This window comes from Streptomyces sp. Z26 (assembly GCF_003665095.1).
GTDB classification, from domain to species: Bacteria; Actinomycetota; Actinomycetes; order Streptomycetales; family Streptomycetaceae; genus Streptomyces; species Streptomyces phytohabitans.
In genome coordinates, this window is the sequence record NZ_RCHV01000002.1 from 283160 (window position 1) to 397416 (window position 114257).

Below are 114257 nucleotides of genomic sequence, written 5' to 3' on the forward strand. Positions count from 1 at the left end.
CCTGCGCACGTACGGCCGGCTGGTGCGCCGCGCCAACCAACGCGTGCCGGACCCCACGGAGGGCGACGGTGACGGCGACGGCGGCGGGCACCGGCACATCGCCTGGTGGCTCTACCACCGTTGGCTGGCCGCCGACCCCGAACTCGCCCGCGACGACTGGCCGGTGACCCTGCTCGCCGCCGCGGGCGTACCCGGTACGGACCTCGCGGACGTCCTGGACGCGCGGACGCTGCGCCGCCTGCTGAGCGCGCCGTACGTGTCGCCGCACGAACTGTGCGGCATCGACGGGCGGCCGTTCCTGCCCGCCGAACGCTGGACACCGATCGGGCAGGCGTCGAAGGAGCAGCGCGTACGGGAGCGGTTCGTGGGCGTCGTACTCGCCGTCGCGCACGGACTGGCCATCAGGGCCACGGAGCTGCCTCCCGTGATCGTGCGGCACCTCGGCACCCCGGGCGAGGTCCGCCTCGACGAGCTGCACCGGACGCTGGCCGACGCCCGGTGGGAGCAGCGCGCCAACGGCAAGGAGCGGCAGTTGCACGCGCGTTGCGCGCACAACGCCGTGGCGACGGCGCTGCGCGAGCACGCCCGCACCCTGGACGGGCTGCTGCGCGCCGTGCACCGGGGCGGCGAGCACGGCTCGTGGCCCGCCGAGCTGCACGCCCTGCCGGTGTTCGTCGGGGACGGCGGGGTGGTGGAGGTCGACGCGGAGGGGAACGAACTCCCGCCGCGCGCCGCCGTCGCGTTCCGCTTCGACGAGGCCGCCGTGCAGGAACTCCTCGTCGGTGAACGGCTCTACCGCAACCCGGCGTTGGCCATCCGCGAGCTGTACCAGAACGCCCTGGACGCCTGCCGCTACCGCCGCGCCCGCGAACGCGCCCACGCCCAACGCCTGGGCCGCCGCGCCGACTCCGCCGGTTACGAGGGCGAGATCGCCTTCATGCACGGCACCACGCCGGACGGCAGACCGTACCTGCGCTGCCGGGACAACGGCGTGGGCATGGGCGAGGAGGAGCTGACCGGGGTCTTCTCCGAGGCGGGCGCCCGCTTCGTGGAGTCGGCGGCCTACCTCGCGGAGCAGGCGGAGTGGGCCGAGCTGCCCGAGCCGGTGTCGGTGCAGCCGAACAGCCGCTTCGGCATCGGCGTCCTCAGCTACTTCATGCTGGCCGACGAGATCGAGGTCAGCACCCGGCGGCTGCACCGGGACGGCGCCCCCGGACGGCGGCTGACGGTCCGGATCACCGGTCCCGGCCAGTTCTTCCAGGTGGTCGAGGAGCCGGAGGACGGGCCCCGTACGACGGAACACACCGGGCCGGGCACCACCGTCACCCTGTACCTGCGCGAGGACGCCACCGACCAGTCCGCGACGGACACGCTCCAGTCCCTGCTGGGCTACGCGGAGTTCCGTACGACGGCGACGCGCGCGGACGGCACCGGCGAGGTCTGGGAACCGGGGGTCATGACGCCCCGGGTCGACCCCTCCTGGGGCGAGCGCGGCATCGACGCGCACGGTGAGGTCGCGCACTGGCAGGGGCGGATCGAGCACGAGGGGAGGTCGCTCACCGGCCAGGTGATGTGGTGCCAGTACGGCGGCGGGCTGCTCGTGGACGGACTGCACGCCCTGCCCGGCGAGAAGCACCGCGGCACCCTCATGGCGAACTCCCTCTGGCTGCGGGGCGCGCTGGTCAATCTGGACGGCGGCTGGGGAGTCGCGCTCTCCGTGGACCGGACGGAGATCCTCCAGGACGTCGGTCCGGCGGTCGTCAAGCTGCTCGAAGCGGCGACGGAGCCGCTGGTGCGGCCCGGGTCGGAGCTGCTGACGTTCCGTTGGCTGTGCGCGGTCGCCTACAGCACTCCCCCGCTGGGGGACCTCGTGACGGCCGCCGCGGACGCCGCACGGCTGCCGCTCTCCCTGGAACGGGAGGAGACCACCGGCCGGAACGCCCACGAGGGGTGCTACCCGGTGGACCCCCAACTGGCCGGACGGCAGGTCGAGATCGCGTTCCACAACGCCGACGACGCGCACACGCTCAGACGGCCGCATCGGTACACGCTCGACCACATCCTGCTGTGGCGTGTGCTCGCCCGCCGCTGGACCGCCGACCTCGACCGCCTCGCGGCGCTCGTACCCGAACTGGACGCCGGGGAAGAGGTGTTGGTGGCCCGGCCGACGGACGCGCTCATCCTCCAGGGGCCGGACGCGTACGAGGCGGACGGGGCCGGTGACTGGCCGAGGCTCCCCGGGGCGCTCGTCCGGGAGGCGAGGGAGGCGGGGATGACGCCGCGCCGCTTCGCGGCACGCGCCGCGGAACTCGGTGTCGACATCCCCGTGGACCACTTCCCGGACGTCTTCCCTCCGGACCCGCTGGACCTCGCCCTGCTCAGCTCCGGCCTGGACGGCTCGTCGCCCTGGCTCGACACCACGCGGCCCGTACCGGTCGCCCATCTCCTCGAAGCCCGGTCGCAGCGGGGCATCGGCCTGGCCGACGCACGGCGGCGGCTCGCGGCGTACGGCTTCTCCGTACCGGAGACCGACCACCTGCCCGCGCGGCTGGACCGCTCCGACGCGGTCCTGCTCAGTACGGAACTCTCCGGTACGGGGCCCTGGTTGGCCGAGACTCCGGTCCGCCCCGGACACGTGGCGGCCGCCGCGGTGGCGCTGAGGACCACTCCGGCGGAGGTCCGGGCGCGGCTGGAGTCGTTCGGGCTGACCACGCATCCCTGGCGGACGGAGCGGGCGGTCCGCGCCGCGGACCTGGAGATGCTGAGGTCGGATTCGGGCGAACGGCACCGGTGGCTCGACGCCGCGGAGCCGGTGCCCCCGGGCAGAATCCTGGAGGTCGCGGTCGAGAACGGACGCGAACCGACTGAACTGGCCGCCCTCCTCGGTGACCTGGGGTTCACCCTGCCGCCGGTGATCCCCCTCCTGTCGCCGGAGCGGCGTGAGAGGGACCTGCTGCTCCTCAGCAGGGACGGGGACGGTGTCGGGCCCTGGCTGACCACGCGACAGCCGCTCTCCGCACTGCACCTGCAGATGCTGGCGCGGGCGACCGGCGTGCCCGTCTCCGAGACCGTCGAGCACCTCACCGGGGCGGGGTTCACCCTGGCCGGTGGGGTGACGCCCGGATCGGGTGACCCGCAGCTGCTGACGCTTCTGCGGCAGGCCGGTTTCCGCCTCGAGTCGACGGACTGGGCGAAGCCCGTCCCGCTCCTGTTGCTGCTGAACGCGGCCCGGCAGACCGGGCGCGGCATCGCGGAGATCGCGGACCGGCTGCGGGAGTGGGGGCTGTGCGTACGCGATCCGGCCGAGCAGGTACGGGAGGCGCTCGCGCGGGTGCCGCGTCGGCGTCCGTCCTGAGCGGGGGCGCCGGCGCGGGTGGTGAGGCCGCTCGTACGGTCCGGCGAGAAAGCGCTTTCCGATCCCTTGACAACGTTGTCGCACGCGTCGGAAGCTGCGTCTGTCCGGAACGCCCCGCCGCCCGCCCGCCGGAAGGAACCTCCCGTGCCCGACGACGTACCGCCCGCGCTCCCCCCAGGCGACGACCACCGCCCCTCCCCCGGTCGGCGCGGCCTGCTCCGGGCCTCGGCCACCGCCGCCGGTGCCGCGCTCGCCGCGCCGCTGGTCCTCGGCGGCGCGACCCCCGCCGGTGCCGCCCCGCGCGGCGGTACGCGTACCGGGCGGGCGCGCTTCCCCCTCGGCCCGTTCACCCGGAGCGAGGCCAACCCGATCCTGCGGCCCGAGCCCGACCACCCGTGGGAGTCCGCGTACCTGTACAACCCGTGCGCCCTCGTCGTGGACGGCCGCGTCGCGCTGCTCTACCGCGCGCAGGACGCCGCGAAGACCTCCAGCATCGGGCTGGCCTGGAGCGACGACGGCATCCACTTCCGCCGCCGCCCGGAGCCGGTGCTGCGCCCGACCGAGCCGTACGAGCGGCCCGGCGGCTGCGAGGACCCCCGGGTCGTACGGATCGACGGCACGTACTACCTCACCTACACCGCGTACGACGGCACCAGCGCGCTCCTCTGTCTGGCGACCTCGCCGGACCTGGTGCACTGGACGAAGCACGGGCCGCTCTTCCCCGAGCTGCGCGACCCGATCCACGGCGACAAGCCGTGGAACAAGGCGGGCGCGATCCTGACCACTCCCGTCGACGGGAAGTACTGGATGTACTTCGGGGAGTCGAACATCTACTGGGCCACCTCGACCGACCTGCTCCACTGGGAGACGGTCGGGAACGAGGACCCGGTGGCCGAGCCGGTGTTCCCCTGGGAGGGCTCGCTGATCGAGCCCGGCCCGCCGCCGCTGGTCACCGAGGACGGACTCATCCTGCTGGTCTACAACGGCCGTTCGGACGGGAAGGGCGGCTGGACCAAGGGCCAGTACTCGGGCGGGCAGCTGCTCGTCGACCCCGCCGACCCCACGAAGGCGGTGGCCCGCCTGGAACGCCCGTTCCTCGTACCGACCTCGGACGACGAGCAGGACGGCCAGGTCAACCACGTGGTCTTCAGCGAGGGCCTGGTCCACTTCCGGGGCGCCTGGTTCCTCTACTACGGCATGGCGGACTCCGTGCTGGGCGCCGCCGTCTGGCGGCCGGACGACCGGAGCTGACCGCACGCCGGGGGACGTACGCGCCACGCGTCCCGGCGACGCACCACTGCCATCGCACATCCAGGAGGAGAACACCGTGGGGTCCGTTCCGCTCTCCGTCGGCCGCCGCCGACTGCTCCAGTACGCCGGGGTGACCGGCGCCGCCGCGGCCCTGCCGCTCGGCACGGGCGCCGGTCGGGCCACGGCCGCCGCGCACGCCGGCACACCGTCCGCCGCGCCGACGAACCCCGCGACGGGCGCCGACGACGTGGCCGCCACCTACCACCGCGTCCTCCTCCGGCACACCCGCTGGTCCGAGACGCAGTGGGACGAGGAACGCGGCGTCTACACGGCGAAGGACTTCGGCTTCGCCGTCGTCCTCGGCCACGCCGTACTGCTGACGCACGGCACGTACGACGCCGACGCGGCCAGTGTCGACCGCGCGACGCTCAAGCGCCGCACCCTCGCGACACTGCGCCACTACGCCGCCTCCAACCGGCTGACGGGCGGCGGGGAATGGGGCCGCAAGCTGTTCTTCGACACCACCTTCCAGTCGTACTTCGTGCTGGCCGCCCGGCTGCTCTGGGACGAACTGGACGCGGGTACGCGGGAGTCGGTCGACCGGATCACGCGCGAGCAGGCCGCGTACACGCACTCCCTCGGTACAGGCGACGACCCGGACTCCGGGGACTGGACGCCGAACGGCCTCAAGGGCGGCCACGTCGGTGACACCAAGCTGGAGGAGATGGGCCTCTACGCCCAGACCCTCGCCCCCGCCCTCGCCTGGGCGCCGGACGACCCGCGGCACGCCGGGTGGGCCGAGGCGTACGGCGCCTGGTCGCGCAACGAGGCCGGGCTGCCGCAGGCGGACCTGGCGAACCCGGCGCGTGTGGACGGCGTACCGGTGTCGCGGAACACCGCGCGGAACACGTACGACACGTTCGTGGTGGAGAACCACGGCTCGTTCGGGCCGCACTACCAGGCGGAGCTGTGGCGGACCTCGGGCCGCAACGCCGCGCACTTCCTGGCCGCGGGCCGCCCGCTGCCCGAGGTGCTGACGCGGCAGCCGAACGCCGGGCCGCTGTGGCGCACGCTGCTGGGGGTGATGTCCGACGCGGGCGAGCCGCTGATGCCGATGGTGAACGACCGGGAGCACCTGTACGGGCGGGACGTCATCCCGTTGGCGTTCCTCGCCCGGGTGCTGGGCGACCGGGCGGCGGCGCGGGCCGAGGCGGAGTTGGCGGCGCGGCTGGAGGCGTACCAGGCGTACCCGCCGGAGCACCGGCTGGCGAAGTTCTCCGGCGAACCCAAGTACGAGCCGGAGGCCCGCGCCGAACTGGCCCTCAGCTACCTGCTGCACGTGTGGCCGGACGCGGGCCGCCCGGTGGAACCGCTGTCGCGCGAGGGGCTGTTCGCGTACGCGTCGGGGGTGACGGACTTCGGTACGGGCCCGGGACTGGTCTCGCACCAGTCGCGTACGGCGTGGGCGGGCGCGGTGACGAAGCCGGGGTTCGTGAAGTTCGCGTGGCAACCGGACCACGACGACTGGCTGTTCCGGCTGAGCGGCGGCACGCCGATGTTCCTGCCGTCGACCGCCGTGGAGGTCACCGGCCGCTCGGTGCGGGTCCACACGGCACCGCGCGACGGCTTCGACGGCAGCGCGACGATGCTGCGGCTGCCGGACGGCTTCGCCGGGTGGACGACGCTCCCCTCGGGCGCCGTCGTGTACGCCGCCGACGGCCCGGACGCGCGCGGCGCCCGCCTGGAGGTGCACAACCTCACCATGCCGGGCGTGGCCGGGCTGGACGGCAACCGCGTGTACCGCTTCGCGGAGGGCACGGCGACGGTCGAGGCGCGCGACGCGTCCGGGGCGGCGGGCCGCGTCGACGAGCTGACGTTCGACCGCGCCGAGGTGCGGCACGTGCGGGTGCTGGGCGTACGGCCCGACCCCACGTACGGCTACTCGCTGTTCGCCGTCGAGGCCCGCGACGGGGCGGACGGCGACGACGTGGCGCGCGGCGGGAAGGCCACGGCCTCCTCCCACGCGCCGGGCCGGGAACCGGGGTTCGCCGTGGACGGCGACGGCGCGACCCGCTGGGCGGTGGCCACCGCCGACCGGAAGCGCGCCGACAGCTGGCTAGCCGTCGACCTCGGCGCGGAGCACGGCGTCGACCGGGTCACCCTGCGGTGGGAGCAGGCGGCGGGCCGCGCGTACCGCGTGCAGGGCTCGGCCGACGGCGAGCGCTGGACGGACCTGGCGGACGGGCCCGCCCCGGCGCTCCGCAGCCGCGGCGGCTGGCTCGACGTGGACGGCCGCGCGGGTCTGGTGGTGCGGGGTCCGGAGCGGGGCGACCGGCCGAGCCTCGCCGTGCACGGGGACGTGATCACGCTGGGCGAGGACGCCCGGGGCCCGCTCCTGGTCGAGGGCCACTGCGGGGAGTCCGCCGCCGGGCTGGCCGCCCTCGCCCGCCGCCCGCAGCCGGTCCCCGGCGACGGCGCGGTGCGCGCGGCGGTCACCGACGGGCACCTCAGCCTGTTCAACCTCTCGGCGGGGCAGGTCCGTTGCGACGTGACCGTCCCGCAGGAGGGCCGCGTCCGGCGGGTGTACGAGGGCGAGCAGACGGTGACGCGCGACGGCACGCGGATCGCCGTACGCCTCGACGCCGCGACCGCGCGACTGCTGCCGCCGCGCTTCACCCTGCGGGCGCTGTCCGGGCGGGCGCTGCCGAACGGGCTGCGGGTGCGGGTCGACGACGCCGCCACCCTGCGCCTTTCCGGGCCCCGCTGCCGGGTGCGGGTCGAGGGCCAGGGGCACCGCGCGGACGTGACGGTACGGCCCGGCCGCGGCACGGACGTCACGGTGCCCGGCGCGCACCCGTACCCCGGCGACGACCACGCGCTGGGCCGGAACGCCTTCCCCAACGCGCCGCTGCCGCAGGGCATGTCGGCGCCGGACGCGGCCGTCGACGGCGATCCGGACACCCGCTGGCGGCCCGGCCGCAACGGGCGGATGGTCGTGGACCTCGGCGCGCGGCGGGAGGTGCGCCGCGTGGAGGTCGAGTGGTCCGACGGGCGGGCCCCGGCGGCGCACGTCGAGTTCAGCGACGACGGGGTGCGCTACCGGCGGGCGGGCACCCTGGACGGCCACGGGCGGGTACGGAGCCTGCGCCGCTCCGGGGCGGCGCGCTACGTGGCGCTCGCGGTGGCGGGGGCACCGGACGCGCGGACCGGTGTCGTACGGCTGTCGGTGCGCTGAGCCGCCGTACGGTCCGGGCACGCGTCGCGGTGCCCGGACCGTACGGCCTGCGGACCGCCCGGCCCCCGAACCGGCGGAATCCGGGACGGTTCGGACCCGGGCGGGCGGGAACCCGGCCCGGCATGATCCAGAGCATTGTGCGCGGTGGCGCCGCGGGCGCCGCCGGAACGACCGTACTCAACGCCGTCACCTACGCCGACATGGCCTGGCGCGGGCGCGGCGGCAGCGACGTGCCCGCGCAGGTCGTGGACCGGCTCACCGACCACGCCGGACACCCCGTACCGGGCGCGGGCGACACCCGCGACAACCGGCTGACGGGGCTCGGCGCCCTCTCCGGCATCGCCGTCGGCTGCGGCGTGGGCGCCGCGGTGTCGCTGCTGCGGCGCGCGGGCGTACGGATGCCGGTATGGCTGGGCGGCGCCGTCACGGGCGTGCTGGCCATGGCGGCCACCGACCTGCCGATCGCCCGGCTGGAGGTGAGCGACCCGGCGGAGTGGTCGGGGGCGGACTGGGCGTCGGACGCCGTACCGCACCTGGCGTACGGGCTAATCACGTACGCCCTCGTCGCGGCGGCCGACCCGCGCGGGTGACCGGGCGACGGTGAGCGGGCGACGGCGAGAGGCGCCGACGGACCCGGCACGCGCGCGGGTCCGTCGGCGCCGCTCCCGCCCCGGGGGCGCTCAGCGGCCGAGCACCCGCGCGAGCTGCTGCTTGTTCATCTTCGAGCGGCCCTCCACCCCACGCTGTTTGGCCTCGTTGTAGAGCTGGTCGCGGGTGGGGCTCACCGGTCCGCGGTGCGAGCGTTCGCCGCCGCGCTGCGACGCGGACTTGTCCCGGGTCGACGTACGGGACGCCTCCCGCGCCTCGCCCGCCTGGGCGCGCTCCTTGTTCACGGTGCGCGCGGCGATCTCCTTCGCGCGGCCCTCGGAGGCGCCGCGCTCCTCCGCGCTGTCCTTGATGTGCTCGTACTGGCGCTCGCGCTTGGCGTTCGAACCTGCGGGCATCGCTCCTCCTCGGTGCGGTGGGCCGGGTCCGCGGACCCTCGCCGGTACGGGTAACACGAGGGCGCCGCTTCACACACGCCACCGGGCCCGCGCGGCGCGGGGGCGGACTGTACAGGGCGCGGCCGCAGAAATAGCGGAAAGGGCGGGACGAATAGGGGGCGCGCGGGGGCACGCGAGTTATTTCGTGAAAGCGCCTCATGCGCCCTGTGCGTTCCCCCTCCGAGCTGCGAACCTGTCGCCTGTTCATACTTGCGGTCATCATTCGACCACGATCCGTGGCCGGGTGAACCGGGGGGAGGGAGGGACCGGAGTGATCCGCGTTCTCGTTCTGCACGAGTCCAATCTGTGGCGGTCCGCGCTGGAGTCCCTGCTCGCCGTCGAGCACGATCTCGACGTCGTGTCGGCGCCGTGGGCACGCGCCTCGGGCACGCTGCGCTCGTTACGGCCCCAGGTCTGCCTCGCGGACCTGGAGTGCCACGGCAGCGCCGGTACGCTCGCGCCGCACGGCGAGCTGGTCCGTCAGCTCAGCGGGAGCGGCTGCGCGCTGCTGGTCCTGGCGCACCCGTCCCGTCCGGGCACGCTGCGCCGCGCGTTCGCCAGCCGCGCCAACGGCTACGTGGGGAAGGACGCCGTACCCCAGAGACTCGTGGAGGCCATCCGGCGGGTGTCCGCGGGCGAGCGGTTCGTCGACGAATCGCTCGCCTTCGGGTTTCTGGAGGCGTCCCGCATCCCGCTGACACCACGCGAGTTGAACGTCCTGGAGCTGGCGGCGCAGGGCGCCTCCAACTCCGACATCGCCGGGCTGCTGCATCTGACGTCCGGCACGGTGCGCAACTACATGGCGGCCATCACCCGCAAGACGGGGGCGCGCAACAGGGTCGACGCGATACGGATATCGCAGGGCGCCGGCTGGTTGTGACGCCGGGCCCGCGCGGACGGGTCAGACGCGGGGCGCCTCCCAGTGCCCGAACAGCTCGCGGTAGAGGGGCGAACTGTCGAGCAGTTCGCGGTGCCCGCCGCTGAGCGCCCGCAGCCCGTCCAGTACGAGGACGCGGTCCGCGCGGCGGGCCGAGGACAGCCGGTGGGCGATGACGACGACGGTGCCCGGACGGCGGGCGAAGGCCCGTTCGGCGCGGGCCTCCGCCGCCGGGTCGAGATGGCAGGTCGCCTCGTCGAGCAGCACCAGGGGTGCGGGCGAGAGGTGCGCGCGGGCCAGCGCGACCAACTGCCGTTCGCCCTGCGACAGGGCCTCCGGCACGACGGTCGCGTCCAGGCCGCCCAGCCGCCGCAACAGCGGGTCGAGGCCGACGGCGCGGGCGGAGGCCGCCACGTCGGCGGGCGGGGCGCCGTCCGGGCAGAGGTAGAGCAGGTTCTCGCGGAGGGTGCCGCTGAAGACGTACGCCTGCTGCGGGATGAGCACCCGCCGCAGCGCCGGTTCGCCCCGCTCCGGCGGGAGCGGGGGTCGGCCGTCGACGAGGACCTGCCCGGCGGCGGGGGTGAGGAGCCCGGCGGTCAGCGCGGCCAGCGTGGACTTGCCGATGCCGCTGGGGCCGACCACGGCGAGGCACTCCCCGGGTTCGACGACGGCGTCGAGCCCGTCGAGCACGGGCCGGGCGCCGGGGCCGTACGCGAAGCGCACGCCGCGCAGTTCGACGCGCGGGCCCACGCGGGCGCCGGTGCCGGTGCCGCCGCCGTACGCGTACGGGGCGGGCTCCGGCGGGGTCGCGGCGGCGGCCTCCGGGACTGCGGCCTCCGGGACGTGCGCCGGGTCCGGCCGGGCCGGGTCCGGTGCCGCGTACGGGTCGTGGGTGAGCCGGTCGAGGACGACCAGCAGCCGCGTCGCGGCCGTGCCCAGCGCCTGCGCGAGGGTGTTGAGCGCGGGCAGCAGCCACTGCGTCAGATACGTGAGGGCGCCCAGCAGTTCGCCCGCGCTGACGCCGCCGCGCAGCAGCCAGGGGGCGCACACCAGCAGCAGTACGACGGGGAGTTGGCCCGCGACCCCCAGCGTGAGGGGCCGCAGGGCGGCCCAGCGGGCCAGCGAGCGGGCCGCCGCCTCCGCCGCGTCCGTCAGCGCCTCCCCCTCGTCCGCCCGCTGCCGCTCGCCGCCGCAGGCCACCACGTCCCGCAGGCCGCGCGCGGTGGCGCCGAACCCGGCGGCCAGCGCCTCGTCCGCCTCCAGCGACCGGTGCTGGCGCAGCGCGGTCGGCCCGAGCGAGAGGCAGAACAGCAGCGAGCCCAGCGCCAGCGGCGGCAGCACGACGAGCAGCAGCAGCGGATCGAGGACGACCAGCCCGGCGACCGTACCGAGCAGGGTGACGCCGAACGTACGGGCCGTCAGCACCAGCCCCGCGAACCCGTCGCGCGCGGCCTCCGTCTGGCTGGTCAGCCGCGACACGGCCCCGGCGTCCGTACGGCCGTCGCCGGTGGTCGCCTCCCGGAGTGCGCGGGTGACCACGAGGCGCAGCAGGCCGTCCCGCAGCGGTTCGACGAGGTCGGCGAGGTGCCGGAAGACGCCCCGTACGACCGGGCCGCCCGCGATCACGGCCACGGCGCCCGCGGCCAGCCAGAGGAGGCCGGTGGCGGTGTCCCCGGCGAGGAAGCCGTCGTCGAGCGCGCGGGCGACGCCGTAGCCACCGAGGAAGGTCTGCGCGGACTCCAGTACGGAGAAGGCGGCGAGTCGCGCCAGCGGGCGGCGGCGGCGGCGCAGGAAGCGGCGCGCCCGTGGCAGGACGCGGCGCAGCGGGCGCGCCGTGGCGCCCTCGCCGGTCACCGGCGCTCCGGCCGGGCGGCGGCGTCCGGGCCCCCGGGGCCGTCCGCTCCGCCGGGGTCCCCGGAGGCGTCGGCGCCGCCGTCGGCCGCCGCGAAGACGGCCCGGTACGCCGGTTCCGCCCACAGCACGGCGTGCGGCGCCACGGCCCGTACGCGCCCGTCCTCCAGCCAGGCCACCAGGTCGGCGCGGGCGGCGCCGGAGACCCGGTGGGCGACGAGCAGCCGCGTACCGGCGCGCGTGCGCCGCGCCAGGGCGCGTTCCACCTCGTACTCGGTGACGCTGTCCAGGCTGGACGTGGCGTCGTCCAGGATCAGCAACCGGCCGGAGTGCGCGAACGCCCGTGCCAGGCCGAGCCGTTGCAGTTCGCCGCCGGAGAGCGGCGCGTCCGCGAGGGGCGTGTGGTAGCCCAGCGGAAGGCGGCGTACGAAGCCGTCGGCGCCCGCCGTCCGTGCCGCCGCGACCACCTCGGTGTGCGGCGCGGCGTGCGCGCCGAAGGCGAGCGCGGTGCGGACGGTGGCGCCGAAGAGGGCGGGTCGTTCGAAGGCGTAGCCGATCTCCGTACGCAGCTCCCGCCGGTCGAGCGCGGGCAACGGGACGCCGTCCAGGGTCACTTCGCCGCCGTCGGGGTCGAGGAGCCGTCCGGCGACGGCGGCGAGCGTGGACTTGCCCGCGCCCGAACGCCCCACCAGCGCCACGGTGTTGCCGCCCGGCACGGTGAGGTCGACGCCGCGCAGGACCGGCGTCCCGTCGCGTACGACGTCCACGCCGCGCAGTTCCAGCCGCCCCGGTCCGCCGGGCGGGAGCCGCCGGGAGCCGTGCGCGACGGCGGGTACGGCGAGGAGTTCGGCCAGCCGCCCGGCCGCGGCGTACGCGCGCGCGAGCGCGTCGAACCGGCCCGCGACGGCGCCGACGCCCGCGGCCATCGCCGCGTAGCGGGCGGCGGCCAGCAGGCCGCCGACGGTCAGCTGCCCGGCAGCGAGCCGCAGGCCGCCCGCCGCGAGGACGGCCGTCGTGAGGAGCGGCGCGAGCACCGAACTGTGCGCCATGGCACGGCCGTAGAGCTGCCACATGCGGTACCCGTGGGTGCGCAGCCCGGGCAACGGCGCGAGGACGCGGTCGCGTTCGCGGGCGGCGGTCCCGGCGGCGGCGACCGTACGGGCGCCCTCCAGCGCCTCCATCAAGTACGCGGCGATCCGGCCCTGTTCGCGCTGGTACGCGGCGACGCTCGCGGCCGAGCCGCGCGTGAAGGCCCGCAACAGACCGACGAGGAGCGGGAGTCCGGCGGCGAACACCAGCGCCAGCCAGGGGTCGACCACGGCGAGGGCGACGAGGCCGCCGACCGGGTACAGCAGCGCGGCGAGCGTGCTGGCGGCGGCGGCCGGTCCGGTCCCGGCCTCCGTGGCGTGGGCGCCGAGCCGGGTGACCAGTTCGCCGGGGGTGAGGCGGGCGGCGGCGCGCGTGCCGGTGTCCAGCAGGTGCGTGGAGCAGCGGCGGCGGAGCCGGGCGGTGGCGCGGGCGTTGGCGGTGCCGGTCAGCAGGGCCGTACCGCCGCCGAGCAGCACCTCCGCGGCGGCCAGCGCGGCGCAGACCGCCAGCCAGGCGTGCGGGCGTCCGCCGGAGAGCAGCAGGTCGAGGGTGTGGCCGAGCACGGCGGGCAGCGCGAGGGTGACCGCGGCGTCGGCGAGACCGGCGAGGAGGAGCGCGGCGAGCCCGGCGCGACCGCCCCCGGCCGCGTACCGCAGCACCCCGACGGCGTCCGGGCCCTCGGCCGTACGGCGGCGGAAGGCGCCACGCGGGCGGGTACGGGTACGGGCGCCGGAGCGGGTACGGGTGCCGGAGCGGTGGTCCGTCTCCGGGGACGTGGCGGCCAACTGCGGTCCTCGCGTCCGGGAAGCCCGGCCGCCACGCGGCGGCCGGGCTCCGAGCGGGGTGCCCCCGGCAGGCGCTGACCACCTGCCGGGGAACACCGTGCACGGCGTGCGCCCGAGGGCGCGGGCCGTCAGTTACAGGTGGTCACGCTCAGGCTGCTGTCACCGCAGAGCAGCAGGCTGGCCCGGCTCCCCGTGGCGACCTCGCCGTTGAGCTCGTCCTTGGGGGTCTCCAGCGTCTGCAGGTCGAGAAGGTTCATGTCACTGCCTTTCCAGGTAACGGTGGTGCTCAGGGATGGGTGTTTCCGGTTCGGTCCCCGGTGGGGACCGGCTCAGGGGCCCGCCTCGGTGCGGGCAGGAACGGCAGCGCGGGACGCGCGCCGTCGTGGAGGGCACTGCCGAGCGCCAGCAGACAGCCGGCGGTGCCCGTGTTCAGGTCCATGGAGAGCCGCATCATCTGCTCGCCGGGGAAGGCCAGTCGGCCCTGGTACGGGAGGGCGGACCAGGACAGCGCGTCGATCTGCCGCGCCAGGTCGGCACCCGTGGTCCCGGGTCCGCCCGCCGTGGTGCGCGCGAGGTGCAGCACCATGCCCGCGGCGCCGCGGAACAGGCCGGGCTGCGCGTAGAACTTGGCCTGCGCGGCCCGTACGATCTGCCGCCGCGCCGCGTCGAACGCCTCGTCGGCGCGGTGCTCCAGGTAGTCGTCGAGCACCATGCCGATGCCGACGCTGCCCGCGCCCAGGTACGGCATGGTGCGCCAGCCCTCGTCGACCTGGAGCGTGCCGCCCGCGCCGGTCACGCACCGTTCCAGGTCGCGGCGGAGGGCGGCGGCGGCCCAGTCCAGCAGGGCGGGGTCGCCGGTGCGTTCGTGGAGGCGTACGAAGAACAGCGCCGGGCCCGTCTCGCCGTACAGCAGCCCGGCCTTGCGGTCGGTGCCCGGCGCGGGGTCGCCCACGTAGCGCGCGGACAGCAGCCGCGCGCAGCGCAGCGCCGCCTCGGTGGGGCCGGGCTCGCCGGTGGCCGCGCCGAGCGCGTCCAGGGCGAGGCCGAGTCCGGCGAGGCCGCTGTGCAGGTCGTGGCCCATGGCGCCCCAGTCCTGCGCGGTGCAGCGGTCGGCCAGCTCCAGGGCGTGTGCGGGGTGGCCCGCGCGGTGCAGCAGCCAGGCGATTCCGGCGAGGCCGTCGTAGAAGCCGAGGGGGCTCACCGGCGGCGGCTCCTTCGTACGCCGCAGCAGCCAGTCCTCGGCCTCGGGGCAGTCGCCCGCGCCGGTCTCGGCGAGGGCGTGGAGCACTCCGGCGGCGCCGTAGCCGAAGCTCGCGCCGCCCAGCGGGGACGCGAACTGGGCGATGTCGCCGGGGAAGTAGCGGTCCTCGCGTCCGGGGGTGGCCGAGGCGCGGATGGCGGCGGCCATCGAGTCGCGGCTCAGCGGCCAGTCGCCGGGGCGGACGGGCAGGTAGTCGCGGGCGGCGGACAGGTCGTACGGGTCGGCCGCCGGGCGGGGGCGCGTACGCATGCCGGGTGCGGTGCCGGGGTGCGTACCGCTGGCGTCGTCGGCGCCGCCGTGCAGGATCTCCTCGACCGCCGTCTCCAGGAAGCCCGGCGGCACCGGGAAGTGCTCGGCCGCGATCCGCGCCAGGTCGGCCGCCTTCGCGCGGTCGACGGCGAGGAGGCTGGTCAGCGGGAGGAACAGCGCGATGCGCAGACAGGCGAGCGCGTAGCGGTCGACGGCGGTGCCGCGGCGGTCCGCGGGCGCCACGAAGCCGGGGTTCGCGATCGACTGGCGGCGCATCTCCCCCGCGTCGGCGGCCGCCTCGAAGTCGAGCAGCACGACGGACGACTCGTCCTCGGACACCATGATGTTGAACAGGTGCAGGTCGTTGAAGGCGATGCCCCGCGCGTGCACGGCCGTCACGGCCTCCTCGACCAGCGCGTGCACGCGCAACGCCCAGTCGGTGTACGCGGCCAGCGCCTCCGGCGCCGGGTCCGGGTCGATCAGCGGGTGGCGGCGGGCGAAGAAGGTGTTGAGGGGCTTGCCGCCGATGTGCTCCAGCACCAGGAAGTGGTGCTCGCCGAGGGTGAACGCGTCGCGCACCTCCGGGGTCTGCGCGACGCCCGACAGCCGTTCCAGCGCGCTGCGTTCGCGGGCGAGCCGGGTCACCGCGTCGGCGCCGTCGGCGGCCAGCCCGGCGTGCGGCCGCGCCTCCTTGAGGACGACCCGCTCGCCCGTACGCTCGTCCACGCCCTCGTACACGCCGCCGCCGTTGGAGAAGTGCAGGGCCCGCTCGATGCGGTACGGGAGGTCCGTCACGGTGGTCGCGGTGCGCGCCGCCTCGTGCGGGCGCAGGAACTCGGGGAGTTCGAGCCACTCGGGGACGCGGAAGGCGGGCCCGCGGTGGTCCGGCACGAGTTTCCCGTCGGGACCGGTGATCGCGGGAACGGACGTGCCGTGCTCGTCGTGGCAGTTGCGCTCCGTGAATCCGCCGTAGCGCACGTGGACGGGTCCGTCGGCCCAGCGCAGGTCGCTCAGGATGTACGGGCCGGTCTCGCCCCGCAGCAGGGAATCCAGGTCGGCGGCGACGCGGTGGCACTCGGCGTCGTCCGCGGGATAGACGGTGACGAACTTTCCGCTGGCGGCGCGGTCGGCGTATTTCGCGTTCCTGTTGTGCAGGAGATAGCGGCTCGGCACGAACTTGAAAGCGATCGACCGCGGTACGCAGTAGTCCCACACCGTGTCGAGTACGCGTTCGGCGTTCTCCAGCCGGGCGGACACGTGGATCTTCCAGCCCTGGTCCGGGAGTTGGGCCCGTACGGGCCGGAACGCCAACCAGTCGCCCGACTCGTGCCGCTGCCAGCCCTCGGGCACCTCGCGGCGCGCCGCCGGATAGCGCTCCCCCGGCGCGTCCGCGGTCGACGCCACGCGGTGCGGTGCGTCGTAGAAATGCCGGTCCGCGTCGCAGAATACGGCGTAACCCTTGCTCATCCCGCCTCCCAAGCGATGACGGGGACGAGTCTCGCAGCGGGAATGACGACGGAACAGTTACGGGCGTCATGAATCGGATATGCGCTTCAACCGGTGGCGCACGCCGGGGAATTCGCCGTTCCGCTCGTGGAGCGGCAGGTGAAGTGCCGTAATTCCACGGGAATTCGAACGGGAATGCGTTCAAGTCGCCCGGATCGAACACGACTTCGTCGTCACGCCTCCGTACGGCGTGCCGGGCCGGACGTCAGGGGTGACGGCCCGCCAGGACGCAGAACTCGTTCCCCTCGGGGTCGGCGAGGACCACCCAACTCCCCTCGCCCTGGCCGACGTCGGCGTGCGTGGCACCGAGTTCCAGCAGGCGCCGCACCTCGTCGTCCTGCTCCCGGTCGGTGGGGTTCACGTCGATGTGCAGCCGGTTCTTCACGGTCCTGCCCTCGGGCACCCGCGCGAACGTCAGCGTCGGCGGTACGGGGCCGGGCCGTGCCTTGCCCTCGGGTGCGGTGGGAGAGCCGATCTCCACCAGCCCGTCCTCCTCCTCGCGCACCTCGTAGTCGAGGACCGCGCACCAGAACCGGGCGAGCGCCGCGGGGTCGGCGCAGTCGATCGCCAACTCGGTGAACTTGCTGGCCATGGCGGTACCTCCCGGACGTACGGCGCGACTTCGCGGCCACAGCGTAGCCTCCGGCGTCCCGCGCCCGCGCGGTGCGGCGGGCGGCGCGACGGCGCGCGAACCACCCGCACGACCCGGCTCCCGGACGGAACGGGCCGCCCGGGAGCCGGGGTCCGCCGCGCGGGTCGGACCCTCCGCGCGGGTCAGACCATCGGGTTGCCGCTGGCCGTCTCCGCCGCGGGTACGTGGTCCTGGACGACGTCCCAGTGCTCGACGATGCGGCCGCCCTCCAGCCGGAAGACGTCCACGATGACGACGGGTCCGGGCCCCCAGCCGTGGACCAGGCTGTGGGTGAACACCAGGTCCCCCTGGGCGGCGGTGCGCCGGGGCTCCCACGAGAAGCCCACCAGCGTGGGCACCGCGGCGCGGAGCGTCGCCAGGCCGCTGGCCATCCGGGGGCTGTGCTGCGTGTAGGGCTCGGCCCAGTACCGGTCGAGCGCGGTGAGGTCCTTCTCGTGGAACAGCTCCCGCATGGCGGTGAGCACGATCTCGGTGTTCCGCCGCTCCCGACCGTCCCCGGCGCCGCCGGTGCCCCCGACGTCGCCGGTCACGGCTTCCCCTCCGCACCCGTCCCGGGGGCCGCGTCGGGCCCGCCGTCCGACGCGGCGCGGTTCACGAGCGCGTACCGCAACGCGCCCGACGGGCAGCGCCGCACCACCTCGACCACGCGTTCCGCCTCGGCGGCGTCGGGCCGGACCCACGGTCTGGCGCCCGGGTCGAAGACCTCCGGCAGTCCGTCGACGCACGCGGCGGCGTGCCGACACCGCCCGGCCTCGAACGTCACGGTGACCGACCGTCCCTCGTACGCCTTCCTCCCGGCGCCGCCTCCCTCGCGGATCTCACTCACCACGGGCCTCCCTCACTGCCGTCTCCGGCCGTCGCGTGCGGTCGCCGCCGTCGGCGTTCAGTCGCTGACATGGCTGCGGGACTGGTAGAGCAGGTCCTGGTACTCGGGGTGCCGGGCGATCCAGCCCGCGAAGTACGGGCAGGTGGCCAGCACCCGCAGGCCCGCGGCGCGCGCGTCGTCCAGGGCCGTGCGGGCCAGCGCCGAGCCGACGCCCCTGCCCTCGTACGCGGCCGGGACCTCCGTGTGCACGAAGGCGACGAGTTCCGCCGTGCGGATGTACTCCGCGACGCCCGCGATCTCCGTCTCCCCGTCGACCCGCGCCTCGTACCGCCTGGCCTCGGGGGCGTCGTCCACTCGTACCGTCATGGTGTCCTCCGTTCGTTCGGCTTCGTTCCGCTTCGTTTCGCTTCCGCTTCCGCGCCGTTCCGGCGGGACGGGCCGACCGGCCGCCGTCCGCCGGTCGGCCCGTCACCGTGTCAGCGCGTCAGCGCGTCGGACGACGCGTCAGGCGGCGTCGCCGGACCGGGCGCCGAGGAGCTGCGTCTCCCAGGCGAAGGCCACACCGCTGGCGCCACCGTGCTGCGCCAGGATCTCGGCGGCGCCCGGCACGGTCTCCTCGCGGGCCCAGTCGCGCTGCCACTCGCTCATCACCGCGAGCCAGGTGATCGGCGTGACGCCCGCCTGGGCCATGCGCCGCACGGCCATGTCGTGCGCCTCCTTGGAGCCGCCGCCCGAGGCGTCGGTGACGGCGTACACCTCGAAGCCCTCGCCCGCCGCCTGTATCGCGGGCATGGCCAGGCAGACCTCCGTCCAGAGACCGGCGAGCACCAGCTTCCTGCGGCCGGTCGCCTTGACGGCGTCCACGACCTTGGGGTCCTGCCAGGTGTTGATGAGGGTTCTGTCGATCGGCTTCTGCTCCGGGAAGACGTCCTGCACGCCCTTGATGAGGAAGCCGCCGCGGTCCTCCAGGACGGTCGTCAGGATGGTCGGGACGCCGTACAGCTTGGCCGCCTTGGCCAGCCCGACGACGTTGTTGACGACCATCGTCGGCTCGTGGCTGTTCAGGTTCGCGAACTGGAAAGGCTGGTGGTCGATCAGTACGAGCACGCTCTCCTCGGGCGTCAGCAGCGCGTCGAGTCCGGCCTTGTTCTGGGTGCTCACGGGCGTCCCTTCCTGGGGCTTCGCGTCGGCGGGGTGTCCCGATCGGCCCGGCGTGCCGGGCGGGTGGCGACCCGGGTACGGGTCGGCCGGGGACCCCGAACCTTTTGGTTGACGCATCAACCAAGCTACGAGTCAGTTGTTGGCATGTCAACTAACTCCGACGGCGGCGCCCCGGACGCGCATCCGGCGACCCCGCGCACGGGATGGATCAGCCGCCGACGGCCTCGCTACGCTCCCCCCATGGACGCAACGCCCCGCTGGCTGACCCCGGAGCAGAAGGCCGCCTGGGACAGCTTCATCCGCATGCAGGAGAAGCTGATCGGACGGCTCTCCCGCCGGGTCCAGGCCGACTCCCGGATGTCCCCCGCCGACTACCTCGTGCTGGCCAAACTCACCGAGAGCGGCGACGGGCGGATGCGGTTCATGGACCTCGCCAAACTGGTGGAGTGGGAGAAGAGCCGCATGTCCCACCAGGTCGGGAGGATGGTGAAACGCGGGCTGGTGGCGAAGGAGGACTGCCCCGACGACGGGCGCGGGGCGTTCGTCGTCGCCACCCCGGCGGGTCACGAGGCGATCGCGGAGGCCGCGCCCGTACACGTCGACCACGTGCGGCGGCTGTTCGTCGACGCCCTCACCCAGGACGAACTCGACACGCTCGCCCGCCTCTCGGACCGCGTCGTCGCCCACATGGAGAAGCAGCCCGACTGACGGGCCGCACGGCGACGCACCCCAGACCGTCGGGCCGAGGGCCGTCCGGCCGCGCTTTCCGTCGAACGCTCCCCCACCGCGGCGGGATTCGGCGGTACGACCCCCACACACCCGCGCACAGCCCGTACCGGAGCCGGGGCGGGGCCCGTACGGACCCCGGCGGCAGGGCCGTGACCTGCGACGCCCGTACGCGAATCCGCCCGCCGGTGACGAACCGGACGCGGCGTTATGCTGAGCCGGTGACACCGACGAACGAGCAGAGGCCCGCGCTGCGCGCGGACGCCGCACGCAATCGGGCCCGGGTGTTGCAGGTCGCCCGCGAGCAACTGGCCGCGGGGGACGACTCGCTCCAACTGAACGCCATCGCCCGCCTCGCGGGCGTGGGCGTCGCGACCGTCTACCGCCACTTCCCCAACAGCCACGCGCTGTGGGAGGCGCTGTCCGCCGAGCGCTTCCGCCAACTGGTGGAGGAGGCGCGGGAGTCGGCCGCCGAGGAGGACGTACGCGTCGGCCTGCGGCGGCTGGTGCGGTTCACCTTCCAGCAGGCCCTGGACGACAACGGGTTCGCGTCGGTCCTCGAGTCCCCCCGGGACAACGAGGCGCGGACACGCGAGTTGAAGGCCGAACTCGACCTGGCCATCGCCCAGTTGCTGGAACGGGCCCGCGAGGCGGGCGCCATCCGCCGCGACGTCGAGCCGGACGACGTACGCCGTCTGCTCTGCGGCACGGTGCACGCGGTGCGGTGCGGCGAGAGCAGCCCGGCGCTTACGGAGATCTACCTCACCGTCCTGCTCGACGGCCTGCGCCCCACACCGTAGGGCCCGGCGCGGGCGGCGACGCCCGGCGAGGCCGAACCGCGACTCCCCCACGGCGTTCATCCGCACCCGCCCCCATAAACGGATACGTATCCGTTAGTGCTAACCTGCCTCCACGCAAACAGATACTTATCCGTTTCCGTGTGCCGGGACGGTGGAGGGCGGAGCCATGGAGCGGCGAGCAGTGGTCACGGCGGGCACCGGGGGCATCGGGCTGGAGACCGCAGTCGGGCTGGCGGCACGCGGACTCGCCGTCACCGTCGTCGGGCGCGACGCCGCGCGCGGCGCCCGCGCGGTCGAACGGATCGCCGCCACGGCGACCGGCGGGGCGCCCCGGTTCGTCGCCGCGGACCTGTCGTCGCTCGCCCGAGTACGTTCCCTCGCCGCCGAGTTGGCGGCCGACGGCCCGCCGCACGTCCTGGTGAACAACGTCGGCGCGATGTTCCCGGAGCGGCGGCGGACGGCCGAGGGCATCGAGGCGACGTTCGCCGTCAACCACCTCTCGCCGTACCTGCTGACCGAACTCCTCCTCGATCCGCTGCGGTCGGGGGCACCGAGCCGCGTCGTCCACGTCAGCTCGCGGGCGGTGGTGGCGGCCCGGCGGACGTTCCGCGACGTCGAACCACCCGGCGGCTACTACGCCTTCCACTGGTACGGGCGCGCCAAGCTCGCGCACCTCGCGTACACCCTCGACCTGGCCGAACGGCTGCGGGACAGCGGCGTCACCGTCCTCGCCGCCGACCCCGGCGGCGCGGCCACGGACATGACGAACGGCACGATGCGTTCGCCCCGGATCGTCTCGCCACCGCTGCGCCTGCTGTGGCCGCTGGTCCGGCGGACCTTCGCGCGCTCCACCGCGGGCCCCGCCGCCGAGGCCGCCCGACCGTCCGTCGCCGCCGCGACCGACCCCGCGTACGCCGGGCGCGGGGGCCTGCTGATCGGCCCCGGCCTCACGCCCGTACGGCCGCACCGCGGCGCCACCGACCCCCGTACGGTGGCCGACGTGCTCCGGCTCAGCCGGGAGCTGGCGCCACTCGAAGCCCCGCCGCTCGAAGCCCCGCCGCTCGCGCCGGGCCCCCTCGCGCCGGGGCCGCGCGACGCGGCGGACTGACCCCTCCGGCGTCAGCCGATGTCCGGCGGGTCGACGCGGAGGTGCACCGCCGGGCCGTCCCGGCGGGCCAGCCGCCGCGACTGCGCCTCCCGGAGCGCCGCCGCGAGCGCCGCGCCCCGGCCGGTCGGCACCCGTACGAGCGCGCGGTCGCGTCGCTCCTCCGGCACGTCGCGCGCCTCCCGTATCCGCGCCGTCCCCGGCGCCCCCGCCAACCGCCCGGAGAACGGCGCCCGCACCGGCACCGGCCCCAACACCTCGGCCTCCGGCGGCAGTTCGGCCTGGGAGAGAAAGCCCGCGACGGCCTCCGGCGGGCCGCTCACCGCCGCCATCCGGGAGACCGGCGGGAAGCCCAGCTCGGCCCGGTCGGCCAACTCCCGCACGGCGTGCCCCGTCGGGTCCCAGCGCAGCAGCGCCTGCACGGGCCGCAACGACGGCTCGGCCATGACCACGACACTGCCGCCCTCGCGCTGCCCCCGTACCAGCGCGGCCGCCGCCAGCCAGCGGCGCAGCGCCTCCTCGTCCGCGCGCAGGTCCGGGCGCCCCAGCAGCGCCCAGCCGTCGAGGAGCAGCGCGGCCGCGTAACCCGGCCCGGCCGCGAGTGGTTCGGCGCCCGGCGTGGACACCACGAGCGCCGGGCCGTCCGGCACCGTGTCCAGGATGTGGTCACGCCCGGAGGTCCGTACGGGCACCGCCGGGAACGCCCGCCCCAGCTCCTCCGCCGTACGCCTCGTGCCGAACGCTCGCGCCCGCAGCCGCGCCCCGCCGCAGTCCAGGCACCTCCAGCCCGGCTCCGGTACCGCGCACCAGGTGCACCGCAGCGGCTCGTCCGCGGCCACCGCCTCCAACGGGCCGTGGCAGTGCACGCAGCGGGCCGGGGCGCGGCAGTGCTCGCACGCGAGCCGCGGCACGTACCCCCGGCGCGGCACCTGGACCAGCACCGGGCCCAGCTCCAGCGCGTCCCGGACCGTACGCCACGCCACCGAGGGCAGCCGCGCCGACCGCGCCCCCGCGTCGCGCGACTCGTCGCCGTCCCCGACCGTCCGCACCAGCGGCGCGGCCGCCCGTACCGTCTCCCGGTCCGCGGCCAACGGGCGGGCCCAGCCCGAGTCGACGAGCTGCGCCGCCTCGACCGTGCACGCGTGGGCGCCCAGCAGGAACGCCGTACCGCCGTGCGCCGCGCGCAGCAGCAGCACCTCGCGGGCGTGCGGCTGCGGCGCGCGGTCGTCGCTGTGCGCGGACTCCCCGTCGTCCCAGATCGCGACGAGCCCCAGATCCCGTACGGGCGCGAACATCGCGGCGCGGGTGCCGACCACGGCCCGCACGGAACCGCGGTTGACCGCCAGCCAGCGGCGGTAGCGGGCCTCCGGGCCCGCGTCGGCGGTGAGCAGCACATGGTGCCCGGGGCCCAGCAGCGCGGAGAGCGCGGCGTCGACCCGGGCGGCGGCGCGGCCGTCCGGCAGGACGGCGAGCGCGCCGCGGCCGGAGGCGAGCGCGGCGGCCATGGCGCGCGCCAGCTCGTCCGGCCAGCCGGGGCCGGGCAACGCCGTCCACACGGCGCGGGGGGCGGCGCCGTCCGCGAGGGCCCGCAGGAAGCCCGCGCCCTTCGGGTAGCGCGCCCAGCCGCCGGGGGCGGGCGCCTCCGGCGGGGCGGGTGGCGGCGCCGGCGCCGCCTTCTCGGCGCGGGCCATCCGGGGCGGTACGGCGAGCTGCACGACGTCGGCCAGCGAGCCCGCGTACCGGTCGGCGACCGCCCGACACAGCTCCAACAGGTCCGGCGTCAGCACCCGTTCGGGAGAGAGGACCTGCGCGATCGGGGCCAGCGCGCCGGGGAAGTCGCTCTCCGCCGCGCGCTCCACGACGAAGCCGTTGATGAGCCCGCCGCCCTCGCGCCGCCCCTCCCGCTCCCCCGCCCCGAACCGCACCCGGACCCGTACGCCCGGCTGCGCGTCGGCGTCCATCGCTGCGGGGACCGCGTAGTCGAAGTACCGGTCGAGGTGGACGAGCCCCTTGTCCACGAGCACCCGCGCGACCGGCAGCTCCGCCGCCGTCTCCGCGTTCCGCCACGTACGGGGCCGCGCCTTCGGCGGCTTCCGCTTCCGCACGGTCTCGCGGAGCAGCGCGAGCTGCTCCGGCGGCTCGGCCGCTGGGCGCTCGTTCCGCTCGTCGTCGCTGCTCACGGCTCCAGTCTTAGCAGACACCACCGACACCCGTCGGCGACCGCCTGCGACCCCTCCCGCGCCGGGCCGCCGTGAACGGTGAGGCGCTCTCGACGGCTGCCGAACGGTCGGTTTGCCTGGCAGGAGGAAACGGGAAACGGTCCCGTTCGCCTTGTCCGCCCGAACCGCCTGCCGCAGGCTGACACACGGCAACAGGCGCTGCTCCGGGCGGAGTTGACGGAGGTCGAAGTGCCTGATCAGCCGCCCCTGTTCGGACCGGAACTCCGCGGGCTGCGCCTCTCGGCGGGACTTTCCCTCACCCGCCTCAGTCAGCTCGTGCACTACAGCAAGAGCCAACTCAGCAAGGTGGAACGCGGTCTCAAGGCACCCAGCCCACAGCTGGCACGCCTCTGCGACGCGGCGCTGAACGCGCACGGCCGACTGGCCGCGCTGGTGCCCGAGGAGCCCGCTGCGACGGAACCGACCGAGACGAACGACGACGGCGAGGTGTGGATCATGCAGCTCTCCCCCGACGGTGCCAGCTGGTTCCGTCCGGTCAACAGGAGGCAGGTGGTCGCGGCGGGTGCGGCGGCGGGCGTCTCCACCGCGTTCGGCCTGGGAATCGGGCCCGCGGCGGCGTCCGCACCCGCGGTGGGGGCGACGCTGCTGGACGGCGCCCGTACTCTCTTCGACCAGTACCGTCGCATGGGCCAGACCAGCAGCCCGCAACTCGTCCTCCCGGCGCTCATCGCACAGACCCACACCCTCCGGGAGCTGGCCGAACGGTCGAGATCACGTACCCGTGACGGCCTGCTGACCCTGGCCTCGCGGTACGCGGAGTACGTCGGCTGGCTCACCCAGGAGGCGGGCGACGAGAAGGCGGCGCTGTGGTGGACGGACCGCGCCGTGGAACTGGCCGCAGCGGGCGGCGACCACGACCTCGCCGCGTACGCGCTGGTCCGGCGCGCGCTGGTCACCTTCTACCGCGGCGACGCGCCCCGTACCGTCGCCCTGGCCCAGCAGGCCCAGGGTGATCAGCTTCCCCCACGGATCACAGGACTCGCCGCCCAGCAGGAAGCGCAGGGGCACGCCCTCGCAGGCGACTACGACGCGTGCATGCGCAGCCTCGATCGCGCACGGCGGTTTCTCGGCGCCAACACGTCTCACCATGACGCCCCCGTCATCGGCAGTACGCACCTGCCCGACTCCGTTTCGATGATCACGGGCTGGTGCCTGCACGATCTGGGTCGGCCACGAGAAGCCGCCGCGGTACTGGACCGGGAGACCGCTCGCATCTCCGAGGAGGCGGTACGGACCCGCGTGCGCTACGGCATGCGCCAGGCACTCGCACACGCCACGGCTGGTGAGATCGAGCGCGCATGTGAGTTGGCGCGTCCGCTGCTGATCGCGTCCTCGGGTGTCGCCTCCGCGACCATCACCGTCGACGTTCACCGGCTCGCCCGTACGTTGCACCGCTTCCACGAGCAACGAGTCGTACGAGAGCTGAGTCCTCACCTGGCTGCGGCCCTGCACGGCTACGGAGCCTGAACGCCGCACAGAAAGTCCGGTGCGCCGGACTCAGCGGGCCGACCGAGCAGAACGAAAGCGGAAGGAAGTACCCGATGTCATCCTGCGATGTCTTCATCAACTACCGCACCGTGGATGAGGCGAGCAGCGCCGCGCTGATCGCGGACAAGCTCGCCCAACGGTTCGGTACGGACAGTGTCTTCCGGGACCACAAGTCCATCAAAGCCGGAGAGAGGTTTCCCGAGAAGCTGCTCATCGGGGTACGCCGGAGCAGCGCTCTCATAGCCGTCATCGGCCCGGACTGGACCTCGGCCCGCAACGCCCGTGGGGAGCGCTTCCTCGACAACGAGGACGACTGGACACGGCGCGAGATCGTGGAGGCGCTGCGCTGCGGTGTGCACGTCATACCCGTCTTGGTGGCTCCTCGCACCACACCCCTCACCGAGGTGGAACTCCCCGAAGCACTCCACGACCTGGTTCAGCGTCAGTACCGCAAGTTCAACGCCCGTACCTTCGACACCGACATCAACACGCTGGGCAACGACCTGGCCGAGTTGGTACCGCGGCTGGCCAGGCAGGACCGTGCGCCGGTTCATCGGACGAGGGACTCCTCACCCGGTGATGTGCAGAACTCCGTGGCCGATGTCCGCGGTTCGGTCACCCAGACCAGGGACTACAACAATCACCAGAGCGGAGGGATCGGCAGTCTGGTCGGCGACGTGGGCAACTTCTTCGACCGTGCCCAGGGGCCGATCCACGCCGGTTCCGGCGCGCAGTACAACGACTCCGTGCACCAGACCGGCGACGGCGCGAACCAGGTCTCGGGTGGCAACGAGGGCGGTATCCGCCAGGAGTTCGGCGTCGCCCGGCGACGTCGTGACCGGAACGCCGAGGGGGAAGACGGCGAGTGAACGAGTGGTTCAGCCCCCTTTTCCTGGGCAGCCAGGGACCGTTCCACACAGGGCCGGGGACCCAGAACAACATTTACCTACCGCCCTTGGCTTCGGAGGGGCCACGGGGGCGCAGTCGTCGGGCGGTGGCCCGGGAGCACGTCGCACGTCTTCAGCAGTTGTTCGTGTGGCCGCCCGGTCTCCGCCGAGCACACGTGATGTTGCGTGACAGCGGCACCGTGCTCCTGGCCGGCCAACCGGGCAGTGGCCGACGCACCGCGGCGATGATGCTGCTCAGCAGCATCTTCCACGATTCGAACGACTTCCACGAACTCCCACCGGACGAGGACGACCCCGCCACGTTGTCCGAACTGGTCGGCAAGGGCGACCGGTTGCTGCTGGACCTCTCACTCGGCGCAGGGGAACAGCGCACCGGATTCGAGGCCAAGCTCCGCACGCTGCTCCCGCTCGTGGGGAAACGCGGAGCCTGCTTGGTGGTCGTGCTGCCACAGCTCCGCGGCCGAAGGTCCCACGACGAGTTCTCCCCGTACACCGTGGATGTCGGACGCCCCTCGGAAACCGCCGTACTCTGGCGATATCTGCGCTTGGCGGAGATACATCCGTCGCGCACGGACATGTCGGAGGGACGTCTACAGAGATTCCTCGACTCGGCACCCGGCATGGGAGAGCTCTCCTACTTCGCCCACTTGGCAGTGAGCGCACGGGACAGGAGCAGGGGGGCGAACGAGTTCCCGGCGTGGCGCGACGAGGCGCTCGCCGCGTTCTTCGACCGCAGCGACCAAGTGGCCAAGGACATCGGCTCCCGCGACGGCGGTCAGCGCGCACTGTCCCTCTCCGTCTCGATGCTGCCGAGATCGCCGCCGGACGAGATCTTCACCGTGAACACGGAGCTGCTGAAGGTGCTGCGGCAACCCCTGGACGAACGGCCACGGCTGGACCACGCGGATCTACGGCAACAGCTGTCGGACGTCCGTGCCGGGACGGATCAGCACGGTCTGGTCCAGTTCGATCTGCTCGCCTACGACGCGGCGGTACGGACCCACTTCTGGACGTACTACCCCGATCTGCGGCCGAAGTTCCGGGACTGGGTGCGCGACTGCGTGCAGCGGAAGGAACTGAGCCGAGCCGCCCGGAGTGGACTCATCGGCCTCTACGCCGAACAGTCTCTCCGTACCGCATGCCACAGCGACCTCCTCGCCCTCGTCCGGGAGTGGACGGCTGTGGGCGGCCCGGACCACCTTGCCGACGAGGCGACTCTCGCTCTGTCTCTCGGTGTGGAGCACGAGCAGTACGGTGCCTGGTTCCGTCGCGAGATCCGGGAACTGGCGCGGGAACCCGACCTGCCGGGCGGTCTCGGACGCGTCTTCGTCCGCGTCTGCTCCGAGGTCGTGTCCCTCCGCCACCCCGACCAGGCACTCGTACGCCTGCATCATCTGGCCCGACAACGACGCGACACCGTCGCGGAGAACGCGCGGGCGGCCCTTCTGCAACTCGTCAACACCGACGACCGGTTGTGGCGTCGGCTGCTCCGGCGGTGTTCCCTCGACCTGCCGCGCACCCGTCAGAGCCGCGACGTGGCCCTGTTTCTCGATCTCGCGACACCCTCCCGACTCGCCTCCCGGCAAGGCGCCGGACGACCCCTGATCGCGGACCCGGAGGTGAGGGCACAGCTCGGGGCATGCTGGTTCGTCGTTCTGCGCCGCCACACCCACACGGCATGGGAGAGCCATGTGCGGTCCTGGTTGTCCGGCGCCCGCGAACACCCCCACCACCGCGAGGACTTGCTCGACGTCCTCCTCAACGCCTGCTCCGGCGAGGGACGTGTGCTCTCCCGGCTGCACCTGATCTCTCGTGACTGGGCGGCCGGGCAGGCCCGTGCCGGTCACCACGCGTCGTGCACACCGGTGTCCGAGAGCCTCGACCGAAGGATTCGCACCGCACTCGGAATCCGGCTTCCCCCCGTTCGCTCCGTGTGACCCCAGGAGATGGCGCCATGAGCTCTGGCCACAAGACGCTGACGGTCTTCCTCACGACGATCGTCGGGCTGCTCCTCATCCTTCTCGGCCTCTGCCTGCACTGGCCCTTATGGGTGTGGCCCGTGCTGGCCACGCTTTTGCCGGTGTCCGCGATGGTCACGGCGAAGCTGATCACTCCACGGGAGGAACTCGTGCCGCGGGAGTGCCGTCTGGTGCCCGACGTGCCGGTGGAGGAACCCGAAAGACGCGAGCAGCGGGTAACGGGAGTGACTTTGCCGAGCAGCGAGACCGACTACGACTTTCTTCTGTCGGCCACTGTCCGATGGAGCCCCCTTACCGTGTCGTCGGACGCGCCCCCGGTCAGCCCCGGGGGGATCGCGATTGACGCGGTCCTCGAACGCGCCGCGCGAGTGACCATGAGCCAACCCCCCACTCGGAGCGGCCTCGCGCAACACAGACTGAACGGCGTGCTCGGCGTGATGGAAGCCGACCCGACGGGGCGTGTGCTCGCGATGGCGGAGGAGGTGACGCTCACTCTTTCCGACGCCGACGCGTCACGACTCAAGAAGCTCTCCACCGTGCGCAAGGACACGGTCCTGTGGGAGCACGAGCGAAAGTACGAGTGCGACCGACGCACGTATCTGGGCGCGGACGTCCTCAAGAACACGGGCAGCGCCGTCGTCTGGTGGCTAACCAAGAACGACGACGAAGTCAAGAAGACGGTCGACGACATCGGCATGCTCGCCCAGCTGACCGCCGCCGCCAACAACGAGGAGGTCCCCGAGCTCTTCGAGCACATGGCGCCCTACCCCCGGTTCGCGCAGAACCCCGGATACCCGCCCTCTTCCCCGTTCGATCCCCCTCCGGAGTACGACCCCACGGCGGAACCCACCACCAACGGCTACCGACCGCCGGAAGAGCCCGGAGAGGAATCCGCCGATCGTTTCGGTGACTTGCTGGCCACACTGGGCATGCCACCGGAAGAGCAGGAAGCGCAGTCAGCGCTGCTGGCCCAGCAGACGGCGCAACTCCTGACCGTGCTGCAGTACGACACGGCTGCGGAGGCGATCCGTAAGAGGTTCGACAGCCCGACTCCATCCGAGGAGGAAGGCGAAGCTCCCGAAGACGTCACCGTCTCTCCGGAGGAGGCAGGAGACTCGGAACCCGCGGCGTCGGAGCGCGGCTTCGGCAGCTGAGCCCCCGCGCGCCGCCGAGGCCCGGCCGCCCCCGCGTGCGGGGGTGGTCGGGCCTCGGGGTGTGCGGGCTGTCGCGCCTCCCGTGGGGAGGGGCGGGGTCAGAGACCCGCCGCCGCGCGGAGCGCGTCGACGCGGTCCGTGCGCTCCCAGGTGAAGTCCGGGAGGCTGCGGCCGAAGTGGCCGTACGCCGCGGTCTGCGCGTAGATCGGGCGCAGCAGGTCGAGGTCGCGGATGATCGCGGCCGGGCGGAGGTCGAAGACCTCCGTGATGGCGTGCTCGATCTTCTCGACGTCGACCGCGGCGGTGCCGAAGGTCTCCACGAAGAGACCGACCGGCTCGGCCTTGCCGATCGCGTACGCGACCTGCACCTCGCAGCGGCTGGCGAGGCGCGCGGCGACGACGTTCTTGGCGACCCAGCGCATGGCGTAAGCCGCCGAACGGTCCACCTTGGACGGGTCCTTGCCCGAGAAGGCGCCGCCGCCGTGACGCGCCATGCCGCCGTACGTGTCGATGATGATCTTGCGGCCGGTGAGGCCCGCGTCGCCCATCGGGCCGCCGATCTCGAACCGGCCCGTCGGGTTGACCAGCAGCCGGTAGCCCTCGGTCTCCAGCTTGATACCCGCGTCCACCAGCGCCTTCAGCTCCGGCTCCACGACGAACTCGCGGATGTCCGGGGTGAGGAGCGAGTCCAGGTCGATGTCCGACGCGTGCTGCGAGGAGACGACGACGGTGTCGAGGCGGACGGCCTTGTCGCCGTCGTACTCGATGGTGACCTGCGTCTTGCCGTCCGGGCGCAGGTAGGGGATCGTCCCGTTCTTCCGTACGGTCGAGAGCCGCTCGGCCAGCCGGTGCGCCAGGGTGATGGGCAGCGGCATGAACTCGGCGGTCTCGTCGCAGGCGTAGCCGAACATCAGGCCCTGGTCGCCCGCGCCCTGCTTGTCCAGCTCGTCCTCGTCGCCCTCGACCCGCTTCTCGTAGGCGGTGTCGACGCCCTGCGCGATGTCGGGCGACTGCGCGCCGATCGACTCGGAGACGCCGCAGGAGGCGCCGTCGAAGCCCTTCTTGGACGAGTCGTAGCCGATGTCCAGGATCTTGTTGCGCACGAGGGAGGAGATCGGCGCGTACGCCTTGGTGGTGACCTCTCCGGCGACGTGCACGAGACCGGTGGTGATCAGCGTCTCGACGGCGACCCGCGAGTGCGGGTCCTCCTTGAGGAGCGCGTCGAGGATGGTGTCGCTGATCTGGTCAGCGATCTTGTCAGGGTGGCCCTCGGTCACGGACTCCGAGGTGAACAGGCGGCGGGACACATCGCTCCCTGGGGTTGCAGCGGCTGCTGGCTGAACATGGCGGACCGGTCGGCGACTGCGCCCGGCTCACGGGCCCGACGTACGGTCCGCCGCCATTTTATCCATCTCCACCCGCATCCAATCATGGGTGTCTCGAACTGCGACACGACTGTGAGCTGGGCAACCGGTTCCGGGGCCGCTTTCCGCGCCCCGCGATACGGGTGGATTTCCCCCCAAGTCCCCCGTCCGTACGACGCCTTGCGGGCGCGCGCCACCGTCCCGCGCGCCCCGTACCCCCCGCCCTCAGCCCGCGTCGAGGCGGCGCGCGACGAGGTCCCACAGCGTGTCGGCGAGGGCCTCCTTCGGGCCGTACGGGACGGGGGTCTCCGTACCGTCGGCGGCCAGTACGACCGCCTCGTTCTCCGCCGAGCCGAACGTCTTCCGCTCGCCCACCTCGTTGACGACCAGCAGGTCGCAGCCCTTGCGGGCGAGCTTGGCGCGGCCGTTGGCGAGGACGTCGTCGGTCTCGGCGGCGAACCCGGCGACGAGCTGTCCGGGACGGGCGCGGGTGGCGGAGATCTCGGCCAGGATGTCGGGGTTGCGGGTGAGGCGGACCGGGTCCGGTTCGCGGTCGCCCTGCTTCTTGATCTTCCCCGTGGCGTAGTCGACGGGGCGGAAATCGGCCACCGCCGCCGCCATCACCACCGCGTCGGCGTCGGCCGCCGCCTTCAGCACGGCCTCCCGCAACTGCACGGCGGTGCCGACCCGTACGAGGTCCACGCCCGCCGGGTCGGGCAGGTCGGTGTTGGCGGCGAGCAGGGTGACGCGGGCGCCGCGGGCGGCGGCCGTACGGGCGAGGGCGTAGCCCTGCTTGCCGGAGGAGCGGTTGCCCAGGAAGCGGACGGGGTCCAGCGGCTCGCGGGTGCCCCCGGCGCTGACGACGACATGGCGTCCGGCGAGGTCGGACACGGTGGCGGCGGGGCCGCGGGCGAGGACGCGGCGGCACAGCTCGTAGATCTCCGACGGGTCGGGCAGCCGCCCCTTGCCGGTGTCGACGCCGGTGAGGCGGCCGACGGCCGGTTCGACGACGACGGCGCCGCGGCGCCGCAGGGTGGCGACGTTCTCCCTGGTGGCGGGGTGTTCCCACATCTCGGTGTGCATGGCGGGCGCGAACACGACCGGGCAGCGCGCGGTGAGCAGCGTGTTGGTCAGCAGGTCGTCCGCGAGCCCGTGGGCCGCCTTCGCGAGGAGGTCGGCGGTCGCCGGGGCGACGACGACCAGGTCGGCGGTCTGGCCGATGCGTACGTGCGGCACGTCCTCGACGTGCTCCCAGACCTCCGTGGCCGCCGGGCGGCCGGAGAGCGCGGACCAGGTGGCCTCGCCGACGAAGTGGAGCGCGGACGCGGTCGGCACGGCCCGTACCTCGTGCCCCGACTCGGCGAAGCGGCGCAGCAGTTCGCACGCCTTGTACGCGGCGATGCCGCCGCCCACCCCCAGGACGACCCTCGCTCCGGAACGTTCCGCCATCGGCTGCCTCTCCCCACGCACGGTGATCCCACTCCTGCTCCGCGTACTCCCCCATGACACACCACCGGCCCCCGGCGCACACCACGGGCCCGGCGCTCGCGCTGCCGGGCCCGTGGGGGTGCGCACGTACGGACGTGCGGCGATGCTTCTGTCGCGGTGCGTTACTGCGGCGGGGCCTCGATGGCCTCGGAGGTCAGCATGCCCGCGTTGATCTCGCGGAGCGAGATGGAGAGCGGCTTCTCGTGGACGTGGGTGTCGACCAGCGGGCCGACGTACTCCAGCAGGCCCTCACCCAGCTGCGAGTAGTACGCGTTGATCTGGCGCGCGCGCTTGGCGGCGTAGATCACCAGGCTGTACTTCGAGTCGGTCGCCTCGAGCAGCTCATCAATCGGAGGGTTGATGATGCCCTCGGGCGTGGTGATGGAAGAGGACACGCTCTGCCTTCCGGAAGGTGGACGGGGATCATTCGACGTTCATCAAGGCTAGCAGTTCCGCGCTGACGTCCTCGACGGAGGTGTTGACCAGCTTCGCGTCGAACTCGGGCTCGGCCGCCAGCTCCTCCCGGGCCGCCGCCAGCCGTCGTTCGATCACCTCGGGCGACTCGGTGCCGCGGCCGGTGAGGCGCCGGACCAGCTCGTCCCAGCTGGGCGGGGCGAGGAACACGAGGCGCGCCTCGGGCATCGACTCCCGTACGAGCCGGGCCCCCTGGAGGTCGATCTCCAGGAGGACGGGTGATCCGGCGGCGAGCCGGTCGAGCACGGCCTGACGCGGGGTGCCGTAGCGGTTGCCCGCGAACTCGGCCCACTCGAGCAGCTCGCCGTTGGCGATGAGCTTGTCGAACTCCTCGCCCTCGGTGAAGAAGTACTCGACGCCGTGCCGTTCGCCGGGGCGCGGCCTGCGTGTGGTGGCCGAGACGGACAGCCACACGTCCGGGTGTTCCTTGCGCAGATGCGCGACAACCGTGCTCTTACCGACCCCGGAAGGGCCGGAGAGCACGGTCAGCCGCGTGCGTGCTTCCGGGGGTACGGGGGTCGCCCCCCGGGAGACAGCGGTAGTCATGGAGCGATTATCCAGGTTTCCGGAGGGCGCCGGAAACGCCGGGCCCTTGTCAGGCCGAGGCGCCGCCGAACTCCCGCTCCAGGGCGGCGATCTGGTTGGAGCCGAGCCCGCGTACGCGACGGCTCTCGGAGATGCCGAGGCGCTCCATGATCTGCTTGGCGCGGACCTTGCCCACGCCGGGGAGCGACTCGAGGAGGGCGGAGACCTTCATCTTGCCGATGACGTCGTTCTCCTGGCCCTGCTTGATCACGTCGTGCAGTGTCGCGCCGGAGTGCTTGAGCCGATTCTTGACCTCGGCGCGCTCCCGGCGAGCCGCGGCGGCCTTCTCTAGCGCGGCTGCGCGCTGTTCAGGGGTAAGGGGCGGAAGAGCCACGCCTACGTCACCTCGGATGTCGAACTGTCGGATATGGATGATCGGTGAGGAACCTAGTGGCCCCGCACCTGCGGAGCAACGAGCAACACTTTCCCCGGCTCCTCGGCCTTCGGCTCGGGGACACCCCCGTGCCTGGGCCTTCGGCCTGGCGAGACCCCAGGGTCCGTGGCGCTCTCGTCGGAGACTAGCGGTCGAAGGGCGCTGAGTCAGCGAGAACAGCGGAAAAGTCCTGGTCAGCCTCAGCCGACCAGGACATTTCGGGACAAGGTACCGCGAGTACGAGCGCGGTGTGCGCTCAGCCGACGGCCTCCGCGAGCTGTTCCGCCTCCGCGCGGGCCGCGTTCCGCAGCCCCTCCGGGGACGGGCCGTGCCGCAGGACGCCCCGGCTGACGCTCGGCAGCACGTTCCCGAGCGCGCTCCCGAAGATGCGGCGCAGCCCTTCGGCCGTACCGCCCTGGGCGCCCATGCCGGGGGCCAACAGCGGTCCGTTGACGGCGAGTTCGGCGTCCGCCCGGGTCAGCGTCGCGCCGACGACGGCGCCGAACGAGCCGAGCGGTTCCGCGCCCGCGTTCTCCTCCGCCAGCCGGTCGAGCACGGTCTGCGCGACCGTACGGCCGTCGTCCGCGCGTGCCCGCTGCACCTCCGCGCCCTCGGGGTTGGAGGTGAGGGCCAGGACGAAGACGCCGGAGCCGGAGGCGCGGGCCGCGTCGAAGGCGGGGCGCAGCGACCCGTAGCCGAGGAACGGGCTGAGGGTGACGGCGTCCACGTGCAGCGGGGCGCCCGTACGGAGGTAGGCGTCGGCGTACGCGGCCATGGTCGAGCCGATGTCGCCGCGCTTGGCGTCCAGCAGCACCAGCGCGCCCGCCTCCCGGGCCCGCGCCACCGCCGTCTCCAGGACGGCGAGCCCGGCGGAGCCGAAGCGCTCGAAGAACGCGGCCTGCGGCTTGAAGACCGCCACCTGCTCCGCGAGCGCGTCCACCACGGTGTCGGTGAAGGCGCGCAGCCCTGCGACGTCGTCCTCCAGCCCCCACTCCGCGAGCAGCGACGGGTGCGGGTCGATGCCGACGCACAGCGGCCCGCGGGTGTCCATGGCCCGTCGCAGCCGGGCGCCGAAGGGGGCGGTGGGCGCGGTGGGTTCCGTCGTACGGGTCATGCGTCCGCCTTCCCGGTACGCGCCCCGGCCGCCGGGGTGCGGGTCTCCGCGCCGACGGCCTCGGCGAGGGTCTCGTACGGGCTGGCGCGCAGCCGCGCCGCCAGCCCCTTGTGCAGGGAACGGCACCAGAGGGGGCCCTCGTAGACGAAGGCGCTGTAGCCCTGGACGAGGGTGGCGCCCGCGAGGACGCGCTGCCAGGCGTCCTCGGCGTCGGTGACGCCGCCCGCGCCGACGAGCGTGAGCCGGTCACCGACCCGCGCGTACAGGCGGCGCAGCACCTGGAGGGAGCGCTCACGCAGGGGCGCGCCCGACAGGCCGCCGGTCTCGGCGGTCAGCTCCGGGCCTGAGACCAGGCCGAGGCCGTCGCGGGCGACGGTGGTGTTGGTGGCGATGATCCCGTCGAGGCCGAGGTCGACGGCGAGGTCCGCGACGGCGTCGACGTCCTCGTCCGCGAGGTCCGGCGCGATCTTCACCAGCAGCGGTACGCGGCGCCCGGGGACGGCGCGGTCGGCGGCCTCCCGTACGGCGGCCAGCAGGGGCCGCAACCGGTCCGCGGCCTGGAGGTCGCGGAGGCCGGGGGTGTTGGGCGAGGAGACGTTGACGACGAGGTAGTCGGCGTGCGGGGCGAGCCGTTCGGCGGAGGTGACGTAGTCGGCGACGGCACCCGATTCGGGGACGGCCTTGGTCTTGCCGATGTTGACGCCGAGGACCGTACGGAACGCGGGCCTGCGGTCCGCGAGGCGGGCGGCGACGGCGGCGGAGCCGTCGTTGTTGAAGCCCATGCGGTTGATCAGGGCGCGGTCCGCGGGCAGCCGGAAGAGGCGCCGCGGCGGGTTGCCGGGCTGCGGCTCGGCGGTGACGGTGCCGACCTCGACGTGGTCGAAGCCGAGCATGGTGAGCCCGTCGACGCCGGTGGCGTTCTTGTCGAATCCGGCGGCCAGCCCGAACGGCCCGTGCATCCGCAGCCCCAGCGCCTCCGTCCGCAGCTCGCGGTGGCGGGGCGCCAGGTAGGCCGCGACGAAGGTGCGCAGGACCGGCACCCGCGCGACCCCCCGGATCAGCGCGCACGCCAGACGGTGCGCCTCCTCCGGGTCGAGCCGCCGCAGGACGAGCCGGAACAGCAGTGCGTACGCGCTCATGCCCTCACGCCTCCCGCGCCGCGGTCAGGTGCTCGGCGTGCTCCTGGAGGGAGCGCACCCCGATGTCGCCGCGCCCGAGGGCCTCGATGCCCTGGACGGCGGCGGCCAGCGCCTGGACGGTGGTGAGGCAGGGCACGGAACGGGCGACGGCGGCCGTGCGGATGTCGTAGCCGTCGAGGCGTCCGCCGGTGCCGTACGGGGTGTTGACGATGAGGTCGACGTGCCCGTCCTGGATGAGCTGGACGATGGTCTTCTCGCCGTTCGGGCCCTCTCCCTCGCTCTGCTTGCGTACGACGGTGGCCTCGATGCCGTTGCGCCGCAGCACCTCGGCGGTGCCGGAGGTGGCGAGCAGTTCGAAGCCGAGGCCGACGAGTTCCCGGGCGGGGAAGATCATGGAGCGCTTGTCGCGGTTGGCGACGGAGACGAAGGCGCGGCCCTTGGTGGGGAGCGCGCCGTACGCGGCGGCCTGCGACTTGGCGTACGCCGTGCCGAAGACCGAGTCGATGCCCATGACCTCGCCGGTGGAGCGCATCTCCGGGCCGAGGATGGTGTCCACGCCGCGCCCGTACACGTCGCGGAAGCGCGTCCACGGCATGACGGCCTCCTTGACGGAGATGGGCGCGTCCATCGGGAGGGTGCCGCCGTCGCCGGTGGCGGGGAGCATGCCCTCGGCGCGGAGTTCGGCGACGGTGGCGCCCAGGGAGATCCGGGCGGCGGCCTTGGCCAGTGGTACGGCGGTGGCCTTGGAGGTGAAGGGGACGGTGCGGGAGGCGCGCGGGTTGGCCTCCAGGACGTAGAGGATGTCCCCGGCGAGCGCGAACTGGATGTTGATCAGCCCGCGTACGCCGACGCCCTTGGCGATGGCCTCGGTCGACTGCCGCAGCCGCTTGACGTCGTAGCCGCCGAGGGTGATGGGGGGCAGGGCGCACGCGGAGTCGCCGGAGTGGATGCCGGCCTCCTCGATGTGCTCCATGACGCCGCCGAGGTACAGCTCGTGGCCGTCGTAGAGCGCGTCGACGTCGATCTCGATGGCGTCGTCGAGGAACCGGTCGATCAGCACGGGGTGTTCGGAGATCAGTCCGGCGTGCCGGGTGAGGTACTCCCCGAGCGACGGCTCGTCGTAGACGATCTCCATGCCGCGCCCGCCGAGCACGTACGAGGGCCGCACCATGACCGGGAAGCCGATCCCGGCGGCGATGCGCCGGGCCTCGTCGAAGGAGTACGCGGTGCCGTACTTGGGCGCGGGCAGCCCCGCCTCGGTGAGGACGCGGCCGAAGGCGCCGCGCTCCTCGGCCAGGTTGATCGCCTCGGGCGAGGTGCCGACGACGGGTACGCCGTTGTCCTTGAGGTCCTGCGCGAGGCCCAGCGGGGTCTGCCCGCCGAGCTGCACGACGACGCCCGCGACGGGTCCGGCCTGCCGCTCGGCGTGCACGATCTCCAGGACGTCCTCCAGGGTGAGCGGCTCGAAGTAGAGCCGGTCGGAGGTGTCGTAGTCGGTGGAGACGGTCTCGGGGTTGCAGTTGACCATCACGGTCTCGTAGCCCGCGTCGCTCAGGGCGAACGAGGCGTGGACGCAGGAGTAGTCGAACTCGATGCCCTGCCCGATGCGGTTCGGGCCCGAGCCGAGGATGATCACGGCGGGCTTCTCGCGGGGCGCGACCTCGGTCTCCTCGTCGTAGGAGGAGTAGAAGTACGGGGTGCGGGCGGCGAACTCGGCGGCGCAGGTGTCGACGGTCTTGTACACCGGGCGTACGCCCAGCGCGTGCCGCACCTCCCGTACGACGTCCTCGCGCAGCCCGCGTACGGCGGCGATCTGCGCGTCGGAGAAGCCGTGCCGCTTGGCCTCGGCGAGGAGGTCGGCGTCGAGGCGTTCGGCGGCGGCGAGTTCGTCCGCGGTCTCCTTGATGAGGAACAGCTGGTCGACGAACCACGGGTCGATCTTGGTGGCGTCGAAGACCTCCCGCTGGGTCGCGCCGGCGCGGATCGCGGCCATCACCGTGTTGATCCGGCCGTCGGTGGGGCGCGCGGCGTCGGCCAGCAGGGCGTCCTTGGCGGGGAGTTCGGCGACGGGCGTCGCGAAGTCGAACTGCGAGCCCTTCTTCTCCAGGGAGCGGAGCGCCTTGTTGAGGGCCTCGGGGAAGTTGCGCCCGATGGCCATGGCCTCGCCGACGGACTTCATGGTGGTGGTCAGCGTGGAGTCCGCGGCCGGGAACTTCTCGAACGCGAACCGCGGCGCCTTCACCACCACGTAGTCCAGGGTGGGTTCGAACGAGGCGGGCGTCTGCTCGGTGATGTCGTTCGGGATCTCGTCCAGCGTGTAGCCGACGGCCAGCCGGGCGGCGATCTTCGCGATGGGGAAGCCGGTGGCCTTGGAGGCGAGCGCGGAGGAACGGGAGACGCGCGGGTTCATCTCGATGACGACGACCCGGCCGTCCGACGGGTCGACCGCGAACTGGATGTTGCAGCCGCCGGTGTCGACGCCGACCTCGCGGATGACGGCGATGCCGACGTCCCGCAGGATCTGGTACTCGCGGTCGGTGAGCGTCATCGCCGGGGCGACGGTGATGGAGTCGCCGGTGTGGACGCCCATCGGGTCGAAGTTCTCGATGGAGCAGACGACGACCACGTTGTCGTTCCGGTCGCGCATCAGCTCCAGCTCGTACTCCTTCCAGCCGAGGATCGACTCCTCCAGCAGCACCTCGCTGGTCGGTGAGAGCGTCAGCCCCTGGCCGGCGATACGGCGCAGCTCGTCCTCGTCGTGCGCGAAGCCGGAGCCCGCGCCGCCCATGGTGAAGGAGGGGCGTACGACGACGGGGTAGCCGCCGAGGCCGTCGACCCCGGCCAGCACCTCGTCCATGGTGTGGCAGATGACGGAGCGCGCGGACTCGCCGTGGCCGGTCCGCGCGCGGACGGCGTCGACGACCTCCTTGAACTGCTCGCGGTCCTCGCCCTTGTTGATGGCCTCGACGCTCGCGCCGATCAGCTCGACGCCGTAGCGGCGCAGGACGCCGGACTCGTGCAGGGAGATCGCGGCGTTCAGCGCGGTCTGCCCGCCGAGGGTGGGCAGGAGCGCGTCGGGGCGCTCGCGCGCGATGATGCGCTCCACGAACTCCGGGGTGATCGGCTCGACGTACGTGGCGTCGGCGATCTCCGGGTCCGTCATGATCGTGGCGGGGTTGGAGTTGACGAGGACGACGCGCAGGCCCTCGGCCTTGAGGACGCGGCACGCCTGGGTGCCGGAGTAGTCGAACTCGGCGGCCTGACCGATGACGATCGGGCCGGAGCCGATGACGAGGACGGACTGGATGTCGGTGCGCTTAGGCACGCTGGCCCTCCAACGGGGATGTGCTGCGGGGCTCTCCGCCCTCCATCAGCGCGACGAACCGGTCGAACAGGTAGGCGGCGTCGTGCGGTCCGGCCGCCGCCTCGGGGTGGTACTGGACGCTGAACGCGGGCCGGTCCAGCAGCCGCAGGCCCTCCACCACGCCGTCGTTCAGGCAGACGTGGGAGACCTCGGCGCGGCCGTACGGGGTGTCGCTGACCGCGTCGACGGGCGCGTCCACGGCGAAGCCGTGGTTGTGCGCGGTGACCTCGACCCGGCCCGTGGTCCGGTCCTGCACGGGCTGGTTGATGCCGCGGTGCCCGTACTTCAGCTTGAACGTGCCAAAGCCGAGGGCGCGGCCGAGGATCTGGTTGCCGAAGCAGATGCCGAACAGCGGGGTGCCGCGCTCCAGCACGCCCTTCATCAGGGCGACGGGGTGCTCGGCGGTGGCGGGGTCGCCGGGGCCGTTGGAGAAGAACACGCCGTCGGGCGCGACCGCGTACACCTCGTCGAGCGTCGCGGTCGCCGGGAGGACGTGCACCTCGATGCCGCGCTCGGCCATGCGGCGCGGCGTCATGCCCTTGATGCCGAGGTCCACGGCGGCCACGGTGAAACGCTTCGCCCCGACGGCCGGGACGACGTACGGCTCGGTCGTGGTGACCTCGCCGCACAGGTCGGCACCGGCCATGGCGGGCGCGGAACGCACCCGTTCCAGCAGGTCCGCCGTGTCGGCGGGGGCGCGCTCCGGGCCGCGCGGCTGCAGGGCGTCGCCGGAGAACACCCCGGCGCGCATCGCCCCGCGCTCGCGCAGGTGGCGGGTGAGGGCGCGGGTGTCGACGCCGCTGATCCCGACGACCCCCTGGGCCGCCAGCTCCTCGTCGAGGCCCCGTACGGAGCGCCAGTTGGAGGCGACGCGGGCGGGGTCGCGCACGACGTACCCGGCGACCCAGACGCGGCGGGACTCGGGGTCCTCGTCGTTGACGCCGGTGTTGCCGATGTGCGGGGCGGTCATCACGACCACCTGCCGGTGGTACGAGGGGTCGGTGAGGGTCTCCTGGTAGCCGCTCATGCCGGTGCTGAAGACCGCCTCGCCGACGGTCTCGCCGAGGGCGCCGTAAGCCCGGCCGCGGAAGGTGCGCCCGTCCTCCAGGACGAGGACGGCCGGTGACTTCGCGGCGCGTGTGGACGTCGTCATGGTGTGTCTCCCTGGGTGCGCCGGGCGGTGTGCGCCCCGGCGGCCTGGTCGTGGGGGTCGGGCGCGGAGGCGGCGGCCGCCGCGGTGGCGGGCCGGTCGGCGGGGCCGCCGTGCTCCGCCGCGAGGGCGGTCACGGCCTCGGCCCACGCCGGGTGCTCCGCCGCGCGGTCGGAGCGGAAGCCGGAGTCGAGCCGTCGGTCGCCGTGCTCCCAGGTGACGACCAGCAGGCCGCCCTCGGTGAGCACCTTGCCCGCGATGCCCGTGTCGAGGCGGGCCCCGGTCAGCCGGGCGGCGGGTACGAAGAAGTCGCGCGCCCCGGGGCGTACGACTTCCAGGCCCGCGTCCGTGAGCGTCAGCTCCACCCGGCTGCGGGTGCCCAGCCCGTGCGCGACGACGCGGTCCAGCCACTCCCCCGCCGTCGTCGAGCCGTGGTAGCGGCCGGTCAGCCGGAGGCGTACGGCTCCGGGGTCGGCGGGCGCGGCGGGCAGCTCGGGCAGGTCGCCCTGGAGGGTGCCGCGCCACTTCCAGCCCTGCCGCATCAGCCAGTAGACCAGCGCCACGAAGGCCAGCAGTCCGACGGTCCAGCCGATGCGCGCGGCCCAGTCGGTGACCTCCTGGGAGCGCTGCTCGGCGGCCAGTGGGATGAGGTGGTTCACGCGAGCTTCCCGTCCGAGACCGTGGCCTGCCCCCGCAGGAACGTGTGCGTGACGCGCCCCGGCAGCTCGCGCCCCTCGTACGGGGTGTTGCGGCTGCGGGAGGCGAAGCCCGCGGGGTTCACCGGGCCACGGTATGCGGGATCGACGAGCGTCAGGTTGGCCGGTTCACCAGGCGAGACGGGGCGGCCGTGGCCGTCGAGTCGGCCGATGGCGGCGGGCCGTACGGACATCCGGTCGGCGACCCCGGCCCAGTCGAGGAGCCCGGTGTCGACCATCGTCTCCTGCACGACGGACAGCGCGGTCTCCAGGCCGACCATGCCCATGGCGGCGGCGCCCCACTCGCAGTCCTTGTCCTCGTGGGGGTGCGGCGCGTGGTCGGTGGCGACGCAGTCGACGGTGCCGTCGGCCAGCGCCTCGCGCAGCGCCAGCACGTCCTCGCGGGTCCGCAGCGGCGGGTTGACCTTGAACACCGGGTCGTAGCTGCGGACCAGTTCGTCGGTGAGCAGCAGGTGGTGCGGGGTGACCTCGGCGGTGACGTTCCACCCCTTGGACTTGGCCCAGCGGATGATCTCCACCGAACCGGCCGTGGAGACGTGGCAGATGTGCACCCGCGAGCCGACGTGCGCGGCGAGCAGCACGTCGCGGGCGATGATCGACTCCTCCGCCACGGCGGGCCAGCCGCCGAGGCCGAGTTCGGCGGAGACGGTGCCCTCGTTCATCTGCGCGCCCTCGGTGAGCCGCGGCTCCTGCGCGTGCTGCGCGACGACGCCGTCGAACGCCTTCACGTACTCCAGCGCGCGGCGCATGATCACCGCGTCGTCCACGCACTTGCCGTCGTCGGAGAAGACGCGTACGCCCGCCGCCGACTCGTGCATCGCGCCCAACTCCGCGAGCTGCCTGCCCTCCAGGCCGACGGTGACGGCGCCGACGGGCTGCACGTCGCAGTAGCCGGACTCGCGGCCGAGCCGCCAGACCTGCTCGACGACGCCCGCGGTGTCCGCCACGGGGAAGGTGTTGGCCATGGCGTGCACGGCGGTGAACCCGCCCTGCGCGGCGGCCCGGGTGCCGGTGAGCACCGTCTCGGAGTCCTCGCGGCCGGGCTCGCGCAGGTGCGTGTGCAGGTCCACGAGGCCGGGCAGCAGGACGCTCCCGGCGGCCTCGACGACGTCCGCGCCCGCCGCGTCCAGGGAGGCGCCGACCTCGGCGACGGTGCGGCCGTCGATCAGCACGTCCCGTGGCTCGCCGCCGAGGACGCGGGCGCCGCGGATCAGGGTCTTGCGCTGGCTCATGAAGGGTTGCTCTCCTCGGTACGGGCGGCGGGGACGGTCGTCACGGCGGGCTCGCTGCCGCCGAGCAGCAGGTACAGCACGGCCATGCGGATGCTGACGCCGTTGGTGACCTGCTCGACGGCGGTGCAGCGGGGCGAGTCGGCCACCTCGGCGGTGATCTCCATGCCGCGGTTCATCGGGCCGGGGTGCATGACGACGGCGTGCTCCGGCATGCGGGCCATCCGCTCACCGTCGAGGCCGTAGCGGCGGGCGTACTCGCGCTCGGTCGGGAAGTAGGCGGCCTTCATGCGCTCGCGCTGCACGCGGAGCATCATCACGGCGTCGGACGTGGCGAGCACCGGGTCCAGCGCGTAGCTCACCTCGCACGGCCACGCCTCGACGCCGACGGGCACCAGGGTGGGCGGCGCGACGAGGGTGACGTGGGCGCCGAGGGTGCTCAGCAGCCGTACGTTGGACCGGGCCACGCGGCTGTGCAGGATGTCCCCGACGAGGGTGACGCGGCGCCCGGACAGGTCGTGCCCCTCGCCGCCGGTGAGCCTGCGGCGCATGGTGAACGCGTCGAGGAGCGCCTGCGTGGGGTGCTCGTGCGTGCCGTCGCCCGCGTTGACGACGGAGCCGCCGATCCAGCCGGAGGTCGCGAGCCGGTGCGGGGCGCCGGAGTCGTGGTGGCGGATGACGACGGCGTCGGCGCCCATCGCCTCCAGGGTGAGCGCGGTGTCCTTGAGGGACTCGCCCTTGGAGACCGACGAGCCCTTCGCGGAGAAGTTGATGACGTCGGCGGACAGCCGCTTCGCGGCCGCCTCGAACGAGATGCGGGTGCGCGTGGAGTCCTCGAAGAAGAGGTTGACGACGGTACGTCCGCGCAGGGTCGGCAGTTTCTTGACCGGCCGGTCCGCGACGCGTGCCATCTCCTCGGCGGTGTCGAGGATGAGCACGGCGTCGTCGCGGGTGAGGTCCCCGGCCGAGATGAGGTGACGCTTCATCTGATGCCTTACGTGGGTGAGGGGATGTGCTGGCGTACGGGTGCCGGGGCAGCGCGTCCCGCGGGACTCCGTACGTCCGCCGCGGGGGCGCCGTACTCCCGTCCCGGGTCCGGGGCGCCGCCCGGCGGCGCCGGGGCTAGCGCTCGCCGCCGGGGTCGGCGGGGCGGGCGCCCAGGAGCACGCCGTCGCGGCCGTCCTCCTCGGTGAGCTGCACCTTGACCGTCTCGCGCAGGGAGGTGGGCAGGTTCTTCCCGACGTAGTCGGCGCGGATCGGCAGCTCGCGGTGGCCGCGGTCGACGAGGACGGCGAGCTGTACGGCGCGGGGCCGCCCGATGTCGCCGAGCGCGTCGAGGGCGGCGCGGATGGTGCGGCCGGAGAAGAGGACGTCGTCGACGAGGACGACGAGCCGGCCGTCGACGCCCTCGGGCGGGATCTCCGTGTGCGCCAGCGCGCGGGCGGGCTTCAGGCGCAGGTCGTCGCGGTACATGGTGATGTCGAGGGAGCCGACCGGCACCGGCCGGTCGGTGATCTCCTCCAGCTTGGCCGCCAGCCGCCGGGCGAGGAAGACGCCGCGGGTGGGGATGCCGAGGAGCAGGACGTCGTCGGCGCCCTTGGCGCGTTCGACGATCTCGTGGGCGATGCGGGTGAGCACCCGGGCGATGTCGGGAGCCTCCAGCACCGGGCGGGGCGTGCCCGCGGATGCGTTGCCGTTGTCCATGGGAAACGGACCTCCTTCTCCGCCTCACGGGACGGTCTTAAAGGACGCCGGATAAGTGCGCCGTCCACGGTAGCAGGGCGGCCCGCGCGCTCCGCTTTCGCCCCGTATTCGACCTGATCGGGCGCAGGGGGACCCGCTCGGCTTGACGGCGCACATTACGCTGCGTAATCTCACAGTGAGTTACATCGACGTCCTCCGGGGAGCCTTATGTCCAGCGAATACGCCAAGCAGCTCGGAGCGAAGCTCCGCGCGATCCGCACCCAGCAGGGCCTCTCCCTGCACGGTGTCGAGGAGAAGTCACAGGGCCGGTGGAAGGCCGTGGTGGTCGGTTCGTACGAGCGCGGCGACCGCGCGGTGACCGTGCAGCGCCTCGCCGAGCTGGCCGACTTCTACGGCGTCCCGGTGCAGGAGCTGCTGCCCGGCACCACTCCCGGCGGCGCCGCGGAGCCGCCGCCGAAGCTCGTCCTCGACCTGGAGCGGCTGGCGCACGTGCCGCCGGAGAAGGCCGGTCCCCTCCAGCGGTACGCGGCGACGATCCAGAGCCAGCGCGGGGACTACAACGGCAAGGTGCTGTCGATCCGCCAGGACGACCTGCGCACCCTCGCCGTGATCTACGACCAGTCGCCGTCGGTGCTGACCGAGCAGCTGATCACCTGGGGCGTGCTGGACGCGGACGCGCGCCGCGCCGTGGCGCACGAGGACGCCTGACCCGCCGGACCGCGGCCGCCGCCGGCACGTGCGGCCCCGGAGGAACCGAGCATCCCGGCGGCGGATGACGAGAGGGCCCGGGACGGTGTCACACCGTCCCGGGCCCCTCGCGTCTCCGCTCGTCGGCGCCGCGCACGCGGGCCTCAGCGCCGCAGGCTCGGCTTCAGGTCCTTCAGCCGACCGAGCAGCCCGTTGACGAACGCGGGCGACTCGTCGGTGGAGAACTTCCTCGCGAGCACCACCGCCTCGTCGATCACCACGGCGTCGGGTGTCCCGTCGACCCAGACCAGCTCGTACGCCCCGAGGCGCAGCACGCTGCGGTCGACCACCGGCATCCGGTCGAGGGTCCAGCCCACCGCGTACGTGGAGAGCAGTTCGTCGATGCGGTCCGCGTGCTCGGCGTACCCCTCGATCAGCTCCATGGTGTACTCGGCGACGGGCGGCTGGCGGTCGTCGGTCCGCGCCAGGCGTATCCAGTCCGCGAGGACCTCGGTGACGGCGCTGCCGCGCTGGTCCGCCTCGAAGAGGATCTGGAAGGCGCGCATGCGCGCCTTGTTGCGGGCCGCCACGGTTAGCTGTTCACCCGGCCGAGGTACTCGCCGGAGCGGGTGTCGACCTTGATCTTCTCACCGGTGGTGATGAAGAGGGGGACGCCGATCTCGTAACCCGTCTCCAGCCGGGCGGGCTTGGAGCCGCCGGTGGAACGGTCGCCCTGCACGCCGGGCTCGGTGTGCTCGATGGTCAGCTCGACGGCGGCGGGCAGCTCCACGGAGAGCGGGTTGCCCAGGTACATCGCCACGGTGGCCTCGAAGCCCTCGACGAGGTAGTTGGCGCTGTCGCCGCACACCTCACGCGAGACGTGGATCTGGTCGTACGTGTCCATGTCCATGAAGACGAAGTACTCGCCGTCCATGTACGAGAACTGCATCCCGCGTCGGTCCACTGTGGCCGTCTCGACCTTGGTGCCGGCGTTGAACGTCTTGTCCACGGTCTTGCCGGACAGCACGTTCTTCAGCTTGGTGCGGACGAATGCGGGGCCCTTGCCGGGCTTGACGTGCTGGAACTCGACGACGGACCAGAGCTGGTCGCCGTCGAGCTTGAGCACCATGCCGTTCTTGAGGTCGTTCGTGGAAGCCACGGTTGCGGAATCTCCTGAGACTGCTGCCGCGGGGACCAGGAGCCGCAGCTTCGTGGTCAGAGCGCGAGCAGCTCCTTGGTCGTGATGGTGAGTAGCTCGGGTCCGCCGTCCGCCTGCGGGCGGACGACGAGCGTGTCGTCGATGCGGACACCGCCCCGGCCCGGGAGGTGGACCCCCGGCTCGACGGTGACCGGCACACAAGCGTCCAGTTTACCCATGGCGGCGGGGCACAGCCGAGGGTCCTCCCGGATTTCCAGCCCGACACCGTGCCCGACGCCGGTCCTGAGCCCGTCCGCGTACCCCGCCGCCTCCAGCACCTGGCGGCTCGCGCGGTCCACCGCGCCGTACTCGGCGCCCGGCAGCAGCGCCTCCCGCCCGGCCCGCTGAGCGGCGAAGACCAGGTCGTACAGCTCGACCTGCCAGGCCGCGGGAGCGGTGCCGACGACGAACGTACGGCCGACCTGGCAGCCGTATCCGAGGTGCCGGGCGCCGAGGCACACCGACAGGAAGTCGCCCTCCTCCACGCGGCGGTCCGTCGGCCGGTGCCCGGGGATCCCGGCGTGGCTCCCGGTGGCGACGGACGTCGGGAACGCCGGGCCCTCCGCGCCGTGGTCGACGAGGCGGCGGTCCAGCTCCAGCGCGAGGTGCCGCTCGGTGCGGCCGACGAGGATCGACTCGAGGAGTTCGCCGAGCGCCTGGTCGGTCATCTCGGCGGCGTCGCGCAGCGCGGCGATCTCCTCCTCGTCCTTGACCAGCCGCTGCTGTTCCACGGCGCAGGCGAGGCCGGTCAGCCGGAGCCGGGGCGCGGCGGCGGCCAGCGCGCGGTGCCGGGCGACGGTCAGGTGGTGCTCCTCGACGGCGAGGGACCGGGCGCCCGCGCGCGCGGCCAACTCGGCGGCGCCCACGGCCGGTTCGCCTCCGGTGGCGGGCAGGACGCAGCCGCGGAGGCTCTCGTCGGGTACGGACACGGCCGTGCCGGGCGGCACCAGCAGCACGTCGCGGGGTTCGGGGCTGAGCAGCAGGGCGGCGGGCCCGGCGGGGGCGCAGCCTGTCAGGTAGCGGATGTTGGCGGGGCGGGTGACGAGCGCCGCGCCTGCGGGCCCGTCCTGTGCCGCGCAGCGCTCGCGCAGACGTGCGCGACGGGAGACGTGCACCTCGGACATACCGGGAGCGTACGGTCCGCCGCCGGGTCCGGCCGCCCGGGAGGGGCCGTGCGGGGGACGGGGCGTACGCGGCGGGTGCGGGCGTACGGGAAGCGGGCGGGGTGTACGGGGCGCGGGTGGGCGGGCCGGGTGGCCCAGGGCTCACCAGTTCGGCGGGCTCGTCAGGCTGCGCGCCACGACCTCGTCGAGCATGCGGGCCGTGGTGGCCACGTCGTGCCGAGAGTTGTCGATGATCGGCAGCCCCGAGCCGTACCAGCCCGCCATCCGGCCGTGGATGCGCGCGACCTCCTCGTCGGTCAGGCGCCGGTTGCCCTTGCGGGCGGCGTTCCGCTCCAGCACGACCTCCAGGCCGGGCAGCAGCACCACCGGGATGAGGCCGGGGCCGACGTGCCGCTTCCAGCCGCCGAGGCCGATGACCGGGCGGTCCGGGAAGACGGCGTCGTCGAGGATGCAGGAGATGCCGTTCGCCAGGAAGTTGCGGGCGGCGAAGCCGCAGGTGCGGCGGGCCAGGCGGTACTGCGCCTCGGAGTTGTCGTTCCAGCCGGTCTGCGGATCGGCGAAACCGGAACGGACCCACTCCCGTACGTCGTCCAGGCTGATGTGCGCGGTGGGCACGGCCCGCCGCGCGGCCCAGTGCTGCGCCACGGTCGTCTTGCCCGCGCCCGCGGCGCCGATCAGCAGGACGGCCACCGAGGCGCGCGTGGCGTCGAGTTGGGCCGGGTCCGCGACGGGCGCGGGCACCTCGACGCGGGCGCCGGGCGGCAGCTGGATGAAGCCGGTCGTGTCGACGGACACCCGGTGGGGCGGCGGCGCCATCGGCGGCGGGGGCGAGCCCGGCGGCACGTGCGGGCCGCCGGGGTGCCCGGCGGCGACGTGCCCGCCCGGCTGCGGGCCGTGTCCGGGCTGCGGCGCGAGGCCCACCGGGCCCGGCGCGCCGTGCGCCCAGGCGGCCTGGGCTGGCGGCGCGGGCGGTGGCCCGTCGGGAAGCGGAATCTGCTGGGCCCCGGTCGAGTGCCCCGGGACGGGGTCCGGCCGGGGGACGGGCGGCTGCGCCCCGAACTGCTGCATCCGCTCCCACTCCGTATGTTGTCGTGTCGTCAGTACCGAACCGTACCTCTCCCGGGTGTCCTCATGTGAACGACCGGAGAAGAGACCGGGTGCCCCGTCCGGCGGCTCAGCCGGAGACCTCCTCGGCGAGGGCCCGCAGCGCCAGCGCGTACGAGCCGACGCCGAAGCCCGCGAGGGTGCCCGTGGCCACCGCCGCGACCACCGAGGTGTGACGGAACTCCTCCCGCGCGTACGGGTTCGAGAGGTGCACCTCGATCAGCGGAGCGGTCCGTTGCGCGGCGGCGTCCCGCATCGCGTACGAATAGTGCGTGAACGCACCGGGGTTGAGCACGACCGGCACGCGCCCGTCGGCGGCCTCGTGCAGCCAACGGACCAGCTCGCCCTCGTCGTTGGTCTCCCGGACCTCGACGTCGAAGCCCAGCTCGGCGCCGAGCGCGGTGCACCGTTCGACCAGCCCGGCGTAGGACGTGGAGCCGTAGACGTCGGGCTCGCGGGAGCCGAGGCGGCCGAGGTTGGGGCCGTTCAGCACGAGGACGCGGCGGGCGGTCACGCGGCGATCTCCGCGTGCGCTGCCAGCAGCATGGCCGGGTCGGGGCCCTCCAGCACGGCGGGCCGGGCGAGGCCGTCGAGGACGATGAAGCGCAGCAGGTCGCCGCGGGACTTCTTGTCGACCTTCATGGTCTCCAGCAGCTTCGCCCACTGGTCGCCGCGGTAGGTGACGGGGAGCCCGACGGACTCCAGCACCGCGCGGTGCCGGTCGGCGGTGGCGTCGTCCAACCGCCCGGAGATCCGGCCGAGTTCGGCGGCGAAGACCATGCCGACGGAGACGGCGGCGCCGTGCCGCCAGTTGTAGCGCTCGTTCTTCTCGATGGCGTGCGCGAGGGTGTGCCCGTAGTTGAGGATCTCCCGCAGGCCCGCCTCCTTCAGGTCCGAGCCGACGACGTGCGCCTTGACGCGGATGGAGCGCTCGATCAGTTCGGCGGTGTGCGGGCCCTCGGGCGTACGGGCCGCGGCCGGGTCGCGTTCGACGAGTTCGAGGATGGCCGGGTCCGCGATGAAACCGGCCTTGATGATCTCGGCGAGGCCGCTGACGTAGTCGTGCACCGGCAGCGAGTCGAGGGCCGCCAGGTCGCAGAGGACCCCGGCGGGCGGGTGGAAGGCGCCGACGAGGTTCTTGCCCTCGGCGGTGTTGATGCCGGTCTTGCCGCCGACCGCGGCGTCCACCATGCCCAGCACGGTGGTCGGCACGGCGATCCAGCGCACGCCGCGCAGCCAGGTCGCGGCGACGAAGCCCGCGAGGTCGGTGGTGGCGCCGCCGCCCACGCCGACGATCACGTCGGTGCGGGTGAAGCCGCTCTGGCCGAGGGCCTTCCAGCAGTACGCGGCGACCTCGGCGGTCTTGGACTCCTCGGCGTTGGGCAGCTGCACCGCGATCGCCTCGTAGCCGCTGTCGGCGAGGTCCGCGCGCAGCACCTCGCCGGTCTCGGCCAGCGCCTCGGGGTGGAGTACGGCGACGCGGCGGGCCGACGTGCCGATCAGGCCGGGGAGTTCGCCGAGGAGCCGCCGTCCGATGAGGACGTCGTACGGGTCGCTGCCCGCGCTGCCGTCCACGGTGATGCGCGTCTGTGCGTCACTGGTCATACCTGCTTGAGCTCCAATGCGTCGAGGACCGCCCGTGCGACCTCCTCGGGTCCGCGTTCGTCGGTGCTGACGACGGCGCGGGCGACCTCGGTGTAGAGCGGGCGGCGCTGGTCCATGAGGTCACGCCACTGCTTGCGCGGGTTGACGGTGAGCAGCGGGCGCGGGGCGTCCAGGCCGACCCGCTTGACGGCCGCGGCGACGCCCAACTCCAGGTAGGCGACGGGCAGTCCGGCCAGCAGCTGCCGGGTGGCGGCGGACAGGACGGCGCCGCCGCCGAGCGCCAGTACGCCGTCGTGCCCGGTGAGGGCGGCGCGTACGGCGGCCTCCTCCAGTTCGCGGAAGTACGCCTCGCCGTCGTCGAGGAAGAGGTCCGCGATCGGCTTGCCCGCGGTGGCCACGACGTCGTCGTCGGTGTCGCGGTAGGCGGCGCCCAGCCGTTCCGCGAGCAGCCTGCCCACGGTGGACTTGCCGGCTCCGGGCGGGCCGACGAGGACGACCACGGGGGTGCTCATGTGATCTCCAGGTGTTCCAGGTAGGTCGTGACGTTCCGCCGGGTCTCCCCGACGCTGTCGCCGCCGAACTTCTCCGCGACCGCGTCCGCGAGGACCAGCGCGACCATCGCCTCCGCGACGATCCCGGCGGCGGGCACGGCGCACACGTCCGACCGCTGGTGGTGCGCCTGCGCGGGCTCGCCGGTGGCCACGTCGACGGTGGCGAGGGCGCGCGGGACGGTGGCGATGGGCTTCATCGCGGCCCGTACGCGCAGGAGTTCACCGGTCGACAGGCCGCCCTCGGTGCCGCCGGAGCGGCCGGAGGCACGGCGTACGCCCTGGTCGGTGACGAGGATCTCGTCGTGCGCGCGGGACCCGGGGACGCGCGCCAGCTCGAAGCCGTCGCCCAGCTCCACGCCCTTGATGGCCTGGATGCTCATCAGCGCCCCGGCGAGCCGCGCGTCCAGCTTGCGGTCCCAGTGCACGTGGGAGCCGAGGCCGACGGGCACGCCGTACGCCAGCACCTCCACCACGCCGCCGAGGGTGTCGCCGTCCTTGTGCGCCTGGTCGACCTCGGCCACCATCGCGCCGCTCGCCTCGGCGTCCAGGCAGCGCACGGGGTCCGCGTCGAGCGCGGCGACGTCGGCGGGCACGGGGTGCAGGCCGTACGGCGCGCGGGCCGCGCCCAGCTCCACGACGTGCGAGACGATCTCGACCCCGGCGGTCTCCCTCAGGTACGAGCGGGCGACCGTGCCGAGCGCCACGCGGGCCGCCGTCTCGCGGGCGCTGGCGCGCTCCAGCACGGGACGGGCCTCACCGAACGCGTACTTCTGCATGCCCGCCAGGTCGGCGTGGCCGGGGCGCGGCCGGGTCAGCGGCGCGTTGCGCGCGAGCTTGGCCAGCTCCTCCGGGTCGACCGGGTCGGCCGACATGACCTGCTCCCACTTCGGCCACTCGGTGTTGCCGACCATGACCGCGACCGGCGAGCCGAGCGTCAGCCCGTGCCGTACGCCGCCGAGGAACGTGACCTCGTCGCGCTCGAACTTCATGCGCGCGCCGCGGCCGTAGCCCAGCCGCCGACGGGCCAGCCCGTCCGCCACCATGTCGGTGGTCACGGGCACGCCGGAGGGGAGGCCCTCCAGCGTCGCCACCAGTGCGGGGCCGTGCGACTCCCCCGCCGTCAGCCAGCGCAACCTGCTCAACGGTGCTCCTCGATCTCGCGCCTCAGCGCAACGTCTGCCTGCTCCGATCCTCCCACGCGCGGCACCCGCCGCCCGCCGCCCCCGGTGCCGCTCAGCCGGGAGGCGGGGGCGCGCCCGAGCGCGCGGCGAGCGCGTCCTCGCCCGCGTGCCGCATCGCGGCCAACGGGGCCGGGGCGCGGCCCGTCATCTGCTCGACCTGGAGGACCGCCTGGTGGACGAGGAGGTCGAGACCGCCGACGACGGTGCCGCCCGCCCGCGCCCAGGCCGCGGCCAGCGGCGTGGGCCACGGCTCGTACACCACGTCGAACAGCGTGCCGGGCTCGGCGGGCAGCGCGCCCGCCACGGCCAGGCCGTCGGTCGCCCCGGCCGGGGTGGTGGCGACGACCAGCGGGGCGCGCAGCGCCTCGGCGGCGTCGGCCCAGGGCGCCGTACGGACGTCCACGCCGAGCCGTTCGCCCCAGCCGCGCATCTCCTCGGCGCGCGCCTCACCCCGTACGTACGCCGTGACCTCGCCCGCGCACACGCGGGACAGCGCGGCGAGGGCGGAGGCGGCGGTGGCGCCGGCGCCGAGGACGGCGGCGCGCGGTACGCGGTCGACGCCGCGCTCGTGCAGGGCGGCGACCATGCCGTGGATGTCGGTGTTGTCCCCGACGCGGCGGCCGTCCGGCGTACGGATCACCGTGTTGACGGCCTCGACGGCGGCGGCGGTGGGGGTGACCTCGTCCAGGTGCGGGATGACGACGCGCTTGAGCGGCATGGTGAGGGACAGCCCGGCCCACTCGGCGCCGAAGTCGCGCAGGAAGTCGCCGATGCCGGACTCGTCGACCTCGTACCGCTCGTACGTCCACTCCGCCAGGCCGAGTGCGGCGTACGCGGTGCGGTGCAGCACCGGGGAGAGCGAGTGGGCGATGGGTGAGCCGAGTACGGCGGCCCGCCGGTGGCCGGGCGCGGACATCAGCCGCCGTTCCCGTGTTCGCGCTGGTAGTCGTTGAAGTCCTGGACGTTCTTCTCGTGTTCGGTGTGGCTGGCGGTGAAGCGGGTCTCGCCGGGCTTGACGCTGACGAAGAACAGCCAGTCGCCCGCGGTCGGGTCGAGCGCGGCGTCGAGTGCCTGGTTGCCCGGGTTGTCGATGGGGCCGGGCGGCAGTCCGTCGTGCAGGTACGTGTTGTACGGCGAGTCGAACTTGGTGTCCTCGACGGTGGTGTTGAGCTTCGACTCGCCCTTGGCGTAGTTGATGGTCGAGTCGAACTGGAGGGCCATGCCGTCGTCCAGCCGGTTGTAGATGACCCGGGAGACCTTGCCGAAGTCGGCGTCCTCCTGGGCCTCGGCCTGGATCAGCGAGGCGATCGCGACGATCTCCTCCGGGGTCCTGTCGAGCTTCTTCGCCTCGGCCTCCAGCCCCACCTTCTGGAACTCGGCCTCGGCGCGCTTGACCATGCCCTTGAGCACGCTCTCCGGCGAACTCTTCGGCCCCACCGTGTACTTGGCGGGGAACAGCAGTCCCTCCGGGTTCCCGTCGGCCCACTCCGGCAGGCCCAGGTCGCCGTCGGCGGCGGCCTTCTTGGTGGTGCCCGGCTTCTTCTCCAGCTTCTTGTCGATCAGTTCGTAGATCTGCGTGGCCCGCAGTCCCTCGGGGATGATGAGGGCGCTCTGGCTGGCCGGGTCGAGCATCATGTCGATGGCCGACGACGCGGACATCTCCTTCTTCAACGTGTAGACGCCCGCGTGGATGCCCGCGGACTTCCCGTTCTCCTCGGCCGCGGACACGAACGCGTCGTGGCTCTTGACCACTCCGGCCTTCTTGAGGATGTTCCCCATGTCGGACAGCGAGGAGCCCTCGGGTACGTCCACCTGGACGCTGCCGCTGCCGTCGCCGGAGTAGTCCGGGGCGTCGCCGAAGCGGGACTCGTAGAACTGGTAGCCGAAGTAGCCGATGCCGCCGACCACGCTGGTCAGGCCGAGGGCGACGACCATGCAGGCGCAGCCGCCCCGCCGCTTGGTGCCGCCGCCGCGGCGACCGCGACGGCCGTCGTCCTCGTCGTCGTACCCGTCGTCGCCGTCCCGGCCGCCGTCCGCGCCGTCGCGGCCCCGGCCGCGGTCGGCGTCGTCGTCGCGGTCGGCGAAGAACGCGTGCTCCCCGCGGTCCGGTCCGGGGTCCCAGTCCGGGCCCTGGCCGTCGTCCCAGCCGGTGTCCCCGCCGGGGTGGTCCTGGCGCTGCGGCGCGCCGGGCCCGGCCTGGCCGTGCGAGCCCTGCTGCCCGCCGCCCGCGTACGGGTCGTACTGCGGATGGCCGCCGGTGCCGTACGGGTCCTGCTGCTGCCCGTACGGATCACCGCCCGGCCCGTACGGCTGCCCCTGCGGGTAGACCTCGCCCTGACCCTGCTGGTCCCAGCCACCGCCGTACGCCGCCTGCTGCGGGTCCTGGTACGTCTGGCCCTGCTGCCCGCCGCCCGCGTACGGGTCGTACTGCGGGTGACCGCCGGTGCCGTACGGGTCCTGCTGCTGCCCGTACGGATCACCGCCCGGCCCGTACGGCTGCCCCTGCGGGTAGACCTCGCCCTGACCCTGCTGGTACTGCCCCGCGTACGGATCGGCGTACGGGTCCGCCTGCCGGGCGGCGGGGTGGTTGCCGTCCCAGCCCTGGTCCCCGAACAACGGGTCGTCGGGGTACCACGGTTGGGAGCCGGTGCCCCGGCCATGCTCAGTCATCGATCCCCTTGCGCCGCGGACGGCAGCGTGATGTGCGCGCTGATGACGCGACGGTCCTGACTACCCGCGGCGTTGGTGGTGTTCGAACAGTTGCCGTGTCGCGCCGGACGTTACCGTACCGCGATCAGACAACCACTTCGACGCACTGCCCCGGCGGCCGGCCGGACGCCCGTTCGGTCTCCAGCGCGCTCTGGAGGATCACGACGGCCGCCGCCTGGTCGATCCGCGCCCGCCCCTTCTTGGCGTTGACGCCGGAGGCGCGCATGCCCTGAGCAGCCGTCACGGTGCTCAGTCGCTCGTCGACGAGGCGTACGGGCACAGGGGTGACGGCCCGCGCGAGCCGGTCCGCGAACGCGCGCGCCTTGGCCGCCGCCGGGCCCTCCCGGCCGTTCATGGACCGGGGCAGGCCGACGACGACCTCCAGCGGCTCGTACTCCGCGACCAGCTCCCCCAGCCTGCGGTGCGCTGACACCGCGTCACGGCCGGGGACGGTCTCGACGGGCGTGGCGAGGAGCCCGTCGGGGTCGCTCGCCGCGACCCCGATCCGGGCCTCCCCCACGTCGACGGCGAGCCGTCGGCCACGTCTCATCAGGCGCTCTCCGCCACCAGGCGCTCCACGGCGGCCATCGCGGCGTCCACCGCGTCCGGGTCCTGCCCGCCGCCCTGCGCCAGGTCCGGCTTGCCGCCGCCCCCGCCGCCGAGCGTCTTGGCCGCGGCACGCACCAGGTCACCGGCCTTCAGGCCGCGGTCGCGCGCGCCGTCGCTCGTCGCGATGACGGTGAGCGGGCGGCCGCCCGTCACGGTGAACAGCGCGACCACCGCGGGCCGTCCCTGGAGGCGGCTGCGGACGTCGAGCACGAGGGTGCGCAGGTCGTCGGCGGTCGTGCCGTCCGGCACGCGGCCGAGGGCGAGGGCGACGCCCCGTACGTCCCTGGCGGAGTCCGCGAGACCACCGGCGGCCTGGAGGACCTTCTCGGCGCGGAACCGCTCGATCTCCTTCTCCGCGTCCTTGAGCTTGCCGAGCATCCCGGAGATCTTCTCCGGCAGCTCCTCGGGCCGCCCCTTGACCAGCTCGGTGAGCTGCGAGACGACGGTGTGCTCGCGGGCCAGGAAGCGGTACGCGTCCACGCCCACCAGGGCCTCGACGCGGCGCACGCCGGAGCCGATGGAGGACTCGCCGAGCAGCTTCACCAGGCCCAGCTGCGCGGTGTTGTGCACGTGGGTGCCGCCGCACAGCTCCTTGGAGAAGTCGCCGATGGACACGACGCGGACCTGCTCGCCGTACTTCTCGCCGAACTCCGCGAGCGCGCCCTGCTTCTTGGCCTCGTCGATGGACATCACCTCGGCGGAGACGTCGAGTTCACGGGCGAGCACCTCGTTGATCTTCTGCTCGACGTCGGTCAGCACACCGCCGGGCACGGCGGCCGGGGAACCGAAGTCGAAGCGGAAGCGGCCCGGCGAGTTCTCCGAACCGGCCTGCGCGGCGGTCGGCCCGAGGGCGTCGCGCAGCGCCTGGTGCGTGAGGTGCGTGGCGCTGTGGGCACGGGCGATGGAACGGCGCCGGGCCAGGTCGATCTGGCTGTACGCGGTCGCGCCGACGGTCACCTCGCCGACCTGCACGGTGCCCTTGTGCACGCTGACGCCGGGCACGGGCTGCTGCACGTCCCGTACGTCCACGACGGCGCCGCTGTCCAGCCGGATGCGGCCGGTGTCCGCGAGCTGGCCGCCGCCCTCGGCGTAGAACGGCGTACGGTCCAGGACCAGTTCGACGTCGTCGCCCTCGTGGGCGGCGGGCGCGGGCACCCCGTCGACGAGCAGCCCGACGACGGCGGACTCGCCCTCGGTGGCGGTGTACCCGGTGAAGACGGTGGTGCCGGAGGAGTCGGCGACCTGGCGGTACGCGGACAGGTCGGCGTGGCCCTGCTTCTTGGAGCGGGCGTCGGCCTTGGCCCGTTCGCGCTGCTCCTTCATCAGCCGCCGGAAGCCCTGCTCGTCGACCGAGAGGCCCTGTTCGGCGGCCATCTCCAGGGTGAGGTCGATGGGGAAGCCCCAGGTGTCGTGCAGCAGGAACGCCTTGTCACCGGCGAGTACGGTGCCCCCGCCGGAACGGGTCTCCGTCACGGCGGTGTCGAGGATGTTGGTGCCCGCCTTCAGCGTCTTGAGGAAGGCGGCCTCCTCCGCGAGGGCGACGGTCTCGATGCGCTTGCGGTCCGTCTCCAGCTCCGGGTACTGCGGGCCCATGGCCTTGATGACGGTGTCCGTCAGCTCCGCGACCGTGGGCCCGGAGGCGCCGAGGATGCGCATGTTGCGGATGGCGCGGCGCATGATGCGGCGCAGGACGTAGCCGCGCCCCTCGTTGCCCGGGGTCACGCCGTCGCCGATCAGCATGACGGCGGTACGGATGTGGTCCGCGACGACGCGCAGCGACACGTCGCTGTGGTCCGCGGCGCCGTACGCGACACCCGTCAGCCCGGTGGCGCGGTCGATGATCATGCGCGTGGTGTCGATCTCGAACATGTTGTGGACGCCCTGGAGGATCATCGCGAGGCGTTCGAGGCCGAGGCCGGTGTCGATGTTCTGGCTGGGCAGGTCACCGAGGATCGGGTAGTCCTTGCCGGTGCCCGCGCCGCGCTCGTACTGCATGAAGACCAGGTTCCAGATCTCCACGTAGCGCTCGTCGTTGGCGATCGGGCCGCCCTCGACGCCGAACTCCGGGCCGCGGTCGTAGTGCACCTCGGAGCAGGGGCCGCAGGGGCCGGGGACGCCCATGTCCCAGTAGTTCTCCGACTTGCCGAGGCGCTGGATGCGCTCGGCGGGGACGCCGACGGTGTCGTGCCAGATGTGCCAGGCGTCGTCGTCGTCCTCGTAGACCGTGATCCAGAGCAGCTCGGGGTCGAGCCCGTAACCGCCGTCGTCCTGGGAGAGGGTGAGCAGCTCCCAGGCGAACTTCGCGGCGCCTTCCTTGAAGTAGTCGCCGAAGGAGAAGTTGCCGCACATCTGGAAGAACGTGCCGTGCCGGGTCGTCTTGCCGACCTCTTCGATGTCGGGCGTGCGCACGCACTTCTGCACGCTGGTGGCGCGCGCGTACGGCGGCTTGACCTCGCCGAGGAAGAGGGGCTTGAAGGGGACCATACCCGCGTTCACGAGGAGCAGCGTCGGGTCGTCCGCGATGAGCGACGCCGACGGCACGACGGTGTGCCCGCGCTCCTCGAAGAAGCGCAGCCAGCGGCGGCGGATTTCAGCCGACTCCATCAGTGGTCCTCATTCCGGTCGTACGGGTGTGTCGGGTGCGGGTGGCCCGTGTCGGTGCGCGCCTGCCCGTGCGTACGGGGGCGTGCCTGGTGGCCGAGCTGCGGCGCGCGCGGGGGCGGGCCGAGGGGCCGCGCCGCGCGGGACGCCGGGGCGACGCGCGCGGGGAGTTCGGGGTGGTCCGCGTCGACGGGGGCGTCGAGGCCGAGGGCGTCGTGGAGTTCGTCCTCGCGCTGCACCATGCCGGTGCGTACGTCGACGGCGAAGTCGCGGAGCCGGTGACCGGTCTCGATCGCCTTGTCGGCCGCGCGCGCGGCGAGCGACTCGGGGGTGAGGCTGCGCAGCTTGCGGTGGGCCTTGTTCGTGGCCCAGACGCCCGCGGCGGCGCCGGTGGTGAACCAGAAGGCTCGGCGGAACATGGTGCGGATCAGCCCTTTCCACGGTTGCGGCCGCCGCGCCTGTCGGTGGACAGCGTGCGTCCGGGGACGACCCGGGTCCGGCGCGTGGGAGCGCTCCGTTCGGACTCCCCGTCGCGCTGGCGGCCGAGCGCGCGGCGCACGCCGTACCCGAAGGACGCCACCTTGACCAGCGGTCCGCCGAAGACGGACGAGACGGTGGTGGAGAGCGCGGAGGCGTTGGCGGTGACTTCCTGGACGTCGGTGGCGATCGAGTCGACCCGGTCCAGCTGCGTCTGCGCGGAGCGTACGGTCGCGGACGCCTCCCCGAGCAGCGGAACGGCCCGTTCCGTCACGCTCGTCACCAGTTCGGTGGCCGCCTTGAGCGTCTGCGCGAGTCTCACCAGCACGACGGCGAGGAACGACACCAGGATCGCCCAGAAGACGGCCACGAGGAGGCCGGCCACCTCTCCACCGGACACGCTGCACCGCTTCCTTCGTCTGTACGGGGTCGGCCGCCGCCCGTGGGACGCGGACCGCTCCGGGCGCGGCGGCGGACTACCGACCCTATCGCGCCGCGGCGGCTCGACCCCACCGCATAAAGCGCCTGTCGTCGCCCACCGCGACGCGCCCGCCCCGGGCGATTGTACGGTCCGCGCGCCGGCAAGTACGCTCCGTGTTTCATGCGACGCTTCCCGCGCTCCGGCCCCAACTCCCGGGACTACGGCGACGGTCCAGGTGACGGCCCCGACCCGGCCGCCGGTCCCGGCGGGTCCGCGCCCTCCGGCGACCAGCCCGACCCCCTCCCGGGCAATCTCCCCGTTCCGCTCGACCGGTTCGTGGGGCGCCGTTCCGAAGCGGCCCGGCTCTGCCTGCGGATGGCGGCGTCCCGGCTCGTCACGGTCACCGGCATGGGCGGGATGGGGAAGACGCGGCTGGCGGGGTACTGCGCGGCGCGCGTGCAAAATCGCTTCTGCGGCGGTGTGTGGCTGGTCGAGCTGTCCACCCTGCGGGACGGCGCGCTCCTGGACCACGCCGTGGTCGAGGCGTTGGGGCTGTCGGACCGCGGCGGCCACTCGCCGCGCTCCACCCTGCACCGGCACTTCGCGACCGGCTCCGCCCTGCTCGTGCTGGACGGCGTCGAGCACCTGGTGCCCGAGTGCGCGGAGCTGACCGAGGACCTGCTGCGCCGCTCCCCCGGCCTGCGGGTGCTGGCCACGGGCCGCCGCACGCTCGGCGTCGCCGGTGAACAGGACTTCCCGCTGGGCCCGCTGAGCGAGGAGGACGCCGCCGAGCTGTTCCGCGAGCGCGCCTCGGCCGTGCTGCCCGGCTTCGGCTCGTCGGGCGGTACGGGCGGACGGCCCGCCGCCGTACGGGAGTTGTGCGCGCGGCTCGACCGCATCCCGCTCGCCGTGGAGCTGGCGGCGGGACGGCTGCGCGCGCTGTCGCTCCAGCAGATCACGCAGCGCCTCGACGACCGGTTCACGCTGCTGACGGGCTCCGCGCACGGGCACGCGCCACGGCACCGGGCGCTGCGTACGGCGATCGGCTGGAGCCACGAACTGTGCACGCCGGAGGAACGCCTGCTGTGGGCGCGGCTGTCGGTCTTCGGCGGCGACTTCGGGCTGGAGGCGGCCGAGTACCTGTGCGCGGGCGGCGACCTCCCCGCCGACCGGGTGCTGCCCGCGCTGGACGGGCTCGTCGCGCAGTCCGTCGTCGTACGGGAGGAGCGGGACGGCGCGGACGGGCAGGCGCGTTACCGGCTGCTGGACACCGTACGGGAGTACGGCGCCGACTGGCTGGCCGAGTTGGGCGACCGGGACCGGCTGCGGCAACGGCACCGCGACTGGTACCTGGGGCTGGCGACCTGGTGCGAGCTGGACTGGTTCAGCCCGCGGCAGGCGGAGGTCACCGCGCGGCTGGAGCAGGAGCTGCCGAACCTCCGGGTGGCGCTGGAGTACAGCCTGGAGAGCGCGGAGGACCCGCACCTCGGCCAGTACCTGGCCGGGACGCTGTGGTTCCACTGGGTCGTGTGCGGCCGACTGGCCGAGGGCAGCCACTGGTTGGAGCGGACGCTGGCCGTCGAGGGCCACCAGCCGGAGGTACGGGCGAAGGCGCTGTGGGCGGCGGGCCTGCTGCACGCGCTGCGCGCGGACACCGTCCGCGCGCTCGGCGCGCTGCACGAGTGCCTGGACCTGGCGGAGGCGCACGACGACGCGGCGGCCACGGCGTACGCGACGCAGATACTGGGCTGCCTGGCGCTCACCGACGGCGATCCGGCGCGCGCGAAGACGCTGCTGACGGAGGCCGTGGAGCGCTTCCGCGGCCTCGGCGAGCTGAACACGCTCGTGGTCCTGGCGCAGGTGATGCTGGCACTGGCGTACGCCCGCGACGGGGAGACCGCGGCGGCCGTCGCCCTCGGCGAGGAGGCCCGGGAGGTGCTGGTGGACAGCGGCGAGCAGTGGGCGCTGTCGTACGCGCTGTACGCCCTGGCGCACGCCCGTCTCGCGGGCGGGGAGCGGGACCGGGCGACCGCCCTGGTCGTCGCGTCCCTCACGCTGAAGCGGGAGTTGGACGACGTCCTGGGGATGGCGCTGGCGCTGGAGACGCTGGCGCTGCTGACCGTGGCCGAGGCGCCGGAGCACGCGGCGGAACTGCTGGGGGCAGCGTCCTGCGGCTGGCGTACGGCGGGGCCGCGGCACCCGTCGTACGGCGCGCGGGGCGAGGACCACGGCGCGCGGGCGCGCGAGGCGGCGCGGGCGGCGCTGGGCGGGGCGGCGTACGAGGCGGCCCGGCTGCGCGGGCGGCGGCGCGGGCTCCGCGCGGTGGTCCGCGCCGAGGTACGGGCGCGGCGCGGGCGGACGGCGGCCGCGCAGCGGGCGGCGCACGGGGAGGAGCCGGGTCCCTCGGCCGTGGAGGCCGGGACCCGGTCCGGCTCCGAGAACGCCGACGCGCGGCCGACCGAGGGTCGACCGCGCGAGTTCGGCGCACCGGGGGCGTGGCGGCCCTAGCCGCCACGGCGGGGGCGTCAGCCGGTCGGCACCGCGTACGGTGACCGGCTCATCGCGTCCCGCCCGCCCCCGGCGGGCGCCGGGAGTACGGTACGGCGCTCAGCGCGCGTAGTACTCGACGACCATCTGCTCGTCGCAGATCACCGGGATCTCTTTCCGGTTCGGGTCGCGGTCCAGACGGAAGGCGAGCGCCTCCAGGTTGACCTGGAGGTAGCGCGGGGTCTCACCGTCGGGAGCGTAGCCACCCTCGCGGGCGACCAGGAACGGGTGCTTGCTGCGGCTGCGCTCGCGCACCTGCACGACGTCGTCGGGGCGCACCCGGAACGACGGCTTGTCGACCTTGCGGTCGTTGACCGCGATGTGGCCGTGCACGACCATCTGCCGGGCCTGGTAGATGGTGCGGGCCAGACCGGACCGCAGGACGAGCGCGTCCAGACGGCGCTCAAGCTCGATGATCAGGGCCTCGCCCGTCTTGCCGTCGACCTTCCGAGCGCGGTCGTAGGCACGCACCATCTGGCGCTCGCTGATGTCGTACTGCGCGCGCAGACGCTGCTTCTCCAGCAGACGCACCTTGTAGTCGCTGTTCTGCTTGCGACCACGACCGTGCTCGCCCGGGGGGTAGGGGCGCTGCTCGAAGTACTTCACGGCCTTCGGAGTCAGGGCGATACCGAGTGCCCGCGACTTCTTGACCTTGGGACGCGACTGGTTCACGTTGAACGGACCTCCGTGTAAGTTAGGTGAGCCTTACCTTAGTTGGAGGAGTACGCATGTTTCGACCTGGGATCCCCCTGTCCAGCACCGATGCCGATGCCGGAACGGGTCAGCCGCGTCCCGTGGAAGACGCCCGGCAGCCCACTGCGGCCGAGCGCATACGAACCCTCGTGGAGTCCAGCCTAACCGCCTCGCTGACCCTCCCCGGCACCGAGGGTGCCGTAGCGCCCGATCCGCTCGGGTCGTGGTGCCCGGACGCCCGCGCCGTCACCCCCGACGGGGACCTGATCCTGCTGCTCCCCGCAGACGCCCCGGCGGCACGCGCCGCCGCGTACGCGCAGGACGACGACATCACCACCGTGATGGAGATCACCGACGTCGCCCCCGTCTCCGTGCCGCACCGCATCCGCGGGCGCGCCTGGGTCGCCGGGTGGCTGACGGCCGTACGGAACGGCCAACGCGCCGCGTACGCCCGGCTGCTCACCGAGGCGCAGCCGTCGGCGCCCGCCGCGGGCGCGGGGCGGATGCTGCTGCGGCTGGAGGTCGGCGAGGCGTACGTGGACGACCTGTGGGGCGCCGAGCAGATCGAGCCGGAGGACTTCGCCGCCGCGCGGCCCGACCCGCTGGCGGGGCACGAGGCGGAGCTGCTCCAGCACCTCGCGGCCGCGCACGACGGGCGGATGCGCGAGCTGTGCGCGCTGCTGGGCGACGACTTCCTGCGGGACTGCGGCAGTTGGGACCAGGTGACGCCGCTGGCGCTGGACCGGCACGGACTGCGGGTGCGCTTCTCCGCCACCGGGCGGTGCTTCGACGCGCGCTTCGAGTTCCCCGAGCCCGTGCGGGACGTGGCCGAACTGCGGCTCGCCATGCACCAGTTGTTCCAGGCCGCCGCCACGGAGCGGTGACCGGGACCGGCGGACGCACGGGAGCGGACGGGGGCGCACCGCCCGCCGCGCACGCCCCGTACGCGGCACAGGCCCCGGACCCGCCGCACGCCCCGGACGCGGCCGCTCACTCCTCCCCGTGGCGCTCACCCCGCAGTCGCGCCCGTACCCGCTCGGCCACGTCCGCGTACCGCGCCTCCGCGCCGTGCCGCGTCGGCTCGTAGTAACGCTTGCCGTGCACCGCGTCCGGCGCGTACTGCTGCGCGGCGATGCCGCCGGGCACGTCGTGCGGGTACTGGTATCCCTTGCCGTGGCCGAGCGACGCCGACCCCTTGTAGTGGCTGTCGCGCAGATGCGGCGGCACCGGACCGGCCAGCCCCGCCCGTACGTCCGCGAGGGCCGCGTCGATCGCGACGTACGCCGCGTTGGACTTGGGCGCGAGGGCCAGCGCCACCGTCGCGTGCCCGAGCGTGATGCGGGCCTCGGGGAAACCGATCATCGCCACGGCCTGCGCCGCCGCGACGGCCGTCTGGAGCGCGCTCGGATCGGCCAGGCCGATGTCCTCGCTCGCCGAGATCATCAGCCGTCGCGCGATGAACCGCGGGTCCTCGCCCGCCTCGATCATGCGCGCCAGGTAGTGCAGGGCCGCGTCCACGTCGGAGCCGCGGATGGACTTGATCAGGGCGCTCGCCACGTCGTAGTGCTGGTCGCCGTCCCGGTCGTACGTCACCGCCGCCCGGTTGACCGCCTCCTCCAGCGTCGCGACGGCGACCTCCGTCTCCCCCTTCGCCAGCGCCGCGCCCGCGCCCGCCTCCAGCGCGGTGAGCGCCCGGCGGGCGTCGCCGCCCGCGATCCGCAGCAGATACGCGACGGCGTCGTCGGGCAGCGTGACCGCGCCGCCGAGCCCGCGCTCCTCGGCCGCCGCCCGTATCAGCAGGCCGCGCAGGTCGTCGTCGCTCAGCGGCTCCAGTGTGAGGAGCAGGGAGCGGGAGAGCAGCGGGGAGATCACCGAGAAGTACGGGTTCTCCGTGGTGGCCGCGATCAGCGTCACCCAGCGGTTCTCGACGGCGGGCAGCAGGGAGTCCTGCTGTGCCTTGCTGAAGCGGTGGATCTCGTCGAGGAAGAGGACGGTGTCCTTCCCGTACGCCCCCGAGGAGCGCTTGGCGCCCTCGATGACGGCCCGGACCTCCTTCACCCCGGCGGTGATCGCGGACAGCTCGACGAAACGCTTGTCGGTGGCCTGGCTGACGACGTACGCCAGGGTGGTCTTGCCGGTGCCGGGCGGACCCCAGAGCAGCACGGACGACGGGCCCGCGGGGCCGCCGCCGGACTCGCCGACGAGTCGGCGCAGGGGTGATCCGGGGCGCAGCAGGTGCCCCTGGCCGACCACCTCGTCCAGGACGCGCGGACGCATCCGCACGGCCAGCGGGCTGGCGGACGGGTCGGTGGCCTGGCGCTCCTCGGCGGCGGCGGTGAACAGGTCGGGTTCCACGTCGGAAACCCTAAGTCACGGCACCGACAACGCGGCGGGCGGCGGCAGGCTCCCCTTCACGGGGGACCGGCCGCCGCCCGCGCGGGCGTGGCGTTCGTCAGCTCGTCCAGAAGTCCCACCAGCGCGTCAGCACCATCATGCCGATGACGCCGACGTGCAGGACCGGCACGACCCAGTGGAACTCGGCCGCGAGGTCCCGGAGCCCGGCGGGCGCGGGCAGGAAGCGCTGCCGCATGTTGAACCCGGTCACGTACCAGAACATGAAGATCGTCGCGACCCACGCCAGGCAGCACCACAGGCAGAGGGAGTTGATCTCGTACAGCGACTGGTACTGGAGCCAGGTCACGAACCCGACGCCGAACAGCGTGCCCGCGTTGAACGCCAGCCAGTACCAGCGTGGGAAGGTGGCGCCCGTCAGCAGGCCGACCCCGACGCAGATCACGATCCCGTACGCGACGAGCCCGAGCATCGGGTTGGAGAAGCCGAAGGCGGACGCCTGGTCGCTCTCCATGATGTTGCCGCAGGAGACGATGGGGTTGAGGCTGCACCCCGGCGTGAAGGTCTTGCCCTCCGCCTTCGCCTCCAGGATCTTCGTCTTGTCGATCGTGATCACCCAGGAGGCCAGCAGGCCCGCCGCCCCGGTGATGATCAGCAGCCAGCCGAAGGCGCGGCCGGCGCCGACGGCACCCGTACTGGTCCCGTCCTGCCGGGCCGGGGCGTTACCGGGGGGTGCCGTCGTCGTCATAGCGCTGTCGTCCCGTCATTCGTCGAAGTCGAGCGTCCGCTCATTATGGACCAACGCCCGTGCCCTCAGCCGACCTTCGCCTGAACCGCGGTGACCACTCGATCGAGTGGTACGGCCTCCTGTTCACCGGACTCCAGGTCCTTCAGCTGGACGGTGCCCTCCGCGAGGTCCCGCTCCCCCAGCACCAGCGCCCAGCGGGCGCCGGAACGGTTGGCCGACTTCATCGCGTTCTTCAGGCCCTTGCCGCCGAACGCGAAGTCCGCCGCGACGCCCTCCCGGCGCAGCCGCGTCACCACGCCGAACAGCGTGCGCCGCGCCTCCTCGCCCAGGGGGACCGCGTACACCCGCGGGCCCGCCGCCACCTGCGGACGTACGCCCTCGGCGCGGAGCGCGAGCACCGTACGGTCGACGCCCAGCGCCCAGCCCACGGAGGGCAGTTCGGGGCCGCCGATCATCTCCGACAGGCCGTCGTACCGCCCGCCGCCGCCGACGGCCGACTGGGAGCCGAGGCCGTCGTGGACGAACTCGAAGGTCGTACGGGTGTAGTAGTCCAGGCCGCGCACCAGCCGGGGGTCGTCCTCGAAGGCGACGCCCGCGGCGGTGAGCAGCTCGCGCACCTGCTCGTGGTACGCCTTGCACGCCTCGCACAGGTGGTCCCGCATCATGGGCGCGTCGGTCAACTGCCGCTGCACGGCCTCGCGTTTGTCGTCCAGCACCCGCAGCGGGTTGATCTCGATGCGGCGCCGGGTCTCCTCGTCCAGGTCGAGACGGCGCAGGAACTCCTGGAGCGCGGCGCGGTAGACGGGGCGGCACTCGCGGTCGCCCAGGGAGTTGAGCAGCAGCCGGAAGCCGCGCAGGCCCAGCGACCGGTACGCGTCGTCGGCAAGGATGATCAACTCGGCGTCCAGCGCCGGGTCCTCGGCACCCAGCGCCTCGGCGCCGATCTGCGAGAAGTGCCGGTAGCGACCGGCCTGCGGGCGTTCGTAGCGGTAGTACGAGCCCGAGTACCACAGCTTCACGGGCAGGGCGCCGCGGTGCAGGTTCGCCTGGAGCGCGGCGCGCAGCACGGAGGCCGTGCCCTCGGGGCGCAGTGCCAGCTCGTCGCCGCCGCGCGTCGTCAGCGTGTACATCTCCTTGGTCACGATGTCGGTGGACTCCCCGACACCGCGCGAGAACAGCTCGACCTGCTCGAAACCGGGGGTCTCCACATAGCCGTAGCCGGCCCGCCGCAGGGGTGCGGCGAGCGCCTCGCGCACCGCGAGGAACTCCGCGGAGTCCGGCGGGATCAGGTCGTAGGTGCCCTTGGGGGCGGAAAACGTGCTCACGGAAGTCGTCGTCACATTCCTCGTCGCGGAGCGGCGCGTACGCCGTCACCGGGACCGCTCGCCGCCACCTCCCGCAGGAAGGGGTTGGTGGCGCGTTCGCGGCCGATGGTCGTCTGGGGGCCGTGGCCGGACAGCACCACCGTCGAGTCCTCCAGCGGCAGGCACACCCGTGCCAGCGAGGAGAGCAGCTCGGCGTGGTCGCCGCCCGGCAGGTCGGTACGTCCTACGGAGCCGGCGAACAGCAGGTCGCCCGAGAACAGGACGGGTGGCACGTCGTCCCGCTCGGGCATGCCGAAGGTCACCGACCCCTTCGTATGGCCGGGGGCGTGCGCCACGGTCAGTTCCATGCCCGCCAGGCCCAGCGTCGCGCCGTCGGTCAGCTCCCGCAGGTCGTCGGGCTCGCCGATGGTCAGCTCGCCCATCAGCTGCTGCCCGATGCTGCGACCGAGCGCCTTCTCCGGGTCGCTGAGCATGTACCGGTCGTCGGGGTGGACCCACGCGGGCACGTCGTGCGCGCCGCACACCGGCATCACGGACGCGACGTGGTCGATGTGTCCGTGCGTGAGGACGACGGCGACCGGCTTCAGCCGATGCTTGGCGACGGCCTCCCGCACGCCCTCGGCGGCCTGGTGGCCCGGGTCGATGATCACGCACTCCTCACCGGCGGCGGGGGCGACCAGATAACAATTGGTCCCCCAGGCCCCGGCGGGGAACCCCGCAACGAGCACGTTCGTCCTTCAGTCGTCCGACAGGTGGCTGTGGCTGGCGACGAGCCTACCGGCGGCGGTGCGGACGCGGCGAACCCGTATACGGTACGGGCCAAGTCCATGGTCGTACGTACGGTCGGGCGGTCACTCCCGTACGTACCCGGTGCCGAAGGAGACGAGCGGTGGTCAGCAGTGAGCAGCGGCGGAAGCAGCTCGCACGGGAGAAGTTCCAGCGACAGCTGGAGCGCCGTGCCGCGGCCCGGCGCAGGGCGCGGATCAGGAACGCGGCGATAGCGGCCGGTGTGGTGCTGGTGCTCGGCGCCGTGTCGGCGTACGCGGCGAACGGCGGGCTGAACCCGGACGAGAAGAAGGACAAGGCGGCCGACGAGCCCAGCAAGGCGCCGGACCCCTGCGGGAAGCCCGCGGAGGGCGAGCCGAACGGCAAGCAGTGGAAGAAGGAGCCGAAGCTCGACGTCGACGAGTCGGCGGCGTACACCATGACGCTCCGCACGACGTGCGGCGACATCGGGATGGAGCTGGACGCGAAGAACGCGCCGCACACGGTGAACTCGTTCCGGTTCCTCGCGGGCGAGGGGTTCTTCGACCACACCCCGTGCCACCGGCTGACGACCGGCGGGGTCGCCGTCCTCCAGTGCGGCGACCCGACGGGGAAGGGCAACGGCGGCCCCGGCTACACACTGCCGGACGAGAACCTCAAGTCGCCGCGGATCAAGGGCGGCGTCTACCCGGCGGGCACCCTCGCGATGGCGAACACCGGGCAGAAGGACAGCGGCGGCAGCCAGTTCTTCGTCGTGCACAAGGACAGCGAGCTGCCCCCGTCGTACACGCCGTTCGGGAAGGTCTCCGCGTCGGGGATGAAGGTGCTCGGGAAGATCGTCGAGGCGGGCGTCGCCGATGGCGCACCCGACGGGCCGCCCAACGCGACCGTCGTGATCGACAAGGCCACGGTCAAGGCCGGTTGACCGGACTCCACCTGATCTGATCAGGAGCGGAGTCCGCCCCGGGGGCGAGAATTCGGTGCGCGCTGGATGCGGACAGCGCGGGCGCCGTTCGCCTATCTTGGCCATGACGAAACCTGTGGACGATGCCAGGAGGCCGCAACTCCTCGCTGGACATCATGTGGAGGAGGCGCTGTGAGCAGCGACCGGTGGGGCCGCGTCGACGAGGCGGGGACCGTGTACGTACGCACGGCGGACGGCGAGAAGGTCGTCGGCTCCTGGCAGGCGGGCTCTCCCGAGGAGGCGCTCGCCTACTTCGAGCGCAAGTACGAGGGCCTGGTCGTCGAGATCAGCCTCCTCGAGAAGAGGCTGCGGACCACCGACCTGTCCGCCAAGGACGCCAACACCGCGATCGGGCACCTGCGGGAGCAGGTCGACGCGCACCACGCGGTGGGCGACCTGGACGCGCTGCGGCAGCGGCTGGACAAGCTCGCCGGGACGATCGAGGAGCGCCGCGAGGAGCGGAAGGCGCACAAGGCGAAGCAGACGGAGGAGGCCCACAAGGCCAAGGAGGACCTGGTCGCGGAGGCCGAGCAGCTGGCGGAGAGCGACCAGTGGCGGGTGGCCGGGGAACGGCTGCGGGCGCTCGTGGACGTCTGGAAGGGCCTGCCACGGCTGGACCGCAAGACGGACGACGAGCTGTGGCACCGCTTCTCGCACGCCCGTTCCGCGTTCTCCAAGCGCCGCAAGGGGCACTTCGCGCAGCTCGACGCGCAGCGCGAGGACGCCCGGCGGCGCAAGGAGCAGCTGGTCTCCGAGGCGGAGGCGCTGTCCAAGTCCCGCGACTGGGGGCCGACGGCCGCGAAGTACCGCGACCTGATGCAGGACTGGAAGGCCGCGGGCCGGGCGCAGCGGGAGCACGAGGAGGACCTGTGGAGCCGCTTCCGCGGCGCGCAGGACGTCTTCTTCCAGGCCCGCAGCGAGGTGTTCGCGGAACGGGACAGCGAGCAGCGGGAGAACCTGACGCGCAAGGAGGAGCTGGCCGCCGAGGCGGAGAAGCTGCTCCCGATCACCGACCTGAAGGCGGCCCGCGCGGCCTTCCGCGGCATCAACGAGCGCTGGGACGCGATCGGGCACGTGCCCCGGGACTCGAAGGCGCAGATCGAGGGCCGCGTGCACACCGTGGAGCGGGCGCTCCAGGAGGCCGAGGAGGCCGAGTGGCGCCGTAGCAACCCGGAGGCGCGGGCCCGTGCGGCCGGGCTGACCGGGCAGTTGCAGGACGCGGTGGACAAGCTCGAAGCGCAGGCCGAGAAGGCGCGGGCGGCGGGCAACACCGCGAAGGCCGCCAAGCTGGAGCAGGAGCTGGCGGGCCGCCGCGCCCTGCTGGACCAGGCGCTCAAGGGCCTGGAGGAGTTCGGCGGCTGAGCACGCCGGACGCGCTGGACGACAGCCGTACGCGGAACGGGCCGGTCCCCCGGGGGTCGGCCCGTTCCGCGTACGGCTGTCGTGGCGCTCGCGTACGGGCGCGGTCGTTCGGACGCGGTCGTCAGGACGGCGGTCAGGGGCGCCGGGCGGAGGTGACGCGGTACACGTCGTACACGCCCTCCACCCCGCGTACCGCCTTCAGCACGTGCCCCAGATGCTTGGGGTCACCCATCTCGAACGTGAAGCGGGACGTGGCCACCCGGTCCCGGGACGTCTGCACGGCCGCCGAGAGGATGTTGACGTGCTGGTCCGAGAGGACGCGCGTGACGTCCGACAGCAGTCGCGACCGGTCGAGGGCCTCGACCTGGATCGCCACCAGGAAGACGGACGACTGGGTGGGCGCCCACTCGACGTCGAGGATGCGCTCCGGTTCGCGGGACAGCGAGTCGACGTTGACGCAGTCGGCCCGGTGCACCGAGACGCCGCTGCCGCGCGTGACGAAGCCGATGATGGGGTCGCCGGGCACGGGCGTGCAGCAGCGCGCGAGCTTCACCCACACGTCGTCGACGCCCTTGACGACGACGCCCGGGTCGGAGCTGGAGCGGCGCTTGCCCTTGTTCAGCGGCGGGGTGGTCTCCGCGATGTCCTCGTTGGCCTCGTCCTCGCCGCCGAGGGCGTGGACCAGCTTCTGCACGATGTTCTGCGCGGTGACATGACCCTCGCCGATGGCGGCGTAGAGGGCGGAGATGTCCGGGTAGCGCATCTCGTGGGCGAGGGTGACGAGGGAGTCGCCGGTGAGGATGCGCTGGATGGGCAGGTTCTGCTTGCGCATGGCCCGCGCGATGGCGTCCTTGCCCTGCTCGATCGCCTCGTCCCGGCGTTCCCGCGTGAACCAGGCGCGGATCTTGTTGCGGGCGCGCGGTGACTTGACGAAGCCCAGCCAGTCCCGCGAGGGGCCCGCGCCGGACGCCTTGGAGGTGAAGACCTCGACCAGGTCGCCGTTGTCCAGCGTCGATTCGAGCGGCACGAGCCGCCCGTTGACGCGTGCCCCTATGGTGCGGTGGCCGACCTCGGTGTGCACCGCGTACGAGAAGTCGACGGGGGTGGCGCCGGCGGGCAGCGCTATGACGTCGCCCTTGGGAGTGAAGACGAAGACCTCGTTGCGCGACAGGTCGAAGCGGAGCGACTCCAGGAACTCCCCCGGGTCCTCCGTCTCCTTCTGCCAGTCCAGCAGCTGCCGCAGCCACGCCATGTCGTTGAACGTGTCCTGGTCCTTGCCCGCCTTCTTGGGCACGTCCGTACGGACCTTGGAGGCGCCGGCGACGGCCTCCTGCTTGTACTTCCAGTGCGCGGCGATGCCGTACTCGGCGCGGCGGTGCATGTCGAACGTACGGATCTGCAACTCGACGGGCTTGCCGCTGGGGCCGATGACCGTCGTGTGCAGCGACTGGTACATGTTGAACTTCGGCATCGCGATGTAGTCCTTGAACCGCCCCGGCACCGGGTTCCAGCGGGCGTGGACGGTGCCGAGCGCCGCGTAGCAGTCGCGGACGGTGTCGACGAGGACGCGGATGCCCACCAGGTCGTAGATCTCGGCGAAGTCGCGGCCTCGCACGATCATCTTCTGGTAGACGCTGTAGTAGTGCTTGGGCCGGCCGGTGACGGTCGCCTTGATCCGGGCGCCCCGCAGGTCCGCCTGGACCTCGTCGGTGACGACGGCGAGGTACTCGTCGCGCTTCGGCGCGCGCTCCGCGACGAGCCGCACGATCTCGTCGTACATCTTCGGGTAGAGAATCGCGAACGCGAGGTCCTCCAGCTCCCACTTGATGGTGTTCATGCCCAGGCGGTGGGCGAGCGGGGCGTAGATCTCCAGCGTCTCGCGGGCCTTCTGCTCCTGTTTCTCCCGCTTGAGGTAGCGCATCGTGCGCATGTTGTGCAGCCGGTCGGCCAGCTTGATGACCAGGACGCGCGGGTCCTTGGCCATCGCCACGACCATCTTGCGTACGGTCTCGGCCTGCGCGGCCTCCCCGAACTTCACCTTGTCGAGCTTGGTGACGCCGTCCACGAGCAGGGCCACGGCGTCACCGAAGTCACGGCGGAGGGTGTCGAGCCCGTACTCCGTGTCCTCGACCGTGTCGTGGAGCAGGCCCGCCATCAGGGTCGCCGGGTCCATGCCCAGCTCCGCGAGGATGGTGGTGACGGCGAGCGGGTGCGTGATGTACGGGTCGCCGCTCTTGCGCTTCTGGCCGCGGTGCCAGCGCTCCGCGACCTGGTACGCGCGCTCGATCCGGCGCAGCGTCGACGACTCGATCTTCGGGTCGTTGCCGCGGACGATCCGCAGCAGCGGCTCCAGCACCGGGTTGAACGGGCTGGAACGCTGCACGCCGAGCCGGGCGAGCCGGGCTCGTACCCGGTTGGACGACCCGGACCGGCCGGAGACCCCGGACACGGGGCGGGCCGAGGCGGGGTCGGTGTCCGGGCCGGTGGCCGCTGCGGGGGCGGGTGGGGTGGCGGGGGGCTGTGGGGCGTTCGGGGCGGACCGGTGCGTGACGGGGCCTGCCGGGCCACCGCGCGTGGGCGGCTGCGGCTTTCGGGCGCTGCCGCTCTCGTCGGGCACCGCGCCCGTCCCGGTGGCGCCGGGCTCGGGCTGCTGGTGCTGCGCGGCGGCGAACGGCTGGGCCTCGTCTGGCAAGTGCACTCCTCGTTGGACCCCAGGGTGGACTGCCATGGTAGCGACCTCGGCGCGACAGGCCCCGGCCGCACCCGGCAGGGGGCCCACGGGAAGGGGCACGCACAGCGGCCGACCACCCGTTCTCCGGTGGTCGGCCGCGCGTGCGTGCCCCTCGATGGGATCGCTCTCAGACCGTGATCAGTGCCTCCAGCGGGGCGTCCTTCAGCGTGGGCTCCAGCCGGGCCCGGCCGCCGAGGAAGCCCAGCTCCAGCAGTACGGCGACGCCCGCGACCCCCGCGCCCGCCCGCCGGACCAGCTGGAGCGACGCCTCGGCGGTGCCGCCGGTGGCGAGCACGTCGTCGACGACCAGGACGCGGTCGTCGGCTTGGACGTCCTCGGCGTGCAGCTCCAGCTCGGCGGCGCCGTACTCCAGCTCGTACGCCTGGGACAGCGTGGCGCCCGGCAGCTTGCCCGCCTTGCGCACCGGGACGAAGCCGACGCCCGCGCGGACGGCCGCCGGGGCGGCCAGGATGAAGCCGCGCGCCTCCAGGCCGACGACCTTGGTCGCGCCGTGCCGTACGCACAGCGCCGCCAGGGTGTCCGTGAGCGCGGCGAACGCCTCGGGGTCGGCCAGCAGCGGGGTGATGTCCTTGAACATCACGCCCGGCTTCGGGTAGTCCGCGACGTCGCGGATGCGGCTGAGCAGCAGCTCCCGCACCGCGTCGGACACGGTGGACGCGTCGTCGGTCACGGCGTCACCTCCGTTTGCCGGACGGGCGGCCCCGGCCGCGGCTGCGGTTGGCGGGCTGCCGACGCTGCGCGCGCGGGGACTCCGCCCCGTCGCGCTGGCCGCCGACGGCGGCGGTGGCCGGGGCGTCGTCGTCCGACTCGTCGTCCTCGTCCTCGTCGGGCCTGTCCTCGTAGCCCTCGGCCGGTGCGTCCGACGGGTCCTGCTCGGCACGCTCCTCTGCCTTGAGGCGCTTCGCGCGTACGCGCTTGGCGAGGGCCTTCATCTCCGGGTCGCGCTCCTTGAAGTCCGCGACCAGCGGGGTGGCGATGAAGATCGAGGAGTACGCGCCCGCGGCGAGGCCGACGAAGAGCGACAGCGCGATGTCGTTGAGCATGCCGCCGCCCAGCATGCCGCCGCCGATGAAGAGCAGACCGGCGACCGGGAGCAGCGCCACCACCGTGGTGTTGATGGAGCGGACCAGGGTGCCGTTGAGACTGCGGTTGGCGATCTCGCTGTACGTGTAGCGGGTCTGTTTGGTGATCCCGCGCGCGGATTCCTTGAGGCCGTCGAAGACGACGACCGTGTCGTACAGCGAGTAACCGAGAATCGTCAGCAGGCCGATGACCGTGCCGGGTGTCACTTCGAACCCGACGAGGGCGTACACGCCGACGGTGATCGTGATGTCGTGGATCAGCGCGATGAGGGCGGCGGCCGCCATCCGCCACTCGAAGGCGATGGCGAGGTAGATCACCACCAGGACCATGAAGATGGCGAGGCCGGTCCAGGCCTTGTTCGCGATCTCCTCACCCCAACTGGGCCCGACGAGCTGCGCGTTGATGTCGGCGTCCTTGACGCCGAGCTCCTCCGCGAGAGCCGCCTTCACCTGCGTGGACTTGGCCGTGTCCACCTGGGAGATCTGGACGCGCATACCGCCGTCGCCCAACTGCTGGACGATGGCGGCGTGTCCGGACTTCTCCTCCGCGATCTCCTGGGTCTCCTGGACCGAGGCGGAGGTCTTGGGCGTCGTGAAGACGGCGCCGCCCTCGAACTCGATGCCCATGTTGAGCCCGCGGACGCCGAGTCCGACGATCGCGGTGATGGTGATCAGGATGGAGACGCCGTACCAGAGCATCCGCTTGGCGACGAAGTCGTAGCCGACCTCACCGCGGTAGAGCCTGGCGCCGAGATTGCCGAGTCGCGACATCTCTCACGCCTCCTTCGGGTGGTCGGTGCTACGGGTGGACGTGCGGCGGTCGCGGCGCAGCGGCGGCTTGGCACCGAGGCGTACGGGGTCGAGCCCGGACCAGGGGTGCCCGCTCGCGAAGAACTTCTTCCGCGCCAGGATCGTCATCAGCGGCTTCGTGAAGAGGAAGACGACGACGACGTCGAGCAGGGTCGTCAGGCCCAGGGTGAACGCGAAGCCCTTGACCTTGCCGACGCTGACGATGAACAGCACCGCGGCGGCGAGGAACGACACGAAGTCGGAGACCAGGATGGTCCGTCGGGCGCGGGGCCAGCCGCGCTCCACGGCGGGGCGCAGCGTACGGCCCTCGCGGATCTCGTCGCGGATGCGTTCGAAGTAGACGATGAACGAGTCCGCGGTGATCCCGATGGCCACGATGGCGCCGCAGACCGCCGGGAGGTTCAGCGCGAAGCCGATCGTCGGGCCGAGCAGCGACATGATCGTGTACGTGAGGACCGCGGAGAAGAGGAGGCTGACGATCGCGATGAGCGACAGTCCTCGGTAGTACGCGATCAGGTAGAGGATGACCACGGCGAGGCCGATGGCGCCGGCGATGAGGCCCGCGTTCAGCTGCTCGCCACCGAGGGCGGCGGTCACCGTGGTGACGTCCGACTCCTGGAACGTGAGCGGCAGGGCGCCGTACGACAGGATGTTCGCCAGGTCCTCGGCGGTCTGCTGGGTGAACTTGCCGGAGATCTCGGCGTCACCGACGAGGCGTTCGTTGACGCTGGGCGCCGAGACGACCTCGCCGTCGAGCACGATCGCGAACTGGTTCTGCGGGGGCTGCTTCTTGGACAGCTCCCCGGTGACCTTGCCGAACGCGTCGCTGCCCTTGCCGTCGAACGACATCTGGACGATCCAGCCCTGACCGCGCGTCTGGTCGAGGGCGGCGTTGGCGTCGCTGACGTTCTTGCCCTCGACGGCGACCGGGCCGAGCACGTACTTGACGGGCTGTTCGCTGTCGCAGCCGACGGTCGGGTCGCCGTCGTCCGCCTGCGCCGCGATGCGTCCGGCGTCGGCCTTGCCCTCCTTGGTGGTGCAGTCGAGCTTCTCGAACTGCTTCTGGAGGGAGGCCGGTACGCCCTCGGGCGCGGGGGCGCTCGGGGTGGGCTCGGGGGCCTTGGGCGACTCCGACTGCTTGCCCGAGCCGGACGGCTTCGGTGACTCGTCGTCGGTCGCGGCGGCGGGCCGGAGGCCCTCCGTGACGGCGCGGCCCTGGGTGGTGGCCCCGTCGGACGAACCGGCCGTGGCCTTCTCGTCGCCGGAGGCGTCACCGGACTCGGCGCCCGTCTTGTCGTCCGGCGTGCCGGACGGCTCGTCGCCCGTCTTGTCGCCGGGCTTGCCGCTGCCCCCGGACGAGGACGGCGAGGGCTTGGGCTCGGGGTTCTCCGCCTGCGCGTAGGTCAGCACGGGGCGGAAGTTCAGCTCGGCGGTGGTGCCGACCTGCTCGCGCGCCTGCTTCTCGTTCGACCCCTTGGGGATGTTGACGATGATGTGCTTGTCGCCCTGGGTCTGGACCTCGGCCTCCTGGACGCCCAGACCGTTGACACGCCGCTCGATGATGCCCACGGCGGTGTTCATGTTGGTCTGGTTGATCGCGTCCTTCTTGCCGGGCTGGCTCTTCGCCTCGAGCGTGATGCTCGTGCCGCCCGCCAGGTCGATGCCCAGCCGGGGCTTCGTGTGACCGGAGAGGAACATTCCTCCCACCAGCGCCACCATCGCCAGCAGAATCAGCAGGAGGGCACGCCCCGGCTTCCCCTGGGCACCAGTGGACCTGCGGCCCTTCTTCGGTGCTGCCACCTTCTCGTATCTCCTGTCCAACCGCCCGCGTCGGACCCGTCGTACCGGGTCATCGCCGCGCGGCACGCGAAGTGGTGTACGGGTGCCTGTCGCCGCCGGGCCCTCTGGTCACGGTCCGGCGGCGCTCACGCTACTCGGCGTCGGAGCCGCCTCGACGCCCGGCGTCCTTGCCCCCGTCGGTCTCGTCGTCGGCCACCGCGTCGGCCTTGCGGTCCGCGGCCGCCGGGACGTCGGTCTCCTCGTCGTCGTCGTGGTCGGCGTCCGCGCGGTCGGTGTGCGCGCGATCCGCGTCCGCCGCCGGGGACTTGCCGAGGTCGATCCTCCCACCCGTGACCGCCTCGTCGTCCCCCTCCGTCAACGCCGAGGCGTCGTCGGGCACGATCGGGTCATCGTCGGACTCCAGGTCGACGGGGTCGCCGTTGACGATGCGCTCGTACTCCTCCGGCTCGAGCACCGCGCCCACGGCGTTCTTCGCGTAGAGCGCGTGGACGCCCGGGGCGACTTCGAGAAGGACCGCGTCGTCGCGGATCTCCTTGACGGTGGCGTACATGCCCCCGATCGTCCTGACGCCGGTGCCGGGCTGCATCTGGTCGCGCATCTGCGCGGCCTCCTGCTGCTTCTTCTTGGCGGACCGGGTCATCAGGAACATCGCCCCGATGAGCACGATGAAGGGGAGGAGAGTCACGATATTCACGGCGGAAGAGTTTCCTTCGCACGACCGCGTGGGGGCGGCCTGGATTCGGGGTGGGCTACCGTCCGGTCGCGGACGGCGTCGGCGGAGTCTAAGCGAGCTGTCACCGATGGAACAACGTCAAGCATGGCACTGAGGTTCCTGCCCCCGCGAGTCCCGCACGGTCACGCTCCGAACAAGCCCTGCTGCCCCGTGCCACCCGCCGCCCCCGGCTGCCCCTGCGGCGGTGTCAGCCCGAGGTGCGCCCAGGCCGCGGGCGTGGCGACGCGTCCGCGGGGGGTACGGGCGAGCAGGCCCTCCCGTACGAGGAACGGCTCGGCGACCTCCTCGACCGTCTCGCGCTCCTCCCCCACCGCGACCGCCAGCGTGGACAGCCCGACGGGTCCGCCGCCGAACAGCTTGAGCAGCGCGGTCAGCACACCCCGGTCCAGCCGGTCGAGGCCGCGCTCGTCCACCTCGTAGACCGCGAGGGCGCGGGCGGCGATGTCCCGGGTGATCACGCCGTCGGCCTTGACCTGCGCGTAGTCGCGGACGCGGCGGAGCAGGCGGTTGGCGATACGGGGGGTGCCGCGCGAACGACCCGCGATCTCGGTGGCGCCCTCGGCGTCGGTCTCCACGTCCAGCAGCCGGGCCGACCGGTGGATCACCTGTTCCAACTCGGCGGGCTCGTAGAACTCCATGTGCGCGGTGAAGCCGAACCGGTCGCGCAGCGGCGGCGGCAGCAGGCCCGCCCGCGTGGTCGCGCCGACCAGCGTGAACGGCGGCAGCTCCAGCGGGATTGCGGTGGCGCCGGGGCCCTTGCCGACGATGACGTCGACGCGGAAGTCCTCCATCGCCATGTACAGCATCTCCTCGGCGGGCCGCGACATGCGGTGGATCTCGTCGAGGAACAGCACCTCGCCCTCCTGGAGGGAGGAGAGGATCGCCGCGAGGTCGCCGGCGTGCTGGATGGCGGGGCCGGAGGTGATGCGGATCGGCGCCGACATCTCGGCCGCGATGATCATGGACAGGGTGGTCTTGCCCAACCCCGGCGCCCCGGACAGCAGTACGTGGTCGGCGGCGGCGCCGCGCGTACGGGCCGCCCGCAGCACCAGGTCCAGCTGCTCCCTGACCTTCGCCTGCCCCACGAACTCGTGCAGGTCCTTCGGGCGCAGCGCCGCCTCGACGGCCTGGTCCTCGCCGTCGGCCACGGAGCCGACCAGCCGCTCCGGGTCGCCGGGGGCGGTCTCGGTGGTGTCGTCCCAGTTCATGAGGTCAGCCTCGGATCGTGTGCGTCGGGTGCGCGCGTACGGGGCGCGGCGCGCGTACGGATGCGGGTTGCGGGTGACGGCGGCCGGCGAGCGCCGGTGAAGTGCCCGCTCAGCGCGCGCGGTTCAGCGACTGGAGTGCCGCCCGCAGCAGCGGCGCCACCTGCGGTGTGCCGCCCTCGGCGGCCTCCGCCTCGGCCCGTGGCGTGACGGCGGCCACCGCCTCCTCGGCCTCGCGCGCCGCGTACCCCAGGCCGAGCAGGGCGGACAGCAGCTGCTCGTGCCAGGGCGCGGGCGCCGAGGCGGTGCCGCGCCGGGCGCCCTGCGGGGTGCCGGTGCCGAGCGGTTCACCGAGCCGGTCCCGCAGTTCCAGCAGCAGCTTCTGCGCGCCCTTCTTGCCGATGCCGGGCACGGCCGTCAGCGCCTTCTCGTCGCCGGTGGAGACCGCGCGCCGCAGGTCGTCGGGGCTGTGCACGGCCAGCATGGCCTGCGCGAGGCGCGGGCCGACGCCGCTTGCCGTCTGGAGCAGTTCGAACGTCTGCCGCTCGTCGTCGTCGGCGAAGCCGTAGAGCGTGAGGGAGTCCTCCCGTACGACCAACGACGTGGCCAGCCGCGCGTGTTGGCCGACGCGCAGCGCGGACAGGGTGTCCGGGGTGCACTGGACGGCCATGCCGACGCCGCCGACCTCGACGACGGCGGTGTCCGGGGCGAGGGCCGCGACCGGGCCGGAGACGAAGGCGATCATGGGGTGCGGCCTTTCGGGGTGCCGGGGGTACGGGCCGTGCGGGGCCGGGCGGCGGCGTGCGCCGACTGGAGCCGGTTCATCGCGGGCGCGCGCCAGATGTGACAGATGGCGAGGGCGAGGGCGTCGGCCGCGTCGGCGGGCCGGGGTGGCGCGTCGAGCCGCAGGAGCCGGGTGACCATGGCGCCGACCTGGGCCTTGTCGGCCCGTCCGGTGCCGGTGACGGCGGCCTTGACCTCGCTGGGGGTGTGCAGGGCGACGGGCAGCCCGCGGCGCGCGGCGCACAGCATCGCGACGGCGCTGGCCTGCGCCGTGCCCATCACGGTGCTGACGTTGTGCTGGCTGAACACCCGTTCCACGGCGACGACTTCGGGCTCGTACCGGTCGAGCCACTCCTCCATGCCGCGCTCGACGAGCACCAGCCGTTCGGCGATGTCCGCGTCGGCGGTCGTCCGTACGACGCCGACCGCCCGCATCCGCAGCGGCCGCCCGGCGGAACCCTCGACCACGCCGATACCGCAGCGGGTCAGGCCGGGGTCGACACCCAGCACGCGCACGGCGCCTCCCTCGTCCCGTCCGTCCGGCCGCCTCCCGCGCGCCGGACCCTGCCCGTCGTTCCCGCAGGTTAGCGGCAGGCACCGACAACGCCGACGGGCCGCGCGGGGAACGGCCGCGCGAGGCACGCGGAACGGGTCGCGCCGAGACGGGCGGCGGTCGGGAACGCGTACGGCCGCGCACCTGTCCGCCCGTACGGACGGGGCAGGTGCGCGGCCGTGGGCGTCAGGCGTCGACCTGGGCCATGACCTCGTCGGACACGTCGAAGTTGGCGAAGACGTTCTGCACGTCGTCGCTGTCCTCCAGCGCGTCGATCAGCTTGAAGATCTTCCGCGCGCCGTCCTCGTCCAACTCGACCTGGACGCTGGGCAGGAAGTTGTTGTCCGCCGACTCGTAGTCGATGCCCGCGTCGACGAGCGCCGTGCGGACCGCGACCAGGTCGGTGGCCTCGCTGATCACCTCGAAGTTCTCACCGAGGTCGTTGACGTCCTCGACGCCCGCGTCCAGCACCGCGCCCAGCACGTCGTCCTCGGCCAGTTCGCCCTTGGGCACGATGACGACGCCCTTGCGGTTGAAGAGGTACGAGACGGAGCCCGGGTCGGCCATCGAGCCGCCGTTACGGGTCATGGCGACGCGCACGTCGGACGCGGCGCGGTTGCGGTTGTCCGTCAGGCACTCGATGAGCACCGCCACGCCGTTGGGCCCGTAGCCCTCGTACATGATGGTCTCGTAGTCGGTGCCGCCCGCTTCGAGACCGGCACCGCGCTTGACCGCGCTGTCGATGTTCTTGTTCGGGACGGAGTTCTTCTTCGCCTTCTGGATCGCGTCGTACAGCGTGGGGTTGCCGTCGGGGTCGGCACCCCCCGTACGGGCCGCGACCTCGACGTTCTTGATCAGCTTCGCGAAGAGCTTGCCGCGCTTGGCATCGATCACGGCCTTCTTGTGCTTGGTGGTTGCCCACTTAGAGTGGCCGGACACAGCCTCGCTCCTTCGATGTCACCGACAGATCCACGGCCAGATCCTACCGCCCGCAGGTCAGCCCTCCGCCAGCCGTGCGCCGCGTCTGTGGACAACCGCTAGCGGTCGGCCGTCCCGCGCACCATCGCGACGAACGCCTCGTGCACCCGGTGGTCGCCGGTGAGTTCGGGGTGGAACGACGTGGCGAGCAGTCGGCCCTGGCGTACGGCGACGGGGTGGCCGTCGTGGCGCGCGAGCACCCGTACCTCGGCACCCGTCGACTCCACCCACGGCGCGCGGATGAACACGCCCTCGACCGGGCCGCCTTCGACGTCCGCCATGTCGACGGCCGCCTCGAAGGACTCGTTCTGCCGCCCGAAGGCGTTGCGGCGGACGATCATGTCGATGCCGCCGACCGTCTCCTGGCCGGAGCGCGGGTCGAGGATCTTGTCCGCGAGCATGATCATGCCCGCGCAGGAGCCGTACACGGGCATGCCCGCGCGGACCCGCTCGCGCAGCGGCTCCAACAGGCCGAAGGCGACGGCCAGTTTGGAGATGGTGGTGGACTCGCCACCGGGGATGACCAGTCCGTCGACCTCGGCCAGTTCCTCGGGGCGGCGCACCGTACGGGGTTCCGCGCCCGCTCCCGCGAGCGCCGCGAAGTGCTCGCGGACGTCGCCCTGGAGCGCCAGGACGCCGATCAGCGGTCGCTGCGTGTCGTTCACGTTCACCTCTCAGCACGTACGGGGAGGGGCGGCCCGCCGGTGGGGCGGGCCGCCACGGGGTCCACGGGAGGGCCCGGCCTCGGGCCCCGGTTCACCAGCCGCGCGAGGCGTAGCGCTCGGACTCCGGGAGGGTGTCGCAGTTGATGCCGACCATGGCCTCGCCCAGCGCGCGGGAAGCGTCCGCGATGACCTTGGGGTCGTCGTAGAAGGTGGTGGCCTTCACGATGGCCGCGGCGCGCTTCGCCGGGTCGCCCGACTTGAAGATGCCGGAGCCGACGAACACGCCCTCCGCGCCCAGCTGCCGCATCAGCGCGGCGTCGGCCGGGGTCGCCACACCGCCCGCGGAGAACAGCACGACGGGCAGCTTGCCCAGTTCCGCGACCTCGCGGACCAGCTCGTACGGGGCGCGCAGCTCCTTGGCGGCGGCGTACAGCTCGTGGTTGTCCAGCGACTTGAGCCGCCCGATCTCGGCCTTGATCTGCCGCATGTGGCGGACGGCCTCCACCACGTTCCCCGTGCCGGCCTCGCCCTTGGAGCGGATCATGGCCGCGCCCTCGGAGATGCGGCGCAGGGCCTCGCCGAGGTTGGTGGCGCCGCAGACGAAGGGGGTGGTGAACGCCCACTTGTCGCTGTGGTTGACCTCGTCGGCCGGGGTCAGCACCTCGGACTCGTCGATGTAGTCGACGCCGAGCGCCTGGAGGAGCTGCGCCTCGACGAAGTGCCCGATACGGGACTTGGCCATCACCGGGATGGAGACCGCGCCGATGATGCCGTCGATCATGTCCGGGTCGGACATGCGCGCGACGCCGCCGTCCTTGCGGATGTCGGCCGGGACCCGCTCCAGCGCCATGACCGCGACGGCGCCCGCGTCCTCGGCGATCTTCGCCTCCTCCGGGGTGACGACGTCCATGATCACGCCGCCCTTGAGCTGCTCGGCCATGCCGCGCTTGACGCGCGCGGTGCCCGTCTCGGGGGTGTTGCCGGAGGCGGCCGCGGACGCGGCGGGGGAAGTGCTGGACACGGTTTGACCTCACTCGACGGGAAAAGTCGGACAGGGGCCAGGCCAGCCCCATGCCTCCCACGTTCCCCGATACGGGCGGGGGCGGAAAGGGCCAATCACGGTGCGGTGGCCTGGTCGGTGGACCCCGCGCCCGTACGCGCACGCCTTGCCGTACGCGCGCCTCCGCGCCCCGCGGCTACGGTGCCGCGCCGCCCGTCCGGTCGGCCAGCACCGGCGGCGGCTCGTCGTCCATCTCGAACGCGAGCGGCCACGGCGCGTGCCCCGCCAGCCGGAACAGCCGCACCTTGCGGTGCCTGCGCAGGGCCCGCGTGCTGCGTACGGAGTCGTTGTGGAACCGCCGCGCCATCGGCACCCGCCGTACGGCGGCGGCGAGTTCGGTCACCACCTCGGTGCCGCCGGGCGCCTCCCGTACGGCCTCCAGCTGGCCCGGTTCGGCGAAGACGGCCCGCAGCGTCTGGCTCAGCTCGCTCTCCGCGACCTCCCGGGCCTCCTCGTCGGCCTGCCGGGCGTGGTGCGCGGCCTGGTAGAGGACCATCGACGCGGCCGGGTCGAGGATGTCGGCGGTGGCCAGCTCCTGCGCGACGGACGCGCGCCGCAGCAGCTGCGCGTCGAGCGCGGCGCGGGCGGCGTCGATACGGCTGTGCATGCGGTCGAGCCGCCCGGCCGTCCAGCTCAGGTAGACGGCGGCGAGCAGCAGCGCGACGGCGACCCAGAGGAGCCACAGGAGCGAGGTCATGACGGGCGGTCCTCCTTCCCGGCCGGTACGTCCCGTGCCGCCAGGCCCAACCGGGCGCGCCAGCCGGGCCGTTCGTCGGGGGCGACGGACGCGGCGCCGTCGGTGACGGTCTCGTAGACGGAGAGGATGTCCGCGCCGACGGTGGACCAGTCGAAGCGCCGTACGTGCCGCCGCCCGCGTTCCCGCAGCTCCGCGCGCCGCTCCGGGTCGCCGAGCAGCTTGATCGCGGCCGTGGCGAGGGCGTCGGGGTCCTCGTTGGCGAACAGCTGGCCCGCCTCGCCGCCGTCCAGGACCTGCGCGAACGCGTCGAGGTCGCTGGCGAGCACGGGGGCCCCGGCGGACAGCGCCTCGACCAGGATGATGCCGAACGACTCGCCGCCGGTGTTGGGCGCGACGTACAGGTCGACGCTGCGCAGCAGCCGCGCCTTGTCCTCGTCGCTGACCATGCCGAGGAACTCGACCCGGTCCCGTACGTCCTCCGGCAGCCCCGCCACGGCCTCCTCCTCGTCGCCGCGCCCGGCGACCAGCAGCCGCGTGTCGGGGTGGGCCGCCACGATCCGCGGCAGGGCCTTCATCAGGACGGGAAGTCCCTTGCGGGGCTCGTCGATCCGGCCGAGGAAGCCGATCGTCCCGCCCTGCCACTCGGGCCGGGGCTCGGCGTCCGCGAAGAAGCCCACGTCGACGCCGTTGGGGATGACGACCGCGTCGCCGCCGAGGTGCTCGACGAAGGTGCGGCGGGCGTACTCGCTGACCGCGATGCGCGCGCTGATCTTCTCCAGCGCGGACTGGAGCATCGGGTACAGCGCGACGAGCCAGCGCGAGCGCGGGATCGACGTGTGGAACGTGGCGACCATCGGGCCCTGCGCCAGCCAGCACGTGAGGACCGACAGGGAGGGGGTGGCGGGTTCGTGGATGTGCAGCACGTCGAAGTCGCCGTCGTGCACCCAGCGGCGTACGCGCGCGGCGGTGAGGAAGCCGAAGTTGAGGCGGGCGACGGAGCCGTTGTACGGCACGGCGACGGCGCGGCCCGCCGACACGGCGTACGGGGGCAGGGGGGTGTCGTCGTCGGCGGGCGCGAGCACGGAGACCTCGTGGCCCTCGCGCAGCAGGTGCTCCGCCAGGTCGCGGATGTGCAGTTGGACGCCTCCGGGCACGTCCCAGGAGTACGGGCAGACGATCCCGATCCTCACCCGATCTCCTCACGTCGTCCGGTGTCGGCGTCCCGGCCGCCGGTGCCCCGGCCGTCCGCGGGCGGGCCGTCCCCGCCGCGTCCCGTGTCCGCGTCCCAGAACGGCTGGAGCATGTGCCAGTCCGTGGGGTGCTCGGCGATCCCGGCGGCGAAGACGTCCGCCATCGCCTGCGTCATGACCTGCGCCTTCTCCCGCCGGTCGCCCGTCGTGGGCACCTCGACCGGCGGATAGACGCGGCCCTGCATCACGGGGGTGCCGTCGAACCAGAGCGTCGCGGGGAGCAGCAGCGCGCCGGTCTGCTGGGCAAGCATCGCGGGCGCGCCGGGCATCCGGGCCCGCTCCCCGAAGAAGTCCACCGGGACGCCGGACGCGGTCAGGTCGCGGTCCGCGACCAGGGCGACCAGGCCGCCCGCGCGCAGCCGCCGCGCCAGGGTGCCGAAGGCGGCGGCGCCTTGGTGGGGCAGCACCTCGGCGCCGAGGCTCTCGCGGTACGCGACGAAGCGCTCGTACAGCGACTCGGGCTTCAGCCGCTCCGCGACGGTGGTGAACGGGGTGCGCAGGCCGATGTTCAGGTACGCGGCGGCCAGGTCCCAGTTCCCCAGGTGCGGGAGGACGAGGATGACGCCGCGGTCGGACGCGATGCCGTCCGTGAGCCGGTCGAGGTCGTGGACGTGGACGCGTTCGGTGACCATGCGCTCGGTCCACACCGGCAGTCGGAAGGACTCCGTCCAGTAGCGCAGGTACGAGCGCATGCCCGCCCGCGACAGTTCCGCCAGCCGCTCCGGGGAGGCGTCGGGGACGACCCGGGCGAGGTTGCGTTCCAGCTGGACGACGCCCCTGCCGCGGCGCTTCCAGGCGGTGTCGGCCATGGTGCGCCCGAGCCGTACGGCCGTGGGTTCGGGCAGCCGCTTCAGGCCCGCCCAGCCGAGCGCGTACAGCGAGTCGGTCACGCGCTCCCGCGCGGTCGGCCCGGCGGCGGCGGGTGCGGCGCCGGGGCCGCCCGGCGGCTTGCGGGCCATCACGCCCCGCTTCCCCGGCCCTGCCCCGGCTCGCCCGGCCGCGCGGCGGCCGGATCGGCGGGCGCGGGGTCCGGCTCGGCGCCGGTCTCCGCGGCGGTCCGCCGCTCCTCGGCGGCCGTCGCCGCGTCCGCCTCCGCCGCCTCCCGGCGTACGGTGACGACGCGCTGGCCGATGGTGAACAGCGAGCCCGCCGCGAGCGCCCACAGGGCGACGGGCAGCAGCACCTGGATGTACGGGACGCCCCAGTCGTGCATGCCCGCGAGCCCGGCGCCGAAGAGGGCGAGGGTGAGCCGTTCGGCGCGCTCCACCAGCCCGTTGACCCGTACCGGCAGGCCCATGCTCTCGCCGCGCGCCTTGGTGTACGACACGACCTGGCCGCTGGCGAGGCAGAACAGCGTGACGGCGCACAGGACGAGGTCGTCGCCCCCGCCCGCGTACCAGAGCGCCAGCCCGGAGAAGAGCGCCGCGTCCGCGACCCGGTCGAGCGTGGAGTCGAGGAACGCGCCCCAGCGGCTGGACCGGCCGAGCTGGCGGGCCATCGTCCCGTCGATCAGGTCGGAGAAGATGAAGAGGGCGATCACGAAGCTGCCCCAGAACAGTTCGCCCCTCGGGTAGAAGGCCAGCGCGCCCACGACCACACCGCCCGTACCGGCGAGGGTGACCGCGTCCGGGCTCACGCCGAGACGCAGCAGCAGGGTGGCGAACGGTGTGAGAACACGCGTGAAGAGTGCACGCGCGTACTTGTTCAGCATGGCCTTCCCGGTGGATCGACAACTGCCCCGTACGGCCTCGGTGCCGCCGGAGAGGGACCCATCGTAGTCAGGCGCCGGGGGCGGTCCGTACGGGCAGGGCGTCCCCACGCGACGTATGGACGATCGGTGAAGGCGGTGGAAAGCTCGGAAGTACCGCGGTTTTCGCGACCCCGGTCCGGAAGGTGTCGACCGTGAGGCGGGACACGATGGGCGACAAGGCGAGCACACATCCCGGAGCCGCCGGTCGGGCACCGGCGGCCGACCGGCCCGGATCGCTGCGGAACGTGGTCCTGGTCGGCCGCGGCGGCGCCGGGAAGACGACGCTGGTCGAGGCGTTGGCGCAGGCGTCGGGGGCGGTGAGCCGGGCGGGCCGCGTGGAGGAAGGCGGCTGCCTGTCCGACTACGACGAGATCGAGCACCGGCAGCAGCGCTCGGTGCAGCTGTCGCTGGTGCCGGTGGAGTGGGGCGGCGTCCGGGTCAACCTCCTGGACACCCCCGGATACGCCGACTTCGTCGGGGAGTTGAGGGCCGGTCTGCGCGCGGCGGACGCGGCCCTCTTCGTCGTCTCGGCGGCGGACGGCGTGGACGGCGCCACCCGGCTGGTGTGGGAGGAGTGCGCGGCGGTGGGCATGCCGCGGGCGCTGGTCGTGACGCATCTGGAGGCGGCGCGGGCGGACTTCGACGAGATGACCGCGCGGTGCCGTACGGCGTTCGGCGGCGACGACCCCGACGCCGTACTCCCGCTGTACCTGCCGCTGTACGGGCGGGAGGGCGCCGACGGGCACCGGCCGGTGGACGGCCTGATCGGGCTGCTGTCCCGGCGGGTGTACGACTACACGGGCGGCGCACGGCGGGAACGCGCCCCGGACCCCGGGGAGTCGGCGCTGATCGAGGAGGCCCGGAACCGGCTCATCGAGGGGATCATCGCCGAGAGCGAGGACGAGACCCTGATGGACCGCTACCTGGGCGGCGAGGAGTGCGACACCGCCACGCTCGTCGCCGACCTGAAGAAGGCCGTCGCGCGCGGCGCGTTCCACCCGGTGCTGGCCGCCGCCCCGGCCGCAGCGGGCGCGCGGCAGGGACTCGGCACGCTGGAGCTGCTGGAGCTGGTCACGCGCGGCTTCCCGACGCCCGAGGAGCGCGCGATCCCCACCGTCACCACCCCCGAGGGCGCCCCGCGCCCGCCCCTGGCGTGCGACCCGGACGGCCCGCTGGCGGCGGAGGTGGTGAAGACGTCGTCGGACCCGTACGTGGGCCGGATCTCGCTGGTACGGGTCTTCTCCGGCACGCTGCGTCCCGACGAGACGGTGCACGTGTCCGGGCACGGCCTGGCGGACCGCGGGCACGAGGACCACGACGTGGACGAGCGCGTCGGCGCGCTGTCCACACCCTTCGGCAGGCGGCAACGGCCGCTGGCCCGCGCCGTCGCGGGCGATCTGGCGTGCGTGGCGAAGCTGGCGCGCGCGGAGACCGGGGACACTCTTTCGGCCAAGGCGGACCCGCTGCTGGTGGAGCCGTGGACGATGCCGGAACCGCTGCTGCCGGTCGCGGTCGAGGCGCACGGCAAGGCGGACGAGGACCGGCTGTCGCAGGGTCTGGCCCGGCTCGTGGCCGAGGACCCGACGATGCGCCTGGAGCAGAACCCGCACACCCACCAGGTGGTCCTGTGGTGCCTGGGCGAGGCGCACGTGAACGTCGCCCTGGAGCGGCTGCGCGGCCGGTACGGGGTGCGGGTGGACGCCGTACCGCACCGGGTGGCGCTGCGCGAGACCTTCGCGGAGCGCGCGGCCGGGCGCGGACGGCACGTCAAACAGTCCGGCGGGCACGGGCAGTTCGCGATCTGCGAGATCGAGGTGGAGCCGCTGCCGGGTGGTTCGGGTGTCGAGTTCGTCGACAAGGTCGTGGGCGGGTCGGTGCCGCGGCAGTTCGTGCCGTCCGTCGAGAAGGGCGTACGGGCGCAGGCCGCCAGGGGCGTCGCCGCCGGGTACCCGCTGGAGGACGTACGGGTCACGCTGCTGGACGGGAAGGCGCACTCGGTCGACTCCTCCGACGCCGCGTTCCAGACGGCGGGGGCGCTCGCGCTCCGCGAGTGCGCCGCGCGGGCGCGCGTCCGGCTGCTGGAGCCGGTGGCCGAGATCGGCGTGACGGTGGCCGACGCGTACGTGGGGCACGTGATGAGCGACCTGTCCGGGCGGCGCGGCCGCGTCGTGGGGACCGAGCAGGCGGCGGGCGGCAGCACGCGCGTACGGGCGGAGATCCCGGAGATCGAGATCAGCCGGTACGCGGTGGAGCTGCGTTCCCTGTCGCACGGCATTGGCCGGTTCTCCCGCGCGTACGCCCGCCACGAGCCGATGCCGGAGCGGCTCGCGGAGAGGATCCGCGCGGAAGCCGGTGCCAAGGGTTGACCGGGAGCGGGGGCTGACCGGAAACGGGGGGTGACCGGCACCGCGCCCGGCTAGTCTGGTAGGCCACGCGCAACGGGTGTGTCCGGCACGGCGGTTGGGAACGACTCCGGAGCCGGGCGCACCACCCGTGACGTGTGGTGACGGCGTCCCGAGGGGCGTGGAGACGGCGGGGTCCACCCGCCCGATCGCGAGGCTTCAGTCCCGGCGGCGGGATGCGACAGGCAGGTGGGGCAGAGTGGCGGCGTTCGACGAAGGCAGCGCGACGGAGACGGCGTTCGACTTCAGTCCGGGCGCCGAGATACCGCTCTCCGGCGGGGCGGGCCAGACCGCGGCGAGCAACGCGCTCGCGTCGGCGGCGTACCGGGACGGCCCCGTCGAGGACCTGATCAAGGCCAACGAGGACGCGAAGCGCAAGCCGCCCAAGCTCTCCCTCTTCGAACCGAACCTGGGCGAGGCGTTCTCCCGCGCCGTGCAGACGCGGATGCTCGGCGGCGCGCGCAAGCCGCTGATCCAGTCGTTCGGCACGGACCCGCAGGCGGTGGTGGAGCACTGCCTCGCCGCCAACCGCATCCGCAAGGACCGCGACACCCGGCTCACCGTCGTCATGGTCATCTTCGGGCTGCTGTTCCTGCCGGGCGTCCTGGTGTGGCTGCTCGCGTTCCAGCTGCGCCGCACGATCGCGGGCGCGCAGGACAAGCGCGTCGGCTCGTTCGGCATGGCCGCGCTGGTGGCGGTCGGCGTGCTCGGCGTGGTCTACCTGATCAAGCTGCCGTACGACGGGCTGCTCGGCCTCTACCTGCGGGCCATGGTCGTGCTGCCGATCATCGGCTGGCTGTGGGCGAAGCAGATCTGCGAGCGGTACGCCAAGGACCTGCGGGCACGCTGGAGTTCACTGCTGGGTGGCGGCGGTGTCGGCGCGAAGATCCCCGAGGCGGTGCCGCGCGACCCGAACGACGCGGGCGCCGAACGCATCCGGCTGGGCCTGGCGAAGCTCGGCGCCGAGCAGGCCAGCAACCTCGTCTACTACGCCGGGCCCAAGGGCATACTCGGGATGGGCACCCGCTGGGGCAGCTGGCAGCTGGCCGAGGAGCTGAGGCCCGCGGACCCGGACGGCGACATCAACCCGTTCCGCAGCTGGGACGTGGTGAAGGCGATCCACGACCAGCTGCGGCTGCTGGAGCGGGGCCCGCTGCACACCGGCGGCTTCCCCGCGACGTCGATCCAGCACTGGATCGTCTCCCCCGTCGGCGAGGGCGCGAAGGACGTCGCGCGGCCGGAGGGGCAGGAGGTCGAGGGCTACCGCATCCGCGACTTCGAGGTCCAGCGGATCTGCAACGAGCAGCAGTTCGGCAGCGGCAACAGGCACTACCTGGGCACGCAGTTCGTCCTGTGGGACGGCCAGTTGGTGATCACCCTGCTGATCAGCGTGACGGTGCTGCACCACACGCTGCGCGTCGAGGTCACCGGGCACGCGCTGGGGCCGGTGCACCCGCTGTTCACGACGAAGCCGAAGGCGAAGACCAAGGAGGTCTCCAAGAGCGTCCGCTTCTGGGAGACCAAGGAGGTGTCGCTGCCGCTCGTCGAGGCGCGGGAGGTCGTACGGCTGACGGCACGCGCCCCGTTCACCTGGTTCCCGCCGGTGCTGGACTTCCTCGGCGGCAAGCTGTCGTTGCCGGAGCCCTTCGGGCTGCGGCACGCGTGGGCGGACAAGCCGTGGCGGCACCGCTTCATGGCGGACGACGCGCTGCGCGCGGCGACGCCGGTGCTGCGGGTCGTGCACGCCGCGGCGATCCGGGTGCTGGAGGAGAACGGCTGCGTCACCACGCAGTTCGGCGCCCGCTCGAACGCGCTCAGCGGCCAGGTGCAGGAGGCCGCGCCCGGGAAGGCCGACGCGTACGACGCCTGACGTACGGCAGGGGGCGCGCGCCGGGTCCGTACGGTGCGCGCGTCCCCTGCCGTCACGTGCCCCTGCGCCGGGTCAGCCCTCCGGCCAGGCGGCGGCGAGCATCGCCCGGGTGTCCGCGAGGAGTTGGGGCAGGATCTTCGTGTGGCCGACCACCGGCATGAAGTTGGTGTCGCCGCCCCACCGGGGCACCACGTGCTGGTGCAGGTGCGCCGCGATCCCGGCGCCCGCCTCGGCGCCCTGGTTCATGCCGATGTTGAAGCCGTGCGCGCCGGACGCGGCCCGCAGCGCGGTCATCGCCCGCTTGGTGAACTCCGCCAGCTCCACGGTCTCCTCGGCGTTCAGCCCGGTGTAGTCCGCGACGTGCCGGAAGGGCACGACCATCAGGTGCCCGCCGTTGTACGGGTAGAGGTTGAGCACCGCGTAGACGTGCGCGCCGCGGGCCAGCACGAGCCCGTCCTCGTCGCTCTTGGTGGGGATGCCGCAGAAGGGGCAGCCGTCGTCCGAGCCGGGCCCGCTCGGCTTGTTCTCCCCCTGGATGTAGGCCATCCGATGGGGCGTCCACAGACGCTGGAACGCGTCCGGCGACCCCACCCCGATCTGCTGCTCCGGCTGCTCGCTCGTCATACGGGCCAGCATATGGCGCGGGACCCCGCGCACCGCTCCGGGGCCCGCGCCCCGACCGGCGGTGCCGGGGCCCCGTACGGCGCCCCGGCGTCCGGCTCAGACCTGTACGCGCCGCTCCACGGCGTCCAGGATCTCCGCGAGCGCGTCGGCGCGCGGCACGCCGTTCTTCTGCGAGCCGTCGCGGTAGCGGAAGCTCACCGCGTCGTTGGCGATGTCCTCGTCACCGACGATGACCATGAACGGGACCTTCGCCTTCTGCGCGTTCCGGATCTTCTTCTGCATCCGGTCCGCGGACGCGTCGACGTCCACCCGCAGCCCCCGGCGCTTCGCCTCGGCGGCGAACTCCCGGAGGTACGGCACGTGGTCGTCGCCGATGGGGATGCCGACGGCCTGCACGGGCGCCAGCCACGCCGGGAACGCGCCCGCGTAGTGCTCCAGCAGCACCGCGAAGAACCGCTCGATCGACCCGAAGAGCGCGCGGTGGATGACGACGGGGCGCTGCCGGGAGCCGTCGGCCGAGGTGTACTGGAGGTCGAAGCGCTCCGGCATGTTGAAGTCGACCTGGATCGTGGACATCTGCCAGGTGCGGCCGATGGCGTCCTTGGCCTGCACGGAGATCTTCGGCCCGTAGAACGCGGCGCCCGCCGGGTCCATGACCAGATCCAGGCCCTGCTTCGCGGCGGCCTGGCGGAGGGCCTCGGTGGACTCCTCCCACACCTCGTCCGTGCCGACGAACTTCTCCGGGTCCTTGGTGGACAGCTCCAGGTAGAAGTCGTCCAGGCCGTAGTCGCGCAGCAGGTTCAGCACGAAGGTCAGCAGCGAGTCCAGCTCGTCCGCCATCTGCTCGCGGGTGCAGTAGATGTGCGAGTCGTCCTGGGTGAAGCCGCGGGCGCGGGTGAGGCCGTGCACGACGCCGGACTTCTCGTAGCGGTAGACGGTCCCGAACTCGAAGAGGCGCAGCGGCAGTTCGCGGTACGAGCGGCCGCGCGCGTCGAAGATCAGGTGGTGCATGGGGCAGTTCATGGGCTTCAGGTAGTAGTCCTGGCCCTCGTCGAGCTGCATGGGCGGGTACATGCCGTCGGCGTACCAGTCGAGGTGCCCGGACTTCTCGAACAGCGTGCCCTTGGTGGCGTGCGGGGTGTAGACGAACTCGTAGTCCGCCTCCTCGTGGCGCCGCCGCGAGTAGTCCTCCATCACGCGGCGGATGATGCCGCCCCGGGGGTGGAACACGGCCAGTCCGGAGCCGATCTCCTCGGGGATGGAGAAGAGGTCCAGCTCGGTGCCGAGCCTGCGGTGGTCGCGCTTCTCGGCCTCCGCGAGGAACTCCAGGTACGCCTTCAGCTCGTCCTTGGTCGGCCAGGCGGTGCCGTAGATCCGCTGGAGCTGCTTGTTCTTCTCGCTGCCCCGCCAGTACGCGGCGGCGCTGCGCATCAGCTTGAACGCGGGGATGTTGCGGGTGGTCGGCAGGTGCGGGCCGCGGCAGAGGTCCTTCCAGCACAGCTCGCCGGTCTTCGCGTCGAGGTTGTCGTAGATGGTCAGCTCACCGGCGCCGACCTCCGCGGAGGCACCCTCGGCGGCTTCGGCGGCCGAGCCCTTGAGGCCGATCAGCTCCAGCTTGTACGGCTCGTCGGCCAGCTCCGCGCGGGCGGCGTCGTCGCTGGTGACGCGGCGGGAGAAGCGCTGGCCGCGCTTCTGGATCTCCTGCATCTTCTTCTCGACGCGCTTGAGGTCGTCCGGGGTGAAGGGCTCCTCGACGTCGAAGTCGTAGTAGAAGCCGTCCCTGACGGGCGGCCCGATGCCGAGCTTCGCCGCCGGGAACAGCTCCTGCACCGCCTGCGCCATGACGTGCGCGGTGGAGTGCCGGAGGATGTCCAGGCCGTCCTGGCTGGCGATGCCGACGGGCTCGACCTCGTCGCCGTCCGCGACCTCGTACGCCAGGTCGCGCAGCTGCCCGGCGACGCGGGCGGCGACGACGGTGCGGTCGCCGGGGAAGAGGTCCGCCGCCGTGGTACCCGTGGTCACCACGCGTTCTTCCCGCTCGGAATCGCGTTGGATGATCACACGGACGTCTGCCACCGGTCTCTCCTGACACTCTGACGGGGTCGCGCGAGCTGGCGCCGCGCAGCAGGAATCGTACCGAGCGCGGTCCCCTCTCCGCGAAACGGTTTGCCCCTCCGCCACCGGCCGACGTCACGGCAGGGGGCGGACCCCGGCACGGGCCCGCTACGAGGACACCCGCCGCAGCAGTACGAGCCCGATGATCGCCCCCAGCACGCCGAAGCCGGTGAGCACGGAGGCCAGCACCTCCAGCGGTCCGCCCGCCATCTCGGTGTTCGCCGTGAAGTTGGCGCCGAGGCAGAACAGCAGCGCCGCCCACAGCATGCCCTTGACCGGGTTCATCGGTTCTCTCCGTCGTCCTGTCCGTACTTCGGTACGACGCTACGTCCCGGCCGCCCGCCCCGCGATGGTGCGCGCTCCCGCGCCCGTGGTGGAGCCCGCTCCACCACCGCGGCGGCGCAGCGCCCTGCGCCGCCCCGCGCGCCTCGCATACGGTGAGCCCATGAGAGAGCCCCTGGTCGAGGCGTGGCAGGCGTTCCGTCATCTGCTCGTGGGCTTCGCGCTCTCCCTCGTCTGCTACGTGGCGATCCCCCTGTTCATCCTCTGCACGGTGATGGCCCTGCTGCTGATCGGCGCCGGTTCGTGGCCGGAGGCGGTGCTCGCGCTGCGCCGCCTCGCCGGCTTCGCCCGCGTACGCGCCGGGGAACGGCTCGGCATGGAGATCGTCCCCAAGCACTACCTGCCGCTGAGCGGTTCCCTCACCGAGCGCGTACGGACGGCGAGTTCCGACCCGGGCACCTGGCGGGACATGCTGTGGGTGGCCACGCAGGTGCTGTACGGCATCGCGCTGCTGTGCGTGGCGGTGCTGCTGTGGCCGGTGAGTCTGCTGGTGGACGGCATCTGGTGCGGCCTGCTGCGGCAACGCCCCCTGCTGCTGCCGCTGTTCGGCTCGCTGGCCGACCTGGAGGCGTACTGGACGGCGGCCCTGCTCCGCCCCTCCCCCAGCGCCCGCCTCGCGGAGCGGGTCGAGCAGCTGTCGATGACGCGGGCGGGCGCCGTCGCCGCGCACAGCGCCGAACTGCGCCGTATCGAACGGGACCTGCACGACGGCGCCCAGGCCCGCCTCGTCGCGCTGACCATGCGACTCGGCCTGGCCCGGCGCGCATACGCGACGGACCCCGCGAAGGGCCGCGCGCTGCTCGACGACGCGCAGCAGCAGGCGGAGGAGGCTCTTGCCGAGCTGCGGCACGTGGTCCGGGGCATCCACCCGCCCGTACTGACCGACCGCGGCCTGACCGGTGCCGTACGGGCCCTGGCGGGCGCGCACCCCTTGCGCGTCACCGTGGCGGACCCGGGGGTGGCGGCGGCGCCGCGGGCACCGGCGGCGGTGGAGGCGGCGGCGTACTTCGTCGTCGCGGAGGCCCTGACGAACGCCGCGAAGCACAGCGGCGGCACGAGCGTCGCCGTGGTCCTGGACCGTACGTCGCACAAGGTCATGCGCATACGCGCGGAGGACGACGGCCGGGGCGGCGCGGAGGAGAGCCGGGGCACCGGGCTGCTGGGCATGAGGCGCAGGGTGGCGGCGCTGGACGGCACCGTAGCCTTGTCGAGTCCCGTCGGGGGACCGACCGTCATCGAGGTGGAGCTGCCGTGCGCGTGGTGATCGCGGAGGACAACGCCCTGCTGCGCGAGGGGCTCGTCCTGCTCCTCACCAGCGCGGGCCACGAGGTCGCCGCCGTCGCCGCGACGGGCCCGGAGGTGCTGCCCGCCCTCCTCGGCGAACGCCCGGACGCGGCCGTCCTGGACGTACGGCTGCCGCCCGGCTTCCGCGACGAGGGCCTGCGCGCCGCCCTGGAAGCCCGCCGCCAACTCCCCGACCTGCCGGTGCTGGTGCTGTCGCAGTACGTCGAGGAGGCGTACGCGGCGGAGCTGCTGTCCGCGGGCGTCCGCGGCCTGGGCTACCTGCTGAAGGACCGGGTGGGCCGGGTCGAGGAGTTCCTGGAGGCACTCGAACGGGTGGCGTCGGGCGGTACGGCCCTGGACCCGGAGGTGGTCACGGAGCTGATCGCCCGTCACGGCCGCGAGGACCCGTTGGAGACGCTGACGCCGCGCGAGACGGAGGTGCTGCGGCTGATGGCGCAGGGCCACGGCAACACGGAGATCAGCGCCCGGCTCGTGATCAGCGAACGGGCGGTCAGCAAGCACATCGGGAACGTGTTCTCGAAGCTGGACCTGCCGCCGAGCGACAGCGGCCACCGCCGCGTCCTGGCGGTCCTCGCCTACCTCAACGCGGACGGCCGCGCGGCCGGTTGATCCGCGCGCCCGCCGGGGCGGGAGCGGGGGCGGGCATGACGAAGGCGGCGCGGTCCACGTCTTCCGTGGTCCGCGCCGCCTGTCGACAGCGTGGGCGATACTGGGATCGAACCAGTGACCCCTTCGGTGTGAACGAAGTGCTCTCCCGCTGAGCTAATCGCCCGGGACTCGTGCGCTGGGCACGGGCAGAACCATACCGTGCCGCTCACCCTTCATCCAAACCACTTTCGTCCGGTCCGCTTCCGTACGGAGCACTCCCCCACGGAAGACCGCGCAGCCGTGCGCGCAGCCCCCGCCGCCCCGACCGCATCATCAGCGCGTGGTTGGCCCGGAACAGCGGCCGTCCGGGCACCGCCAGCAGCCGCAGCAGCGGCTTGCGCACCTCGACCTCCTGCGCGTAGTCGGCGCGGGTGCCGCCGCGTTCGCCGGTGAGGGTCCATCGCGCCCGGCCCACCAGGTCGCCGCTCATCGCGATCTCCAACACCCCGGCGTCCGGGTCCTGCCGCACGGCCCGCGCGGTCACCCGCAGGTCGTACGGGAGCAGCGACCGGAAGCGCGCCTCGCCGGAGTCCTCCCCCAGCGGCGTCACCTCGCGAACCTGCGGCCACCAGGACGGGTACTCCTCGGCGCGCGCCAGCACGTCGTAGACGGCGGCGGGCGGGGCGTCGAGCAGCCAGACGGAGTGGAAACGGTAGTGGTGCCAGGACCTGGTCACGGGCGCTCCCGGTTGCCGTACCCGGGGCCGGACGCACGGAGGACCGGCTCCGGGAGCCCCCTACGGGCTGCCGGACGCCGGTCCGTCTGTGGGCGATACTGGGTTCGAACCAGTGACCCCTTCGGTGTGAACGAAGTGCTCTTCCACTGAGCTAATCGCCCTCGCGTGGCGATCACATTACCCCATGTCAGCGGGTGCTCATGACTGCTTGCGCGCCGCCCGTTCCAGCCTGCGCCGCTTCCACCAGGCGGTGCCCTCGCCGACCTTCCGCTTCGTCCAGCGCAGGCAGAGCTGCGCCCAGACGAACTCGGTGGCCCAGACCGCCATGCCGCCGAAGATGATCAGCCAGCCGGGCCCCGGCAGCGGGAGGAGGATGACCCCCGTGACGACGATCGCGAGACCGACGAGGAAGACACCGACCTGCCAGCTCAGGTGCAGCGGGCGGCTGGCCCTGACGAATCGCGGCGCCCGCGAGCCGAGCGGGCGCTCCTCATCCTTGGTGTCCGTCTCCACGTCCATCCGGCAAACCTACCGGACCGTTCAGGCATCACCCGAACGGCGGTACGGGACAAAATCCACCTAGGCCATACGAAGGACCTTAACCTTCACAAATCGGTCAGAGGGGTTTACAACCCACCCGTAGGTGGCATGTCGATTTCGCCGACGTGCGAATCCCCGAGCGCACACTGAGCGAAAGGCCCTGGCGCTTATGAACACCACGGTCAGCTGCGAGCTGCACCTGCGCCTCGTTGTTTCAAGCGAGTCCTCACTGCCTGTACCCGCGGGCCTGCGTTACGACACCGCCGACCCGTACGCCGTCCACGCCACCTTCCACACCGGTGCCGAGGAGACCGTCGAGTGGGTCTTCGCCCGCGACCTCCTGGCCGAGGGGCTCCACCGGCCCACCGGCACGGGTGACGTCCGGGTCTGGCCCTCCCGTAGCCACGGTCAGGGGGTGGTCTGCATCGCCCTCAGCTCCCCGGAGGGCGAGGCCCTGCTCGAAGCCCCCGCGCGGGCCCTCGAATCCTTCCTGAAAAGAACGGACGCCGCGGTGCCGCCCGGCACCGAGCACCGCCACTTCGATCTGGACACGGAGCTCTCGCACATCCTCGCCGAGAGCTGAGATCCCCCGGTCCGCCACAGCCGTCCGACTCGGGGCGACGGCTGGGGCCGGTGGCCGTATACGGCCGATGACGGCGCCGCTCCCTCGGGTCACCCGCGGGAGCGGCGCCGCCGCGTGCGCGAGGGGCTAGGCTCGTGGGCCATCGGAACCGCAACGGCCAGGCCAGGAGCGACGGTGCAGATCAATCACGACACCCAGTGCGCACTCGACGATGTGGTCGACCTGCTCAACACGGCCCCCGACGGCGACGCGCCGGACGCCCTCGCCAGCGTCACCGACCTCCGCGACTTCGCGCAGCGCAACGACGTAAGCGGTGTCGGGGATCTCACCGAGAGCGACGTCCTGGCGGTACGGTCGGTACGGGACCGCTTCGCCCGCATCTTCGCCGCACCCGACGCGCGTACCGCCGCCGAGCTGGTGAACGGGCTCGTGGCCGAGGCGGGCACGACACCGCAGCTGACGGACCACGACGGCTACGACTGGCACGTGCACTACTTCGCGCCCGGCGCGTCCGTGGCGCACCACCTCGCCGCGGACGGCGGGATGGCGCTGGGGTTCATCATCGTCGCGGGCGAACGGGACCGGCTGCGGCGGTGCGAGGCGCCCGACTGCCCGCGGGCGTTCATCGACCTCTCCCGGAACCGTTCCCGGCGCTACTGCGACTCCCGTACCTGCGGGAACCGGCTGCACGTCGCGGCGTACCGGGCGCGGCAGCGGGAGTCGGCGGAGACCGCGTAGGCGGGGAGGGCCGCGCGGGGGCCGCTCACAGCAGGAACAGGTCGTACGCGCTGGTTATCGCGAGCAGGCAGCCGATGAAGGCGAGGAAGAACATCAGCGGCGGCTGCGAGAGGGCGTAGAGGCACCCCCGGGGCTCGGTGCTGAACGGGGTCTCGTGGGGCGCTTCTGGGAACTCGCCTGCGCGGTCCTGCGTGGTGTGGTGCATCTCGCCGTGATGATCGCGCAATCACCCGCCGGGAGGTGCTCAACACGCCCGTCGCAACAGTGCAGTTCGTCAGATTCCGTGCTTCTTCAGGATCGCCTCGATGTCGCTGAAGTCGTCCGCCGCGCCCGCGCCGCCGGAGCCTCCCGACGGCTTCGCCCCCGCCTTCCCGCCGGAGCCCACCGCTGGGGCCCGCCCGCCGGGCGCGGGCGCCTGCGCGCGCTCCGCGCGGACCGCCGCCCGGCGCTCCTTGCGGGACCCGCCGTCGCCGGTGCGCGCGGTGGAGCGCGCGCCCGCGACGTGCGCCACGACGAACAGCACCACGGCCACCGCGAGCACGCCGACGCCGGACCACACCTGGGGGTCGAGGACCAGATCGGCGGCCCACTTGCCGACGGCCTTGCCGACCTTCCCGCCCAGCTCCACCAGACCGGCCATCGCCAGCCCGAGGGGGAGCAGCGCGAACGCCGCGACACGGGTCGCGGTGACGAAGCGGCGCCGGTACGCCGTCAGGAAGGCGACGGCGAGACCGGCCGCGGTGAGCGCGGCGCACACGGTCGTGATGAGCATGTCTCCATCGTGCACCGTACGGGCGGTACGGGCCATGCCCGGCCGGATATTCCGGGCGCCCCTCAGGGGGATCTGCGGGGCGCCTCCTCCCTGGGTGGGAGACTGACGGGCATGAGCGACTCCTCCGACGTACGACCCGTGCTCGACTTCTGGTGCGAGCTCCAGTGCCCCGACTGCCACCGCGCCCTGGCCGATCTGCACGCGCTGCGCGAGCGGTACGGGGACGCGCTGGAGATCCAGCTGCGGCACTTCCCGTTGGAGAAGCACAAGCACGCGTACGCCGCCGCGCAGGCGGCCGAGGAGGCGTACGCGCAGGGGCGGGGCGAGGCGTTCACCGAGGCCGTGCTCGGCCGCACCGGCGAGCTGGGCGCGCGCGGCGAGCCGCTGCTCGTCGAGGTGGCCGCCGAAGTGGGTCTGGACGCCGACGAGTTGGAGACCGCGCTGATCGACGGGCGGCACCTGCTGATCGTCGACGCGGACCAGGCCGAAGGCAAGGCGATCGGCGTGACGGGCACGCCCACCTACGTCATCGACGGCGAGGTGCTGCACGGCGGCAGGAGCCAGGACGGGCTGCGGGAGCGGATCACGGGGATCGCGGACCGGCTGCTCGGGCGCTGACCTCCGGCTCGCGAGCCGCGCGTCACAGCAGGCGCTTCTCCAGGTGGTGCTCGGCGGCGCGGTAGCCCAGCGACTCGTACAGCCGCCGGGCGGGGGCGTTGTCGACGTGCACGTTGAGCCCGAGCGCGGAGGCGCCCGCGTCGCGGGACGCCCGCTCGGCGGCGCGCATGAGCGTACGGCCGTGGCCGTGGCGGCGGTACGCGTCGTGCACCTCGACCCCCCACACCCAGGCGTCCGCGGCCGGGCGGGGCGAGGCGGACGGGGAGAGCCACAGGGTGCCGACGTCCGCGCCGTCGTGGACGAGGACGCGCAGCAGCATCCCGGTGGTCGCCGGGCCGTCCGGCAGCAGCGCGCGGAGTTCGTCGGCGAGCAGCGTGCCGGCGCGGTCGGCCGGTACGCCGCGGTCGGTGAGCGCCGCGACCTGGCGGCGGCCGTCGCGTTCCCGCCAGGCGGCGAAGTCCTGCTCGGCCAGGGGGCGGAGGGTGCCGGGGGCGGGCGCCGGGTCGTCGACGGGGTGGGTGAGGGGCTTGGTCAGGGTGCGGTTGCGTTCGACGTAACCGAGCGCCCCGGCGAGCACCGACGCGCCCTCCGCGTCCGCCGGTACGGTCGCCGCGACCCGCGCGCAGCCCCAGCCCCGCAGCACCTCCTCGGCGGCCAGCAGGGCGATCGCGGCGCGCCCGCGTCGGCGTTCCGGCGGGTCGACGGCCAGCTCCGCGATGCGGCCGGTGCGCAGGCCGTACCGGGTGTCGACGGAGAGCCGGAGGGTGCCGACGGCGCGCGCGTTGTCGCAGACGGCGTACGTACGGGAGCGCGCGCCGTCCGCCGTCTGCTCCTCGGGGCCGCTGGGGCGCAGGGTGGTGGTCACCGGTCCGCGTCCGGGCTCAGACGTCGCTGTCGGCGGCGGACCGCTCGTCGAAGACGCGCATGGCCTTGGCAGTCACCGGGCCGGGTGCGCCCGGCAGTTCGCGCCCGTCGACCCGGTGGACGGCCTGCACGTCGCGGAGGGTCGAGGTCAGGAAGACCTCGTCGGCGGTGTCCAGCACGTCCAGCGGCAGGTCCGTCTCGCGCGCCCCGCACCACCGCGCGACCAGCGCGCGGGTGACGCCCGCGAGGCAGCCGGAGGCGAGCGGCGGGGTGTGCAACTCGCCGTCCAGGACGACGAAGACGTTCGAGCCGGTGCCCTCGCAGAGACGGCCGAGGGTGTTGCCGAACAGCGCCTCCGTGGCGCCCTCCCGGCGGGCGCGGGCCAGGGCGACCACGTTCTCCCCGTACGAGGTGGTCTTCAGCCCGGCGAGCGCGCCGCGCTCGTTGCGCGGCCAGGGCACCGTGATCACGGCGGTGGTGTCGGGGCGGCGGGCCGCCTCGCTGAGGGCGACGACGAGCGTCGGGCCGTCGGTCCCGCGGTCGGAGCCGAGCGGCGACGGGCCGCCGGTGTACGTGACGCGCAGCCGTCCCAGCCGCGCCGGGTTCGCCTCGGCCACCGCGACGCAGGCGCGGCGCACCTCGTCGAGGTCCGGCTCGGGCAGGCCCAGGCCGCGGGCCGAGACGGCGAGGCGGTCGAGGTGACGGGTGAGGGCGAAAGGCGTGCCGTCGTCGGTGCGGACCGTCTCGAAGACGCCGTCCCCGACGGTCAGTCCGTGGTCGAACACCGAGACCCGGGCGCTGTCCGCGTCCCGCAGGGCGCCGTCGAGCCAGATCCTCACGTCGTCGTCCTCTCGTCGCGGGCGGGGTGGCCGACACGGGCGCCGTGGCCGTACGCGCCCTCCTCCCCGTACTCCCCCGACGCTATCGCGAGCAGCCGGTCCGCCTTCAGCTCGGTCTCCTCCCACTCCCGTACGGGATCGGAGCCCCAGGTGATCCCCGCGCCCGTGCCGAAGCGCAGGACGGGACCGGCGGGCAGACCGCGTTCGATCCAGAACGTACGGATGCCGACGGCCAGTTCGCCGGTACGGCGGTCGGCGTCGACCCAGCCGATCGCGCCGCAGTACGGGCCGCGGGGCGCCGTCTCCAGCGCGCCGATCAGTTGGAGGGCACGGTGCTTGGGGGCGCCGGTGACCGAGCCGGGCGGGAACGTGTCCGCCAGCAGCGCCGCCCAGGCGTGGCGGCGGCGGTCCGGGGCGAGTTCACCGCGGACGGTGGACACGAGGTGCACCAGGCCGGGGTGGGGTTCGACGGCGCAGAGCGCCGGGACGGTGACGGTGCCGGGCGTACAGACGCGGCCGAGGTCGTTCCGTACGAGATCGACGATCATCACGTTCTCCGCGTGGTCCTTCTCCAGCAGCTCGGCGGCGGTGCGCGCGGTGCCCTTGATCGGGCCGGAGCTGACGTTGTCGCCGTCGCGGCGGAGGAAGAGTTCGGGCGAGGCGGTGGCGACCTCCACGCCGTGCGCGGGGAGGCGCACGGTGCCCGCGTACGGGGCGGGGTTGCCGCGCGCGAGCAGCGCGGCGAGCCGGTCGACGTCGCTCGCGGCCGGGTCCGGGTCGGGCAGGGGCGCGGTGAGGACGCGGCAGAGGTTCGCCTGGTACACGTCACCGGCGGCTATGTGCTCCCGTACGCGGCGCACGCCCGCGACGTACGCGTCCCGGTCCAGCGAACCGGTCCAGTCTCCGGGAGCGGGTCCGCGCCAGGACGCGGGCGAATTCCGTACGGCGCGGACGTGCCCGGGGTCGGGCCGTACGTCGCCGAAGCGCGCGCACGTGAGCCCGCCCTCGAACGTGGCGACCACCGCCCACCAGCCCGTGGAATCAAGGGCGGTGGGGTCGTCGGTGACGTCGCGCAGGTCGGTGGCGACGAGCCCGCCGAAGCGGGCGAGAGGCGCGGGAACGGACACGGGACGAGTGTAGGAGGGGGGCTTCGGGAGGCGTTTGGGGGAAAGCGAATTTGAGCTGGTCGCCGAATCCGCTAAAGTTCAACACGTCGCCGGGTGCAACGCACCGGGAAGGACATCTGCGGACGTAGCTCAGCTGGTAGAGCACCACCTTGCCAAGGTGGGGGTCGCGAGTTCGAATCTCGTCGTCCGCTCGGATCGGGGTACTGTGAACCCTGGCATGGTGGAGTGGCCGAGAGGCGAGGCAACGGCCTGCAAAGCCGTCTACACGGGTTCGAATCCCGTCTCCACCTCGGACGATTAGCTCAGCGGGAGAGCGCTTCCCTGACACGGAAGAGGTCACTGGTTCAATCCCAGTATCGTCCACTGGTCCGCTATCGTGGACCGTCCCGCGCGATTAGCTCAGCGGGAGAGCGCTTCCCTGACACGGAAGAGGTCACTGGTTCAATCCCAGTATCGCGCACAGAGGAAAGCCCCCGGCCGCTCACGCGGTCGGGGGCTTTCTCGTGGCGCCGGTCAGGCCGGTCGGCCCCGTCCGTCGGGCGTCAACTTCCGTACGGACGGGACCTCTTGCGTATCGTTACCGTTCCGTGAGGAGCCCGGACCCGGCCGCCGGGAGATCGGGGCCGGTCGCCTGTCGCCGGTCGCGGTCAGGACGAGAACAGCATGCGGCCGAAGCCACGCTGGTGGCCGTGGTGCCCATGGTGGCCGTGATGTCCGTGGTGCCCCTGCTGCGGCGCTCCCCATGCGGGCGCGGGCGGGGACGGGTACGACTGCGCGCCGGGGCCGGGCGGCGCGGGCGGGGGTGCCTGCTGCGACCACTGCGCCTCGAAGCGGCTGAGGGCCTCCAGCTCGCCGTAGTCGAGGAAGATCCCCCGGCAGCCGCTGCACTGCTCGATCTGGACCCCGCTGCGTGAGAACGACTGCATCGGCGCACGGCACTTGGGACACTGCATCGTCGGATTCATCTCCTCGGCGTTCGCTTCCCCGGCGTACGACGCGCGGGCCGGACAAGCGTACGGCCGTCCCCCCGTCCGTGTTCCGGTATCGCGGCAATACGGGCGCAGGCGGACACCAACGCCTCCTCGTACGCGTCGAACGGACGGGCCTCCGCGACCGCCTTCGCCACCGCCGTGGCAGCCGTCTGGGCGGTCAACGCGCGGGCGGGGGCGTCGAGTCGGGGCCAGGGGTCGTCCGCCCACGGGTCGCCGCCGCGCTCGGCGGACGCGTACCGGTAGGCGTGCAGCAGGCGTTGCCACGCCTCCGGCGGCAGCACCCCGGCCGCGAACCAGGCGGCGGGCCGCGCCAGGTCCCAGACCGGGTCGCCGGTGCCCAGGTCGTCCACGTCGATGAGCCGCCAGGGGCCGTACGGGGCGGGCGCGCGGACCAACTGCCCGAGGTGGAAGTCCCCGTGGCAGAGGGCGGGCGTAGGGGGCACGTCCGTACCCGGCGGCCCGGCGCCCGCCTCGGCGCGGCACCAGGCGGGGAGACCGGCCCAAACGCGTTCCACGAGGTGAGCGGCGACGGCGTGCGGGGTGGTGGCGTGCGCGGACGCGGGTTCCGGCGGGCGGGCACGGACGGGCGCGGGCGCAGGTGCGGTCAGTGCCGCGCGCATCCGTTCCACCGCGCGCGCCGCCTTCAGCGGGCCGCGCGCCGTCGGCAGCGGTCCGCAGCCGAGGCTCCGGCGGAGCGCGTCGGGGCGTACGGCGTGCAGGTGCGCGAGGAGCGTTCCCGCCGCCTCCCACGGGGCGTCGTCCGGGGCGTCGGGGTCGACGGGTACGCCGTACGGCCAGAGCGTCGCCGCGCGACCGTCGTCGAGCCGGGCCACCGTGCCGGGCGGCAGCGGCGGCAGGAGGACACCGGCCAGGTCGGGGTGGGCGGCGACCCGCAGCCGCAGGGCGAGTTCGGCCGCGTCGCAGTCGGGGGCGTGGGCCTTCGCGACGGTGTCGCCGAGCCGTACGACGGTGCCGTCCGCGCGGTCGGCGAGCACGAGGGGGTCGGTCGCCGGGCCGGGTGGTCCGGGGTGTGGGGCGCCATGTCCGCCGCGGTCCGCCCGGACGAGACCGGCGAGTGCGGTGGTGAGCGCGGTCGGGTCGGGGGCGTCGTGCTGCTGCATGCGGCCGGATCGTACGCGGGCGGGCCCGTACGCGTCGGGCTCCGGCGGGAGGCGGGAAGGCGGAGGTCCGGAGACCGGGGGCAGGGAGGTGCCGGTGGCCCGGCCGGTACCGGACAGGCGAAAGCCCGGGCAGCTCCCCAGCTGCCCGGGCTCATCAGTCGCCCGCCGCACCCCCGTCCCCACGGGGCTGATGGCCGGATGTCCCCGACTCGGGCCGCTCTCCCGAGCCCGGGGCGCCGCTCAGCGCCCCAGCAATCCGGCTACGGACGACGCTTGCACGACCACCGCGTCCACCCCGCCGAAGGCGACGGCGAGCACGGCGGCCAGGGGGAGCACCATCGCGGCTGCCACCAGCGGGTGCCGACGGTCGCCGGAACGCGTGCCGACCGCGGCGATCGCCGCCAGCCGTCCCTGCGCCCGGGGCGTCGCGCGCCCTGCGGTGTACGCCATGATCTGCTCCTCCGGTCCGGGGGCGGCGGGCGTCTGACCTCGGGGGACGAGTGCTGCGCCCGCCGCTTGAGAGCAACATTAGGCCGGACGTGAACGGCGAGCGTCATGCCCGCGTACTGACTCCGGGGCCTCCCGCAGGATGACTCCTGACGTGCCCGGATACTCCCCAGGGTGGAGAACGGTCCCGTTCTCCCGGGGACTTCCCGGAGGGGCCGGAGTCCGGTTCCCGGGCCCCGCCCGGTGCGCGCGGGGCGGGGCGGTGGGGATGAGGGGTTGTACTCCGGGTGTACGGCGGGGGTGCCGCCCTCGGACCGTCGCTCCCGTACGCGGGGGGCCCGGGGCCGTACGGACGGCCGGGCCCGTACGCGAGCCGCCCGTACGGGGTGACTTCCCTCACTCGCGCGCTCCCCCGCGTACGCCCGGAGCGCCGCGCCGGGCGCTCCTCATCCGCGCCGGTCGCGCGCCCACGCGCCGTCGAAAGGGGCTCGCGCCGGGTCCCCGACGGCGACCCTTCGTGCCGTCAGTTTCCGTCGTCGGGCGCGGCGTTGACGCGGCGCGGGCCGCCGGACGCGTCCGGCCACGACCGGCCCCGAGCCCGTACGCAGGGGATATCGACCGCCGCTGACATTCCGTCTGACACCGGGGGTGCCGCCTATCGTGGCTACGGCCCCGCAGTCCGTAAGCTGTCCCTCGGTAAACGGACGTGCAGCAGTGGGACCTCCCGCCGCCTGCGGGGACGGGGCCTCCCGCCGCACGCAGGTACGGAGCCGCCTCACCGGACGTAGGGGAACGACATGGCGATGACGCGGCTCCGGCGCGAGGACCCGCGAGTCGTCGGATCGTTCCGGCTGCACAGACGGCTCGGCGCCGGGGGCATGGGGGTCGTCTACCTCGGCTCCGACCGGCGCGGGCAGCGCGTGGCGCTGAAGGTGATCCGGCCGGACCTGGCGGAGGACCAGGAGTTCCGTTCCCGGTTCGCCCGCGAGGTGTCCGCGGCACGGCGTATCCGCGGCGGGTGCACGGCGCGGCTGGTGGCCGCGGACCTGGAGGCGGAACGGCCGTGGTTCGCCACGCAGTACGTGCCGGGGCCGTCGCTGCACGACAAGGTGAACGAGAGCGGGCCGCTGCCCCCCTCGCAGGTGGCGTCGATCGGCGCGGCGTTGGCCGAGGGCCTCGTCGCCGTGCACGAGGCGGGGGTGGTGCACCGCGACCTGAAGCCGTCGAACATCCTGCTGTCCCCCAAGGGCCCCCGCATCATCGACTTCGGGATCGCCTGGGCGACGGGCGCGAGCACGCTCACGCACGTGGGTACGGCCGTCGGCTCGCCCGGTTTCCTCGCGCCGGAGCAGGTGCGGGGCGCGGCGGTGACACCGGCCACGGACGTCTTCGCGCTGGGGGCCACCCTCGCGTACGCGACGACGGCGGACTCCCCGTTCGGGCAGGGGAGTTCGGAGGTGATGCTGTACCGCGTGGTGCACGAGGAGCCGCAGCTCCACCGCGTGCACGCGGCGCTGGCGCCGCTGGTCGAGGCGTGCCTGGTGAAGTCGCCGGAGGACCGGCCGAGCACCCTGCAACTCTCCCTGCGGCTGAAGGAGATCGCGGCCCGCGAGGCCCGCGGCGTCCCGGAGGGCGGCCCGTCGCCCGTACCACCGCAGTCGAAGGCGGCGCCGAAGACGCAGGCGCACCGGCCGCCGGTGGCGCGCGCCGACGAGTACGCGCGGCAGCGTACGCAGCGCGAGCCGGGCGGCGGTGGCGAGCAGCGCGGCGGCGAGCCGACCGGCCCGCAGCGGGCGTCCGCGTCCCGGCCGGGGCAGCGCCCGGCGGGCGGCTCCTCGGGCGCGCGGCGCCCGGCGGGGGCGCAGCGGCCTCCGCAGCCGCGGGCGGGCGCGCGTTCCGGCGCGGGCGCGCGGCAGGGCGCGGACTCGCGCGCCGGTACGGGGTCGCGGGCGGGTACGGGTTCCCGTGCCGGTGGCGGGTCACGGCCGGGCGGCGGGCCCCGTTCCGGTACGGGTCGGCGGCCGGTGGCCAACGAACGGCTGCTGCGGCAGCGGCTCGTGGTGTTCGTGACGGTGACGCTGCTGGTGGCGCTCGGGATCGCGGCGGCGCAGGGCTGCCAGGGCAACCTGCGCGGCGCGGACGCGCCGTCCCCGCGCGGGCAGGTGGAGCGCGTGCTCCCCGGCGCGGACGGGGCGCACGACGCGGAGCGTACGGCGGGCTCCCCGCGCGGGGCGGGGAGCGCCGGGGCCGAGGGCCCCGGCGCGCGGAACGGCGTACGGCACGTGGCGGGGACCGGCGGGAGCTGACCGCCCGCGCGGGGCGCGCGCACGGGCGTGCGGTACGGCCGTACGCCGGGGTCCGCGCCGGGCGGACGGGGCGCTCAGTGCGCCCGACCGTCCGAGCCGTGCCGGTCCGGGAACAGCAGCCGGATCTTGTCCGCGGCGCGATGGCCGTCCGGCACCCCCTCGACCAGCGCCACCTTCGCGGAGGCGTGCCCGGTGCGGAGCGGCAGGATCGCCTGGTACCGCGGGGAGTCGTACCAGGCGCGTGCGCTCGCCAGGTCGGGGAACTCCAGCAGTACGACGTCGCCGTCCCACTCCCCCTCGCACCCGACGAGTCGGCCGCCGTGCACGAGGAAGCGGCCACCGTAGGGCGCCGTCGTGGCCTCGATGCGCTCCATGTACTCCGCGATCTCCTCGTCCGGCTCGACGTCCCGCAGGAGGCCGAGCGCGTAGCCGCGCGGCGCGTCCGTCATGTCGGCACCCGGTCCAGGAAGCCGCGTACGTCCTCGATCCGGCCCGACTCGTCCAGCACCACGACGTCGAAGCCGATCACCGGCGGTTCGGCCCCCTCCGGGCCGAGGCCCCAGCGGAACCGCGTCTGGCGGTGGTGCGTGTCGGCCTCCCCCACCTCGGTGAACACCCACCCGGGGAACCGCGCGTGGACGCCGTCGATGACCGCCGCGATGCCCTCGTGGCCCGCGACCTCGGCCAGCGGGTCGGTGTAGCGCGCCGCGGGCGACCAGTGGGCGGAGAGGAGCGCCGCGCGCTCGTCCCCGGTCGCGTTCCAGGTGGCCAGGTACCGCCCGACGATGTCCGTCGTGTACGTCATGCCCGTCTCCGTTCGTGCCGGTCTTCGTGCCGGATGTCCGTCGCGGTCGGCCGGTGCCGGACCGCCGTTGCCCACGATGCTGGCCCGGCACGGTCCTCCCGGCCATGACCTCGGAGGTCATGGGCCGCCCGACGCGGCGTCCTAGACTCGCGGGCATGAGCGTCGCAGCCGAGGTACCGCCGGTCGGTGAGCTGCTGCGGACCTGGCGCGAGCGGCGCCGGTTCAGCCAGCAGGAGTTGTCCGACCTGTCGCGGGTGTCGACCCGGCACCTCAGCCGCGTGGAGACGGGCCGGGCGCACCCGACGGCGGAGATGCTGCTGCGCCTCTCCGTCCACCTGGACGTACCGCTGCGGGACCGCAACCGCCTGCTCCTCGCGGCCGGTTACGCGCCGCGTTACCGCGACCGCCCGCTGGACGACGTGTCCGTGGCGGTGGTGATGGACGGGCTGCGCCGCCTCCTCGACGCCCATCTGCCGTACCCGGCCCTGTTGTTGGACGACCACTGGGACATCGTGGACGCGAACGCGGCCGTCGACCGGCTGCTGGTCGGCTGCGCTCCGGAGCTGCTGGAGCCGCCCGTCAACGTGGTACGGGTCTGCCTGCACCCGGACGGGCTGGCCGACCGGATCGCCAACTACGCCGAGTGGGGCGGCCAGTTGCTGCGTCAGGTCGGCCACCGCGCCGAGCGCACCCATGACCCGCGGCACCGTCGACTGGCCGCGGAGATCGCCGGGTACGTCGACGGGCACACCGGCCGTACGGGCGCCGCCGCCGCGCCCGCCGGGCCGGTGCTCACCCTCGAACTCGTCGTGGACGGCGCCCTGTCGCGGTTCTTCAGTACGAGCGCCACGCTCAGCACCGCCACCGACGCGGCCCTCGAAGGGCTGCACCTGGAGACGTTCCTGCCCGCCGACGACGCGACCCGCCGCCGGTTCGACGGGCGGTGAACGGGCCGTACGGGCGCGGGACCCGTACGGCCCGAAGGCGTCGGAACCGCCCCGGCGGCTACAGCCGGAACCCCGCCGGGCCGCGCACCGCCGAGGCGGCCAACGCGCCGATCCGAGCGGCGGACGCGGGCACGCCGGGCGCCCGCTGGGCCCAGGCCACGAACTCCGCGGGGGCGAGCCCCGGGGGCGGGTCACCGAGGTACGGGAGCGCGTACAGCGGCGTGTTGGGCTCACTGCGCCAACTCTCGGCCAACGAACCGATGTCCACGGCGTCGAAGCCGAGGACGTCGAGGAGGGCGGTCACCCGCCGCTTCGCGGCGGGGTCGTCGCCGGACAGCGGCAGCGCCGTACGGTCGGGTGCCCCCGGGGGCCGGGACAGTTCCAGCATCTGGCGGGGGCCGATGCTGTGGAGGGTCTTGACGACGTGGCTGTCGCGGAGGTGGCGCTGCACCAACTGGCTCGAGGTGAGGGTGTCGTCGTCGAGTGCGGGGAGGGAGAAGCCGGGGTACAGCGCGTAGTTGGTGGGGTCGATCACCGTACGGCCCGCCAGCGCTTCCCGGGGCAGCTGCTCGTGGACCGCCAACGGCACTGCGGCGACGACCAGTTCGGCTGCCGCGGCCGTCTCGGCGGGTGTCGCGGCGCGGGCCCGTTCGCCCAGCTCCGCGACCAGGTCCGCCAGGGTCGCGGGCCCGCGCGAGTTGCTGAGCACCACCCGTAGCCCGGCGTCCACGGCACGACGGGCCAGTGCGGCGCCGACCATGCCGGTGCCGATGATGCCCAGGGTCCTCGGGGATGTCGTACACACCGCGGTGCTCCGTTCGCCGTCTCCTCCGCCGCCGTCGCACGGCCCGCGAGCCGTCACCCCGGCAGGCGCCTGGTCCCCATCCCAGCCGCGCCGAACTGGGCGAACAAGGAGCAACCAGCGCCCGCAGCGATCACTTCACGTGATGGATGAGGGGGCGCGTGATACATCAGGGACATGGAGCTGAGAGCACTGCACCATTTCGTGACCGTCGCCGAGGAGCTGCAATTCGGCCGGGCGGCGGCGCGGCTGAACATCGTGCAGTCGGCCGTGAGCCAGCAGATCGCCCGGCTCGAACGGGAGCTGGGCGTACGGCTGTTGGACCGCTCGTCCCGGCACGTACGGCTCACCCCGGCAGGTGAACGGGTGCTCGTCGCGGCCCGCGACACCCTCGCCTCGGCCGCCCGGGTCCGGGTCGTCGCCGGGGAACCGGCCGCGGTGCTGCGGATCGGTACGGCGCCCTGGGGCACGCGGCGCCTCGACCGCGCCCTGGACCGGCTGCGCGAGGGCGAACGGCCCGCCGAGCCGCGGTTGGTCGACCTCCCGGAGGCCGACCGGCTGGCGGCCGTCCACGACGGCGCGCTGGATCTGGCGCTGGTACGCGGCGCGGTCGCGCCCACGACGGCCCGGGTGGTGCGTACCTGGTCGGAACCGCTGCACGCGGTCGTCGCGCGCGACCATCCCGCCGCCGACGCGCCCGCCGTAGCACTGCGCCGTCTCGACCCCCGGGGGTTGCGGCTCCCCGCGCGCGAGAGCGACCAGCCGCTGCACGACGCGCTCCTCGCCGCGCTCCCGCTGGCGCCGCACCGGCCGCCGTCCGGTGACCTGTCCAACGTCCTCTTCGAGGTCGGCCGGGACCCCGACGCCTGGACCCCGCGACCCGCCGACGGGCTCGCGGCCGCCCTCCCCGCACGCCTGCGGCACGTCCCGTTCGACCCGCCCCTGTCGGTGGACGGCCATGTGGTCACCTCGCTGGCCACCCCGGAGCCGTGCGTCGCCTCGTACGCGGCCGCGTTCGCCGACTGAGCGCACGGGCCGCCGCCGTGACCGCCCCCGGAAAGACCGAGGGGCTTCCCCGGGCGGGTCGCCCGGGAAAGCCCCTCTCGTGCGTCCCGCCGGTGAAGGTTGAGAAGACGATCACGAGCAGGACAGCTGTGCGCCCCGCCGTCAGGGGGCGAGGAGCAGGCTGTCGCCGCGCTCCTTGGCGGCGGCGTAGCGCTTGGCCACGTCCTGCCAGTTGACGACGGCCCACATGGCGTCGATGAAGTCGACCTTCTGGTTCTTGTACTGGAGGTAGAACGCGTGCTCCCACGCGTCGAAGACCAGGATCGGCGTGGAGCCCTGGCCGACGTTGCCCTGGTGGTCGTAGACCTGCTCGACGATGAGGCGGCCGCTCAGCGGCTCGTACGCGAGAACGCCCCAGCCGGAGCCCTGGGTCGTGGCGGCGGCCTTGGTCAGCTGCGCCTTGAACCCGGCGAACGAGCCGAAGGACTCGGTGAGCGCGTCGGCCAGGTCGCCCACACCGTCGGCGGCGAGGGGCTCGCCGCCGCCGTCGCCGGTCATGTTGTGCCAGTAGATGGAGTGCAGGATGTGGCCGGAGAGGTGGAAGGCCAGGTTCTTCTCCAGGCCGTTGATCGACCCCCACGACTCCTTGTCCCGCGCCTCGGCGAGCTGCTCCAGGGTGTCGTTCGCGCCCTTCACGTACGCCGCGTGGTGCTTGTCGTGGTGCAGCTCGACGATCTGCGGGTTGATGACCGGTTCGAGCGCCGCGTAGTCGTACGGAAGTTCCGGGAGCGTGTAAACCGCCATGGTCGACGTCCTCCGACCTAATTGCGAATGGTATGCAACTGCACGCTAGCACCAGCAGTGGCGGCGTGCCGCCCCGGCAGGCGACCCGGACCCTCCCTGGTCGTCCGAGGCGACCCGTGCACCGCCGCCCCCATGACGCGACCCGGCCCGAGTGGCAACGGGCGGACCCCGGAGGGGATCTGACGGGACGACGTACACCGCGGGGGCCATCCCGTCCTCGGCGACCGGCCGCACATTCGTTCCGCCCTTCCGGGCACACGGCATGCCCGCCCTTGTTGCACACTGTATGCAACAACTCATGGCATGCAGGAGTACGGGAGGGGGTCGCCGTGGGTTCACCGGTCGTGCTCGGCATCGAGTCGTCGTGCGACGAGACGGGCGCGGGCGTCGTACGCGGCGGACGGCTGCTGGGCCACGCGCTGGCGTCGAGCATGGACGAGCACGCCCGCTACGGCGGCGTCGTGCCCGAGATCGCGGCCCGCGCGCACGTCGAGGCGCTGCGGCCCGTCGTACGGGAGGCGCTGGACGACGCGGGCCTGGGCTTCGCGGACGTCGGGGCCGTCGCCGTCACGACGGGGCCGGGCCTCGCCGGCGCGCTCCAGGTGGGGCTGGCCGGGGCGAAGGGACTGGCGTACGCGCTCGGAGTCCCGCTGTACGGCGTGCACCACCTGGCCGGGCACGTCGCCGCCGACACGTTGGAGCACGGGCCGCTGCCCGACCCCTGCGTGGTGCTGATCGTCTCCGGCGGGCACACCTCGCTGCTGCTCGTACGCGATCTCGTACGGTCCCCGATCGCGCACCTCGGGGACACCCTCGACGACGCGGCCGGGGAGTGCTTCGACAAGGTCGCGCGCGTCTTCGGCCTGCCCTACCCCGGCGGCCCGGCCGTCGACCGGGCGGCGCGTACGGGGAATCCGCGCGCCGTCGCCTTCCCCCGCCCACTGGCCGGGTCGCCGGACCATCCGTACGACTTCTCGTTCTCCGGGCTCAAGACCGCCGCCGCCCGCTGGGCGGAGGGCCACGCGGGCCGCGCCCTGCCGACGGCGGACGGCGCCGCCTCACTCCAGGAGGCGGTGGCGGACGTGCTCACCCGCAAGGCCGTCGCGGCGTGCGCGGAACACGGCGTGGGCACGCTGGTGGTGGTCGGCGGCGTCGCCGCGAACTCGCGCGTACGGTCCCTCGCCGAGGAACGCTGCCGGGCGGCGGGTATCACCTTGCGCGTACCGCCGTTGCGCCTGTGCACCGACAACGGAGCGATGATCGCCGCCGTCGGGGACCTCCTCGTACGCTCCGGTGCCGAACCGGCGCCACTCGATCTGTCGGTGGACCCGTCGGCACCGCTGGAGTACGCCGCCCTCCACCCCGTCGGCGCGCGGGTGGCGACGCGGTGACCGTACGCGTCGTGGACAGTGCCGTCGTGCTGCGTCACGCCGCCAGGGTGCGCTCCGTCCACACCGGCGCGTTCGGCCCGCCGCCGTGGAACGAGGGCGCGGAGCAGGCGGCGGCGTTCGCGGCACGCCTCCCGGCGGACGTACGCCGCCCCGGCTTCACCGCCGCCCTCGCGTTCGACGCGGGGGAGGTCGTCGGCTTCGCCACCGCGTTCACCACCGGTACGCCCTTCCCCACCGGCCGCTGCTACCCCCAGGCCGCCACCTCCCTCGGACCGCGGCGCACCGCCGACTGGCTCTGCGGCGCCCGCGAGGTCGACGAGTTGGCCGTCCTCCCCGACCACCAGGGCAACGGAATCGCCACGGAACTGCTCGCCACCGTGACCACGGACGCGCCGAAGGGCCGCGCCTGGCTCCTCACCTCCGTACGGTCCGCCCCCGCCCTGGCCTTCTACCGCCGCCAGGGCTGGACCCAGGCCACCCACCCCGCCCCCGAGGGCCACGGGATCGCCGTGTTCCTCGGCCCCCGCCACCCCGCCCGGCATCTGGCCGCCCGGCCCCTGTGACCACCGGAGACCGCGCCACCGCCGGCACCCGGCCCGGTCGGTCCCGTTCGAGCCGTACGACGCGGGTGAAGGAGGTCAGGGGCGCGTCGCGTAGAAGGCCACGGCGGAGGCGGCGGCCACGTTGAGGGAGTCCACTCCCGCCGCCATCGGGATCATCACCCGCTCGTCGGCGGCGCGCAGGGCGGCGGGCGACAGGCCGTCGCCCTCGGTGCCGAGCAGCAGGGCGAGCTTCGGGTGGCGGCGGGCGGCCAGTTCACCGATCTCGACGGACCGTTCGTCGAGGCAGAGCGCGGCCGTGACGAAGCCGTGGCGGCGGAGCAGTCCGAGGTCGTCGGGCCACGCGGTCAGCCGCGTCCACGGGACCTGGAGGACGGCGCCCATCGACACCTTCACGGCCCGCCGGTAGAGCGGGTCGGCGCAGCGCGGGGACAGCAGGACGGCGTCCACACCGAGGGCGGCGGCGTTACGGAATGCGGCGCCCACGTTGGCGTGGTCGACGGTGTCCTCGAGGACGGCGACGCGTCGCGCCGCGCCGAGGAGGTCGTCCACCGGGGGCAGCGGCTCGCGGTGCAGGGAGGCCAGCGCGCCGCGGTGCACGTGGTAGCCGGTGACGCGTTCGGCCAGTTCGGGTGTGACGGTGTAGACGGGCGCGGTCGCCGCGGCGATCACGTCGTCCATCACGCCCAGCCACTTCGCGGACAGCAGCATCGACCGCATGCGGCAACCGGCGTGCAGGGCGCGGCGGATGACCTTCTCGCCCTCCGCGATGAACAGCCCCTCGGCGGGCTCGCGTGCGCGTCGCAGCGCGACGTCGGTGAGTCCGGTGTAGTCGTGCAGGCGCGGGTCGTCGGGGCTGTCGACGGTGACGGGTTCGGCCACGGGCGCTGCCGCCTTCCGGGTCTCGTGCCCGCGACCCGCGCCCCGTACGGCGGGGCGGGCGGCGGAGCGTACGCAGTCGGGCTGGGTCGGGGGCGGGTACGGGGCCGGTTCAGCTCCCGGCGGCCGGGCGGAGCGAGACGACGTCCCCGACGACGATCACCGCGGGCGGCCGTACGCCCTCCGCCACGACCGTCTCCCCGAGCGTCGCCAGCGTCGCGTCCACGCGCCGTTCCGCGGCCGTCGTACCCTCCTGGACGACGGCGACCGGGGTGTCCGGCGACCGCCCGTGCCGGACGAGGGTCTCGGCGATGGCGCCCGCGCGTTCGACGGCCATCAGCAGCACCAGCGTCCCGCGCAGCCGGGCGAGCGCCTCCCAGTCGACGAGCGAGGCGGGGTCGTCGGGCGCCACATGGCCGCTGGCCACGGTGAACTCGTGCGCCACCCCCCGGTGCGTGACCGGGATGCCGACCACGGCGGGCACGCTGACCGCGCTGGAGATGCCGGGCACGATCGTCACCGGCACCCCGGCCGCCGCCAGCTGCTCGGCCTCCTCCATGCCGCGCCCGAAGACGAACGGGTCGCCGCCCTTGAGGCGTACGACGGCGCGGCCCGCCTTCGCGTGCTCGATCAGCGCGGCGTTGATCGCCTCCTGCGCCATGGCGCGGCCGTACGGGATCTTGGCGGCGTCGATCACCTCGACGTGCGGCGGGAGTTCGTCGAGGAGGTCGCGCGGGCCGAGGCGGTCCGCGA

Annotated in this window: 105 protein-coding genes, 6 tRNA genes and 1 pseudogene (2 of these 112 running past the window's edge); 33 read left to right on the top strand and 79 right to left on the bottom strand. The window is 73.5% G+C overall.

Going from position 1 to position 114257, the window contains the following annotated elements; all coding sequences use genetic code 11:
* From D7M15_RS01295 to D7M15_RS01310, 4 genes are all read left to right on the top strand, one after another.
* Nucleotides 1-3355, top strand: the 3' portion of a protein-coding gene (locus D7M15_RS01295; RefSeq protein ID WP_121515784.1) for a hypothetical protein. It extends 629 nt beyond the left edge of the window; the window shows 3355 of its 3984 coding nt (coding positions 630-3984); its start codon lies beyond the left edge, outside the window; it ends in the stop codon at nt 3353-3355.
* A gap of 144 nt (nt 3356-3499) precedes the next feature.
* Nucleotides 3500-4606 (top strand): glycoside hydrolase family 130 protein, encoded by a 1107-nt coding sequence (locus tag D7M15_RS01300; protein WP_206337301.1) that lies wholly within the window; start codon nt 3500-3502, stop codon nt 4604-4606.
* Nucleotides 4607-4682: 76 nt separating this feature from the next.
* Complete coding sequence (locus tag D7M15_RS01305; protein ID WP_121515785.1) at nt 4683-7841, top strand: discoidin domain-containing protein; 3159 nt, start codon at nt 4683-4685, stop codon at nt 7839-7841.
* Nucleotides 7842-7963: 122 nt separating this feature from the next.
* Nucleotides 7964-8431 (top strand): hypothetical protein, encoded by a 468-nt coding sequence (locus tag D7M15_RS01310; RefSeq protein WP_121515786.1) that lies wholly within the window; start codon nt 7964-7966, stop codon nt 8429-8431.
* Between the two features lie 90 nt (nt 8432-8521).
* On the opposite strand, the gene D7M15_RS01315 is transcribed toward D7M15_RS01310, so the two are convergent.
* Nucleotides 8522-8845, bottom strand: coding sequence for a plasmid stabilization protein (locus D7M15_RS01315; RefSeq protein WP_121515787.1), 324 nt, complete (start codon nt 8843-8845; stop codon nt 8522-8524).
* Between the two features lie 310 nt (nt 8846-9155).
* On the opposite strand from D7M15_RS01315, the gene D7M15_RS28840 reads away from it, so the two are divergent.
* A complete protein-coding gene (locus D7M15_RS28840) occupies nt 9156-9764 on the top strand; it encodes a response regulator transcription factor (protein WP_240649080.1) in 609 nt (202 codons plus the stop codon).
* A 21-nt stretch (nt 9765-9785) separates the two neighbouring features.
* On the opposite strand, the gene D7M15_RS01325 is transcribed toward D7M15_RS28840, so the two are convergent.
* From D7M15_RS01325 to D7M15_RS01365, 9 genes are all read right to left on the bottom strand, one after another.
* Nucleotides 9786-11615: an ABC transporter ATP-binding protein gene (locus tag D7M15_RS01325; protein WP_206337302.1), complete on the bottom strand. Its 1830-nt coding sequence runs from the start codon at nt 11613-11615 to the stop codon at nt 9786-9788.
* Nucleotides 11612-13360 (bottom strand): ABC transporter ATP-binding protein, encoded by a 1749-nt coding sequence (locus D7M15_RS01330; RefSeq protein WP_206337443.1) that lies wholly within the window; start codon nt 13358-13360, stop codon nt 11612-11614. Before D7M15_RS01330 ends, D7M15_RS01325 begins: the two co-directional genes overlap by 4 nt.
* A gap of 254 nt (nt 13361-13614) precedes the next feature.
* The gene (locus D7M15_RS01335) at nt 13615-13743 is read right to left on the bottom strand and encodes a SapB/AmfS family lanthipeptide (protein WP_121515790.1); all 129 of its coding nucleotides are present in this window, start codon (nt 13741-13743) and stop codon (nt 13615-13617) included.
* A gap of 29 nt (nt 13744-13772) precedes the next feature.
* Entirely contained in the window at nt 13773-16463 is a 2691-nt protein-coding gene (gene lanKC / locus D7M15_RS01340) for a class III lanthionine synthetase LanKC (RefSeq protein WP_121515791.1), read from the bottom strand.
* 244 nt (nt 16464-16707) lie between these two features.
* Nucleotides 16708-17094, bottom strand: coding sequence for a VOC family protein (locus D7M15_RS01345; RefSeq protein WP_121515792.1), 387 nt, complete (start codon nt 17092-17094; stop codon nt 16708-16710).
* A 182-nt stretch (nt 17095-17276) separates the two neighbouring features.
* Nucleotides 17277-17684 carry a nuclear transport factor 2 family protein gene (locus tag D7M15_RS01350; RefSeq protein ID WP_240649081.1) on the bottom strand — a complete coding sequence of 136 codons (408 nt, stop codon included), beginning with the start codon at nt 17682-17684 and terminating at the stop codon, nt 17277-17279.
* Nucleotides 17681-17980 carry a (4Fe-4S)-binding protein gene (locus D7M15_RS01355; RefSeq protein WP_240649082.1) on the bottom strand — a complete coding sequence of 100 codons (300 nt, stop codon included), beginning with the start codon at nt 17978-17980 and terminating at the stop codon, nt 17681-17683. The genes D7M15_RS01350 and D7M15_RS01355 overlap by 4 nt, the downstream gene beginning before the upstream one ends.
* 57 nt (nt 17981-18037) lie before the next feature.
* Nucleotides 18038-18346: a GNAT family N-acetyltransferase gene (locus tag D7M15_RS01360; RefSeq protein ID WP_121515793.1), complete on the bottom strand. Its 309-nt coding sequence runs from the start codon at nt 18344-18346 to the stop codon at nt 18038-18040.
* 138 nt (nt 18347-18484) lie between these two features.
* The gene (locus tag D7M15_RS01365; protein WP_121515794.1) at nt 18485-19141 is read right to left on the bottom strand and encodes a hydrolase; all 657 of its coding nucleotides are present in this window, start codon (nt 19139-19141) and stop codon (nt 18485-18487) included.
* A 240-nt stretch (nt 19142-19381) separates the two neighbouring features.
* Between D7M15_RS01365 and D7M15_RS01370 the strand changes: the two genes are divergently transcribed.
* The 3 genes from D7M15_RS01370 to D7M15_RS01380 all read left to right on the top strand — a co-directional run bounded on the left by D7M15_RS01370 (nt 19382) and on the right by D7M15_RS01380 (nt 21775).
* Nucleotides 19382-19849 (top strand): MarR family winged helix-turn-helix transcriptional regulator, encoded by a 468-nt coding sequence (locus D7M15_RS01370; protein WP_121515795.1) that lies wholly within the window; start codon nt 19382-19384, stop codon nt 19847-19849.
* A gap of 239 nt (nt 19850-20088) precedes the next feature.
* Nucleotides 20089-20667 (top strand): TetR family transcriptional regulator, encoded by a 579-nt coding sequence (locus tag D7M15_RS01375; RefSeq protein ID WP_121515796.1) that lies wholly within the window; start codon nt 20089-20091, stop codon nt 20665-20667.
* A 166-nt stretch (nt 20668-20833) separates the two neighbouring features.
* Nucleotides 20834-21775 carry an SDR family NAD(P)-dependent oxidoreductase gene (locus D7M15_RS01380; RefSeq protein WP_121515797.1) on the top strand — a complete coding sequence of 314 codons (942 nt, stop codon included), beginning with the start codon at nt 20834-20836 and terminating at the stop codon, nt 21773-21775.
* A gap of 11 nt (nt 21776-21786) precedes the next feature.
* Here the strand turns inward: D7M15_RS01380 and D7M15_RS01385 are convergent, their stop codons facing one another.
* Nucleotides 21787-23952, bottom strand: a complete 2166-nt coding sequence (locus D7M15_RS01385; protein ID WP_121515798.1) for a primosomal protein N' — start codon at nt 23950-23952, stop codon at nt 21787-21789.
* A 228-nt stretch (nt 23953-24180) separates the two neighbouring features.
* Here D7M15_RS01385 and D7M15_RS01390 point away from each other — a divergent pair, with 228 nt between their 5' ends.
* The 4 genes from D7M15_RS01390 to D7M15_RS01405 all read left to right on the top strand — a co-directional run bounded on the left by D7M15_RS01390 (nt 24181) and on the right by D7M15_RS01405 (nt 29541).
* Nucleotides 24181-25479, top strand: a complete 1299-nt coding sequence (locus tag D7M15_RS01390; protein ID WP_121515799.1) for a helix-turn-helix transcriptional regulator — start codon at nt 24181-24183, stop codon at nt 25477-25479.
* 74 nt (nt 25480-25553) lie between these two features.
* Nucleotides 25554-26369 (top strand): toll/interleukin-1 receptor domain-containing protein, encoded by an 816-nt coding sequence (locus D7M15_RS01395; protein ID WP_121515800.1) that lies wholly within the window; start codon nt 25554-25556, stop codon nt 26367-26369.
* A gap of 197 nt (nt 26370-26566) precedes the next feature.
* Nucleotides 26567-28345, top strand: a complete 1779-nt coding sequence (locus tag D7M15_RS01400) for a hypothetical protein (protein ID WP_127201705.1) — start codon at nt 26567-26569, stop codon at nt 28343-28345.
* Nucleotides 28346-28362: 17 nt separating this feature from the next.
* Nucleotides 28363-29541 carry a hypothetical protein gene (locus D7M15_RS01405; RefSeq protein ID WP_121515802.1) on the top strand — a complete coding sequence of 393 codons (1179 nt, stop codon included), beginning with the start codon at nt 28363-28365 and terminating at the stop codon, nt 29539-29541.
* 98 nt (nt 29542-29639) lie between these two features.
* Here the strand turns inward: D7M15_RS01405 and metK are convergent, their stop codons facing one another.
* The 13 genes from metK to pyrR form a co-directional block, all read right to left on the bottom strand.
* Nucleotides 29640-30848, bottom strand: coding sequence for a methionine adenosyltransferase (gene metK, locus D7M15_RS01410; protein WP_121515803.1), 1209 nt, complete (start codon nt 30846-30848; stop codon nt 29640-29642).
* A gap of 282 nt (nt 30849-31130) precedes the next feature.
* Nucleotides 31131-32354 (bottom strand): bifunctional phosphopantothenoylcysteine decarboxylase/phosphopantothenate--cysteine ligase CoaBC, encoded by a 1224-nt coding sequence (gene coaBC, locus D7M15_RS01415; protein WP_121515804.1) that lies wholly within the window; start codon nt 32352-32354, stop codon nt 31131-31133.
* A 161-nt stretch (nt 32355-32515) separates the two neighbouring features.
* Nucleotides 32516-32788, bottom strand: coding sequence for a DNA-directed RNA polymerase subunit omega (gene rpoZ, locus D7M15_RS01420; protein ID WP_121515805.1), 273 nt, complete (start codon nt 32786-32788; stop codon nt 32516-32518).
* A gap of 28 nt (nt 32789-32816) precedes the next feature.
* Entirely contained in the window at nt 32817-33413 is a 597-nt protein-coding gene (gmk, locus tag D7M15_RS01425; protein WP_121515806.1) for a guanylate kinase, read from the bottom strand.
* A 49-nt stretch (nt 33414-33462) separates the two neighbouring features.
* Nucleotides 33463-33786 (bottom strand): integration host factor, actinobacterial type, encoded by a 324-nt coding sequence (gene mihF, locus D7M15_RS01430; RefSeq protein ID WP_028431629.1) that lies wholly within the window; start codon nt 33784-33786, stop codon nt 33463-33465.
* Nucleotides 33787-34081: 295 nt separating this feature from the next.
* A complete protein-coding gene (pyrF, locus tag D7M15_RS01435; RefSeq protein WP_121515807.1) occupies nt 34082-34939 on the bottom strand; it encodes an orotidine-5'-phosphate decarboxylase in 858 nt (285 codons plus the stop codon).
* Nucleotides 34936-36078, bottom strand: a complete 1143-nt coding sequence (locus D7M15_RS01440; RefSeq protein WP_121515808.1) for a quinone-dependent dihydroorotate dehydrogenase — start codon at nt 36076-36078, stop codon at nt 34936-34938. Before D7M15_RS01440 ends, pyrF begins: the two co-directional genes overlap by 4 nt.
* 4 nt (nt 36079-36082) lie before the next feature.
* Nucleotides 36083-39403: a carbamoyl-phosphate synthase large subunit gene (gene carB, locus D7M15_RS01445; RefSeq protein WP_121515809.1), complete on the bottom strand. Its 3321-nt coding sequence runs from the start codon at nt 39401-39403 to the stop codon at nt 36083-36085.
* Complete coding sequence (gene carA, locus D7M15_RS01450) at nt 39396-40595, bottom strand: glutamine-hydrolyzing carbamoyl-phosphate synthase small subunit (RefSeq protein ID WP_121515810.1); 1200 nt, start codon at nt 40593-40595, stop codon at nt 39396-39398. Before carA ends, carB begins: the two co-directional genes overlap by 8 nt.
* Entirely contained in the window at nt 40592-41239 is a 648-nt protein-coding gene (locus D7M15_RS01455) for a hypothetical protein (RefSeq protein WP_240649550.1), read from the bottom strand. Before D7M15_RS01455 ends, carA begins: the two co-directional genes overlap by 4 nt.
* An 8-nt stretch (nt 41240-41247) precedes the next feature.
* Nucleotides 41248-42540: a dihydroorotase gene (locus D7M15_RS01460; protein WP_121515811.1), complete on the bottom strand. Its 1293-nt coding sequence runs from the start codon at nt 42538-42540 to the stop codon at nt 41248-41250.
* Nucleotides 42537-43523, bottom strand: coding sequence for an aspartate carbamoyltransferase catalytic subunit (locus tag D7M15_RS01465; protein ID WP_121515812.1), 987 nt, complete (start codon nt 43521-43523; stop codon nt 42537-42539). The genes D7M15_RS01460 and D7M15_RS01465 overlap by 4 nt, the downstream gene beginning before the upstream one ends.
* A gap of 136 nt (nt 43524-43659) precedes the next feature.
* Nucleotides 43660-44241, bottom strand: coding sequence for a bifunctional pyr operon transcriptional regulator/uracil phosphoribosyltransferase PyrR (gene pyrR / locus D7M15_RS01470; protein WP_121515813.1), 582 nt, complete (start codon nt 44239-44241; stop codon nt 43660-43662).
* Nucleotides 44242-44448: 207 nt separating this feature from the next.
* Between pyrR and bldD the strand changes: the two genes are divergently transcribed.
* Entirely contained in the window at nt 44449-44949 is a 501-nt protein-coding gene (gene bldD / locus D7M15_RS01475; RefSeq protein ID WP_121515814.1) for a transcriptional regulator BldD, read from the top strand.
* A 143-nt stretch (nt 44950-45092) separates the two neighbouring features.
* Here the strand turns inward: bldD and nusB are convergent, their stop codons facing one another.
* The 14 genes from nusB to D7M15_RS01545 form a co-directional block, all read right to left on the bottom strand.
* The gene (gene nusB / locus D7M15_RS01480; protein WP_121515815.1) at nt 45093-45518 is read right to left on the bottom strand and encodes a transcription antitermination factor NusB; all 426 of its coding nucleotides are present in this window, start codon (nt 45516-45518) and stop codon (nt 45093-45095) included.
* Between the two features lie 2 nt (nt 45519-45520).
* The gene (gene efp / locus D7M15_RS01485; RefSeq protein ID WP_121515816.1) at nt 45521-46087 is read right to left on the bottom strand and encodes an elongation factor P; all 567 of its coding nucleotides are present in this window, start codon (nt 46085-46087) and stop codon (nt 45521-45523) included.
* A gap of 56 nt (nt 46088-46143) precedes the next feature.
* Entirely contained in the window at nt 46144-47250 is a 1107-nt protein-coding gene (locus tag D7M15_RS01490) for a M24 family metallopeptidase (protein WP_121515817.1), read from the bottom strand.
* Nucleotides 47251-47391: 141 nt separating this feature from the next.
* Nucleotides 47392-48318 carry an AAA family ATPase gene (locus D7M15_RS01495; protein ID WP_121515818.1) on the bottom strand — a complete coding sequence of 309 codons (927 nt, stop codon included), beginning with the start codon at nt 48316-48318 and terminating at the stop codon, nt 47392-47394.
* A gap of 106 nt (nt 48319-48424) precedes the next feature.
* Nucleotides 48425-48868, bottom strand: a complete 444-nt coding sequence (gene aroQ / locus D7M15_RS01500) for a type II 3-dehydroquinate dehydratase (protein WP_121515819.1) — start codon at nt 48866-48868, stop codon at nt 48425-48427.
* Nucleotides 48865-49959 carry a 3-dehydroquinate synthase gene (gene aroB / locus D7M15_RS01505; protein WP_121515820.1) on the bottom strand — a complete coding sequence of 365 codons (1095 nt, stop codon included), beginning with the start codon at nt 49957-49959 and terminating at the stop codon, nt 48865-48867. The genes aroQ and aroB overlap by 4 nt, the downstream gene beginning before the upstream one ends.
* Nucleotides 49956-50471 (bottom strand): shikimate kinase, encoded by a 516-nt coding sequence (locus D7M15_RS01510; RefSeq protein ID WP_121515821.1) that lies wholly within the window; start codon nt 50469-50471, stop codon nt 49956-49958. The genes aroB and D7M15_RS01510 overlap by 4 nt, the downstream gene beginning before the upstream one ends.
* Nucleotides 50468-51652 carry a chorismate synthase gene (gene aroC, locus D7M15_RS01515; protein WP_121515822.1) on the bottom strand — a complete coding sequence of 395 codons (1185 nt, stop codon included), beginning with the start codon at nt 51650-51652 and terminating at the stop codon, nt 50468-50470. The genes D7M15_RS01510 and aroC overlap by 4 nt, the downstream gene beginning before the upstream one ends.
* A 91-nt stretch (nt 51653-51743) precedes the next feature.
* Nucleotides 51744-52607, bottom strand: a complete 864-nt coding sequence (locus D7M15_RS01520) for a shikimate dehydrogenase (RefSeq protein ID WP_121515823.1) — start codon at nt 52605-52607, stop codon at nt 51744-51746.
* A complete protein-coding gene (mltG, locus tag D7M15_RS01525; RefSeq protein WP_121515824.1) occupies nt 52607-54361 on the bottom strand; it encodes an endolytic transglycosylase MltG in 1755 nt (584 codons plus the stop codon). The genes D7M15_RS01520 and mltG overlap by 1 nt, the downstream gene beginning before the upstream one ends.
* Before the next feature lie 124 nt (nt 54362-54485).
* Nucleotides 54486-54950: a Holliday junction resolvase RuvX gene (ruvX, locus tag D7M15_RS01530; RefSeq protein ID WP_121515825.1), complete on the bottom strand. Its 465-nt coding sequence runs from the start codon at nt 54948-54950 to the stop codon at nt 54486-54488.
* The gene (gene alaS / locus D7M15_RS01535; RefSeq protein ID WP_121515826.1) at nt 54950-57613 is read right to left on the bottom strand and encodes an alanine--tRNA ligase; all 2664 of its coding nucleotides are present in this window, start codon (nt 57611-57613) and stop codon (nt 54950-54952) included. The genes ruvX and alaS overlap by 1 nt, the downstream gene beginning before the upstream one ends.
* Nucleotides 57613-58029 carry a DUF6167 family protein gene (locus D7M15_RS01540; RefSeq protein ID WP_121515827.1) on the bottom strand — a complete coding sequence of 139 codons (417 nt, stop codon included), beginning with the start codon at nt 58027-58029 and terminating at the stop codon, nt 57613-57615. Before D7M15_RS01540 ends, alaS begins: the two co-directional genes overlap by 1 nt.
* A gap of 8 nt (nt 58030-58037) precedes the next feature.
* Complete coding sequence (locus D7M15_RS01545) at nt 58038-58487, bottom strand: DUF948 domain-containing protein (RefSeq protein WP_121515828.1); 450 nt, start codon at nt 58485-58487, stop codon at nt 58038-58040.
* A 201-nt stretch (nt 58488-58688) separates the two neighbouring features.
* On the opposite strand from D7M15_RS01545, the gene D7M15_RS01550 reads away from it, so the two are divergent.
* Nucleotides 58689-61016 (top strand): AAA family ATPase, encoded by a 2328-nt coding sequence (locus D7M15_RS01550; RefSeq protein ID WP_206337303.1) that lies wholly within the window; start codon nt 58689-58691, stop codon nt 61014-61016.
* Nucleotides 61017-61115: 99 nt separating this feature from the next.
* On the opposite strand, the gene rpsD is transcribed toward D7M15_RS01550, so the two are convergent.
* Nucleotides 61116-61727 carry a 30S ribosomal protein S4 gene (rpsD, locus tag D7M15_RS01555; protein ID WP_121515829.1) on the bottom strand — a complete coding sequence of 204 codons (612 nt, stop codon included), beginning with the start codon at nt 61725-61727 and terminating at the stop codon, nt 61116-61118.
* 56 nt (nt 61728-61783) lie between these two features.
* On the opposite strand from rpsD, the gene D7M15_RS01560 reads away from it, so the two are divergent.
* The gene (locus tag D7M15_RS01560; protein WP_240649083.1) at nt 61784-62632 is read left to right on the top strand and encodes a DUF2470 domain-containing protein; all 849 of its coding nucleotides are present in this window, start codon (nt 61784-61786) and stop codon (nt 62630-62632) included.
* A 106-nt stretch (nt 62633-62738) separates the two neighbouring features.
* Here D7M15_RS01560 and D7M15_RS01565 read toward each other — a convergent pair whose 3' ends face one another.
* From D7M15_RS01565 to D7M15_RS01580, 4 genes are all read right to left on the bottom strand, one after another.
* Entirely contained in the window at nt 62739-64103 is a 1365-nt protein-coding gene (locus tag D7M15_RS01565; protein WP_121515831.1) for a replication-associated recombination protein A, read from the bottom strand.
* A gap of 97 nt (nt 64104-64200) precedes the next feature.
* Nucleotides 64201-64848, bottom strand: a complete 648-nt coding sequence (locus tag D7M15_RS01570) for a vitamin K epoxide reductase family protein (protein ID WP_121515832.1) — start codon at nt 64846-64848, stop codon at nt 64201-64203.
* Between the two features lie 65 nt (nt 64849-64913).
* Nucleotides 64914-66173, bottom strand: coding sequence for a histidine--tRNA ligase (gene hisS / locus D7M15_RS01575; RefSeq protein WP_121520088.1), 1260 nt, complete (start codon nt 66171-66173; stop codon nt 64914-64916).
* 11 nt (nt 66174-66184) lie between these two features.
* Complete coding sequence (locus D7M15_RS01580; protein ID WP_121515833.1) at nt 66185-66901, bottom strand: MBL fold metallo-hydrolase; 717 nt, start codon at nt 66899-66901, stop codon at nt 66185-66187.
* 161 nt (nt 66902-67062) lie between these two features.
* Here D7M15_RS01580 and D7M15_RS01585 point away from each other — a divergent pair, with 161 nt between their 5' ends.
* Nucleotides 67063-67863 (top strand): peptidylprolyl isomerase, encoded by an 801-nt coding sequence (locus D7M15_RS01585; RefSeq protein WP_121515834.1) that lies wholly within the window; start codon nt 67063-67065, stop codon nt 67861-67863.
* A gap of 171 nt (nt 67864-68034) precedes the next feature.
* Entirely contained in the window at nt 68035-69264 is a 1230-nt protein-coding gene (locus D7M15_RS01590) for a DUF349 domain-containing protein (protein ID WP_121515835.1), read from the top strand.
* A gap of 133 nt (nt 69265-69397) precedes the next feature.
* Here D7M15_RS01590 and D7M15_RS01595 read toward each other — a convergent pair whose 3' ends face one another.
* From D7M15_RS01595 to pgsA, 15 genes are all read right to left on the bottom strand, one after another.
* Nucleotides 69398-71956 (bottom strand): bifunctional (p)ppGpp synthetase/guanosine-3',5'-bis(diphosphate) 3'-pyrophosphohydrolase, encoded by a 2559-nt coding sequence (locus D7M15_RS01595; RefSeq protein ID WP_121520089.1) that lies wholly within the window; start codon nt 71954-71956, stop codon nt 69398-69400.
* Nucleotides 71957-72122: 166 nt separating this feature from the next.
* Complete coding sequence (locus D7M15_RS01600; RefSeq protein ID WP_240649084.1) at nt 72123-72686, bottom strand: adenine phosphoribosyltransferase; 564 nt, start codon at nt 72684-72686, stop codon at nt 72123-72125.
* 4 nt (nt 72687-72690) lie between these two features.
* A complete protein-coding gene (gene secF, locus D7M15_RS01605; protein WP_121515836.1) occupies nt 72691-73869 on the bottom strand; it encodes a protein translocase subunit SecF in 1179 nt (392 codons plus the stop codon).
* A 3-nt stretch (nt 73870-73872) separates the two neighbouring features.
* A complete protein-coding gene (gene secD / locus D7M15_RS01610; RefSeq protein WP_121515837.1) occupies nt 73873-75708 on the bottom strand; it encodes a protein translocase subunit SecD in 1836 nt (611 codons plus the stop codon).
* Nucleotides 75709-75838: 130 nt separating this feature from the next.
* Nucleotides 75839-76402, bottom strand: coding sequence for a preprotein translocase subunit YajC (gene yajC, locus D7M15_RS01615; RefSeq protein ID WP_121515838.1), 564 nt, complete (start codon nt 76400-76402; stop codon nt 75839-75841).
* Nucleotides 76403-76563: 161 nt separating this feature from the next.
* Complete coding sequence (gene ruvB / locus D7M15_RS01620) at nt 76564-77649, bottom strand: Holliday junction branch migration DNA helicase RuvB (RefSeq protein WP_121515839.1); 1086 nt, start codon at nt 77647-77649, stop codon at nt 76564-76566.
* A 109-nt stretch (nt 77650-77758) separates the two neighbouring features.
* Nucleotides 77759-78391 (bottom strand): Holliday junction branch migration protein RuvA, encoded by a 633-nt coding sequence (gene ruvA / locus D7M15_RS01625; RefSeq protein WP_121515840.1) that lies wholly within the window; start codon nt 78389-78391, stop codon nt 77759-77761.
* Nucleotides 78388-78945: a crossover junction endodeoxyribonuclease RuvC gene (ruvC, locus tag D7M15_RS01630; protein WP_121515841.1), complete on the bottom strand. Its 558-nt coding sequence runs from the start codon at nt 78943-78945 to the stop codon at nt 78388-78390. Before ruvC ends, ruvA begins: the two co-directional genes overlap by 4 nt.
* A 223-nt stretch (nt 78946-79168) precedes the next feature.
* Nucleotides 79169-79921: a YebC/PmpR family DNA-binding transcriptional regulator gene (locus D7M15_RS01635; RefSeq protein WP_121515842.1), complete on the bottom strand. Its 753-nt coding sequence runs from the start codon at nt 79919-79921 to the stop codon at nt 79169-79171.
* A 98-nt stretch (nt 79922-80019) separates the two neighbouring features.
* On the bottom strand, nt 80020-80625 hold the full coding sequence (pdxT, locus tag D7M15_RS01640; protein ID WP_121520091.1) for a pyridoxal 5'-phosphate synthase glutaminase subunit PdxT: 606 nt from the start codon (nt 80623-80625) through the stop codon (nt 80020-80022).
* A gap of 91 nt (nt 80626-80716) precedes the next feature.
* A complete protein-coding gene (gene pdxS / locus D7M15_RS01645; protein WP_121515843.1) occupies nt 80717-81646 on the bottom strand; it encodes a pyridoxal 5'-phosphate synthase lyase subunit PdxS in 930 nt (309 codons plus the stop codon).
* A gap of 175 nt (nt 81647-81821) precedes the next feature.
* The gene (locus D7M15_RS01650) at nt 81822-82382 is read right to left on the bottom strand and encodes a hypothetical protein (protein ID WP_121515844.1); all 561 of its coding nucleotides are present in this window, start codon (nt 82380-82382) and stop codon (nt 81822-81824) included.
* Nucleotides 82379-83572, bottom strand: coding sequence for a glycosyltransferase family 4 protein (locus D7M15_RS01655; RefSeq protein ID WP_121515845.1), 1194 nt, complete (start codon nt 83570-83572; stop codon nt 82379-82381). The genes D7M15_RS01650 and D7M15_RS01655 overlap by 4 nt, the downstream gene beginning before the upstream one ends.
* On the bottom strand, nt 83569-84591 hold the full coding sequence (locus D7M15_RS01660) for a phosphatidylinositol mannoside acyltransferase (RefSeq protein ID WP_121515846.1): 1023 nt from the start codon (nt 84589-84591) through the stop codon (nt 83569-83571). Before D7M15_RS01660 ends, D7M15_RS01655 begins: the two co-directional genes overlap by 4 nt.
* Nucleotides 84591-85343 carry a phosphatidylinositol phosphate synthase gene (pgsA, locus tag D7M15_RS01665; protein ID WP_121515847.1) on the bottom strand — a complete coding sequence of 251 codons (753 nt, stop codon included), beginning with the start codon at nt 85341-85343 and terminating at the stop codon, nt 84591-84593. Before pgsA ends, D7M15_RS01660 begins: the two co-directional genes overlap by 1 nt.
* Nucleotides 85344-85549: 206 nt before the next feature.
* Here pgsA and D7M15_RS01670 point away from each other — a divergent pair, with 206 nt between their 5' ends.
* Both D7M15_RS01670 and D7M15_RS01675 read left to right on the top strand, forming a co-directional pair.
* Complete coding sequence (locus tag D7M15_RS01670; RefSeq protein ID WP_121515848.1) at nt 85550-87748, top strand: elongation factor G-like protein EF-G2; 2199 nt, start codon at nt 85550-85552, stop codon at nt 87746-87748.
* A gap of 235 nt (nt 87749-87983) precedes the next feature.
* Nucleotides 87984-89654 (top strand): hypothetical protein, encoded by a 1671-nt coding sequence (locus D7M15_RS01675; RefSeq protein ID WP_121515849.1) that lies wholly within the window; start codon nt 87984-87986, stop codon nt 89652-89654.
* A 72-nt stretch (nt 89655-89726) separates the two neighbouring features.
* On the opposite strand, the gene D7M15_RS01680 is transcribed toward D7M15_RS01675, so the two are convergent.
* From D7M15_RS01680 to D7M15_RS28345, 3 genes are all read right to left on the bottom strand, one after another.
* On the bottom strand, nt 89727-90290 hold the full coding sequence (locus D7M15_RS01680; protein WP_121515850.1) for an HIT domain-containing protein: 564 nt from the start codon (nt 90288-90290) through the stop codon (nt 89727-89729).
* An 84-nt stretch (nt 90291-90374) separates the two neighbouring features.
* A complete protein-coding gene (gene thrS, locus D7M15_RS01685) occupies nt 90375-92354 on the bottom strand; it encodes a threonine--tRNA ligase (protein WP_121515851.1) in 1980 nt (659 codons plus the stop codon).
* A 147-nt stretch (nt 92355-92501) separates the two neighbouring features.
* Nucleotides 92502-92678: a hypothetical protein gene (locus D7M15_RS28345; RefSeq protein ID WP_165906184.1), complete on the bottom strand. Its 177-nt coding sequence runs from the start codon at nt 92676-92678 to the stop codon at nt 92502-92504.
* Nucleotides 92679-92838: 160 nt separating this feature from the next.
* Here D7M15_RS28345 and D7M15_RS01690 point away from each other — a divergent pair, with 160 nt between their 5' ends.
* Nucleotides 92839-93999 carry a histidine kinase gene (locus tag D7M15_RS01690; protein ID WP_206337304.1) on the top strand — a complete coding sequence of 387 codons (1161 nt, stop codon included), beginning with the start codon at nt 92839-92841 and terminating at the stop codon, nt 93997-93999.
* Nucleotides 93987-94649 (top strand): response regulator transcription factor, encoded by a 663-nt coding sequence (locus tag D7M15_RS01695; protein ID WP_121515852.1) that lies wholly within the window; start codon nt 93987-93989, stop codon nt 94647-94649. The genes D7M15_RS01690 and D7M15_RS01695 overlap by 13 nt, the downstream gene beginning before the upstream one ends.
* A gap of 91 nt (nt 94650-94740) precedes the next feature.
* Here D7M15_RS01695 and D7M15_RS01700 read toward each other — a convergent pair.
* The 4 genes and pseudogenes from D7M15_RS01700 to D7M15_RS01715 form a co-directional block, all read right to left on the bottom strand.
* Nucleotides 94741-94812, bottom strand: a tRNA-Val gene (locus D7M15_RS01700).
* A gap of 42 nt (nt 94813-94854) precedes the next feature.
* The gene (locus D7M15_RS01705) at nt 94855-95364 is read right to left on the bottom strand and encodes an SRPBCC family protein (RefSeq protein WP_121515853.1); all 510 of its coding nucleotides are present in this window, start codon (nt 95362-95364) and stop codon (nt 94855-94857) included.
* 89 nt (nt 95365-95453) lie between these two features.
* Nucleotides 95454-95525: transfer RNA gene (locus tag D7M15_RS01710), tRNA-Val, on the bottom strand.
* A gap of 40 nt (nt 95526-95565) precedes the next feature.
* Nucleotides 95566-95883 (bottom strand): annotated as a pseudogene (locus D7M15_RS01715) (TIGR02611 family protein); the annotation flags it as partial.
* 190 nt (nt 95884-96073) lie between these two features.
* On the opposite strand from D7M15_RS01715, the gene D7M15_RS01720 reads away from it, so the two are divergent.
* Together D7M15_RS01720 and D7M15_RS01725 are read left to right on the top strand one after the other, a co-directional pair.
* On the top strand, nt 96074-96487 hold the full coding sequence (locus D7M15_RS01720) for an SsgA family sporulation/cell division regulator (protein ID WP_003959770.1): 414 nt from the start codon (nt 96074-96076) through the stop codon (nt 96485-96487).
* Nucleotides 96488-96661: 174 nt separating this feature from the next.
* Entirely contained in the window at nt 96662-97225 is a 564-nt protein-coding gene (locus D7M15_RS01725) for a CGNR zinc finger domain-containing protein (protein WP_121515855.1), read from the top strand.
* A 25-nt stretch (nt 97226-97250) separates the two neighbouring features.
* On the opposite strand, the gene D7M15_RS01730 is transcribed toward D7M15_RS01725, so the two are convergent.
* Both D7M15_RS01730 and D7M15_RS01735 read right to left on the bottom strand, forming a co-directional pair.
* The gene (locus D7M15_RS01730; protein WP_121515856.1) at nt 97251-97430 is read right to left on the bottom strand and encodes a hypothetical protein; all 180 of its coding nucleotides are present in this window, start codon (nt 97428-97430) and stop codon (nt 97251-97253) included.
* A 69-nt stretch (nt 97431-97499) separates the two neighbouring features.
* A complete protein-coding gene (locus tag D7M15_RS01735) occupies nt 97500-97997 on the bottom strand; it encodes a hypothetical protein (RefSeq protein ID WP_121515857.1) in 498 nt (165 codons plus the stop codon).
* A 111-nt stretch (nt 97998-98108) separates the two neighbouring features.
* On the opposite strand from D7M15_RS01735, the gene D7M15_RS01740 reads away from it, so the two are divergent.
* Nucleotides 98109-98615, top strand: coding sequence for a DsbA family protein (locus tag D7M15_RS01740; RefSeq protein WP_121515858.1), 507 nt, complete (start codon nt 98109-98111; stop codon nt 98613-98615).
* 22 nt (nt 98616-98637) lie between these two features.
* Here D7M15_RS01740 and D7M15_RS01745 read toward each other — a convergent pair whose 3' ends face one another.
* The 3 genes from D7M15_RS01745 to D7M15_RS01755 are packed head-to-tail and all read right to left on the bottom strand — an operon-like array spanning nt 98638 to nt 101445.
* Nucleotides 98638-99480 (bottom strand): GNAT family N-acetyltransferase, encoded by an 843-nt coding sequence (locus D7M15_RS01745; RefSeq protein ID WP_121515859.1) that lies wholly within the window; start codon nt 99478-99480, stop codon nt 98638-98640.
* A 16-nt stretch (nt 99481-99496) separates the two neighbouring features.
* A complete protein-coding gene (locus tag D7M15_RS01750; RefSeq protein WP_121515860.1) occupies nt 99497-100318 on the bottom strand; it encodes an aminodeoxychorismate lyase in 822 nt (273 codons plus the stop codon).
* Nucleotides 100315-101445 (bottom strand): chorismate-binding protein, encoded by a 1131-nt coding sequence (locus tag D7M15_RS01755; RefSeq protein ID WP_121515861.1) that lies wholly within the window; start codon nt 101443-101445, stop codon nt 100315-100317. Before D7M15_RS01755 ends, D7M15_RS01750 begins: the two co-directional genes overlap by 4 nt.
* A 118-nt stretch (nt 101446-101563) precedes the next feature.
* Here D7M15_RS01755 and D7M15_RS01760 point away from each other — a divergent pair.
* From D7M15_RS01760 to D7M15_RS01775, 4 genes are all read left to right on the top strand, one after another.
* A tRNA-Gly gene (locus tag D7M15_RS01760) sits at nt 101564-101636 on the top strand.
* A gap of 28 nt (nt 101637-101664) precedes the next feature.
* Nucleotides 101665-101735 (top strand) — tRNA-Cys (locus D7M15_RS01765).
* Nucleotide 101736: 1 nt separating this feature from the next.
* Nucleotides 101737-101808: transfer RNA gene (locus D7M15_RS01770), tRNA-Val, on the top strand.
* A 25-nt stretch (nt 101809-101833) separates the two neighbouring features.
* Nucleotides 101834-101905: transfer RNA gene (locus tag D7M15_RS01775), tRNA-Val, on the top strand.
* Between the two features lie 187 nt (nt 101906-102092).
* On the opposite strand, the gene D7M15_RS01780 is transcribed toward D7M15_RS01775, so the two are convergent.
* The 3 genes from D7M15_RS01780 to D7M15_RS01790 form a co-directional block, all read right to left on the bottom strand.
* A complete protein-coding gene (locus tag D7M15_RS01780; protein ID WP_121515862.1) occupies nt 102093-102398 on the bottom strand; it encodes a zf-TFIIB domain-containing protein in 306 nt (101 codons plus the stop codon).
* A gap of 8 nt (nt 102399-102406) precedes the next feature.
* A complete protein-coding gene (locus D7M15_RS01785) occupies nt 102407-103558 on the bottom strand; it encodes a phosphotransferase (RefSeq protein WP_121515863.1) in 1152 nt (383 codons plus the stop codon).
* Nucleotides 103559-103798: 240 nt separating this feature from the next.
* Entirely contained in the window at nt 103799-104008 is a 210-nt protein-coding gene (locus D7M15_RS01790) for a hypothetical protein (protein WP_121515864.1), read from the bottom strand.
* Nucleotides 104009-104802: 794 nt separating this feature from the next.
* On the opposite strand from D7M15_RS01790, the gene D7M15_RS01795 reads away from it, so the two are divergent.
* Nucleotides 104803-106311, top strand: a complete 1509-nt coding sequence (locus D7M15_RS01795) for a serine/threonine-protein kinase (protein ID WP_121515865.1) — start codon at nt 104803-104805, stop codon at nt 106309-106311.
* A 74-nt stretch (nt 106312-106385) separates the two neighbouring features.
* Here D7M15_RS01795 and D7M15_RS01800 read toward each other — a convergent pair whose 3' ends face one another.
* Nucleotides 106386-106760, bottom strand: coding sequence for a DUF1330 domain-containing protein (locus tag D7M15_RS01800; RefSeq protein WP_121515866.1), 375 nt, complete (start codon nt 106758-106760; stop codon nt 106386-106388).
* A complete protein-coding gene (locus D7M15_RS01805; protein WP_121515867.1) occupies nt 106757-107116 on the bottom strand; it encodes a nuclear transport factor 2 family protein in 360 nt (119 codons plus the stop codon). The genes D7M15_RS01800 and D7M15_RS01805 overlap by 4 nt, the downstream gene beginning before the upstream one ends.
* A 155-nt stretch (nt 107117-107271) precedes the next feature.
* On the opposite strand from D7M15_RS01805, the gene D7M15_RS01810 reads away from it, so the two are divergent.
* Nucleotides 107272-108063, top strand: coding sequence for a helix-turn-helix transcriptional regulator (locus tag D7M15_RS01810; protein WP_121515868.1), 792 nt, complete (start codon nt 107272-107274; stop codon nt 108061-108063).
* 58 nt (nt 108064-108121) lie between these two features.
* Here the strand turns inward: D7M15_RS01810 and D7M15_RS01815 are convergent, their stop codons facing one another.
* Nucleotides 108122-108868 carry an NAD(P)-binding domain-containing protein gene (locus tag D7M15_RS01815; RefSeq protein WP_276314414.1) on the bottom strand — a complete coding sequence of 249 codons (747 nt, stop codon included), beginning with the start codon at nt 108866-108868 and terminating at the stop codon, nt 108122-108124.
* 174 nt (nt 108869-109042) lie between these two features.
* Between D7M15_RS01815 and D7M15_RS01820 the strand changes: the two genes are divergently transcribed.
* The gene (locus D7M15_RS01820) at nt 109043-109891 is read left to right on the top strand and encodes a LysR family transcriptional regulator (protein WP_121515869.1); all 849 of its coding nucleotides are present in this window, start codon (nt 109043-109045) and stop codon (nt 109889-109891) included.
* Nucleotides 109892-110032: 141 nt separating this feature from the next.
* Here D7M15_RS01820 and D7M15_RS01825 read toward each other — a convergent pair whose 3' ends face one another.
* Nucleotides 110033-110674: a superoxide dismutase gene (locus D7M15_RS01825; RefSeq protein WP_121515870.1), complete on the bottom strand. Its 642-nt coding sequence runs from the start codon at nt 110672-110674 to the stop codon at nt 110033-110035.
* A 329-nt stretch (nt 110675-111003) separates the two neighbouring features.
* On the opposite strand from D7M15_RS01825, the gene tsaD reads away from it, so the two are divergent.
* Nucleotides 111004-112065, top strand: coding sequence for a tRNA (adenosine(37)-N6)-threonylcarbamoyltransferase complex transferase subunit TsaD (tsaD, locus tag D7M15_RS01830; protein ID WP_121515871.1), 1062 nt, complete (start codon nt 111004-111006; stop codon nt 112063-112065).
* 11 nt (nt 112066-112076) lie between these two features.
* Complete coding sequence (locus tag D7M15_RS01835; RefSeq protein WP_240649085.1) at nt 112077-112628, top strand: GNAT family N-acetyltransferase; 552 nt, start codon at nt 112077-112079, stop codon at nt 112626-112628.
* Between the two features lie 75 nt (nt 112629-112703).
* On the opposite strand, the gene D7M15_RS01840 is transcribed toward D7M15_RS01835, so the two are convergent.
* Nucleotides 112704-113507 carry an RNA methyltransferase gene (locus tag D7M15_RS01840; RefSeq protein WP_121515873.1) on the bottom strand — a complete coding sequence of 268 codons (804 nt, stop codon included), beginning with the start codon at nt 113505-113507 and terminating at the stop codon, nt 112704-112706.
* A gap of 109 nt (nt 113508-113616) precedes the next feature.
* Nucleotides 113617-114257, bottom strand: the 3' portion of a protein-coding gene (gene cobA, locus D7M15_RS01845; RefSeq protein ID WP_121520094.1) for a uroporphyrinogen-III C-methyltransferase. The gene runs 580 nt beyond the window's last position; only the last 641 of its 1221 coding nucleotides appear in the window; its start codon lies beyond the right edge, outside the window; its stop codon occupies nt 113617-113619.

Excerpts from the sequence above, each read along its gene's own strand:
- D7M15_RS01310 (WP_121515786.1), top strand. The coding sequence starts at position 7,964 with ATGATCCAGAGCATTGTGCGCGGTGGCGCCGCGGGCGCCGCCGGAACG.
- D7M15_RS01315 (WP_121515787.1), bottom strand. The coding sequence starts at position 8,845 with ATGCCCGCAGGTTCGAACGCCAAGCGCGAGCGCCAGTACGAGCACATC.
- D7M15_RS01335 (WP_121515790.1), bottom strand. The coding sequence starts at position 13,743 with ATGAACCTTCTCGACCTGCAGACGCTGGAGACCCCCAAGGACGAGCTC.
- lanKC (WP_121515791.1), bottom strand. The coding sequence starts at position 16,463 with ATGAGCAAGGGTTACGCCGTATTCTGCGACGCGGACCGGCATTTCTAC.
- D7M15_RS01345 (WP_121515792.1), bottom strand. The coding sequence starts at position 17,094 with ATGGCCAGCAAGTTCACCGAGTTGGCGATCGACTGCGCCGACCCCGCG.
- D7M15_RS01360 (WP_121515793.1), bottom strand. The coding sequence starts at position 18,346 with ATGACGGTACGAGTGGACGACGCCCCCGAGGCCAGGCGGTACGAGGCG.
- D7M15_RS01370 (WP_121515795.1), top strand. The coding sequence starts at position 19,382 with ATGGACGCAACGCCCCGCTGGCTGACCCCGGAGCAGAAGGCCGCCTGG.
- D7M15_RS01380 (WP_121515797.1), top strand. The coding sequence starts at position 20,834 with ATGGAGCGGCGAGCAGTGGTCACGGCGGGCACCGGGGGCATCGGGCTG.
- D7M15_RS01395 (WP_121515800.1), top strand. The coding sequence starts at position 25,554 with ATGTCATCCTGCGATGTCTTCATCAACTACCGCACCGTGGATGAGGCG.
- D7M15_RS01400 (WP_127201705.1), top strand. The coding sequence starts at position 26,567 with ATGTTGCGTGACAGCGGCACCGTGCTCCTGGCCGGCCAACCGGGCAGT.
- D7M15_RS01405 (WP_121515802.1), top strand. The coding sequence starts at position 28,363 with ATGAGCTCTGGCCACAAGACGCTGACGGTCTTCCTCACGACGATCGTC.
- coaBC (WP_121515804.1), bottom strand. The coding sequence starts at position 32,354 with ATGGCGGAACGTTCCGGAGCGAGGGTCGTCCTGGGGGTGGGCGGCGGC.
- gmk (WP_121515806.1), bottom strand. The coding sequence starts at position 33,413 with ATGACTACCGCTGTCTCCCGGGGGGCGACCCCCGTACCCCCGGAAGCA.
- pyrF (WP_121515807.1), bottom strand. The coding sequence starts at position 34,939 with ATGACCCGTACGACGGAACCCACCGCGCCCACCGCCCCCTTCGGCGCC.
- D7M15_RS01440 (WP_121515808.1), bottom strand. The coding sequence starts at position 36,078 with ATGAGCGCGTACGCACTGCTGTTCCGGCTCGTCCTGCGGCGGCTCGAC.
- carA (WP_121515810.1), bottom strand. The coding sequence starts at position 40,595 with ATGACGACGTCCACACGCGCCGCGAAGTCACCGGCCGTCCTCGTCCTG.
- D7M15_RS01460 (WP_121515811.1), bottom strand. The coding sequence starts at position 42,540 with ATGAGCCAGCGCAAGACCCTGATCCGCGGCGCCCGCGTCCTCGGCGGC.
- D7M15_RS01465 (WP_121515812.1), bottom strand. The coding sequence starts at position 43,523 with ATGAAGCGTCACCTCATCTCGGCCGGGGACCTCACCCGCGACGACGCC.
- pyrR (WP_121515813.1), bottom strand. The coding sequence starts at position 44,241 with ATGGACAACGGCAACGCATCCGCGGGCACGCCCCGCCCGGTGCTGGAG.
- bldD (WP_121515814.1), top strand. The coding sequence starts at position 44,449 with ATGTCCAGCGAATACGCCAAGCAGCTCGGAGCGAAGCTCCGCGCGATC.
- D7M15_RS01490 (WP_121515817.1), bottom strand. The coding sequence starts at position 47,250 with ATGTCCGAGGTGCACGTCTCCCGTCGCGCACGTCTGCGCGAGCGCTGC.
- D7M15_RS01495 (WP_121515818.1), bottom strand. The coding sequence starts at position 48,318 with ATGCAGCAGTTCGGGGCGCAGCCGCCCGTCCCCCGGCCGGACCCCGTC.
- aroB (WP_121515820.1), bottom strand. The coding sequence starts at position 49,959 with ATGACCAGTGACGCACAGACGCGCATCACCGTGGACGGCAGCGCGGGC.
- D7M15_RS01510 (WP_121515821.1), bottom strand. The coding sequence starts at position 50,471 with ATGAGCACCCCCGTGGTCGTCCTCGTCGGCCCGCCCGGAGCCGGCAAG.
- D7M15_RS01520 (WP_121515823.1), bottom strand. The coding sequence starts at position 52,607 with ATGTCCGCGCCCGGCCACCGGCGGGCCGCCGTACTCGGCTCACCCATC.
- mltG (WP_121515824.1), bottom strand. The coding sequence starts at position 54,361 with ATGACTGAGCATGGCCGGGGCACCGGCTCCCAACCGTGGTACCCCGAC.
- ruvX (WP_121515825.1), bottom strand. The coding sequence starts at position 54,950 with ATGAGACGTGGCCGACGGCTCGCCGTCGACGTGGGGGAGGCCCGGATC.
- alaS (WP_121515826.1), bottom strand. The coding sequence starts at position 57,613 with ATGGAGTCGGCTGAAATCCGCCGCCGCTGGCTGCGCTTCTTCGAGGAG.
- D7M15_RS01540 (WP_121515827.1), bottom strand. The coding sequence starts at position 58,029 with ATGTTCCGCCGAGCCTTCTGGTTCACCACCGGCGCCGCCGCGGGCGTC.
- D7M15_RS01550 (WP_206337303.1), top strand. The coding sequence starts at position 58,689 with ATGCGACGCTTCCCGCGCTCCGGCCCCAACTCCCGGGACTACGGCGAC.
- D7M15_RS01560 (WP_240649083.1), top strand. The coding sequence starts at position 61,784 with ATGTTTCGACCTGGGATCCCCCTGTCCAGCACCGATGCCGATGCCGGA.
- D7M15_RS01570 (WP_121515832.1), bottom strand. The coding sequence starts at position 64,848 with ATGACGACGACGGCACCCCCCGGTAACGCCCCGGCCCGGCAGGACGGG.
- secF (WP_121515836.1), bottom strand. The coding sequence starts at position 73,869 with ATGTCGCGACTCGGCAATCTCGGCGCCAGGCTCTACCGCGGTGAGGTC.
- ruvB (WP_121515839.1), bottom strand. The coding sequence starts at position 77,649 with ATGAACTGGGACGACACCACCGAGACCGCCCCCGGCGACCCGGAGCGG.
- ruvA (WP_121515840.1), bottom strand. The coding sequence starts at position 78,391 with ATGATCGCCTTCGTCTCCGGCCCGGTCGCGGCCCTCGCCCCGGACACC.
- D7M15_RS01650 (WP_121515844.1), bottom strand. The coding sequence starts at position 82,382 with ATGACCTCGCTCCTGTGGCTCCTCTGGGTCGCCGTCGCGCTGCTGCTC.
- D7M15_RS01660 (WP_121515846.1), bottom strand. The coding sequence starts at position 84,591 with ATGGCCCGCAAGCCGCCGGGCGGCCCCGGCGCCGCACCCGCCGCCGCC.
- pgsA (WP_121515847.1), bottom strand. The coding sequence starts at position 85,343 with ATGCTGAACAAGTACGCGCGTGCACTCTTCACGCGTGTTCTCACACCG.
- D7M15_RS01670 (WP_121515848.1), top strand. The coding sequence starts at position 85,550 with ATGGGCGACAAGGCGAGCACACATCCCGGAGCCGCCGGTCGGGCACCG.
- D7M15_RS01680 (WP_121515850.1), bottom strand. The coding sequence starts at position 90,290 with ATGCTGGCCCGTATGACGAGCGAGCAGCCGGAGCAGCAGATCGGGGTG.
- D7M15_RS28345 (WP_165906184.1), bottom strand. The coding sequence starts at position 92,678 with ATGAACCCGGTCAAGGGCATGCTGTGGGCGGCGCTGCTGTTCTGCCTC.
- D7M15_RS01690 (WP_206337304.1), top strand. The coding sequence starts at position 92,839 with ATGAGAGAGCCCCTGGTCGAGGCGTGGCAGGCGTTCCGTCATCTGCTC.
- D7M15_RS01720 (WP_003959770.1), top strand. The coding sequence starts at position 96,074 with ATGAACACCACGGTCAGCTGCGAGCTGCACCTGCGCCTCGTTGTTTCA.
- D7M15_RS01730 (WP_121515856.1), bottom strand. The coding sequence starts at position 97,430 with ATGCACCACACCACGCAGGACCGCGCAGGCGAGTTCCCAGAAGCGCCC.
- D7M15_RS01735 (WP_121515857.1), bottom strand. The coding sequence starts at position 97,997 with ATGCTCATCACGACCGTGTGCGCCGCGCTCACCGCGGCCGGTCTCGCC.
- D7M15_RS01740 (WP_121515858.1), top strand. The coding sequence starts at position 98,109 with ATGAGCGACTCCTCCGACGTACGACCCGTGCTCGACTTCTGGTGCGAG.
- D7M15_RS01780 (WP_121515862.1), bottom strand. The coding sequence starts at position 102,398 with ATGCAGTGTCCCAAGTGCCGTGCGCCGATGCAGTCGTTCTCACGCAGC.
- D7M15_RS01785 (WP_121515863.1), bottom strand. The coding sequence starts at position 103,558 with ATGCAGCAGCACGACGCCCCCGACCCGACCGCGCTCACCACCGCACTC.
- D7M15_RS01790 (WP_121515864.1), bottom strand. The coding sequence starts at position 104,008 with ATGGCGTACACCGCAGGGCGCGCGACGCCCCGGGCGCAGGGACGGCTG.
- D7M15_RS01795 (WP_121515865.1), top strand. The coding sequence starts at position 104,803 with ATGGCGATGACGCGGCTCCGGCGCGAGGACCCGCGAGTCGTCGGATCG.
- D7M15_RS01800 (WP_121515866.1), bottom strand. The coding sequence starts at position 106,760 with ATGACGGACGCGCCGCGCGGCTACGCGCTCGGCCTCCTGCGGGACGTC.
- D7M15_RS01805 (WP_121515867.1), bottom strand. The coding sequence starts at position 107,116 with ATGACGTACACGACGGACATCGTCGGGCGGTACCTGGCCACCTGGAAC.
- D7M15_RS01810 (WP_121515868.1), top strand. The coding sequence starts at position 107,272 with ATGAGCGTCGCAGCCGAGGTACCGCCGGTCGGTGAGCTGCTGCGGACC.
- D7M15_RS01820 (WP_121515869.1), top strand. The coding sequence starts at position 109,043 with ATGGAGCTGAGAGCACTGCACCATTTCGTGACCGTCGCCGAGGAGCTG.
- D7M15_RS01825 (WP_121515870.1), bottom strand. The coding sequence starts at position 110,674 with ATGGCGGTTTACACGCTCCCGGAACTTCCGTACGACTACGCGGCGCTC.